This window comes from Ruegeria conchae (genome assembly GCF_000192475.1).
Classification (GTDB): Bacteria; Pseudomonadota; Alphaproteobacteria; order Rhodobacterales; family Rhodobacteraceae; genus Ruegeria; species Ruegeria conchae.
Window position 1 is genome coordinate 1 of record NZ_AEYW01000013.1, and the last position, 114649, is coordinate 114649.

Below are 114649 nucleotides of genomic sequence, written 5' to 3' on the forward strand. Positions count from 1 at the left end.
CCTGACAGCATAATACCCGACACAAAGACCTATTTGGGTATGATCTGATTAGCCGGAGAGCCTGCGCGCTCTCCGGTTTTTTGTTCTCCAGGAATTATTAATAGGTATGGGGATTTGTTAACTTGACCCAGCGTTAACCCGTGATAAGCCTTCTAATCCAAGTGGTTGTGAGGTTAGACTACCTTCCGTTTGATGTTTTTGGTGCAGGCTAAGAAGGTGTGTTGCTTGGTATGAAGTCCAAACTAAGTCCGATCATCTCGTTTTGCAGTCTTCAACGTGTAGTGGCCGGCCTAGTTTTTGTTCCATTGCTTGCCTATTCGTTCGCACCCTTTCGAGACATGACACTGTCATATTCACAGCGGTTGTTGTTCTGGACTGGTGTAATGCTACTGGCGCTGGTTGCAACATGGGCTGCGGGGCAACTTGTGCGCACAAAACTGAGTTTATCGGGATCGTTGTTCCGGGATTTTGCTTTTGCTGCGTTGATCCTGTTGTTGTTTGCCCCCTCTTTGTGGTTTCTGACGTGGATTCTGTTCTCATTGAATGGACGGATGGCTCCAGACTTGTTGAAGGTCGTCCCTTATGGGCTTCTGTTTGCAACGGGGCTATTACTTGTTCGTCAATGGGGCGATCCAGATGAAGCAGTGGAAGCACCTCGACCACGGCTCTACCATCGATTGCCAACTGGTTTCGAGGGGGAGATCTACCGACTGACCGTGCGTGATCACAGCGTCGATGTCGTGACTTCAGAAGGGACATTTACCATCCGCTCGCGATTTACCGATGCGATAGCTGAGATGGAGCCGGTTCCTGGGCATTGCACACATCGATCACATTGGGTGGTAGATTCCACAATTGTTGGGGTCAAGAAAGAGGCGGGGAAAACGTACCTGCGTTTAAGGAACGGCGACCACGTACCTGTCAGCCGAAAATACAAGCAGCATCTTGTGGATGACGGGCTGTTATAAGGATCATCGCGGCATTGGAATTTTCTGGGGCTGATTCCCCGTCAAGATTGCCCGGGCATCGGAGGCCATGATCCTTGTCAGTGTTTGGTCTGTGCTGCGCAACCCGCCGGTATAGGTCCCATAGGCGGGCAGGATTAGTCGGGCATGATCCAAAAGGAACGCAGGCCGAGAGATCGAGCGTCCCCGAATATTCAAACTTGCCTTGGGATGATAGTGGCCGGAAATCTCAGCCATTGCATCTGGTTGGGTTATATGGCGAAAAGTGAGGCCGCTGCAAATCCATTCGGATAGATGCGTACCACCAATTTCAACCGGACCGGGGTCATGATTGCCTTCGATCCAGATCCAGTTCCGACCTGCTTGCAACGTTGCAATCCGAAGCCTGTCCTCAGTTGTCAATGCAGTTAACGCGTCCAAGTCGTCAAAGCTGTCTCCCAGACAAATTACTGACGTGGCCTTTGTATGTGACAAGTCACATTCCAGCCGTGTCAAAGTCTCGCGTGTATCATAAGGGGGGAGCGAAGAACCGCCCCTTCGAGCGATGCGTTCCGACTTGCCCAGATGCAGATCAGATACGCAAAGCAGGCGTTGATCGGGCCACCAAAGCGCCCCGGAACCTAGTGCGCGCAGTTGGTGACCCGCAAAGGAAAACTCGACATTGTTCATGGTCCGTTCTTTGCCTGTTTCGACGGACGGCGCAAGAGGATTCACGGTGATTGTATGCCTGCAGCTTGCAGCAAGCGGGCACTCTCTTCGGCCAGAAGACGTTCTTCTGCCTCACCTTTGACTGGCACTTTTCCCATTTCCAGAAAGAGCGGCGCAGCCAATGGAGAAACGCGATCCAGCCGCAGAAGATCGATGCGGCCATTGATCCGCCCGACCATCGCTTCGATCCGACCGAAATCAACCAATCCGCGCATGGCTTCTTCGCGGGTGATCTGCATCAAAAGATGGTCGGGGTCGTATTTCAGCAGAGTGTCATACAAGATATCTGACGAAAACGTCGCCTGCCGCCCGCTTTTTCGCTGCCCGCCGGTATTGCGCTCGATTAGACCTGCGATTGTGGCCGAGGCGCGAAACGTCCGTTTCATCACGGCGTTGCCTGCCAACCACGTTTCCAGCCCTTCGCGCAGCGCATCAATTTGAAACAATGGGCGTGGATCGGTTACCGCATCCAGGCCCCAGATCAAGGTGGCATAGTCGGTAGCGACAAAGCCCAGTGGGGCAAGGCCGGTCTCTTCCATACGTTTGGTTAGTAACAAGCCCAGGGTCTGCTGCGCATTTCGGCCTGCAAAGCCATAGACACAGATATGTTCACGTCCATTGTCGGGGAAGCTTTCGATCAATAGTCGATCGCGCTGCGGTAGGCGCGAGACGTCGCGTTGCAACGCCAGCCAATCGGCGGTGTGGGCGGGCAAGTGTGCCCAGTCGCTTTGCGCGAACATACGCAGGATGCGGTCGCTAAGCTGCGTAGATGTGGCGAATTTTGTGCCAGAGAAGGTTGCGATTTTGGGTTTCTTGTCGGCACGGCGGCTGACCTCAACCACCATTTCACGCAGCCCTTCATAACGGACGATCTGACCGCCGATCAGAAATGTGTCACCGGGGGTGAGCGAGGCAGCAAACCCTTCTTCCACCTCGCCAAGTGGCTTGCCACCGCGATTTCGTTTCAACCGTACCTTCAGCGTGTCAGTGTCCTGAATTGTGCCCAGATTCATCCGGATACGCTGCGCTGCTCGTGGATCACGCAATTGCCAGCGCCCATCTGATCGCTGCTGCAACCGCTGCCAGCGGTCATAGGCGCGCAGGGCGTACCCGCCGGTGGCGCAGAAATCCAGGCAGGCATGAAATTCGGATCGGTGGAGGTCGGCATAGGGCCCCGCCGAAGTCAGCGCGGTGTAGAGCACATCGGCCTCGAACGGTCCCGCTGCAGCGGCGATCAGGATATGCTGGCAGAGCACATCCCGAGGGCCCGCACCACGAGGATCACCATCGAGGTCATGTTCCTGCACCGCCTGCAGAGCAGCCACACATTCGACCACTTCAAACCGGTTGGCAGGGACCAGCAACGCCTTCGATGGGGCATTATAACGATGGTTTGCCCGTCCGATCCGCTGCACCAGCCGTTTGACGTTCTTTGGCGCGCCAATTTGGATCACCAGATCCACATCCCCCCAATCGATTCCCAGATCGAGGCTGCCCGTGCAGACGATGGCCCGCAGATCACCGCATACCATTGCGGCCTCAACCCTTTCGCGTTGCTGCCGGTCCAGACTGCCGTGATGGATACCGATTGGCAGACTTTCATCATTTGCCAGCCAGAGATTATGAAAGAATATTTCGGCCTGAGCGCGCGTGTTGTGGAAGATCAGTGTTGTTCTATGCTGCCGAACCTGCTCCAGCACCGCCGGAATGGCATAGGCGGCGCCTCCACCAGACCAGGGGGGCATTTCTTTGGTTTCAAGCATCGCGATATCGGGATCTGGGCCGGGATCGGCCTGAATTATTCTGCAAGGATCAGGATGCCGGGCCAGAAACTGCGCAATGCCTTCTGGGTCTTCCACAGTCGCAGACAGGCCGACACGGCGCAAATCGGGGCAGAGCGCTTGCAACTGTGCCAGTGCAAGCATCAATTGATCGCCCCGTTTGCTTTCCGCCAAAGCGTGAATCTCATCAACGATGATGCGCTGGACTCCCGCAAACATACGCGGCGCGTCTTCGTAGGAGGTGAGTAACGCCAAGCTTTCTGGTGTGGTCAGTAGGATATGTGGAGGATCAACACGCTGGCGTTTCTTTTGCGTGGCCGACGTATCGCCAGTGCGGTCTTCGATCCGTATAGGCAAGCCGATCTCTTCCACCGGGGCACGCAGATTGCGACGGATATCAGCGGCCAGCGCCTTGAGTGGTGAGACATAGATCGTATGCAGCCCATCATGCGCGCCGTCGGCCAGTTCGGACAGGGACGGCAAGAAACCGGCCATCGTCTTGCCCCCGCCTGTCGGGGCAATCAAAAGCGTCGCCGGCTCCTGTGCCTGGTCGAACATGTCTTGTTGATGCGGGTGGATCGACCAGCCTTTGGCTGCAAACCAATCGCTAATCCGGGCGGGAATCTGCGTCATGGCCGCAGATTAACCGCCCGGGTTCAGAAGGACAGGGGGTTAGTGAACGATCTTTTCTTCCTTGACGAACATGTTCGCCCAGGCACGGTCGATCAAATCGGGGCTCATCTGATAGGGGATGCCTTCGAATTCGCAGATCGAGATCATCTGATCGATCAGGAAGATCGGTTGATAATTCGCGTAGATGTTCTGGATCGTCGGGTATTTGACCTTCAGCAAATGTACCAGAGCGGCTTCGTCCAGAGGCATCCCGCGTTTGCGGGCGACCATCGCAAAGATCTTGAGGAAGTTCTCTTGGTTCGGACCATCAATCTTGATCTTGAAGAAGATCCGGCGCAGAGCGGCTTGGTCAAAGATTTCATTCGGATGGAAGTTGGTTGAAAAGATGACCAGAGTATCGAAGGGTACTTCGAACTTCTCACCAGATTGCAGGCCGAGGATATCCTTGCTTTCTTCCAGCGGAACGATCCAGCGGTTGATCAGGGCCTGAGGGGGTTCGGCCTGACGCCCAAGGTCGTCCACGATGAAAATGCCTCCGGTCGATTTCAATTGCAGCGGTGCCTGATAGGTCCGGGCAGTGGGGTTGTAAACGAGGTCCAACATGCTCAGCGACAGTTCACCGCCGGTAACCACGGTCGGGCGCTCGCATTGCACATAACGCGTATCGAACCGTTTCCGGCGGCGCAAACTGTTGGGATCGTCCTCTTCCTGTTCAATCGCGGTGTGAACAATCGGATCGTATACGGTGATCACCTGCCCCGAATATTCGATGGCGCGCGGGACATAGACATTGTCACCCAGCGCGTCCCGAATTCCGTTCGAGATTGAGGACTTACCATTGCCCGGAGGGCCATACATCAGGATCGAGCGACCGGCGCTGACAGCAGGGCCCAAGTGATCCAGCAGGCTGTCGGGTAGAACCAGATGACCCATAGCACCAGTCAATTGATCACGGGTGACCTGAATGTTGCGGATCGACTGACGCTTGACCTGTTCGCGATAGACGTCCAGTGGCACCGGCATCGCGCCAAAATACTCCGATTGGCTAAGCGCGTCTAAGGCACGGGCCTTTCCTGCATCGGTTAACTGATACCCCATCTCGTTGCCCGAGTTGGCGTTCAGTGTGCCTGTCGCCTCCATCAGTTTCTGTTCCCGTGCGATATCGATCAGTTCCTGCGTCACCGAGCCGGGCAGGCATACCGCCGCGGCAACCTCGCTTACCGTATCCACGTTCTTGCGAAAGATCGTTTTCAGCAGAATGTCACGCATCATCACCAGCGGAAGCTGCATTTCAGCCAACCCCTTAGGGGCAGGGGGGGCCATAACGGAGGACGTCTGCATGTTCATAAGCGGGACTCGTCTGTCAATTATCACACCAAAGGCCCCATGCAGGGCCGTTTAGGGAAAATTTGACGCGTCTTTGTGGCAGGACCAAGGCGCGGGCAAGGCGCGGTCATGATTGTTCACGAACCGTGGATTATGCCCAAAATCAGGTAAGCCACGAGGCTACCTGCAAGCGTCAGACCCATTGGAAACTGTTTACCGCGATCCCAACTGTCCCAATGCGGAGCGATCTGGCGCAGTCGGGTGTGTTTCGCTAACCGGTGGGAGCAAAAAGCCCCAAGCAGCGTGGCAGACAGAATTATGAAAACCCACATGAAATCACTGGCCCAGATAAAAGCAGCGGCGGCAGCGCAGAATTTGGCGTCGCCAGCTCCCATAATTCCAGCCGCATTCAATATGATGCCGACGATCAGTACAACGACTATGTGAAGCAGCTGCCAGGCGTATAGAGGCAGCTTAACAGTGACCGGACCAAACGTGCCGGGTAGCCATTCGCCCGACCACGGTGGCAAAACGAAAAGGCCGACAACGAGATAAACCACCAACAGTGCCATGACCGCATGGTTTTTGATCCGCATCTCACGCATATCGGTGAAGGCAACGTAGAAACAGATCGGCAGGACAAATGGTAAGAACCACGCCGCCGCTGCCGCTGGTATGTGCATGGATTAGGCGTCCTCGAGTGCCCGAAGCGAGCGAACGGCTTCGTCATAATGCTGGGGATGCGTGGCGATTGCCTCGCGATACAGGTTCTTGGCAAGGTTTACATCGCCTTGTTTAACTGCCGAAATAGCCATCGTATTCAGCAACATCGCCCGTTCGGTCTGTGACATCGGGACAACCGGAACGCTGTAATTGCCTTGTGCACTGCGCGCCAGAACCAGATTGTTCTTCGCGGTAAATAGCGCGTTGTCCTGTTGAATGGCTTCGGTGAACAGACGTTCAGCTTCGGCATATTGCCCGCGTGCCATTTTGGAGTAGCCCCAGTTATTCATGACACCCGCCGGTCGCGTAGTCAGGCCAACGGCGGTTTCATAATAATGGTCTGAGCGTTTCCAGTCTTTTCTGGAGTCTGCCACCAGCGCCTCAAGCCGATAGCGCTTGAACGTCTCATAGGTGGGCGGGATTTTATCGAGAGTTGCCTTTGCACCATCCCAATTTCCGCTACGCACTAGCGCATCTGCATATTCAACCCGGTCGGCGTTGTTTGCACCTTTCATCCCGAGCACACGTTTCCATGCCGCTGAAGCCTCGGTGCTGCGCTTGGCGCGGGTCAGGGTAATCGCAAGACCACGCTGAAGATCGATCCGGTCCGGGTTCTTGGCGGCCGCACCCTGAAAATAAGTGACGGCTTCATTTGGATCAGCTGCATTCAGCATCACGTCATTCAGGTTGGTCTCGTCAATAACGTTTACTTCCTGAAATGTACGTTCGACTTTTTCTTCTTCGGTTTCTTTTGCGCAAGCGGTCAAAACCAGCCCGCACGCAAGCATCGTCGGAATCAAAAAGGGATGGCGCATTTTTGCGTCCTTTACTGCTCTGCCTCTATTGCTGGGTTTTTGCGCAGAACGAATTGCCCGTCGCCGCGCTGCTCCAGCTCAAATTCTTGTTCTTGTGGGGTATTATTAGCAGGATTTTCCATTTTTGCGAGTGCTAACCGCAAATTGTCACGGATTGCGTCACTTTCGCCATTGTCTAACGCAAAAGCACGGCGGAAAACCTGTGCTGCTTCGGCGTATTCGCCCGTCTCCATCAGGAATACGCCAAGATTATTCCAGGCGACCGGCCAATCGGGATCATCCTCCACTGCTCGGCGTAGCAGGGGTTCGGCTTGTCCGATCCGGCGTAAGCCCAAATTGGCGGTGCCGAGCGAAGTCAGGATCTCGGGTGTCATTCCCTCTGTCAGCGCCGCCCGGGTGAAGGATTCCATCGCAAGCTCGTATTCGCCTGCCGCCATCAGGCGATTGCCGATAGCGATTTCATCCACAGCCGGGCCATCGGGGTCAATTCCAGGCGCAAATGGATCATCCGGAGAACGCGTATCAGTGCAAGAGGCCACCATGGCAATAACCATGGCGGCCCTAAAGAGATGACGCAGGTGCAAACCGAAAGGCTTGAGAACCTTATCACGCAGAAGGTGAGCGTTATTGGCTTCCAAACTCCATGATACCTTTTGCCGAAGGGCCAACAAGAATGACCAGAAGGGGGGGGACGGTCAACATCATTGTGGCGAGTGTCATTTTGGTTGGCAACTTGTTCGCGGCTTCTTCGGCGCGCATAACGCGCTTGTCGCGCATTTCGTCGGCGTAAACCCGCAGAGCTTCCGCGATCGATGTACCAAAGGTGGCTGACTGGATCATAACAGTCACAAATGCGCTAACGTCCTGAACTCCGCAACGAGTGGCAAAATCGCGCAGGACCGTATCCTTTTCTTTACCAGCCTTCATTTCATAGGCGACGACTTCAAATTCAAGCGCAATGTCGGGATAGGAGGCTTTCATTTCCGCTGCGACCCGAACGATGGCCTGATCAAGCGATTGGCCGGCTTCGACGCAAACAAGCATCAGGTCAAGCGTGTCCGGGAAACCGTTGACGATGGCCTCCTTCCGTTCCTCTACGCGTCGTGTGATCCAGTACTTGGGTATGAAGTATCCGACCAGTCCAGGCCCCAAAACGCGAATTAGGAGTTGAGTAGAGTCAAACTCCTGATCACCTGCGAAAACCGTGACCAGTGAGATACCGATCAGAATTCCGACAATCCCCAACGCAAACTGCGAAAAATGATAGAATCGGACGGCATCTTTTGACTGATAGCCCGCTTGGCGCAGCTTGAGCTGAACGGCCGAATACTCTTCCTCGTCCTTGGGTTCGAGGAAATTGGCAAATTTTTCAAGCTGCTCGTTGCGGCTGGCGTTTCTCAGGCGTTCTTTCTTTTCTTTCTTACTTTTCTTAGGCGCCGCGTTTGAACGTTGTAGCTTCTTAAGTGGATCCTCAGGCTGATTCAGCATCAAAGGGACGGTGATCAGGATCATAAACAAACCCAGAATACCAACGACAATCAGCGGGCCAAATTCGCCTAAATGAGTTTTCAGCAGCTCATTGATCTGGCTCAGAATTTCCATGGCGGCACCTCTAAACCTTAATATTAGTCAGGATTTTCATGACGATCAGGTTCAATGTCAGCATGATGCCGACAAAGAAGCAGGCAGGGATGAAGAACGGATGATCCATCACAGAATCGTAATAGTGTGGATCCTTGACCAGAATGAACATGAGGCATGCAAGAGGGAAGCCGGACAGGAACTTTCCTGACCATTTTGCCTCAGCGGTAATCGCATTCACCCGACGGAACAAGCGGAACCGGGCCCGGATCACTTTCGCAAGGCCGGCGAGAATATCAGCAAGGTTACCCCCGGACTGCTGCTGAATGGAAACCGCCACGGCTAGGAAGCGCAAATCCTGCATATCCAGCCGTTCTGCCATGTCCTTAAGCGCTTCACCCACTTCCCGGCCATAAGCAGATTCATCCGAGATGATGCCAAATTCCGTCGCAAGTGGGTCCTCAACTTCGCTGGCAACGATCTGGATCGATGAAACAAACGGGTTGCCGACCCGAAGCGATCGCACCATCAGTTCAACCGCATCCGGTAATTGTTCTTCGATCAAAGCCATTCGTTTCTTGGCCTTGTTGCTGACCCAAGTATAGACAGCACCAATACCGATGGCACCCGAAAGCGCGATCCGCAGTGTTATTTCGGTCGCCGTGGCCACGCTGAGGGCCATGAAGACCAAACCAGAAACCAGCGCCATGATCATAATCAGCTGTCTGGGCGAGAAGGCGATTGCGGCTTTTTGGGCTTTGTCTGCCAGAAGCGAATAGAGTGGGATGCTCTGCGACTTCATATGCTGCTGCATTTCCTTGCGCAGCTGTTCCAGCACTTGTTCGCGACCGACACCCTTGTCGATCATATCCAGCCTGCGATTGACACGGCTGTTCAGACTGATCGATTTTCCAAAGGCGACAAGATAGATACCTTCGACCAGGGCAAAAACCCCGACGAAAATCACGACATAGATGAGCGCCTCGACAGGCAGTTGCATATCTTGGTTCTCCTACATCGTGGTCGGGTCGTAGATCGAAGCGGGTAGATCGAAACCCCACAGGCGGAACCGCTCTGAAAAGTTGCTCCGAACGCCTGTCGCAGTGAAATGGCCGATGATCTTGTTATCAGGGGTCAAGCCAACGCGTTGAAATTTAAAGAGTTCCTGTAAGGAAATCACGTCACCTTCCATCCCAGTAATCTCAGTGATGGAAGTCATGCGACGTGAACCGTCCTGTAGACGGCTGGCTTGAACAATCAGGTTCACAGCCGATGAGATCTGGCTGCGGACGGCTTTGATCGGCATTTCGATTCCAGCCATCGCGATCATGTTCTCAAGACGTGAGATACCGTCACGGGCAGAGTTGGCGTGGATCGTGGTCATTGATCCGTCGTGGCCTGTGTTCATGGCCTGCAACATGTCGATCACCTCGGCACCACGCGTCTCGCCCACGATGATGCGGTCGGGGCGCATACGTAGGGCGTTTTTTAGACAGTCCCGCGGGCTGACCTCACCTTTGCCTTCCACGTTGGGCGGGCGGCTTTCCATCCGGCCCACATGGGTCTGTTGTAGCTGAAGTTCCGCCGTATCCTCGATGGTTAGGATGCGTTCGGCGTCGTCGATAAAGCTGGACAGCGCGTTGAGCGTTGTCGTCTTACCGGAACCCGTACCACCTGAAACGATGATATTCAGGCGCGTTGAAACCGCGGCCTGCAAATAGGCGGCCATTTCTTCCGTGAAGGCGCCAAAATTGACAAGATCGTCAATGCCCAGCTTGTCCTTCTTGAACTTACGAATCGAAACCAGCGAGCCATCAACTGCAATCGGCGGCACCATTGCGTTGAAACGCGAGCCGTCTGCCAAACGGGCGTCAACGTAAGGGTTGGATTCATCGACACGACGGCCAACAGCAGACACGATCTTGTCGATGATCCGCATCAGGTGCTTTTCATCCTTGAAAGTGATGTCGCTGATTTCCAGTTTGCCCGCTCGCTCGACGAAAATCTGCTGAGGGCCGTTTACCAGAATATCGTTGACCGTATCGTCCTGCAGCAAGGTTTCCAGCGGCCCCAGGCCGGTGACTTCATCATAAAGTTCCTTGTTGAGCTGAGTGCGGTCCTCACGGTTCAAGACAATATTGCGCGATTCCAGAACTTCGCTTGAAATTGCACTGATCTCAGCCCGTAACTCGGCCTCTGCTGCTTTCTCAAGCGCCGCAAGGTTTAGGTTTTCAAGCAGTTCACGGTGCAGTTCCAGCTTGATCTCACCCAAACGCTCTTTGCGCTTGCGCTCTTTGTCGTTGACGGTGACCTCCGCCGCCTTTTTTTGCACCGGCTTGCGTACGACATTGGTCGAGGCCGCCGCCGCGGCTGGCGTTGCGGCCTCAGCTTTTTCAGGCGCCGGGGTTTGAACCGGCTGCGCCGAAGGCTGTTTTTTATATCTTGAAAACACGGCAGCTCCCTTTTGAATTATGCGGCTTCAGCGTCGCTGCTGCCTAGGCTATGAAGCGATTGAGCAAGTTTGGCGATCTCGCGACGTAGCGGATTCTTGGCCGCCGAGTTTGCCAATGGCAGGCCGTGATCACCGCTTTGCATGACTGCCTTGCCACCATCAGGTAGAAGCAAGTCGATCGAAATGCCCAGGCTTTCGCCCATACGTTTGACCCGGCCTTTTCCGTTGAGGTCGGTGAATTTCGGTGCCCTGTTCATGGCAAACCGCAACTTGTTAAAAGGCAGTTCTTCAGCCTGCAAAGCCCGTTTCAGGCGCAACGCGTTCTGAGCCGACCGCATATCAAGTTCGATCAAAGCAAAATAGACATGCGCCGCCTGCAGCACCGTTTCGGACCAGTGAACCAGTGTTTTGGGCATGTCGATCACGACGTAGTCGAAGTGGCTGCGTGCTGTATCGATCACCCGCTGGATATCCTCAGGGTTGATAATATCCAGTGGAACCATATCGGACGGAGCGGTTAGGACCTGCAGCTTGTCTTCGAATGTTTGCAGGGCTTGCCCGAAGGATTCCTCGTCCATGGAATCAGTGTCCGAGAGCATTTCGAATACGACCTCGTGACGCGGAAGGTCCAAAAACGTAGAAACGCTGCCATATTGAAGATCCAGATCAATCAGGCACACTTTGGGTGTTTCTTTGGCTGAAACTGTAGCCAGTTCCCACGCAAGGTTTACGGCCATCGTCGTGGAGCCGACCCCGCCTGCGAGCCCCTGGACCACGAACAGCGCGCCCTCTTTCGACGCACCATTGGCCAGCGGCACTGCTGCGGCTTGTGGTGCTGTGACCGGGTCGGGCTTGTTCATCCGGTCAATTGCTTCCTGAAGTTCGTTTTCGGGAAGCGGGTAGGGGACAAACTCATCAGCGCCCTTACGCAATAGTTGATGCAGGGAAGCCGGAGTCACATCTTCTGCGATCAAAACAACCTTTATGCCCTTTTCCTTGGCACGCGTGATGATTTCACCCATCATGGTCAAGTTGTCTTCGTCATCACCATCCAGCGCCAGGGCAACAAACTGAAGCGATTCAGCTTCGGGCTGGCTAAAGAACGCGAGCGCCTCGGCAAACCCCAGATCCCCCCAGCGTTCTCCTAGCGCGGCTTCCATATCTTCGATCAACAGATCGAAATTCTGGACATCACGGCTAATCGTGCAGGCCAGAATGGCGTCGTTTTCATCTTGCGGCGTCGCGCTCGTCATAAACACAATCCTCGTCGAGAGGGCTGAGCAAACCTGATGAACGCGTGAAAGGTCAGTTCTAGCTTGCTGTCGCCCGATGCGGTCAATTTTGGCCGCAGGTCACCCTATTGTTCACAATGTTGCTTGGAAGTGGGGCGAGAATTGGGCGCAAAAGAACCAATTGTAGGGAAATGGGCGACAATGCCGCCCATTTCTTAGGTATTATTATTCACCGGATTCGCCTTCACCGATTTGGATGAAGCTGACCGGGGCCGCGCTTGAGATATACTCGCGGTAGATAACTTCAGCGTATTTCCCATCCAGGATATTCTTGTGACTATCAACAAATCCTGAAACCTCGGTAACCGTCCTACGGTTACGACGATCCCGATCCGGAGTCGCCACAAGAGGGCGGGATTTCCCAAACGAAACAACCGCTTCCAGTCTTGATCGCGAGATCCCTTGCCGCGTCAGGAATGCCACCGCCGCATTGGCACGGCGTTGCCCCAGACGGTTGTTATAAGCAGTTGAACCTACAGCGTCGGTGTGACCGTAAACACGGAACCGCGCTTCGGGGAACTGTTTGATCCATGCGGCTTGCTGCAGCAGAATCTTCTGCGCTGATGCATCCAGCTGTGCGCTATCAAACGCAAAGTTGATCTGCGTCGGAACCTCTGCGGCGAATCTCTGAGCCAGGATCTGGCCATACGTCAACTCGCCATTCATGACCTGAATGTTATTCAGCGTCGCGTTTCCGAAAGTGCCCTGATCGATTTCATACCCAGCTTCGCGAGTACAGCCAGCGACAGCAACCGAAAGGCCCAGTGTCAAGATCCACTTTTCCATTGGTCCTATCCTCCTATCAATCCAGAACATAGCCATAGGAGGCGCCAAAGTCCTGCTTGGCCACTTCCGATGCAGCACCGCTTCCGGCTCGTTCAGTCCGGGCGACTTTGCCATTCACGAACAGATCGAACTCGCTGGGTGGTTTGACCCGGTCAGTTGGCAGGGCAAGCGCCTCACCACGAGTAGGTGAAACCAGATGTGCGGTAACAATAATGATCAGCTCGCTTTGTTCGCGCTGATATTGAGCGCTGCGGAAAAGAGCGCCCAGAACCGGCACATCACCCAACCACGGAACCTGACTGTTCAGATCTGTGAAGTCATCCTGGATCAAACCAGCAATCGCAAAGCTTTCACCATCATTCAACTCGATCGTCGTGCGTGTGGTACGCGAGATGAAGCTCGGGACGTTGTCGCCGTTGATCGTGAAATCGGAACTCTGATCGATTGACGATACGGATGCGCCCATTTCCAGATTGATGCGGTCGCCGTCCACGACACGAGGAACGAACAAGAGCTGAACGCCGAAGGCCCGATACTCGATCGCAACCACGCCGTCACCTTGCGGAACAGGGATCGGCACTTCGCCACCGGCCAAAAATTCAGCCTCTTGTCCGGATAGTGCCGAAAGGTTCGGTTCGGCCAAACTGCGGACTAAGCCTTTGGTTTCAAGTGCTTCCAACAGAAGGCGAACCTGCGTTGAACCTGCGCCGAACCCAAACAAGATAGCACCCGTATTGGTTTGCACGAACGGGATGTTATTCGCCAACGCGTTGTTAAGTGATGCTTGGTTGTTCAAGCTGTTGAAGCCGCCGGTCGCGTCTCCACCGCCAAAGCCCAGAGATGCCGACAGGTTCTTCGCTACCGAACGGTTCATTTCGGCGAATCGCACTTTCAGCATGACTTGCTGTACGCCACCAACATTCATCAAGTTCGATACACGCTCAGGCGCGTAGCGCTCGGCGAGTTCAAGAGCACGTGCCAGTCTTGCACTGCTTGATACCGTACCGGATAGGACAATACCGTCATTTGCGGTCCGTACTTCGATCGGCTCATTTGGCAGAATCTGACGCAGCCGCTCTTTGAACTCAGAGACATCTGGCGAAACGCGCACACGCACGTTTGTGATCAGATTCCCAGCGCCATCGAACATCGTCAGCGTGGTTATGCCGGGTGCGCGACCCAATACATATATTGTCCGGTCGGACAGAGTAGAAATGTCTGCAATGCCTGCGTTGGCAATGCTGATATCGGCAAAGGGTTGTTCACTCTCCACCACAATTGCGCGGTTAACAGGAACATCCAGCGATTCAGCTGTCCCCTTTTTCACCACGCGAAGATTTTGGGCCCACGCGGCATCGCCGATTGGGCTCACAACAAGCGACAACCCCAGCAGGGTTGCGCTGATCCAGGAACGTATTGTCATGTGACCTGCCTCTCCGATCACCACTCGATTTTTTATGGGTCTAATGCCCTATGATCTGAACCCTGCGCCAATTCCGGATTTATTGCAATAATCAATGGTTTCCGGAATTTTCCTTATGTGGGTTTCTCGCAACAACGCCATGAAAAAGACCGCGCAAAATGCGCGGTCTGTGGGTCGTTAACGGTTTGAATTTTCGTTAGTTTGTACAGGGAATTGGTGTCTCGACAGTTTCGCCGCCACGACGGGTTCGGATTGTACAAACCTTCTTTTCAACCACTACTGGTGCGGGTGCTCGTTCTTGAATTCCCAATAGTGATTGCTGGTCTACTTCAACCACTTCGGCGACTTCATCGTCCTGCGCGCCCACTAGCGCCAGAGACATACGGCCGGTGTTTTGTGCCTGTGCCAAAGCCGCAATTTGTTGTGAGGTCGCCGCTACGGTCACAGTGCGGGCAATCGTGGTCCCTGTGACATCTGAACCCGCAATCTGGTCAACTGCGACCAGTTCAATATTTGTCAGAACCAGTCGGGTAATCTCGCCGCGTCCAGCATCAGTAGTACCGCGCAGCGATCCGGTCCAATAGACGTCCACTGTGTCACCAGGGCGCAAGAAGCCCGAAACGCCGGAAGCAACATCGACGCTGATTGCAAAGGCACGCATGCCCTTGGGCAACTGCGACCTCAAGCCCGCTGTTTCGCCCGGATTGGTAACTTTGACCTCCATGATGGCTTCGTCTTTTTCCATCGACCGAAGCACATATCGTTCGTTATTCTTGATATCGGGGAACAATACCGCAGCATCGATGAATGCACCCTCGGGGATTGCGGTTTCAGGCCACTGGACAACGCGAATATCTTCTTGGTTCAGTCGCTCACCATATTTGAGAGACCGGTTTGAAACCAGAACTCCGACTGTTGGCACAACGCCTGCTTTTGCATTTGCCAGTGCCTCTTCACGCAGCTTTCGTTCCTGCGCAAGTTTGGCCTGGTTTTCGGTAATATATTCGCGTGCCATATAGACAGCACCACCGGCCAAGGCGATCCCGATGATAAGAACAAGTCCAAAAACAGCTCGCATTTGTCCCTCGTCATGTTTCGTTCAAGTAGGTTTTACGGCTCTGATCGCCGCAATGGTTCAACGGCTACCCTAGAGGGCAATTGTGTCCAAAAATGGGACAATCGAAATTAATTCTTTGCTCAAGAAAGACGACTGATTTCGCATTAGCAAATTTTCAAGGTCGTCATGCGAGCGTTAGTCAAAACTAATGTTCTGGACTTCCGTGTTCGCGAGAGCTTGGCCAGTCTTCTCGTCGAGACCGCTGACGCCTTCGTTCAAGAGCGTGTACATCAGACCACCAAAGCCCACAACTGCAGCAGTCAATACAACCCAGTCTACCGTCACTGCGCCGTTTTCGTCGTTCGCAAATTTCTTGATTGTGCTGAACATCATACTATTCCGGGCAAAGTACCTTTGAAAAAGGGGCCAGGTCTTCGAAAAGACTTGGCCCCCACATTACACACCAGAGTGTGATGCTAATTAGTTGGTGTTTGGCGTAGTAACGGTAATACCGGACAGCGCGCTGTCGATGTTGCCCGCCAGTGTGCTGGCACCGCTACTAACCTGATTGTAAGCGATGGCTGCCAGAGCAACAACAGCTGCGGTCAGAACGACCCAGTCTACAGTTACGGCGCCGTCTTCGTCTTTGCGGAAGTTCTTGATGAACTTGATCATGTTACGTCCCTCCTAAAGGATCAAATAAGCAATTAACCTCGGCGTCTTCCAGAGCATTCTCTCTCGGTCCGCTCCCGATCGTCTCGGCATGGGTCTATGTTTGACCTTTGCGCGTGGCAGGAATTGGGCCAAACCAATATTTTTTGGCTAAATGCTTAAGATTTTATTCGTAATTCTTGTAACATATTGATTATTAGTAGAAATTACTTCACCTTTTTTCGTGCATAGAGGATTGGGCGATGCAAAATAGCGGCAAATGAGGCGAAATTGCCCCATTTCGCTTTGTTTTTCTGGCGTTGCAGGCCGTTATAGGGTTCAAAATGCTTCAAAAGATAAGAAATCGAGGCAGGCAAATGTATTTCCGGGACGCAATGTTTTGCGCAGGTGCAGTCGCATTCCTATTGACGGGTGCAATTTCGGTATCCGCGACTGAGATCGAGCCGCGCGGGGTTTATAAGCGTATCAAAGCCCCCAAACCAGGCACGCGTCCGCGTGTGACCATTCAAATTACCCCAGAACAACACGCGGCGTCGCCTTCGGCACCCAGCACCGGGGCAAAGCTGGATGTGCCCGAAGTTACGACCCCTGCACCCGTTCCGCCGTCGAATCCTCCGAAGATCGCAGGAACGACCGAGCCGGTAGGGACCTATGAGGCTTTCTGGAGCCGAATCTCACCCGAACTGCAACAGGCAAGCGCAGGAAGGCTTGCAGAGGCTGTTCAGGCATTGTCTGCGACCGACGTAGCGGCCCCGCGCCTTCAAACGCTTCAGGATATCGCAGACGCGCGCGGCGTGGACATCCTGCGCTCGACTGTGGGCACAAATGTCTCGCCTGCGCTTGTGCTGGCAGTAATCTCGGTGGAATCGGCCGGGAAAACACAAGCCGTTAGTTCCGCCGGCGCTCAGGGGTTGATGCAACTCATGCCAGCCACAGCCGAACGCTTCGGTGTCGAAGACAGCCTCAAACCGGAACAGAACATAGAAGGTGGGGTCAAATACCTTCATTGGCTGATGGAGGAATTCGACAACGACCCAATCCTCGTTCTCGCGGGTTATAATGCAGGCGAGGGGGCCGTGCATAAACACAGCGGTGTGCCACCTTATGCTGAAACCAGAGATTACGTGCCCAAGGTCCTTGCCGCGTTTCAGGTCGCAAGCGCGCTGTGCACGTCAGCACCGCAGTTCGTATCGGACCCCTGCGTCTTTCAGGCAGCCAATTAAAAAAAAGCCCGCGTCATTGCGGGCCTTTTGCTTTTTGGAGGAGCGATGTCAGTCGACAATCGTTGCCTGGGTCGCCGCTCTCATATCCGCATCGCTGACACCATCGGCAAGTTCAACGATCTTCAAGCCACCTTCGACCACATCGAGGACGCCCAGATTGGTGATGATCCGATCCACAACGCCCTGTCCGGTTAGTGGCAAAGTACATTCCTTCAGCACTTTCGAATCACCATGCTTGTTGGTGTGGTCCATCACAACGATAACGCGGCCTACACCGGCCACCAGATCCATCGCTCCGCCCATGCCTTTGACCAGCTTGCCGGGAATCATCCAGTTGGCCAGATCGCCTTTCTCGTCGACTTCCATCGCACCCAGGATCGCAGCGGCAATCTTACCGCCTCGGATCATCGCGAACGAAGTCGCGCTATCGAAGTATGAGGTGCGGGACAGTTCGGTGATCGTCTGCTTGCCTGCGTTTATCAGGTCGGCGTCTTCCTCGCCCTCAAACGGGAAGGGGCCCATACCCAGCATACCGTTTTCGGACTGCAGGGTGATGTCCTTGTCGCCCACATAGTTCGCCACCAGCGTCGGAATACCGATGCCGAGGTTCACATACATGCCGTCTTCCAGCTCTTCTGCCGCGCGTGCGGCCATCTGATTGCGGTCCCAGGGCATTATGCGTCCTCCTTCTTGCGGGTGGTGCGCTGTTCGATGCGCTTTTCGTGGCTGCCTTGGATGATACGGTGCACATAGATGCCGGGCAGGTGGATGCTGTCAGGGTCTAGCGAGCCGCGCGGAACGATTTCTTCAACCTCAGCCACACAAATCTTACCGCATGTTGCGGCGGGCACGTTGAAGTTGCGGGCGGTCTTGCGGAACACCAGATTTCCGGTGTCATCTGCTTTCCACGCCTTTACGATCGCGAGGTCGGCGAAGATGCCTTCCTCCATGATATAGGTCTCACCGTTGAAGTCTTTGTGCTCTTTGCCATCCGCGATCACCGTTCCCACGCCTGTTTTGGTGTAGAACCCGGGGATGCCAGCACCACCGGCGCGCATGCGTTCGGCCAGTGTGCCTTGTGGATTGAATTCCAGCTCCAGCTCTCCACTCAGATACTGGCGCATGAACTCCGCGTTTTCACCGACATATGAGCTGATCATTTTCTTGACCTGCTTGGTTTGCAGCAGGATGCCGATGCCGAAATCATCAACGCCTGCGTTGTTCGAAGCAAAGGTCAGGTCCTTCGCGCCCGACGCTTTGATCGCCTCAAGCAGCATCTCTGGGATACCGCACAGACCAAAGCCGCCCGCCGCGATCAACATGCCATCCGAGATCACCCCATCGAGCGCCTCTTCGGCATTGGCATAGATTTTCTTCATGGAAAACTCCCCCAATGACATGGTGTTGGGCCGAGTTGTGCCGCCACGTCACCGGGAAGTCAACGAATCCAAGGGGCAGGTGGTATTTCTACCTAACCTGCCTTTTTGGTGGTTTTCTTGGCAACTGCTTTCTTCTTGGGCGCCGCCTTCTTCTTAGTACCCTTCTTGGCCGCACGCTCGTTGACCAGTTCAATGGCCATTTCCTGCGTTACATCTTCGGGCTTGATATCTTTGGGGATGGTCGCGTTGACCTTTTCCCATTTCACGTAAGGCCCGTAACGCCCGTCCAGAATCTGCATCATGCCACCATCCGGATGTTCGCCTACTTCTTTCAGCGGTTTCGCAGCCTGTCCTCGCCGTCCCGGATTGGCCCGTTTTTCGGCCAGCATTTCAACCGCCCGGTTCATGCCGATTTCAAACACGTCATTTGGATCTTTGACATTGACGTAGACGGGTTTGGCCTCCTCCGGAAGCTGGTGCATGATATATGGGCCAAACCGTCCAAAGTTCGAGTTGATCATGCCACCCTCGGGATGTTCGCCGATCTGGCGCGGCAAAGACAACAAAGTCAGCGCCTTTTCCAGATCCATGTCATCTTTGTTCCAGCCACGGGGCAGGGATGCACGCGGAGGTTTCTTGTTTTCGGGCGTGGGCTCTCCGCGCTGTACATAAGGGCCAAAGCGACCGGATTTCAGCCAGATTTCATCGCCCACATCTTCGCCCAGCAAACGTTCGTCACCTTCAGCACCTTCGCCAGCGATCGGACGGGTATAGGTACATTCCGGGTAGTTGCCGCAGCCCACGAATCCACCGGTACGAGACGTTTTGAGGTGCAACTGCCCCACGCCGCATTTCGGACAAACACGCGGATCGGATCCGTCTTCTCGCGGGGGATACAGCTGGGGTGCCAACGCCTCATCCAGCTTGTCCAGCACTTCTGATATGCGCAGTTCCGAAGTCTCACCAATTGCAGCCGAGAAATCTCGCCAGAACTTACCGAGCAGATCCTTGTAGTCACGGTCCCCAGCGCTGACGTCATCGAGCTCTTCTTCGAGGTTGGCCGTAAACTCATAGCCCACATACTGGCGGAAGAAGTTCAGCAGAAAGATCGTGACGATCCGCCCCTTTTCTTCGGGGATCAGGCGGTTCTTGTCTTTGCGTACATATTCCCGATCCTGAATCGTGGTGACGATCGAAGCATAAGTCGATGGTCGTCCGATCCCCAGTTCTTCCATCCGCTTGACAAGCGTCGCCTCGGTATAGCGTGGCGGCGGTTGAGTGTGGTGTTGCAGCGCGAGCACGGCTTCGTTGTCGGACAGAATCGCGGCTTTGTCCGAGTCGCTGGTGGCCTTGGTGAACTGATCCCGCAATGATGTCTTGGCAAAGCGCGCCGGATCACCTTGCATGATCTGAGGCAGGCGCTTGTCATCGTCATCAACAACGTCATCGCGGCCTTCTTCATAGACGCGCATGAAACCGTCAAACAAGACGACTTGGCCGGTGGCGCGCAAGCCGACTTGGCCGTCATCACTGCCGATTTCGACTGTCGTGCGCTCCAGTCGTGCCGCAGCCATCTGACAGGCAATGGTGCGCTTCCAGATCAGGTCGTACAGTTTACGCTGATCTTCATCCGTCACTTTCAGCGCTTTGGCATCACGCGACATATCCGTCGGGCGGATACATTCGTGCGCTTCCTGTGCGTTCTTGGCCTTGTTCTTATACATGCGCGGGCTGTCCGGCACATATTCGGGGCCATATCGATCCGAGATGGCATCACGCGTGGCGGCGACAGCTTCGGGCGCCATGTCGATACCGTCAGTCCGCATATAGGTAATGTAGCCCGCCTCATACAGCCGTTGCGCCACCTGCATCGCGTGGCGCGCGCCCAATCCGAATTTACGACTGGCTTCCTGCTGCAGGGTCGAGGTCATGAACGGGGCACTTGGGTTACGTGCGGCAGGCTTGGCCTCGACTGAGGTGACACTCAGCGCCCGGCTGGTAATCGCCTGTACAGCCAGCTCGGCCTGCGTGGCATTAGTCAGATCGTGTTTGTCGAGCTTTTTGCCGGCCAGAGTAACAAGACGGGCTTCATAGGTCTGGCCGCGTGGTGTTTCGAACAAGGCCCTTACGGACCAGTATTCAACAGGCTTGAACGCCTCGATCTCCATCTCGCGTTCCACGATCAGGCGCAGGCAGACCGATTGTACGCGTCCGGCAGACTTTGCCCCGGGCAATTTGCGCCACAGTACCGGCGATAGGTTGAAGCCCACCAGATAGTCCAGCGCGCGGCGGGCCAGATAGGCCTCGACCAGAGGCATATCGACCTCGCGCGGGTTCTGCATCGCTTCGGTCACGGCGTCCTTGGTGATCGCGTTGAACGTCACTCGGCTGACCGGCGTGTCCTTCTTGATCGAACGCCGCTTGGTGAGCGCTTCTTGCAAGTGCCAACTGATCGCTTCGCCCTCGCGGTCAGGGTCAGTTGCGAGGATCAAAGCGTTGTCTTCTTTGAGAGCGTCGGCAATCGCTTTGACGTGTTTGCGGCTGTCGTTGCCCACCTCCCATTTCATAGAGAATTCATGCTCGGGATCGACCGAACCATCCTTCGGCGGCAGGTCACGGACGTGGCCATATGAGGCCAAAACAGTGTAGTCGGGGCCAAGATACTTGTTGATCGTTTTTGCTTTGGCCGGAGATTCTACAACAACTACGGGCATTTAAGGGGAATCCTCGCTCGACGGATTTTGCGCTTTGTATGACCGTGCAAAATGTGTGGGGCAAGATCGAATTGTCAATGCGTTCGTTTTCCGCGCCCAATGCCCCTGATTTTCAAGCCGATTCTGGCAGTTTGCACCGTGTCATAGGTAGCTGGTCCTAAATCTCAGCTTATCGGATATTGGGCGCTAAGGGCCAAAAGCCCGCCCGGTTGCCGCTGAATCTTACCATCAAGTTCCAGATCGACCAGCACTGGGCCAATTTCGCCAGCGGATGCGTCGACATCCCGGATCAACTGGTCCTCGGCAATTGGAGATGGACCAAGGCAACTGAGAATCACGTCGTGTAGTGCGCGTGGGGCATTTTCGGATTGTGCCGTCTCCAGTCGGATAGGCGGGATTTGTTGGGGCAGTATCTGATGCTGCGGCGTCGGCAATGCGTCAATCACATCTTCAGCGGTGCGTACCAATGTCGCGCCGTCCCGGATCAGCAGGTTGCATCCCGCCGCCCTTGCGTCGAACGGGTGACCAGGGACGGCCAGAACTTCTCGTCCCTGGTCTAGCGCGTCTCGTGCGGTGATCAGGCTGCCCGATTTGGCGGCAGCTTCGACCACGACAACAGCCTGTGCCAGACCTGAAATAATGCGATTGCGGCGCGGGAAATGCCGGGCCTGTGGCGTAGTGCCCATCGGTTGCTCGGACAGGCGCAGGCCGGTTTTTGCGATGTCGCGCGCCAGATCAGAATTCTCGGCTGGATAAATCACATCGACCCCACCAGCCATCACCGCCACAGTTCCTGTCTCCAAAGTGGCAATATGGGCCGAAGTATCAATACCGCGGGCCAGTCCCGAGACGACGATGTAGTCTTCTTTACCCAACTCAGAGGCCAACGCCCGTGCCATGCGGGCACCCAGTGAAGAACAGTTCCGTGCCCCGACCATAGCGATCGCCTGTCGATTCAGAATAGTCGGATCACCAATCGCCCATAACATTGGAGGTGCGTCAGAAATGTCGATCAGCGCATCGGGATAGTCAGCGGCCCCAAGGCACAAAAGCCGCGCTTTGGCTGCTTTTGCGGCCTTGAGCTCCGCCTCGATCACGCCGGGGGGGCAGATTTCGTACCCTTCAATTCCGGCTGCGCGCGCCATTTCCGGCAGCGCGGCCAGCGCATTCTGCGCCGAGCCATGTTCGCGCAACAGGCGCCGAAACGTCGCCGGTCCAACTTTGCGCGAACGCAACAGACGGAGCCACGAAAACCGGTCCTCTTCCGTGGTGGGTGGGAGTGGGGGGTGATTGGAAGAAAGCTGCTCTTCGGTCATCCGATGCTCCGCCTGATTGCAAAACTGGTTTACGGTGCAGCGGGTTAACAGCCTGTAAATCTTGGATAATTAGAACTGAATTATTCGGATTTTGAATTTAGATGTCACGCTATACATATGAAAATAAAGCAAAAATTTGCATGAATTTTTTTGCGCAAGTTACCGTTGATCGGCAACTTCTTCAATCGATGAGGCGCAGCGTTAACCCTGCGCCTCATTCCTCGCACTGAATTCCGACTCAAGCAGCAGAGCCGCCAACCGTAAGTCCGTCCATCAGTACGGTTGGTTGCCCCACTCCCACCGGCACCCATTGCCCGTCCTTGCCGCAGGTGCCCATGCCCGGATCAAGCGCCATATCGTTCCCCAGGCCCCGAATACGCTTTAGCGCCGAGGGGCCGTCACCAATGAGTGTCGCGCCTTTGACCGGAGCACCAATCTTACCATTCTCGACGCGATAGGCCTCGGTGCAGGAAAAGACGAACTTGCCATTGGTGATATCAACCTGACCACCGCCAAAACCGACGGCCCAGATGCCGTCCTTGATGTCTGATACCAGCGAGGCTGGGTCTGAATCACCGCCCAACATGATCGTATTGGTCATACGAGGCATGGGTTTGTGGGCATAGCTCTGTCGCCGCCCGTTGCCGGTGGGTGAAACCCCCATCAGACGTGCGTTTTGGCGGTCCTGCATATATCCAGTCAGTATACCGTCTTCGATCAGGACCGTGCGCGAACTGGGGGTACCTTCGTCATCCACCGAAATCGAGCCGCGACGGTCCGCTATCGTGCCGTCATCAACGACGGTCACGCCTTTTGAGGCGATCTGCTGTCCCATCAGACCGGCGAAGGCCGAGCTGCCCTTGCGGTTGAAATCGCCTTCCAGACCGTGCCCAATGGCCTCGTGCAACAGAATTCCGGGCCAGCCAGGTCCCAATGCAACCTCCATCACGCCGGCAGGGGCAGGGATGGCATCCAGATTAACCAGAGCGATCCGCAGCGCTTCGCGTGCTTTGTCCTGCCAGTCGGTGGGGTCAATCAAACCGTCCAGCCCCACGCGACCGCCCCCCCCGGCTGAGCCGCTTTCGCGCCGTCCGTTCTGTTCTACGATGACCGAGACGTTCAGGCGGGTCATCGGGCGCACATCGCGCACCTGGACGCCGTCGGGGCGCAGAATCTCGATCTCCTGCACTGCGGCGGCAATCGTGGCGCTGACTTGCACGACCCGAGGGTCCAGATCGCGGGCAAAGGCGTCAATCTCGCGCAGGGTCTCGATCTTGACCGGAAAACTGGCGGATTCGATCGGGTCCTCATCGGTATAAAGCCGTGTGTTGGTGGCCTGTGGCGGTCCGGCCAGCGTCCCTCCACCATCACCGACGGCCAGCCGTGCGGTTTCAGCGGCTCGTTTAAGTGAGGGAATCGAAACATCCGTCGAGTGTGCGTATCCCGCAACTTCGCACTGCACTGCACGCAGGCCGAATCCCTCGGATGCATCGTAGGAAGCCGTCCGCAGACGACCGTCATCGAACACCAGTGACTCAGACTTTCGCCGCTCGACAAACAGCTCTCCGTCCTCCGCGCCATTGGTTGCGGCCTGCAGCACAGCAAGCGCCTCGTCCTTCGGAAGAACGCTTTCAAAGGGGCGAAATGGGGCCTGAGACATAGGTTGCGACCTTTCGGGTTTGATCCAGATCAAAAATAGCGTCTGTTTGACGCAAGCATTTTGCTTTATCTACCCGACGGAATATGGTTTTTAACGCGGCCAAAGACAACGGGAGAGGTGCGACCGATTCACACCTTTTCGCCAGAGACGCAAAGATCAAACGATCAGGACAGAAAATGAAGAATGCTTTGATGCTTTCCGGGCTTGCAACAGCCCTCTCCAGCCTTCCCGCCATGGCTCAGGAGCTTGAGATTATTGGCAAGCCGGTGGCAGGCGGCGTTGGTTTCCAGCCTGCGACCACCAGTCTTGCCGAAGGAATTCAGAGTCTCGACAATATGATTCTGGTGATCATCACGGTCATCTGCCTGTTTGTCGCCGGTCTGCTGCTCTACTGCATCGTGCGATACAATCGGCGTGCGAATCCTGAGCCTGCGCGGTTTTCCCACTATACCCCGGTTGAGATTGCGTGGACCCTTGGGCCAATCCTAATTCTGGTTTTCATTGGCGCATTCTCGCTGCCGGTTCTGTTCAAGCAACAAGAGATCCCAGAGGGCGACATCACCATCAAGGTCGTGGGTAACCAGTGGTACTGGACTTACGAATATGTCGATCACGATTTTGCATTCGACAGCTACTTGCTGGGCCACCCGGCCACTTTGGATGAGGGCGCGCGCCCTGCGGATGCAGATGTAACGCCATTTGTGCTGGATGACGCGATGCGCGCCAAGCTGGCCGATGCGGGCTACAGCCAGGATGAATGGCTGCTCGCGACGGACACGGCGGTAGTTGTTCCAGTTGGTAAGATCATTGTCATGCAGGTTACTGCGTCTGACGTGATCCATTCGTGGACCATCCCGTCATTCGGCGTAAAGCAGGACGGCGTACCAGGTCGTTTGGCCGAACTGTGGTTCCAGGCTGATAAGGAAGGCGTCTATTTCGGCCAGTGCTCGGAACTGTGCGGCAAAGACCATGCCTATATGCCGATCACCGTCAAAGTGGTCAGCGAAGAGGCATATGAGCAGTGGCTGCAGGGCGCTCTGGAAGAGTATGCAGGTCAGCCTGTTTCCTATCAGGTGGCCTCGAACTAAGCCGACTGAGGCCTGGGTAAACATGTGCGGGCTGCGCGGGATTCGCGCAGCTTTTGCCCCGAAAAGGACCAAAGATGAGCGACGCAAGCTTCAATGCCAGCACCGTTTCCGCGCAGACCTGCGCGGACGAGGCCAGCTTTGGCGATTATTTTGCGCTGCTGAAGCCACGCGTGATGTCGCTGGTGGTGTTTACGGCTTTGGTTGGATTGCTTGCGGCCCCGGTTCCGGTACATCCGTTTGTAGGATTCTGCGCCATCCTGTTCATCGCGATCGGCGGTGGTGCGTCTGGCGCGCTGAACATGTGGTGGGACGCGGATATCGACCGCGTGATGAAGCGCACCAAAGGCCGCCCGATCCCGTCCGGCAAGGTCGAGGAAGGCGAGGCATTAGCATTGGGACTGGCTCTGTCTGGCCTGTCCGTCATCATGCTGGGTCTGGCAACCAACTGGTTCGCCGGCGCGTTTCTGGCCTTTACCATCTTCTTCTATGTCGTCGTCTACACGATCTGGCTAAAGCGTTCGACACCGCAGAATATCGTGATCGGTGGTGCCGCAGGGGCGTTCCCGCCGGTGATCGGATGGGTCGCGGCCACAGGTTCGATGACGCTTGAGCCGTGGTTGATGTTCGCCCTGACCTTTATGTGGACGCCGCCGCATTTCTGGGCCTTGGCGCTGTTTATGCGCTCGGACTATGACGACGCAGGTGTGCCGATGCTGACCGTTACGCACGGCCGCCGCGCCACACGCTGGCACATTCTGGTCTATACCGCGCTGCTTGCGGTGCTGGCGGTGGGCACCGCGTTCTCGGATATCGGAGGCCCGATCTATCTGGTGGTCGCACTGGTTCTGAACGGCTTGTTCCTGCGGGGCGCCTGGCAGATTTCCCGCCGAAACGAAGACGATTCCGAAGCCGACAATTTCAAGGTCGAGCGCAGCTTCTTCAAGCTGTCGTTGCTGTATCTCTTCCTGCATTTTAGCGCGATTCTGGCTGAGGCGCTGCTGAAACCTTATGGGCTGGGAGGCTGGTCATGAGCCTGCGCAAAAGCCATGAGCTGCATCAGCGTCGGTTCAGCCGCAATCTGGGCGTGGGCCTAACACTGGCCGCGTTCATCGTGATCATCTTTGGACTGACGATCGTGAAGGTCTCGGGCACTGATTTCAACATGGCACCACAAGAGGTGCAGAACTGATGGCGTTGACCGGTCCTCAGAAAACCGTTGCACAAACGGTTGGTGTGGTTGTCCTGATGGGCAGCCTCGCTTGGGCAGCTGTGCCGTTTTATGACTGGTTTTGCCGGGTCACCGGCTTTGGTGGGACCACCGGCGTGGCCGAAGTGGCACCAGACGAGATTCTGGACCGCACCGTCACCGTGCGTTTTGACGCGTCAAAAGCCAAAGACATGGCCTGGGAATTCAAGCCGGTCGAGCGCGAGTTGGAAGTCCGCATTGGTGAAACCGGGCTGGCCTTCTACGAAGCCTATAACCCAACTGATCGCCCGATTGCGGGACAGGCGTCATACAATGTCGCCCCGTATTCTGCCGGTGGGTATTTCCAGAAGATTGCCTGTTTCTGCTTTGAAGAGCAGGTTCTGCAACCCGGAGAGCGGGTTGAGATGCCGGTGACTTTCTTCGTCGATCCAGAGATGGTCGAAGATTTAGAAGCCAAGTATGTGCATACGATCACTCTGTCGTATACATTCTACGAAATTGACCTGCCCGAGGGCTTTGCCGCCCTTGACGTGCAGGCTGAGACAAACAAGAACTAACGCCTGTAGGTGAGGGACGCTGATGGCACACGCAAAAGACCATGATTATCACATTCTGAACCCGTCGATCTGGCCATTGATCGGCGCGGTATCTGGCTTTGTGATGCTATTCGGGGCTGTTCTGTGGATGCACGGGATTACCCCGTGGATCTTCTGGATGGGACTGATCGGTGTTCTTTACACCATGTTCGCATGGTGGTCCGAAGTGGTGGTCGAAAGCCGTCAGGGCGACCATACGCCAGTTGTGCGTATCGGTCTGCGCTATGGCTTCATCCTGTTCGTGATGTCCGAAGTGATGTTCTTCTTTGCCTGGTTCTGGTCGTTCTTCAAGCATCGCATGTACCCGATGTACGACTATGCTGGCACCGAGTACATCCAGCCCGACATTCACGCGGTTGACCCGTTCCACCTACCGCTGATCAACACTCTGGTGCTGCTGCTGTCGGGTTGTGCGATCACTTGGGCACACCATGCTCTGGTGCATGACAATGACCGCAAGGCACTGATCAATGGTCTGGCCATTGGCATCGTTCTGGGTATCGCGTTTACTGCATTGCAGGGCTTTGAGTACTACGAGCTGCTGGCCCACGAAGGCTGGAAGTTTGGCGATGACCAGTTCTACTCGAACTTCTTCATGGCAACTGGTTTCCACGGTTTCCACGTCATCATCGGAACCATCTTCCTGTCGGTCTGCTTGATCCGCGCCCTGAAAGGCGATTTTACGCCTGAGAAACACGTCGGGTTCGAAGCGGCAGCCTGGTACTGGCACTTCGTTGACGTCGTCTGGCTGTTCCTGTTCTTCGCCGTTTACATCTGGGGTCAAGCTCCGCTGATGTGACGCCGGTCAGGTGATCCAATTGCAAAAGCCGCCCCAAGGGGCGGCTTTTTCTCTATAAGGTGCGCAAGATTGCGCCCCATACAATTGCGTGGTTGCAATTAGACCAACACGCGCCGTAACAAGACGCCGATTTCTGCAACAAGGTTTGGCCCCGCCATGCGCCGCATTCTGTTTCTGCTGATTTTCGGCCTCGCGGGTTTGGGCGTGCTGACATCGCTCGGCGTGTGGCAAATGCAGCGCCTGGCTTGGAAACAGGGCATTTTGGCCGAGATCGAAGCGCGCATTGCGGCTGATGCGGTTGATCTCCCCGAGACCGTCATGGAAGCAGATGACAAGTATCTTCCTGTCACACTCTTCGGAGATATGAAGCCAGAGGAAATCCACGTTCTGGTCTCTGTCAAGCAGGTTGGGGCTGGGTACCGGATCATTCAGCCCTTCAGCACCGCTGGTCGCATAATTCTTGTGGATCGGGGCTTTGTACCGACGACCGCCAAGCAGGCCGATCGTGTGACTGGCCCGATGGAGGTCTCAGGCAATCTGCACTGGCCTGATGAAATCGACAGCTATACGCCCGTGCCAGATATCGATGGCAACATCTGGTTTGCGCGTGACGTGCCCACTCTGGCAGCGGCGCTAGCTACAGAGCCTGTGCTGTTGATCGCCCGGTCCAAAACGGACCCTGACATAACACCTCTTCCGGTGGACACGGCGGGTATCCCGAACGACCACCTTCAATATGCAATCACATGGTTTGGTTTGGCTCTGGTTTGGGCCGCAATGACCGGATACTTCCTTTGGCGCAACCGCGCCCCTTCTGAGAGAGAAGAGCAATGAGATATATCTCGACCCGTGGCCAAGCGCCGGAACTAAGCTTTGAAGAAGCGATGCTGACCGGGCTGGCACGTGATGGTGGCCTGTACCTTCCCGCCGAGATCCCTGTGATGTCGCAGGACGAAATTGCTGCGTTGGCTGGCTTGCCCTACGAAGAAATCGCATTCCGCGTCATGTGGCCCTATGTCAACGAGTCATTCGCCGAGGATGAGTTCAAGGCTATCATCGCCCGCGCTTACGATGGTTTTGGACACGACGGCCGCGCGCCGTTGAAGCAGCTGAACGAGAACCATTTTCTGCTGGAGCTGTTTCACGGACCCACGCTGGCCTTCAAAGATTTCGCCATGCAGCTAATTGGCCAGCTGTTTCAGGAAGCGCTGAAACGGCGCGGTGATCGCGTAACTATCGTCGGTGCGACAAGCGGCGATACTGGTTCAGCTGCCATTGAGGCGTTTCGAGGGCTGGACGCGGTGGACGTGTTCATCCTGTTCCCGCATGGCCGTGTTTCGGAAGTGCAGCGCCGTCAGATGACAACGCCCGCCGACAGTAACGTGCACGCTTTGGCCGTGGATGGCGACTTCGATGACTGTCAGGCTGCGCTGAAAGACATGTTCAACGATTTCGAATTCCGCGACGGCGTGAAGCTGGCCGGTGTGAACTCGATCAACTTTGCGCGCGTCCTGGCACAGATCGTGTATTATTTCTCGGCCGCCGTCAGCCTTGGCGCGCCGCATCGCAAGGTCAGCTTTACCGTCCCCACAGGTAATTTCGGCGATATCTTCGCAGGCTATCTGGCCAAGCGTATGGGTCTGCCCATCGATCGTCTGGTGGTGGCAACCAACCAGAACGACATTTTGCATCGCTGTCTTTCGGGCGAGGGGTATTTCAAGGGTGACACGGTCCCTTCGATCAGCCCGTCGATGGATATTCAGGTCAGTTCCAACTTTGAGCGCGCACTGTACTTTGCCTATGGTGAGGATGGTGGTGCCGTTGCGCAATTGATGGATGAACTGAAGAACGGTGGCTTCAACGTCAGCCAAGGCGCGATGGAAGCGCTACGGGAAAGCTTCGACTCGGGTCGTGTATCTGAGGATGAGACACTGGCCACAATCAAACACACTCTGACCCGCAGCGCCGAACTGGTTTGTCCGCACACTGCCGTTGGTATCAAGGTCGCTGAAGAACATCGCTCTGCCGACGTTCCGATGATTACTCTGGCGACCGCACACCCCGCGAAATTCCCGGCAACGGTTGAGAAGGCAAGCGGCGAACATCCGCCTCTTCCATCCCGCATGTCTGATCTGTATGAACGTCCGGAACGGGTGACACGGATTGCCAACGATCTGGGTGCCCTTGAGGATCATATCAGAAGGCATATCGCTGAGTGACTGTCAGACAAGACCAACTGAAGAACGGCTTTCGTATCGTCAGTGAACATATGCCGGGGCTGCAATCTGCAGCCATTGGCATCTGGGTATCCGCCGGTGGGCGGCATGAGCGGATCGAACAGAATGGCATCGCGCATTTCCTTGAGCATATGGCATTCAAGGGAACCGAGCGGCGATCCGCGCTGCAAATCGCCGAGGCGATCGAAGATGTGGGCGGATATATAAACGCCTACACATCGCGAGAAGTTACGGCCTATTACGCGCGCGTTTTGAAGGACGATGTGACACTGGCGATGGACGTGATCGGCGACATCGTTCTGAACCCAGTGTTTGATCCGCGCGAGATCGAGGTCGAGCGTGGTGTAATCCTGCAGGAAATCGGTCAGGCTTATGACACGCCCGATGATGTTATCTTCGATTGGCTGCAAGAGCAGAGCTATCACGATCAGCCGCTGGGCCGCACCATTCTTGGCCCGACCGAGCGGGTAAGTGCATTCTCGCGTGAAGACCTGTCGGGTTTCGTGGCTGAGCATTACGGGCCGGAACAGATGATCCTGTCGGCCGCTGGCGCTGTGGATCATGACGCCCTGATGAAGATGGCGGAAGAAATGTTCGGCCATCTGCAGCCGCGCAAAGGTCTGACCCCTGAAATTGCCCGCTTTACCGGTGGTGAGGCACGGCAGGAAAAAGATCTGGAACAGGCCCATTTCGCGCTGGCCCTGGAGAGCCCAGGCTATCGCGATGATGCGATCTATACCGCACAGATTTATTCGACGGCTTTGGGCGGCGGCATGTCTTCGCGCCTGTTTCAGGAAGTGCGCGAAACGCGTGGTCTCTGCTACACGATATTTGCACAGACGGGCGCCTATGCCGACACCGGTACGACCACGATCTATGCGGGCACCTCCGCCGATCAAGTTGCCGAACTGGCCACGATCACCATCGACGAGATGAAGCGCGCCGCCGGCGACATGAATGACGAAGAAGTGGCCCGTGCCCGCGCACAGATGAAGGCCGGAATGCTGATGGGGCTGGAAAGCCCCTCGAACCGGGCCGAACGTCTGGCGCGTCTGGTGCAGATTTGGGGGCGGGTGCCCTCGCTCGAGGATACGGTCGCCAAGATCGACGCCGTCAGTACCGAGGATGTACGCGCCTTTGCTGAACAGATGGCCATGCAGGCCCCGGCGGCGCTGGCGCTGTACGGGCCGGTTTCAGGTGCGCCATCGCTGGCTGAGCTGCAGGAGAGGCGTGCGGCGTGATGCTACTGGGCAGACGCAAGCTTAAACTTGAAACCGAGCGGCTGAGCCTGCGCCCGCCTGTCCATTCCGATTTCAATGATTGGGCGGCGCTGCGGCGCGCGTCAAAAGAATACCTGACCCCGTGGGAACCGGTTTGGGCGAAGGATCACCTGAGTCGCAAATCTTTTACCAACCGGGTTTACTGGGCTCAGCGCTCGGTTGCCGGCGGCACGGCGATTCCGCTATTTCTGTTTCGCCGTACGGATAATGTCCTGCTGGGGGCCATCACGCTGGATAATATCCGCCGTGGTCCAGCGCAGGCCGGAACACTGGGATACTGGACGGGGCAATCCTTTGCGCGTCAGGGCTTCATGCGCGAAGCGATTGGAGCGGTGGTTCATCACGCCTTTACCCGCCTTGATCTGAGTCGGATCGAGGCTGCCTGTTTGCCGGAAAACAAGGCCTCGCGCGGGTTGCTGGAAAGTTCGGGCTTCAAATATGAAGGCGTGGCGCAGTCCTATCTGCAGATCAACGGGCGGTGGCGGACCCATGTTCTGTATGCGTCTTTGCGGTCTGATCGGCGCGGGAAGACCGACGTAGGTTAGGGCGCGTTGCCCCGTGCGGCGGGACGCGACTCCCCCCGGAGTATTTTGGGCCAGATGAACAAGTGGCATGACTTGCGGGCGTTCTGCGCTACACTCGGGGTATGTGGCGGGTTGTTGCAGTATTGATGATGATCTCGGGCGGGGCTGTGGCGCAGGAGCGGCGGCCTAGTCACTGTATCGCCATTGCGGATGCAGCGCCGGGGATTGAATATCTTCACAAAGCGGCCTGGCAGGATCCTGTGCCAGAGTTTTCGGTTCGGATCAGCTATGTCGCGCATGCATCGTTTTTGATCCAGACACAGGGTGGATTGAACGCGGTGACCGATTTCACCGGCTTTATCGGCGGCGCAGCGCTGATTCCAGACGTAGTCACGATGAACCATGCGCACAGCACCCACTGGACCGCCCATCCCGATCCGGCCATCCCGTACGTCCTGCCTGGCTGGGGTGAGTTCGGGCAGGGCATTGAACATCATCTCGATCTGGGAGAGCTGCTTGTGCGTAATGTGTCGACCGATATTCGATCGGCTTATGGTGGCGTTGAAGAGCGCGGGAACTCGATCTTTGTGTTCGAATTAGAGGGGTTGTGCATCGGTCATCTGGGACATCTGCATCATATTCCCTCGGACAAACAATTCGCGGCATTGGGTCGGCTTGATGTGGTCATGGCCGCAGTGGATGGTGGGACGACCATGCCTCTGCCCGAAATGATCCAAGTTCTGAAGCGGCTGAAAAGCTCGATCATTATTCCAATGCACTGGTTCTCGGACTTCTCACTTGAACGATTTCTAGTCGATATACGCGAGGATTTTCCGGTTGAGCGAGATGGAGTTTCGGAACTCATCGTCTCATTGCGGACTTTGCCAGACCGACCGACGGTCGTCGTGTTGGAACCCCAGTATCTGATTGAGCAGGAATAGGGCTTGCCGCTGCCGTTGGCCTTTGGCAGGGAGTGGGTATGACTCTGTACCCCGCCGATGACCGCTTTGCCGAAGCAGTACGCGCCCAACTGGGCGATGATGTACTGAGGCCCGTTTCCGAACGCTATCTTGAAGAGCCACGTCAGCGGTTTGTGGGGCAGGGCGGGTTGCTGGCCTTGCCTAAGACCGTAGAAGAGGTATCGGCCCTGGTCCGGTTGGCTGCTGACGCGTGCGTGCCCGTTGTTCCATATGGCGGCGGCACCGGTCTGGTGGGTGGGCAGGTTGCGCCGGATGGCCCTACGCCGTTGATCATCTCGCTAGATCGGATGTCAGCAATCCGTGCGATCTACCCGACCGAAAACATTCTCGTTGCTGAAGCGGGTGCCATTCTGGCTGATGTACAGGCGGCAGCCGAGGATGCCGAACGGTTGTTTCCTCTGTCGCTGGCGGCTCAGGGGTCTTGTCGGATCGGGGGCAATCTGGCCACCAATGCCGGCGGCGTGAATGTGCTGCGCTATGGTAATGCACGCGATCTATGTTTGGGGCTTGAGGTGGTATTGCCAAGCGGTGATATCTGGCATGGGCTTAGTCGTTTGCGCAAAGACAACACCGGTTATGATCTGCGCAACCTGATGATCGGGTCCGAAGGGACGCTGGGGATCATCACGGCGGCGGCACTGAAGCTGTTCCCGCAACCCAAAGGGGTCGGAACGGCGATGTTAGAGGTTGCCTCGCCTGAGGCAGCAATTGATCTGTTATCATTGGCGCGGGATCAGGTGGGCGAGGCGATCAGCACGTTTGAGCTAATCCACAGGCAAGGGCTGCAGTTTCTGACCGAGGTTCTGCCAGATATTCGGCAACCCTTTGCGAAGCCACCGGAATGGAGCGTCCTGATCGAGTTGGGCCTGTCCGCTGGGCAAGATCCTTCGGACATGCTCGAGGCAATCTATGTGGCGGCCGAAGAACGCGGTCTGGTGGGGGATGCCGTCATTGCTCAGAGCGAGGCTCAAAGAGCCGAGTTGTGGGCAGTGCGCGAGCAGATTCCCGAGGCCAACCGCTTGGTTGGGTCTGTCTCAAGTCATGATATCTCGGTTCCGATCTCCCGAATCCCCGAATTTATTCAGCGCGGCGCGCGTGTGGTTGCCAAACAGGGGCCGTTCCGGGTGAATTGCTTTGGCCATTTGGGTGATGGGAACCTGCACTACAACGTGTTTCCACCTGCCGGTCACGACAAGGCCGAGTTTGATGCACAACGCAGTGCCGTCAAACGTGCCGTGCATGATCTGGTACATGAATTTGAAGGATCGGTAAGTGCGGAACATGGTGTTGGTAGGCTCAAGACTGACGATCTTGAAGACTATGGCGATCCGGTAAGATTGCAGGCCATGCGTGCCATCAAGATGGCGCTTGATCCAAAGGGGATCATGAACCCCGGTGCGGTTCTTAAAAACTAAGCGCGACCCGGTCGACTACCGGGCCGCGCCACAAGTTCATGACGCAGGCAGAATAACTTTGTCGATCACATGGATCACGCCGTTCTCGGCCTCAATATCGGCTTGCACCACGTTGGCATCATTCACCATGACGCCATTGTCCAGATCGATAGTAATATCCCCGCCTTGTACGGTTGCGGCGGTCATGTCATCGGACAAATCACCCGACATCACTTTGCCAGGCACAACATGATAGGTAAGGATCGCGACAAGTTGGTCTTTGTTTTCCGGCTTTAGCAGATTTTCTACCGTGCCTTCGGGCAGCGCTGCAAACGCCTCATCCGTGGGCGCGAACACAGTGAACGGCCCGTCACCCTTTAACGTTTCAACCAGTTCGGCGGCCTGTACCGCAGCGACGAGCGTTGCGAAGCTGCCCGCACCCACTGCAGTATCGACGATATCTTTAGAGTGCCCATCTGCCAGGACAGAAGTCGTCAACAGAAGACTTGCAACTCCAGCAACAGCGAATTTGCGAAACATGACGTGATTTCCCTTGTTGAAAATGCCTCAGGTGGCATCATTCGGGGTACGCAGTATGTTCACAAAGAGATCAGAGATATTGAGCGCCGCAGTTTCTTGAAATTCGCCTTACCCGGGCTAAGCTTGCGGGTTGCACGAATTCCAGTCACGAGTCCGTGAATTGTGTGATGGTCAGAGCCCTTCGAACTCGCACAGAACGTGCACATCCATACCCAGATCTTCCAGTGCTTTGCGACCGCCTAGTTCGGGCAAGTCGATGATGAATGCGCAAGAGATAATCTCGCCCCCCAGTCGTTCGATCAACTTGATGCCAGCGGCAGCGGTGCCGCCTGTAGCGAGCAGGTCGTCAACGACCAGAATTTTTTCACCCGGCTGGATGGCATCATCATGAATCTCAACGATGGCTTCGCCATATTCCAGCTTATAGTCTTGGCTGATCGTAGTGCCGGGCAGCTTGCCTTTCTTGCGAATTGGCACAAATCCAACGCTCAACTGATGTGCTATGGCACCGCCCAGAATGAAGCCGCGTGCCTCAAGACCCACGACCTTATCGATCCGCTCGCCCGCATAGGGGTGCAGCATCTGGTCGATTGCCATACGAAACCCGCGTGGATCAGCAAATAGGGTGGTAACATCCCGGAACATGATCCCCTCATGCGGGAAATCGACAATGGTCCGAATGTAATCCTTGACCGTTTTGTTTCTGGACATGGGCCACCCCTTTGGCATCAAACACGCGGGGGTGTTTGACCCATCAGGGTCGGTCATGCAAGAAAACTTTGGCGCCTGCGGCTACTTGCGGCGGCGGCCGATGGCGTTTGGCAGGTCATGGTAACAAAACTAAGCATTCGGGAGCCACGAGTTGCGCGGTTTACGTCAGCCACGCGCGCAATCCGCCGGTTCATCCGGGCGTTCATGAAGGAAAATGCCAAAGACTGACCTCAGGCAGGGCGGCGCAATACAACTGTAGCGACGCCCATTCCGATCAGAGTCAGCCCTCCGAACCGGGTCATGGCAGTGATGACGTTTGTACGTCCGATCATGCGGCGCAGCCGATCCGCCAGTAGCGCATAGGCGAGTGCGTTTAGCCCGGCGAGACCGACGAAGGTGGCGATCAGTATTGCAAATTGCGGCCCCAGCGGATCAGTAGGGCGCAGGAACTGCGGTACAAACGCAATGAAGAAAGCGATTGATTTCGGGTTCAACGCGGTGACGGCGGCGGCATGGCCAAAGACGCTGCGGGCGGTGACATTTCGTTCAGTCTCAATAGCCTGTAAACCACCAGAAGGCGCGCTGCGAAGAAGTTTGATGCCCAGCCAAATCAGATAAACAGCACCCACCCATTTCAGCACAGTGAACAGGGTAGCCGAGGCCAACACCAGCGCGCCCAGCCCCAACAGCGATGCAGTCATCGCCACCAGATCGCCCAAAGCCACACCAGTTGCCGAGGCAACCGCAACGCTGCGCCCTTTCGACAGCGCATAGCTGAGAACCAGCAGAACCGTCGGCCCGGGGATCAGCAGCAGAGCGGTCGATGCGGCCACAAAGGCGAGCCAGAGTTCAAGTGACATTGGAAATCCTGTCGATGCGTCGCTCACACCAAGCCTCGCCGCGACAGCGAGGTCAAGCCTTTGTGTGTTCTGTTAGGCGGCGCATCACCGTCTCTAATGGTCCGTGCTTGAATTTACTGAACCAAAGCACGGCAAATAGTGACGACAAGACACAGAAGTACAGTGCGTACATCGCGATTTGCGGCGCGCTCAGCGATCCGTTTAGCAGTCCGAGTTCTTCCAGCAGCCCCATTCCAATCAGGATATGGGCCAGATAAAGCGTCAGGCTTTGTCGTCCTGGCGCGGTCAGAAACGTCGCGATCCCACTCTGCTCGATCATTGGCCAGAGCTTCAATAACAACCCGATCACCATACAGGCGGTCCCAGTCCCTGCCATTATGTAGAACGGTCCGGGCGGGATCGACTCGGTCCCCAGGTAAGCCACCAATTTCGGGTCCGATGTTAACATTTGCGGAAACAGAGCCAGCACCGAAGCGCCAAAGCCTCACATGATCAACCGATGCTGAATGCAAAGGGGCTGAAGGTCAGACCGTCCGATCGCCATCCCGATCAATAGGAATGCTGCCCATGGCAAGATCGGGTGCCAGCCGTTGAAAAGTGCGTTGCGAATAAATCCGGGCAAGCTCCAGATATCGGTATACACCAGCGTTTCCCAATCCCAGCCCTGATCATAGTTGAAGATCAGGTTGGCGAATACTGCGAGGATCAGGATTCCCAACGCTCTCAGCCACAGCCCGCGTTTCGAAGCCGTCAGAAACGCGGCGCCGACTACAAAGTAAAGCGCATAGAAATGCAGGATATCGGCGTCGAATATGGTCATATTTATGAGACCGATCACAAACAGAAACGCAGCTCTGCGTAGCAATAATCCTGCTGAGATACGTGACAATCCGATACCAATTCCGGCGAGAACTACGAATAAAGCAGCTGCGCGCCCTTCCAGCGCATCAATCAAAACAGAGGCCCAATCAGTGCCCGGAGCGACTTCGGCTGCGATACGGAAGTTAACCAACACCATACCGCAAAAGGCTAAAAAGCGGGCAGCATCCAGCGCGTCCAATCGTTTCATAACGCCTCTCTATGCTCGGGCTGGGTTGGCTAAGTGTATGCCTTTTCATCGATAATTGGCTTCAACATGACGTGGCATCAGGGCATTTCAACTGCTTCTATCTCAAACGCCAGGGGATCTTGCATTGCGGCAACAGATTTAAGATTGAATGAAGCTTGGCTCATGCATCTTGAAACGCGCTTAAGACTTCCCACACTCGCAGTGCGACCAAAGGAGGGGGCAATGGTTCAAACACAACATGCAGATACTAAGGCTGGTTCCAGCCACTTTGGCGTTGAGCGCGTAAAAAACATTCTGGTTGGGCTGCTGCTGACCGGTGCTATCATCTATGCAGGCATCGTCGGTTACATGTTTCTTAACCAGCAATCGCTGCTTTACAAACCGGATGGTGAATTGCCCGACCCATCCAGCGTTGGATTGGCAGATGTTGAGATGCAATCGGTCCCGATGACCGATGGCACAGTGCTGACAGTCTGGGCCGCGCCGGCTGCGGTTCCCGATGCACCGACAGTCCTGTTTTTCCACGGCCAAAGCGGCAATCTGGGTGATCGCGCTGATCGTTTGCGCGAAATTCTCAACTCTGGCTACGGCTTGCTGGCCCCCAGCTATCGTGGCTTTCCGGGCAGCGAGGGTGAACCTTCGGAATTGGCCTTGATCTCTGATGGCGTGCAACTGTTCGACCGGCTGACCGGAAAGGGTGAAGCCGTTGTTTTGCACGGACAAAGCCTCGGCACCGGCATCGCGGCCGCCGTTGCTGCTGAGCGTCCTGAGGCGGAATTGCTTGTGCTTGAAGCCCCATTCACTGCTACCGTCGATGTCGCTGCAGAACGCTATCCGTTTCTTCCTGTCTCTGTCCTGATGAAGGATCAGTTTGCCACCCGCGACCTGATCGAACAGATCAGGGTGCCGACGTTGATCTTTCACGGCACCGAGGATGAAACCATCCCGCTGCACCACGGACAGGCTCTGGCCGAGATGTCTGATATCGCGCAGCTTTACGTGATCCCGGACGGAAGCCACAACGATCTGTGGTCATATGGCCTTTGGGACGAGGTGCAAAAGAACCTGTCTCAGAACTGAGATCATAAGACCCGCCCAGCCACCGCATCCAGCTTGGCCAACAAGGCCGGGTCACGCTTTTCTGGCGCAGTCAGGATGGCATATTCCAGCGCCCGGTCGCAGCCATGCGGGCAGGGTGCGCGCTCTGCTCCCAGCACAGCGGGCAGACCTTTGACCAATGCTCGGCCTTTTTCCGCATTACCGGTCAGCGTAGCGATGATTGCGGTTACGTCGACCTCGCCGTGGTCCGGGTGCCAGCTGTCATAATCGGTGACCATGGCGATCGAGGCATAACAAAGCTCGGCCTCGCGGGCGAGTTTCGCTTCCGGCATGTTGGTCATGCCGATCACATCACAGCCCCAGTGCTCGCGGTACATCTTGGATTCCGCCAACGAGGAAAACTGCGGCCCTTCCATCGCCAGATAGGTCCCGCCCCGGTGGACAGTGATGCCTGCCGTCTTGCCGGCGGTCTCGCAAGCGTCCGACAGGCGCGGGCAGGTTGGATGGGCAACGCTCACATGAGCGACGCAGCCAGTTCCGAAAAAGCTCTTTTCGCGGGCAAATGTCCGGTCGATGAACTGATCCACGATCACGAAATCACCCGGCGCCATATGTTCGCGGAATGACCCGCAGGCAGAAACCGAAATCACATCCGTTACGCCCAGCCGCTTCAACGCGTCGATATTGGCGCGATAGGGCACTTCGGTCGGTGAATGCACATGACCACGACCGTGACGCGGTAGAAAGGCCATCTCAATACCGTCCAGTGACCCGGTTAGAATCTGATCCGACGGATTGCCCCATGGTGTCTCCACAGTGACCCATTCGGCATTTTCCAGACCATCGATCTCATAGATACCCGATCCTCCGATGACGGCGATTTTTGTTTGGGTCACGTTTGCTCTCCGTTGAAAATATCTTCTTGGTGAGTTCTGCGGGCCACGGTCACTTTTGACAAGTGGGTTCAACGGTTTGTGTGCATCTGCGTCAAGCTATGCGTGGGATGCATATCAGGGTCCCACCTGGCGCAGTATCTCAAGATCGGTTTGACCGCTAGAAGGCCCCTTTCGCGCGAACAAAACCGACCAACAGGACCGATCCATGCCCCGAGCCATGCTGGCAAGCTTTGCCAATCGTATCGCCAAACCCGATTTGCGTTGGGTCCCGGACGAAGGGCTAACCTTTTCCCGCCTGCGGATCGAGCTTTTGTCTGGCCTAACCGTCGCTTTGGCTCTGGTCCCCGAAGCTGTGGCCTTTGCCTTCGTTGCCGGGGTGCACCCTCTGGTCGGATTGTACGCGGCATTTCTGGTTGGTCTGATCACCGCGCTGATCGGTGGCCGTCCGGGCATGATTTCGGGCGCAACCGGGGCACTAGCGGTTGTCATGGTCGCTCTGGTCGCGGAACACGGGGTCGAATACCTGTTCGCGACCGTTGTCCTGATGGGGATCATGCAGATCATCGCGGGGGCCATGCATTGGGGCCGGTTTATCCGCCTAGTGCCGCATCCGGTGATGCTGGGCTTTGTGAACGGACTGGCGATTGTGATCTTTCTGGCGCAGCTGGGCCAGTTCAAAGTACCTGGCACCATGGAAAACACCGGCCACGGAATGAGTGGTGGTGAGTGGTTGTCAGGCCTGCAGCTTTATACAATGCTTGGCTTGGTCGGACTGACCATGGCGGTGATCTGGGTCATGCCCCGCATCACCCGCATCATCCCTGCACCGTTGGCCGGGATCGTAGTCGTCGCCGCTCTGGTCATCGGCATTGGGCTGGACGTCCCGCGTGTCGGCGATCTGGCATCGATCGAAGGCGGTTTGCCTAAATTCCATCTCCCGATGGTTCCACTGAACTGGGAAACCTTTGAAATCATCCTGCCCTATGCGCTGATCCTTGCGGCGATCGGCCTGATCGAATCCCTGCTGACCCTGAACCTTGTGGGTGAGATCACCGGCAAACGCGGCGGCGCCTCGCAGGAGTGTATCGCGCAAGGCACAGCGAACGTGGTCACCGGCTTTTTTGGCGGTATGGGTGGCTGTGCCATGATCGGCCAGTCGATGATTAACGTGAAATCCGGCGGACGCACCCGGATCGCTGGCATCGCCGCGGCGTTGTTCCTGTTGTTGTTCATCCTCGTCGGCTCACCGCTGATCGAACAAATACCGCTGGCTGCTCTGGTGGGCGTGATGTTCATGGTGGTGATAGGCACCTTCGCTTGGAACTCGCTGAAGATCATGCGCAAGGTGCCTTTGATGGACGCGTTCGTGATCGTACTGGTGACAGTTGTGACCGTAATGGAGGACCTTGCGGTGGCTGTTGTGGTCGGGGTGATCGTCTCGGCATTGGCATACGCTTGGAACAACGCGAAACGCATTCACGCGGTCACGCGCGACTCGGAAACGGAAGAAGGTGCCAAGGTTTACGAAATACAGGGACCACTATTCTTTGGCTCGTCCGAAGGATTCGTGGAACTGTTCGAGGTACAAAACGACCCCGAGACCGTCATTATCGACTTTGCAGCCAGCCGCGTGGTGGATCAATCCGCGCTGCAGGCCATCGAGAATATTGCTTCAAAATATGAGGCGGCGGGCAAGCGGGTTATGCTGCGGCACCTCAGCCGCGATTGTCACACGCTACTGAACAAGGCCGGCCACCTGATGGTCGATAGCGATGATGACCCGGATTACGAGCTGGCTGTCGATTATTCGGTCCGGACCGGAATTCTAGGTGGGCACTGAATACTGGAAAAGGCGGCCTGATTGGCCGCATTATTTCTGCAAAGCGATCTTCTCCAATACGTTGATATCACCCGAGAGCAGCGCTTCTTCGACCTGTGCGATGGTTTCTGCTGGCCAATCCCACCAGCGCAATGCTTGCAACCGCTCGATGACATGGCGATCAAAACGGAACCGTCGAACTTCCGCAGGATTACCGGTAACAATCGCATAGGGTGGAACCTCACCGCGCACGACCGAACCTGCGCCGATGATTGCGCCATTTCCGATCCGTGCACCGGGCAGGATCAGCGCCCCGAAACCGATCCAGACATCGTGCCCAATAACCGTTTCACGTGTGTCAGGTTGGTAGCCTGTCATGCGATCTGGATTGAAGATTGGAAACGGAAAGCAGGTCAACCCATCGACCGCGTGGTTTGCTGAAGCGGTGATAAACCTTACCCCATGAGCGATCTGGCAGAACTTGCCGAGCACCAGTTTTTCTTCCGAAAAGGTAAAAAGATACGGTGCAAGCCGCTGCGCCCAGTCCTGCGGAGCATCGAAGTCAGAGGCATAGGTGTATTCTCCGGCCTCGAACCGGGGATGGTCGATGGCCTGAGATAAGAATACCGTTCCCTTGTGGCTAGAGCCGTCGGGTAGAGAGATCGGATATCTGCGAAGAGGATCGGGCAGCGGCATTAGTCATCCGGTCGTGAAAGGCTGAACAGTTCTGTCACTACAGAATAGTCCCGATATCCCAGCCGCGCGAGGGGATTGAACGAGGTCACGTCAAACTTGCCATCGCGAATATGGTCGTCCTGCAGATGAATGCCGGTGACCTCTCCGAATACCACTCGATTTGCCTCACCCGGTAGGGTCACGATCCGCGTCAGTTTGCATTCCAGCGCTCCGGGCGCGCCTGCGACCCGCGAGCAGGCGATCGTTTCGCATTCAATCGGGGTCAGCCCGGCATGGGCGAATTCGTCAATGTGCTTTGCCAGGCCTTCCGAGCTGGCATTCATCGCGTCACGATGCGCATGGGCCACGACGTTCACGCAGAACACGCCGGTTGCCTCGATATTGGCGATGCTGTCCTTGCCGCCGTCCTGATCGTGCTTTGTGCCCGTTGTGGCAAACATCACCTGAGGCGGCGTGTAGGCGACGCCGTTAAAGAAGGAATAGGGCGCCAGATTGTTGATCCCTTCCGCATCGCGCGTTGAAATCCAACCGATTGGGCGCGGCGTGATGATGGCGTTGAAGGGATTGTGCGGCAGGCCGTGGCCGTCTTCGGGGCGATAGAACATAAGATCTCCAAGCGTTTGCCCAAGGCGTATCGAAGTGCTAGGGCGAATTCCAGCAAGGAAAAGAGGGCGCGCGTGCAGCAATTCAGGATCAGGCCGGAAGAGCCAGAGGACTGGTGGGAAGTCGAGGCACTATATGACCTGTGCTTTGCACCAGGGCGCGAGGCGCTGTCGTCCTATCGGCTGCGCGATGACGTGCCTCCGGTTGCCGGGCTATCGCAGGTTGCGCGCGATGGGCAGGGTATTCTGGCGGGTGCGATCCGGTTTTGGCCCGTACACATAGAAGATCACGACGCATTGCTGCTAGGTCCGGTGGCCGTGCATCCAACCCATCAGGGAGAGGGGCTGGGCGGCTATCTGATCCACCAGGGCGTTGAAGCCGGGCGCGCCAAAGGCTGGGATCGTGTCATGTTGGTGGGTGATGCGCCCTATTATGCGCGATTTGGTTTCAATCGGCTCACCGGTGTTGAGATGCCCCCACCCACCAACCCGGATCGCGTGCTTGGGTTAGAGCTAATCCCCGGAGTTTGGTCTGGAATCCAAGGAGTTGTCACCCGCTGGACGCGCTGACCCATTGAAAACCCGCCGCAAAGTGCCGATGTTTTCAGAACAGGAGGGCACAGATGCAGGACGTTGTTCTTGTCGAAAAACTCGATCCCGAGGCCGAACTTGACCGGCTGGCGCAACTTTATGGCTCGGCAGGTGGTGCGGGGGTAAACCTGTTGAACAAATTGGGCGGGTCTGCAGAATCCCTGCTGGATCAGCTGCCAAAACCGGTGCGGGAAGGCCTGACCGAAGCCACCGAACAGGCGCTTTGGCTGGCCATGCATGCCGCCGAAGGCACGCGCCGGGCGGTCCCGGATCAGAAACCTTGGGTCAATACGGCGCTGACTACCGCCATGGGCGCAGCCGGAGGCCTGGGCGGCGTGTCAACAGCTTTGGTTGAACTGCCCGCGACCACAGCAATGATGCTACGTGCCATCCAGGGCGCGGCAGCACGCGAAGGGTTCGATCCGAAGGCTGAAAACGTGAAATTCGACTCGATCCGGGTGCTGTCAGCCGCAGGACCGCTGGCCGAGGATGATGGGGCTGATCTGGGCTTTTTCTCGATGCGTTTGACCCTGACGGGGCCAACCATGCAGCGCCTGATTGCGCTGGTTGCTCCGCGATTGTCGGTCGTGCTGGGCCAGAAGCTCGCGGCGCAGTCCGTACCGCTGCTTGGTGCGCTTGCCGGGGGTGGCACGAACTTTATTTATACCCGCTACTATCAGCAGATCGCGCAGGTGCATTTCGGGCTCCGTCGATTGGCAATTGACGCCGACATTCCTCATGACGAGTTGGTGCGCCGATTGTCGGGACGGATGGCCCTTAGGCAAGGAACTTTCCCGTAATGCTTGGCAGATTCCACCAGATATGATAAATATCACTTTATAAACCGCAACATAAGCGGAGCGAGCAGTAGGTATGAACCGTGTTTGACGGGCGCAGCGGCGTGGCTGGCAGGCTTTCGGCAGAGGGGCTTTCTCTGTCCGGTGCGCTGCCTGTATTTACCCAATCTGCTGCACTTTGTTATCGCATCAAATGTGGTGCGCCTGAAATTTTGTTGATCACGACCCGTAGGGCGCAACGCTGGATCATTCCAAAAGGGTGGCTCATCAACGGGCTATCTGCGCCAGAAACTGCCGCGCGGGAGGCTTGGGAAGAGGCGGGCGTGCTTGGAAAATGTGGAACTGAAAGCCTGGGCCGATTTGCATACGTAAAGAAGCGATCTAACAATGCCTCTGCGTTGTGTCTGGTCGATGTTTTTCCGCTGTTTGTGCAGCAAATGGAGACTCGTTTCCCCGAAGCCGGGAAACGCAGAAGGAAGTGGCATTCGCCTGAAAAAGCATCGGCGAAGGTGTCATCCCCTGAGCTTGCTGCACTTTTGGACGGATTCGGTGGCCATACGCACTAGTGGGTCAAGATCAAGACTTGATATTGCCTTGTTGGTCGGTATCTATTCGCCAACCGTAAACTGGAAACACCATGATTCAATACGCATTGAAATGTAGCCAAGGCCACAGCTTTGATAGCTGGTTCCAATCAGCCGCTGCGTTTGACAAGTTGGCAAACACCGGGTTGGTCACCTGCGCCGTTTGTGGTTGCGATCAGGTGGAAAAGGCGATCATGACACCGCGGGTTCGGCCTGCACGAGATACCGTTGCCAATACAACTCCGGCGCCGACGCCAGCGCCAGCAGATGAGATCAATATGGCAAAACCTTCGCCCGAGATCCAAGAAGTGTTGAGCGAACTGCGTCGCAAGGTCGAAGAAAACTCTGACTATGTCGGCAAGGATTTCGCCAGCGAGGCGCGCAAAATACATTTAGGTGATGCGCCTGAGCGCGCCATCTATGGTGAGGCACAGCCCGAAGAGGCGCAGTCACTGATCGAAGATGGCGTGCCCGTCGCGCCACTGCCGTTTGTCCCCAGCCGTAAGACCAACTGACAAATGCATATCGTTATTACTGGCGCGAACCGGGGGATCGGAAAAACCCTTGCGGATCAATACCGTGCCGCAGGCCAAGAAGTGATAGGGACGTCACGAGACGGCAGTGCCGACATCGTTTTAGATGTCACAGATCCGGCCCATCACGCGGCGATGGCCGAGCAATTACAAGGTCGCCCGATCGATCTTCTGATCTGCAATGCGGGTGTGTATCTGGACAAAGGACACGACCTTAACGGTTATCCCGCCGAGATGTGGGCGCAGAGCTTCGCCACCAATGTGACCGGCGTGTTCCTGACTATTCAATCACTATTGCCGAACCTGCGTGCGGGGCGGGGCCGAATTGCGATTGTCTCTTCTCAGATGGCATCACATACGCGTGCACCCGGTGGCAGCTATATCTATCGCGCTTCAAAAGCAGCGGTTCTGAACCTTGGTCGCAACCTTGCGTCGGATCTACAGGCAGATGGAATCGCGGTCGGAATCTATCATCCGGGTTGGGTGCAGACCGATATGGGCGGAACCAGCGCAGAGATCAGCGTAGATCAAGCGGCGGTTGGCCTGATCGAGCGCTTTGCGGCGCTTTCGCTCGACACCACCGGTTGTTTTGAAACCTGGGACGGTCGCGCACACCCTTACTGAGTGTTCAAGGCCGCTTTGGGGAGTTCGTAGACTTCTCCGGGCTCGATGAAAATCACCATAATGTCGCCGCGTGTTTCATATGTCAGATTCGATGTCGAACTGCTGGAATCAGGCACGCCCTTGGTAAAATAGATCCGCCGCACCTCGCCGGTGTTCAACTGTACCGCCAGCGTCGCGGTTCCATCTTCACGCTTGCGCAATTCGGCAGGACAGCTGGCCAGTGTGTCACCCGCCAAAGCCGCGCAAGGTACCGTGCCCAGTGAATTCTCACCGTCCGTTCCCGACAGGGTGGCCACTTGGGCATTGGCAGCGGTTGAGATCAGAGTCAGGGCAAGGGCAAAGCGGAACATGGAAATCCTCTTGGAATAAGATGTTGATGGAACGCTTACATCACGTGCGATCAAAGTAAAGCTCTGCTGCGCAGACTTTGCCCACTTGCCCTTACGCCCCCCCTCGCATAAGACGCACGGGATCAGAAATTCAAGGCGCGGAGACTTTGGCCTCATGCCCGTACTCGTGATGAAATTCGGCGGCACGTCGGTCGCCAATCTGGACCGGATCCGCCGTGCTGCAAAACGGGTCGGTGTCGAGGTCGCCAAGGGCTATGACGTGATCGTAATCGTTTCGGCCATGTCGGGTAAAACCAACGAACTGGTAGGTTGGGTCGATGAAATCTCGCCCCTCTATGATGCGCGAGAATACGATGCCGTTGTCTCTTCGGGTGAAAATGTGACCGCAGGCCTGATGGCGTTGACGCTGCAAGAAATGGAAATCCCGGCGCGCAGTTGGCAGGGCTGGCAGGTGCCTCTGATCACGAACGGCGCCCATTCGGCTGCCCGGATCGAAGAGATCCCGCCGGAGAACATTACTCAGAAGTTTGACGAAGGCATGCGTGTTGCGGTGGTGGCAGGCTTTCAGGGCATCAGCCCCGAAGGACGGATCACCACATTGGGCCGCGGTGGGTCTGATACTACCGCCGTGGCATTCGCTGCAGCGTTCGACGCCGAGCGCTGTGATATCTACACAGATGTGGACGGCGTCTACACCACCGACCCGCGCATCTGCGAGAAAGCGCGCAAGCTGGATCGGATCTCGTTTGAGGAAATGCTCGAACTGGCCTCTCTGGGGGCCAAGGTGCTACAAACCCGCTCGGTCGAGCTGGCGATGCGCTACAAGGTGAAACTGCGCGTTCTCTCAAGCTTTGAGGAACAATCCGACGAGGCTGGTACGCTGGTCGTCGACGAGGAGGAAATCATGGAATCCAATGTAGTCTCGGGCGTGGCCTATTCACGGGATGAGGCAAAGATGACCGTTGTCTCGGTTGCCGACCGTCCCGGAATCGCCTCGATCATCTTCACCGCACTCAGCGATGAAGGCATCAACGTTGACATGATCGTCCAGAACATCTCGGACGAAGGGCGCACGGATATGACATTCTCGTGCCCAACCAATCAGGTTGCGCGTGCCGAAAAGGCACTGCTGGCGATCAAGGAACAGGGTGAGCTGAACTATGCCGAACTGGTTGCTGACGAAGATGTCTGCAAGGTGTCGGTTGTGGGGATCGGCATGCGCTCGCAATCTGGTGTTGCGGCCAAGATGTTCAAGATTCTCTCGGATGAGGGGATCAACATCAAGGTCATTACAACCTCCGAGATAAAAATTTCCGTCCTGATCGACAGGAAATACATGGAACTTGCGGTTCAGGCACTGCATGATGCCTTTGAACTGGACAAGGCGGCCTGAGTTTTCAGCCACGTGTCCCGTCTGAAACCGTAACGTGGGTGGGCCATGGCGGAAGGCACGGAAACTGAATCTCGCAAGCTGCTGGGGCGGCTGCGCGAAGAAATGGCCAGCGAGGCCGCTGGTCAGGAACGTCTTGACCGGATCACGCATCTGATCGCAGACAGTACCGAACGCGAAGTGTGCTCGATCTATCTGTTTCGCGATGAAGACACGCTGGAGCTTTGCGCCACAGAAGGTTTATCACCCGAAGCCGTGCACCAGACCCGGATGCGTATGGGTGAAGGGCTGGTTGGGCGCGTCGCCAAGTACGGCAAGGTGGTCAACACCGCCGATGCGCCGTCAGCCAAGGGGTTCCGGTACATGCCGGAAACCGGCGAGGAACGGTATTCGTCTTTTCTGGGTGTTCCAGTGCAACGCCTGGGCCAAAAGCTGGGCGTGTTGGTGGTGCAGTCACGGGACGCGCGTGAGTTTTCAGCGGATGAGGTCTATGCGCTGGAAGTGGTCGCGATGGTTCTGGCTGAAATGGCCGAACTGGGCGCGTTCGTGGGCGAAGGCGCAGCCTTATCACCGCTTCATCAGCAGTCGGTGCAATTGAACGGGGGACCTGCGCAGGAAGGGTCTGCCGAAGGTCATGTTTGGCTGCACGAGCCACGCGTTGTCGTCACCAACCCAATCGCTGAAGATCCGCATCGTGAGCGCGAGCGGCTGACCGAGGCAGTTGAAGAGCTACGCGTTGGTGTCGACAAGATGCTTGAGATTTCTCAGGGCGGCGACAAGGAGCAGTTGCAGGTTCTGGAAGCTTACCGGATGTTCGCCAACTCCAAAGGCTGGATGCGCCGGATGGAGGAAGACATCGCCCTTGGCCTCAGCGCCGAGGCGGCGGTCGAGAAAGAGCAATCCCAGGCCCGCGCCCGCATGGGGCAGGTCACCGATCCGTACTTGCGTGAACGGCTGGCAGATCTGGACGACCTCAGCAACCGGTTACTACGGATTTTGACCGGCCAGGGCAATGGCAACGGGGCTGATCTGCCGCCCGATCCGATCCTGATCGCCCGTAACATCGGCCCTGGAGACTTGCTGGAATATGGCCGATCGCTCAAAGGCATCGTGTTGGAAGAAGGCTCGGTTGGCAGCCATGCAACCATCGTAGCGCGCGCACTGGCGATCCCGCTGGTGGTGCATGTGGGCCGTATCACAACCGAAGCACTGAATGGTGATCACATTCTGGTTGATGGGGATAGCGGCGTTGTGCATCTGCGACCCGAAGACACCGTGGTCAGTGCCTTCCGCGACAAGATCGCTATGGAGGCTAAGGCGCAGGAACGCTACGCGTCGATCCGCGAAACACCGACGGTGACGCAGGATGGTGCGCGTATCAACATGGTGATGAACGCGGGTTTGATGGCCGATTTGCCATCACTGAATAACTCGGGTGCCGAAGGCGTGGGTCTGTTCCGCACCGAGCTGCAATTCCTGATCCGCAATCAGATGCCCAAGCGATCCGAGCTTGTAACGCAATACAAACGGGTCCTGGATGCGGCGGGCGAAAAGCGAGTGGTGTTCCGAACATTGGATATCGGGTCGGACAAGGTTCTGCCCTACATGAAGCATGTGGAAGAACCGAATCCGGCGCTGGGCTGGCGCGCAATTCGCGTCGGACTGGACAAACGCGGCGTGATGCGGATGCAGCTGCAGGCGCTGATCCGTGCCGCCGATGGACGACCCCTGACGGTCATGTTCCCGTTTGTCGCGCAGGCAGATGAATTCAGGGAAGCGCGCTGGGAGGTCAAGAAAACCATCGAACGTGAACGTCGGCTGGGTCACGTCTTGCCCGAAACACTCGAGGTTGGGGCGATGCTGGAAACGCCCTCGCTCGCCTTTGCGCCACAGAAGTTCTTTGACGAGGTGGGCTTTATCTCGATCGGTGGCAACGACTTGAAACAATTCTTCTTCGCCGCCGACCGCGAGAATGAGCTGGTGCGTCGTCGTTATGATACGTTGAACGTCAGCTTTCTGAGTTTTATCGAACGTATTGTGGAACGATGCGCGATTTCCGAAACTCCGCTTAGCTTCTGTGGTGAAGATGCCGGTCGCCCGGTCGAGGCGCTGTGCCTCGCTGCGATGGGTATTCGGACGCTGTCGATGCGCCCCGCTTCAATCGGGCCGGTCAAAAGCCTGATGCTGCGATCGAACCTTCAGGAAGTGCGCAAGATTATCGCCGATGCCCGCCATCGCGGCGAACAATCCGTGCGACCTGCGGTGATGGATTGGCTGCGGACACAATCCTGACCGGCCTTCTGCGATGTTGATTGTAAATCCGAGCTTGATTTTTGCGTTCGGGTTTCTTATTCAGCCGATGAATGTTAGCGATAACATGAATTATGACGCACATGCGTTAAGTCCCGGACTGAATCCTTGCCTAATCTGGCGGGGAAGTCGAAAGGAGCCTTGCAATGGTCTCACGCGTAATTCCGGTTGATCCGTTCGACCTTGTTTTGTTCGGCGCGACGGGCGATCTGGCGCAACGCAAGATCCTGCCGGGCCTGTATCACCGGTTCGAGGTCGGCCAGATGCCGGAGGATGCGCGCATCATCGGAACCGCCAGATCCGATATGGACAGTGATGGGTTCCGCGAACAGCTGCGTACTTCGATGCAAGAGTTTGCGCCAGGATTCAAAAAAGACACGCTTGATCGCTTTCTCTCTCGCGTCGATTATGTTCCGGTTGATGCACTGGGTGATGCGGGTTGGCCCGATTTGGCTAAGGCACTGCGTCCGGATGTGGTGCGCGCATTTTATTTGTCCGTGGGCCCAAGTCTCTTCTCAGGTATCGCACAACGTCTGAACGATAACGGGTTGGCCACGCTAGACAGTCGTATCGTAGTCGAGAAACCTTTTGGTCACGATCTGGCATCAGCCAAAGCATTGAATGAGGGCCTGCGCGCCTGTTTCGAAGAGCATCAGATTTACCGGATCGACCACTATCTGGGCAAAGAAACCGTGCAGAACCTGATGGCACTGCGCTTTGCCAACTCGCTATTCGAACCGCTCTGGAATGCCACCCATGTGGACCATGTTCAGATCACCGTGGCCGAGACAGTGGGCGTCGAGGGTCGCGGCGCTTATTACGATCAGTCCGGCGCAATCCGGGACATGATTCAGAACCACCTTGTTCAATTGCTGTGCCTGACGGCGATGGAACCGCCTTCAAAATTCTCACCCAACGCTGTGCGCGATGAGAAGGTCAAAGTGATCGAAGCGCTGGAACCGGTGGAACCCAAGGATATCGCTCGTGGCCAGTACCGCACCGAAAAAGGGGGCGATGGCTATCTGGATCACGTCGGCAACCCCGCCAGCCGTACCGAGAGTTTTATTGCGCTCAAGGCCCATATTGGCAATTGGCGTTGGGCCGGAGTGCCATTCTATCTGCGCACGGGTAAACGACTGCGAGCGCGCGAATCCGAGATAGCGGTGTTCTTCCGCGACCCACCGCACACGATCTTCCCGAATGTTGGACCTTTGCACGGCAACGTGCTGGTAATCCGCCTGCAACCGGACGAGGGCATAACTCTGCGCACCACGATCAAAGAACCGGGGCAGGGTGGGTTCCGCCTGTCCGATGTGGCGCTGGACATGAGCTTTGCCGACGCGCTGGGCGATGATGGACAATCGCCCGACGCGTACGAACGCCTGATCATGGATGTGATCCGCGGCGACCAGACCCTGTTCATGCGTGGTGACGAGGCCGAGGCCGCCTGGGCTTGGGTTGATCCCATCATTCACGGCTGGGAAGAGCGTGGCGACAAGCCCGCGAAATACGATCAGGGCAGCTCGGGGCCAGAGGAAGCATTGATGCTGATGCATCGCGATGGGCGCCGCTGGCGTCAGATCGGAGGATAATCATGGTCAACACAGTTATATCCGACGTCACCAAACGCATCATCGACCGCAGCGCTGACCTGCGCGGCCCGCACCTAGAACGGATGGAGCAAGCCAAATCCAAAGGCCCAGCCCGCGCGCATCTGTCCTGCAGCGGTCAGGCTCATGCCTATGCTGGTGCCGGAGAGGATCAGAACTCCATGGCAACCGGCACCGCAGGAAACCTCGGCATCGTCACCGCCTATAACGACATGCTTTCTGCTCACCAGCCGTTCGAACGCTACCCCGGCCTGATCCGTGATGCGATCCGCGCAGCAGGCGGCACCGCGCAGGTCGCGGGCGGGGTTCCGGCAATGTGTGATGGCGTGACACAAGGTGAGGCGGGGATGGAACTGTCCCTGTTCTCGCGTGACGTGATCGCGCTGGCGACGGGCGTGGCTCTCAGCCACAACACCTATGATGCAGCTGTGTTCCTTGGCGTCTGTGACAAGATTGTCCCCGGTCTGGTGATCGGTGCGCAGGCGTTCGGCCATTTGCCAGCCGTCTTCCTACCCGCCGGTCCCATGACCAGCGGCCTGCCGAATGACGAAAAGGCCAAGATCCGCCAGAAATTCGCTGCAGGAGAAGTGGGCCGCGAGGAACTTATGAAGGCCGAAATGGCCGCCTATCACGGCCCTGGAACCTGTACGTTTTACGGAACCGCGAACACCAACCAGATGCTGATGGAGTTCATGGGCCTGCACCTGCCGGGCTCCAGCTTTATCAACCCCAACACACCCCTGCGCGATGCGCTGACCGAAGAAGGCGCGCGCCGCGCCCTTTCCCTCAGCGCGTTGGGCAATCACTACACGCCGGTTTGCCAGATCCTTGATGAGCGCGCTTTCGTCAATGGCATCGTTGGCCTGATGGCCACCGGCGGTTCCACCAACCTACTGATCCACCTGATCGCCATGGCGCGTGCCGGTGGTATCGTGCTGGACTGGGAGGATTTTTCTGACATCTCCGCCGTCGTGCCTCTGGTCGCGCGGGTCTATCCCAACGGTTTGGCTGATGTGAACCATTTCCACGCCGCTGGCGGGTTGGGCTTTGCCATCGGCACTCTGTTGGAAGACGGCCTTCTACACCCCGACACGCTCACCGTCGCCGGTCAGGGCCTGCACAACTACACTAAGGAACCGAAACTGAAAGACGGCGAATTGGTCTGGGAAGACGGCGCAGGCCACAGTCTGAACGAAAAGATCGTCCGCCCCGCCAAAGACCCGTTCCAGGCCACCGGTGGCCTCTCTCGCCTGACCGGCAACCTGGGCACAGGCGTCATGAAGGTCTCGGCCGTGGCGCCTGAACACCAAGTGGTCGAAGCGCCCGTTCGTGTGTTCAACGATCAGAACGCCGTGAAAGAGGCCTTCAAAGCCGGTGAGTTCACCGATGATGTCATCGTCGTCGTCCGCTTCCAAGGCCCCAAGGCCAATGGCATGCCCGAGCTCCACTCTCTGACACCCATCTTGTCAATCCTGCAGGGCAGGGGGCAGAAAGTGGCTCTGGTCACTGATGGCCGGATGTCCGGTGCCTCTGGCAAGGTTCCCGCTGCCATCCATGTTTGCCCCGAGGCGCTGGACGGCGGAGCCATCGCCTATCTGCAGGACGGTGATCTTTTGCGCGTCGATGCGATCAAGGGCGAGTTGGAAATCCTGACCCCCGGCGTTCTCGACCGTGTACCTGCTACTGCAGACCTCACTGCAAACCTACACGGCGTTGGCCGCGACCTCTTCGGCGCATTCCGCCAGAATGTCGGCTCAGCCGACACCGGCGCCAGCATTTTCGGAGTTTGACCCAATGTCGAAAACCCAACGCACCCGCGAGATCTGTGCACTGGCCCCGATTGTACCAGTACTGGTCGTCGACGACGCGTCCCATGCCCGCCCTCTGGCCGAAGCTCTCGTCGCCGGTGGCCTCCCGGCGCTTGAAGTCACCCTGCGCACTCCCGCGGCGCTGGATGCCATCCGGGCGATGGCCGACGTCCCCGGCGGCGTAGTAGGTGCGGGTACACTGGTCACGCCCGAAGATGTACGCGCTGCCAAAGAGGCTGGTGCGCAGTTCGGTGTCTCGCCCGGCGCGACTGATGCCCTGATCGCGGCCTGCGAAGCCGAAGGTCTGCCCCTTCTCCCCGGCGCGGCCACCGCAAGCGAAGCTATGGCCCTGCTGGAAAAGGGTTATGACATGCTGAAATTCTTCCCCGCTGAGGCCTCAGGCGGAGCCCCCGCCCTGAAAGCCATCGGCGCGCCCTTGCCGCAGATCACCTTCTGCCCAACCGGTGGCGTATCGCCGTCAAATGCCCTCGATTACCTGTCTCTGTCGAATGTTGCCTGCGCAGGTGGCAGCTGGGTCGCGCCCAAACAAATGGTGCAAACTTGCGACTGGGCTGGAATCGAAACACTTGCGCGCGAGGCCGCCAGTCTGGTGGATTGACGTCGCAGGGCGAAACGCTAGGGTAACCCTCAATTCAGACAGGTTGCCCTCATGACAAACCAAATCCCCCTCGCGCATGGGCGCGAGTATTTGGCCATCCCTGGCCCCTCGGTCATGCCTGACGCGGTGCTACAGGCGATGCACCGTCCGTCGCCCAATATCTATGACGGCGAATTGATTGAGATGATGCCCGCGCTGACGCATGACCTTAAATGCGTTGCCGGAACCCAGCACAACGTCGCCATCTACATCGCCAACGGCCACGGCACGTGGGAGGCCGCGCTCTCAAACGTGATCGCCCCCGGCGAAACCGTGCTGGCCCCGGCCTCGGGCCGCTTCACCCACGGTTGGGCCGAGATGGCCGAGGGGATCGGCGCCAAGGTCGAATTGATTGATTTCGGCATGTCCTCACCCTGGGATCTCGAGCGCATCGCCGAAGCATTGCGCGCCGACTCCAGCCACAAAATCAAGGCCGTGCTTGCCGTTCACGTCGATACCTCCACATCGATCCGCAACGATATCCCGGCGCTGCGCGCCTTGCTCGACGACCTCGACCACCCCGCATTACTGATGGCTGACTGCATCGCATCCATGGGCTGCGACCGGTTCGAGATGGATGCCTGGGGTGTCGACGTCACGGTGACCGCCTGCCAGAAGGGGCTGATGACCCCGGCAGGTACCTGCTTTGTCTTCTTCAACGATAAAGCGCAAGCCAAACGCGCCACAATGCCCCGCGTTTCGCAATATTGGGACTGGCAGCCGCGCGCCAATCCCGAACTTTTCTATCAGTATTTCAATGGCACTGCGCCAACCCACCACCTCTATGGCCTTCGCGCCGCGCTCGACCTGATCCACGGCGAAGGCCTCGAACAGGTCTGGGCTCGCCACGAACACCTGGCAAAGGCCATCTGGGCCGCCTGTGACATCTGGGCGCAAGGCGGCGCGCTGCATTTCAACGTTACCGACCCGGCCGTTCGTAGCCACGCGGTCACCGCGCTGCGCTTGACCGAAGGGCGCGGAACCCCGCTGCGCAATTATACCGAAACCCAGCTTGGCCTGACCCTCGGCATTGGTCTGGGGATGGAGGACTGGGACGGCTGTTTCCGCCTTGGTCACATGGGCCATGTGAATGCTCAGATGGTCATGGCCATGCTGGGTGGCGTCGAAACGGCGATGGCCGCGCTCGACATTCCCCGCGGCAAAGGCGCGCTTGAAGCCGCCGCCGCCGCATTGGCAACCTAATACCCGATCCGAGTCTTCATCTGGCCAAAAATGTCCTCGGGGGGAATCGCGCGTCAGCGCGATGGGGGGCAGAGAGCCCCTCTACACGGCTCGGGTACTTGCTAAGGCCTTGGGCAAAGCAGCCTCGAAAGCGACAATCTCTGCCTCTCCCCCACAACTCACGCGAATACACCTGTTCTGAGGCGCAGCGAACGGCATGCGCACAAACACTCCCTGTTCGACCAGCGAGTCCAGAACGGCTTTGGCAAACACCCCATCGTGCCCGCAGTCAATCGCCACGAAATTTGTGGCTGAGGGCAAAGGTTCCAACCCATTGGACCGTGCAATCCGTGCGATCCGATCCCGAGCTTCGGCGATCTGATCCTGAACCTGCGCCAGCCAATCGCTGTCCTCAAGCGCGGCCAAAGCCCCGGCTTGGGCAGCCCGGTTCATACCGAAATGGTTGCGCACTTTGTTGAAGGCGGAAATCAACCCGGGCGCACCGATGGCATAGCCAACCCGAGCCCCGGCCATCCCATAGACCTTGGAAAACGTCCGCATTCGGATGACCCGCGGATCATCAGCCGCGACAGGCGCGGCGGTGCCCTCCGGGGCGCATTCTACATACGCCTCGTCCAGAACCAGCACGCAGCCTTCTGGTAACGCTTCCATCGCGGCCACGATATCCGCGCCGGAATGCCAAGTGCCCATCGGGTTGTCAGGGTTGGCCAGATAGACCAGCTTTGCGTTCACCTCTGCTGCTTTGGCAAACAACGCCTCCGGGTCCTCGTGATCGTCGCGATAGGGAATCTTGTGCAAATCCCCTCCGAACCCCGCCACATGGTAGTTAAAGGTGGGATACGCCCCGTCCGACGTCACAACCGCATCTCCATGCCCGACCAACAGCCGAACCAGATAGCCCAGCAAGCCATCAATGCCTTCGCCGACAACGATATTTTCGGGCGCTACCCCATGATACGCGGCCAGCGCGTGGCGCAATTCGTAATTCTCAGGATCGCCATACATCCATATCTCACCCGCCGCCCGCTGCATCGCCTCTATGGCGCGCGGCGAGGGGCCAAACACGCTCTCATTTGCACCGATCCGGGCGATAAAGGGCGCGCCACGCTGACGCTCCTGCGTTTCGGGGCCGACAAATGGCACGGTTGCGGGCAGGGATTGGGCAAGCGGGGTGTAACGAGGAACGGTCATGGCGGCAGATAAGCGCAACCTCTGCAGCGGGGCAAGCCTTGCACGCAGATGCAATCACAGTCAGTGTGCTCGCAACCGCAGTTCGGAGGCGTTATGCGTTATATACTGGCACTTGTCCTTATCGGTCTTGCCTATCTCGTGTTCTGGCCGGTCCCGGTTGACCCGGTGGCCTACGAGCCACCCGAACCGCCCGGATTCACGGGCGATTTCATCGAAAACAACTATCTCGATACAGCACAGCTGATCTCGCTACCGGCGGGGGAGATTGGCTCAGAAGACATCGCAGTGATGCTAGACGGCGCAGTTTATACCACCGGCCAATCCGGCACCCTCTATCGCATCGACGGTGACCAGCCGGCCGAGATCGATCAACTTGGCGGCCGCCCCCTCGGTCTGCGGGCGGGGCCAGATGGCGCGCTCTATATCGCCGACAGCTTTCGAGGGCTGATGCGCTGGGCCGGGCCCGGAACGCTGGCAACACTGGTCTCCGAGATCGATGGCGCGCCTATCATCTATGCCAACAACCTGGACGTGGCACAGGACGGCACGGTCTATTTCTCGAACTCCTCAGACCGGTTCGATCCTGAAACCATGGGCGGCACCAAACCCACCTCGGTCATGACGATCTGGGAGCAATCGCCAACCGGCTATGTGGCACGTTATTCGCCTGACGGCACCGCCGAAAAGATCGCAGAAGGGTTCGTCTACACCAACGGCATTGCCCTTTCACCGGACGAAGATTTCCTGCTGATTGCCGAAACGGGTCGGGCAAGGGTGCACAAGCTGTGGCTGGTCGGCCCCAAAGCCGGAAAACAAGAGGTTCTTTTGGATAACCTGCCAGGCTATCCGGATAACATCAAAGCGCAAGGTGACGGCACCTATTGGATGGCATTCGCCAGCCCGCGCGTGCCTGCAGAAAAGCTGATGCCCTATCCCTTCCTACGCAAGATAATATGGCGGTTGGGACCCAAGGTGCGCCCCGCGCCGATCCACCGCGGTATGCTGGTACAGTTTGATGGTGACGGAACCATCCTGCGTACGCTGCAAGACCCCCAAGGGCGGCTGGGCATCACCACTGCGGGCCAGGCGGCTGGCGACCAGTTCTATGTAATGACTCTGGACTCTCCCTGGTTTGGTCGGATGCCGATCGCCGATTTGCCCTGACGTCGTTGTAGCGCTGCTTGCCTCTTACTGGCATGCTTGACGCAACAAAGAACGCACCGGAGGTCCCATGTCCCGCGTATCCGTCGAATACAAAGATCACATCGCCCATGTCACGTTGACTCGCGGCGACAAGATGAACGCTTTGGACGATGCGATGATCAAGGCTATCCTCTCGGCGGGGCAAGAGGTCGCCGCCGCCGATATCCGGGCGGTGGTGCTGTCGGGAGAGGGCAAAAGCTTCTGCGCCGGGCTCGATATGGCCAGCTTTGCCAGCATGGCCCAAACAGACCCGACCGAATGGCTGATGACCCGCAGCCACGAAGATGCCAATGAGTTGCAGGAGATTGCCCTGATCTGGCGGCGTGTCCCGGCCCCGGTAATCTGCGCCATTCAGGGCGTGGCCTATGGCGGTGGCCTGCAGATCGCATTGGGTGCGGATATCCGCATCGCGCACCCCGAGGCCAAGCTGTCGGTGATGGAGATGAAATGGGGCCTCATTCCCGACATGGGCGGGATGGTGTTGCTGCCTGAGCTTGTTCGTTCGGACGTTCTGCGCCTTCTGACCTATACCGCCCGTCCGATCGGTGCGCCGCAGGCCGCAGATTGGGGGCTGGTGACGAAACTCTCGGATGACCCGCTGACCGAGGCACTTGCGCTGGCCGAGGATATCACGGGCAAAAGCCCCTCGGCCATCCGTGCCGCCAAGCGTCTGATCGATGTGGCCGAAACCCGAGACCGCGCACATGTGTTGATGGCCGAATCCTCAGAGCAGGTCGACCTGATTGGAAAGCCAGATCAGATGGAGGTTGTCATGGCGCAGATGCAGGGCCGCAAGCCCGAGTTCAAGTAGTCACCGCATAAAACTGCGTCGCGCATCGCGGGCCATATTGTATCGCATCTCCAGATCGGCGATGCGGGACATCGCCGACTTGCGCTCTTCGGGATCCGTCAGAGCATCATAATCCTTGCGTGCCGCGTCGAGTTTTTTCTTGATGTTGAACTCTTCCGGCAGAACCCCGGCCTGCGCCATGATGCGGTGACCAGCGGCAATGGCAGGATCACCCTGCGCCTCACTTGAACGGTCAGGCAGCGGCGCACCTTCGCCTTCAAGCCCCTGCAACTGGCCCTCGGCCTGTGCCTTCTTGATCTGGCGTTCCACCAGTTTTCCAAGCGATCCGAACATGTCTGTATTCTACTGCCTGTGACGGTCGGGCGAAAGGGATTACCGCACTCTGTTTGTCACGACATACGCAATTCCGCCGGCCAAAAGCCCCCAGACCGCCGCACCCAATCCAAAGACCGTGATACCAGAGGCGGTGATGACCAAGGTCAGAATTGCCGCCTCGCGCTCGGCAGGGATATCCAACGCTGCATGCATGGCGTTGGCCATGACCCCGATCAGAGCAACCCCTGCCAGCGTACCCATCAGCAATGGGTCGGCATGGGCAGCAAAGCTTGTGATTGCCACCGCAAAGATGCCAAACAAGCAGTAAAACACACCACCCATTACAGCAGACCAGTACCGCTGAGCCGGGTCAGGATGGCTGTCCTCATTGGAACACATCGCGGCGGTGATTGCTGCCAGACAGGTCGCCGGCGCTCCAAACGGGGCCGAGAGCATGCTTGCGCCACCGACGGATGAAAACAACCGGCCGGGAACTGGATCGAAGCCAAAGCTGCGCATCACAGCGACACCGGGAATGTTCTGTGTCGCCATCGTGACGATAAACAGCGGTACGCCGATTCCGATGGCAGATGCGACCGAGAACGTGGGCATGGTCCAGACCGGAGCAGCGATCAGACGATCTGGCATCAATTGAGCATCTCCCGCGTTCAGCGATACAATGATAGCCGCCGCGACCACAGCTGCCGGAACCGCGATCAACCGATTGAAACGGCCCGCAATAAACCATGTTAGGATCACCGGCAACGCCTGCCATGGGATCTCGACCGTCGCTTTGAATGGTACAAGGCAAAGCGGCAAGAGCACGCCTGCCAGCATCGCTTGCGCCAGAGTAATTGGGATTGCTGCAGCCAACCGACCAAGCGGTTTCCACAGCCCTGCCAGAACGGTCAGGGCTCCGGCGCAAAGGAATGCGCCGATTGCGCCTGAAAACCCTTCGGTCGGTGTAGCAGACACAGCCAGCAGCGCGACACCTGGCGTGGACCAGGCAACGCTGATTGGTAACTTGTGAAACAGGCTCAACACAATGGCGGCCAGCCCCATAGCGATGGCTGCACTCATCAGGCCCGAGGCGGCTTCCTGCGAAGAGGCTCCCATCGCGTTCAGCCCCTGCAACACAATTGGGAATGAGCTGAAGAACCCGACGATGGCCACGACCAGTCCGGTCGAAACGGTCTGCATTGGGGGAAATGCGCGTGTCATCCTGTCCTCGGCTATAACCACCCGCACTTGCTAACAATCTCAAGCTGCCGCGAACAAGGTGAAATACGTCATTGCACAGTAAAAACCCGCCGGGAGAACGGCGGGCTTTTGAACTTTGAGTGCTTATGAAAGGTAGAGGATCAGGCGATCTCGGCCAGACGTGCAAGCGCCTCGTTCAGCTTGGCTTCTTCTTCCTCACGGGCTGCAAGATTCGCTTTGGCTTCAGCAACAACCTCTTCCGGGGCCGAAGCCACGAATTTGGGGTTGTTCAGTCGCCCGCGCAGACCACCAAGCTCTTTTGCGAGCTTGCCCATGGCTTTCTCCAGCCGTTCCTTTTCCGCGCCGATATCGATGATGTCCGCCAGCGGCAGGCCAAAGCTCGCACCTGGGGCGGCAATCGAGATGGTCCCCTTGGGCAATTCATCGGCCTTGGTCAGGCTGTCGATCCGCGCAAGACGCTTGATCAGCGCTTCATTGCGGTCCCATGCAGCCTGCCCGTGGGCGTCGATCTCGGTCACCAGCATAGGGACATAAAGGCCGGCAGGAACACGCATCTGCGCGCGGGCTGAGCGGGTGTTTTCGATCACCGAGATCACCCAGTTCATCTCACGATCCGCTTCCGCGTCGACCAGTTCGGTGCCGTAAGTTGGCCAGTCGGCGTGGACGACCATCTTGGCGCGGCTGCCGGTCAGCCCCCAGAGCTCTTCGGTGATGAAGGGCATGATCGGGTGCAGCAGGATCATGCACTGATCCAGAACCCAGCGCATGGTGGCGCGGGTCTCGGCCTGTGCTTCGGCGTCGTCGCCTTGCAGCAGAGGTTTCGACAGTTCCACATACCAGTCGCAGACCTTGCCCCAGACAAAGGCATAAAGCCCGTTGGCCGCGTCGTTGAAGCGATAGCTTTCCAGCGCTGCATCGACTTCTTCCCGCACGCGGGCGGTTTCGCCAATGATCCAGCGGTTTACGGCGGCTTTGGGTTTCAGATCAGCCACATCCAGTTGCGGGACGCTGTCGGTGAAGACCTCGTTCATCTCGGCAAAGCGGACGGCATTCCAAAGCTTGGTGCCGAAGTTGCGATAGCCGGTGATGCGCTCTTTGGAGAGTTTCAGCACTCCGCCGATGGCCGCCATCGAGGCATTGGTAAAGCGCAGCGCGTCGGCGCCAAATTCGTCCACGATCTCCAGCGGGTCGATGACGTTGCCGGTGGTCTTGGACATCTTCTTGCCCTTCTCGTCGCGGACGAGTTGGTGCAGGTAAACGGTGTGGAACGGGATTTGGTCGACCACGGCCAGTTGCATCATCATCATCCGCGCGACCCAGAAGAACAGGATGTCGAAGCCGGTGATCAGAACATCCGTGGGGAAGTAGCGCTCCAGCTCTTCGGTCTTCTCGGGCCAGCCCAGCGTGCCGATGGGCCAGAGGCCGGAGGAGAACCAGGTGTCAAGGACATCGGGATCGCGCCAGACCGGATACACCAGCTTGGTCGGGTCCTGTTCGACTGCGTACTGAGCAAGGCTTTCAGCGAATTGATGGATGGCCGCATGCTTGTCAGCGACCTCAATAACGGTCGCATGGCTCAGCGGGCTGGGGATATTGGCATTGTCGTCCAGGAATTTATCGACAACAGCATCAAAGTTGGGCGCACATTCCATGACATTGCCACGGTGAAGCATGCCGCCTTCGTTCAGCAGACGTCCCAATTCGACTAGATCAAGGTCGCCGTCGTTTTCGTCGTCCTTGAAGTTCTCAGCCGATAGATCAAGGCCATACCAAACCGGAATCTGATGTCCCCACCATAGCTGGCGAGAGATGCACCACGGTTCGATGTTTTCCAACCAATGGTAATACGTCTTTTCACCGGACTCGGGGATGATCTTGACGGTGCCGTCCTTGACCGCATCCAGTGCAGGGCCAACGACCTTTTCAGCATCGACGAACCACTGATCGGTCAGCATCGGCTCGATCACGACTTTTGAGCGGTCGCCGAATGGCTGCATGATTGGTTTGGATTCGACCAGCGGAACGGTTTTGTCCGCGCCTTCGTGGTCCGGCTTCAGCGCGGTCGATCCCAGACGCGGGTCATCAGCACGGGTCATGACAGCCAGACCTTCGCTGGTGATCTCGTCGATCACTTTGGCGCGCGCCTCGAACCGGTCCAATCCGCGCAGGTGGTCGGGAACAAGGTTGATCGCGTCGATCTCACCTTCGGTAAAGGACTGACCGCGTGCGTATTGACCGGCTTTGTACGCCTCATTCGCGTAAGGTGCGCCATCGGCCCGCATGTGCCCGCTTGTATCCATCAGGCGATACAGCGGTATGCCACCACGTTTGGCGACCTGATAGTCGTTGAAATCATGCGCGCCAGTGATCTTCACCGCGCCCGAGCCGAAATCGGGATCGGGGTAATCATCGTTAATAATCGGGATATGACGGCGGTGCTCTTTCGGACCAACCGGGATTTCGCAAAGCTTGCCGACGATGGGGGCGTACCGTTCGTCCGAGGGATGAACCGCAACCGCGCCATCACCCAGCATGGTTTCGGGGCGCGTCGTGGCGATCGAGATGTAATCGCGCTCTTCCTCAAGCACTACGTTCCCGTCTTCGTCCTTCTCGACGTAAGTGTATGTCTCGCCCCCGGCCAGCGGGTATTTGAAGTGCCACATGTGGCCGGCGACTTCGATATTCTCGACTTCCAAGTCCGAAATGGCAGTTTCGAAATGCGGATCCCAGTTGACCAGCCGCTTACCGCGATAGATCAGGCCTTTTTCGTACATCTCGACGAAGACCTTGATGACCGCGTCGTGAAAATTCGCAGAATTTTCGTGTCCGGTACGCGGATCGCGCGGCGCGCCAGCCATGGTGAAAGCATTGCGCGACCAATCACAGGACGACCCCAGTCGTTTCAACTGTTCGATGATCGTGCCGCCGTATTCGCCTTTCCATTCCCAGACCTTGTCCAGAAATGCCTCACGCCCTAGTTCGCGCCGACCAGGTTGCTGAGTGGCCGCCAGCATCTTTTCGACCTGCATCTGCGTGGCGATACCAGCGTGGTCCTGACCGGGCTGCCACAGAGTGTCGAAGCCGCGCATCCGGTGCCAACGGGTCAGAATATCCTGCAACGTGTTGTTGAACGCATGGCCCACATGCAAGGCCCCCGTCACGTTGGGCGGCGGGATCATGATGGTAAAGCTCTCGTCGCGCGATTTGTTCGCGCCTGCCTTGAAGGCTCCGGCCTGTTCCCAGGCCTGATAGATGCGGGCCTCGGCCTCGGCCGCGTTGAATGTCTTTTCCATCGCCATGGGATGCGTCCTGCGTCAACAAATTCGGGTCAGCGCCTGCAATAGCGAATGGACGCGGGAAGGGGAAGGCCCTGCGCGGCAGTCGGGCCCGTCTCAGCCCGGATTCGATGGGGCCTGATCGTAAAGCTGCAGTTTCTCACCGGCCCCCTGGGCCATCGCTTTGGCCTGATCGGCGCGAATGCGCGCGTGAAGGTCCAGAGCGTCTTGTGCAAACAATTCCTTCGGCGCCGGGATGTGAATGAAATTCCCCACCCGGTCTTCGCCGCGCGCCAGAATGGCGTAGTCACGGTCGGCGACCTTTTGCTGCGCGTTGGGGTTGAGATAGCGGATGGCCAGACCGATCCGACGATCATCCGACGCGTTTGGACCTGATCCGTGGATCGTCAGCCCGTGATGCAGTGACATCTGACCGGGCTGTAGCTCGATATGCGTCTTGTCCTCATCTGCAACGTCCACTGCAACTTCCTGCCCACGCGACAGCAGGTTGTTGTCGGAAAACGTATCATTATGCGGCAGGATCGGATTCTTGTGGCTGGCTTTCACAAAATCCATGCAACCGCTTTCGACTGTTGCGGGGGACAGGGCGATCCATGCGGTCAACTGGTCCGAGGTTTCACCCATCCCCCAATAGGTCAGGTCCTGATGCATGCCCACCACCTGCGTTGTACGCGGTTCCTTGATGAACAGTTCAGCCGACCACAGCAGCAGATCGGGACCCAGCACGCCTTCGACTACGTCCAGAACGCGCGGGTCCAGAGAAATGCGCGTGGCCAGAGGCATCACCACATGCGCGTTGATGCGTTTGTACATGTTCAATGGCAGTGGCAGGTCCGCCTCGCGCCAATTGGCTTCGACATCTTCCAACTCGGCACGGAACCCAGCGGCTTCTGCGGCAGAGAACACGGGGATCGGAAAGATAAACCCCTCATCCCAATAGGCCTTGACAGCTTGGCTCTTCAATCGGCCATTCGTCAGCTTGATTTCTGTGGTCACGGGAACCTCCGCAAGACTGAATATGGGTTCAGCCTAGGCGTGCCCAAGTTGGGCGCGCAACGCGGTTTCCAGACATGAATGTCGCTTTCAGACCGCGCGCAGGGAAATTTTCAGCCTCTGGACAAGGAGCAGCTTCACGCTAGGGTCGCGCATTCAGGCAGCCAAAGGATCATCCCATGGAAAAATTCGGCAAAAGCCAGCCCGTCAAACGAACCGAAGATCAGCGGTTTCTGACCGGGCAGGGGCGGTACATGGATGATGCGGTGCCCGAGAATGCCCTGTTTGCTGCTTTCTTTCGAAGCTCTATGGCGCATGCCACGATAACTGCGCTGGACCTTGAAGAGGCGCGTGCGGCTGATGGGGTGCGTCTGGTCATGGCACTCGAGGATCTGACCGATGCCGGGATCGATACAGTGATGAATGCCACCACAGTTGCCAACCGCGACGGCACTCAAGGCGCAGCGTCCGAACGGAACATGTTGGCCAAGGATCGCGTGCGTTTCGTCGGGGAACCCGTTGCGGTCGTCATTGCCGACTCATTGTTGCAGGCGCGCGATGCAGTCGAATTGATCTGGATGGAAACCGAAGACCTGCCGGTCAAGACGGATGTCGCTGCGGGTGGGGAGCCTTTGCATCCACAAGCCCCCGACAACCGCGCCTTTGACTGGGGCTTGGGTGATGAGAAGGCGACCAATGCGGCCTTTCAGTCTGCGGCGCGCACCGTCGCGCTGAACGTGCATGACAACCGGGTCATCGTGAGCTCGATCGAACCGCGTGGCTGTCAGGCCGATTGGTCGGGTAGCCGTTTGCATTTCTCCTATGGCGGGCAGGGCGTCTGGGGGATGAAAGCGCAACTGGCACATAAGCTGAAACTGGATCCCGAGGCGATCCGCGTTACTACGCCCGATGTCGGCGGCGGATTCGGTATGAAGGCGATGCCCTATCCCGAATACTTCACCGTTGCTGTTGCTGCTATGAAATTGGGCCAGCCCGTGCACTGGATGTCGGACCGGTCCGAAGCGATGCTGTCCGATCACCACGGCCGTGACCTGACCTCGCTGGCGGAACTCGCATTTGATGCGGATCACAAGATCACCGCCTACCGGGTCCACAGCAAGATCAACCTTGGTGCCTATAACAGCCACTTCGCACAGGCCATCCAAACCCAATTGTTTAGCCGCGTTCTGATGGGCGTCTACGATGTGCAAACCACCTATTTGCGGGTCGAGGGATTCTTCACCAACACCACGCAGGTCGATGCCTATCGCGGGGCCGGTCGGCCTGAGGCGATCTATGTATTGGAGCGTGTCATGGACCGCGCTGCACGCGAGCTTGGCGTCGACCCGTGGGAACTGCGGCGCAAGAATTTCATCCGACCCGAAGCTTTCCCCTACAAGACCGCAACCGGTGAAACCTATGATGTGGGTGAGTTCGACATGGTCCTCAGCCGCGCCGCCGAGCAGACCACCGGCTTTGAGGCCCGCAAGGCGGCGGATGCCGAAAACGGTCTGATCCGGGGGCAGGGGCTTTGTTACTATATCGAAAGTATTTTGGGGGATCCTTCCGAGGGGGCAAAGGTCGAGTTTTGCGAGGATGGAACGGTGAACCTCTATGTCGGCACGCAGTCCAACGGGCAGGGGCATGAAACAGTCTATGCCCAGTTCCTGTCAGATCAGACGGGCATTCCGGCGCACCTGATCAATGTTGTGCAAGGCGACACGGACAGGCTGGCGCAAGGTGGCGGGACTGGCGGGTCACGCTCGGTCACGACCCAAAGCAACGCGACACTGGTGACGGTTGATACGATGATTGCCGCATTCACACCCTATCTTGCGGATAAGATGGGGGTAGAGGAAAGCGATGTGACCTTCGACCATGAAACCTTCCGCGCGCCGGGGTCCAACCTGACCCCCACGCTGACCGAGGCGGCTGAGATGGCGCGCGCAGACGGGCGCACCGATCTGTTGCAACACAAGGCGCGCGCCAAGTTAGAGGCGCGCAGCTATCCCAACGGCGCACATGTTGCTGAAGTTGTTATTGATTCTTTCACTGGTGAAACATGGGTCGATCGCTACACGGTCGTGGATGATTTCGGTAACCTTATCAATCCGATGCTCGCCGAAGGGCAAGTGCATGGAGGAGTTGTGCAGGGTATCGGTCAGGCGCTGAATGAACATGTTGTGCATGATGCCGAGGGGCAACTGCTCACGGCATCGTTCATGGACTACGCCTTGCCCCGTGCGGCGGGGATACCCATGATAGAGTTTACCTCGGTGCCAATTCCATCAACCGCCAACCCGATGGGGATGAAAGGCTGTGGCGAGGCCGGCACCGTGGGCGCATTGGCCGCTGTGGCAAACGCGGTTCAGGATGCGCTCTGGGATCACGGGGTGCGGCAGGCGGATATGCCTTTCACACCTCATAGAGTTTGGGAATTGTTGACGCATGGTTCTGTCGCGGCTGAGTAGAAAGGTACTGGGATGGCTCGGGCGGCCTCTGCGGTCCGAGCACTCGGCCGAAACACGCCATCGCGAACCGATCAGCCATGTCATCATCCTTGATGGCACCATGTCGACACTTGAACCGGGTTATGAGACTCACGCCGGCCAGACCCTGCGTCTGTGCTGCGAGATGGGCAGCAAGGTTTCGGTCTTCTACGAAGCCGGTGTGCAGTGGGAAAGCTGGAAGTCCACTATGGACGTGATGATGGGCCGGGGCATCAACCGCCAGATCAGACGCGCCTATGGCTACCTCGCATCTCGCTATAAGCCCGGCGACAAGATCTTTTTCATCGGCTATTCACGCGGCGCCTACGGGGTGCGCAGCCTTGCGGGTGTGATTGACGCGATCGGGCTGCTCAAGGCCGAACACGCTACTGTTCGCAATATCAAACAGGCCTATCGCCATTATGAATGCACCGCCAACGGCAAGGCTGCGGCGGAGTTTCGGCAGGCCTTCTGCCATGAGGGTGTTGCCATCGAGATGGTCGGCGTCTGGGACACGGTCAAAGCGCTGGGCCTGCGCCTGCCGCTGCTGTGGCGCTGGGCCGAGGAACGCCACGCCTTCCACAACCACCAGCTTGGCCCCGCCACCCGCCATGGTTATCACGCCATGGGTTTGGACGAGACCCGCGAGGTGTTCGAGCCGGTATTGTGGAAATGTACCCCCGATTTCAAAGGCCATATCGAGCAGGTCTGGTTCCGAGGCACCCATGGCGATGTCGGAGGTCAGCTGAACGGTTTCGAAGAAGCCCGCCCCCTCAGCAACATCTCCCTGATTTGGATGCTGGACAAAGCCGAGCTGCACGGGTTGCCCCTGCCCGAAGGCTGGCGCGACCGTTTCCCCACCGACCCCCATGCCCGCTCGGTAGGCACATGGCGCGGCTGGGGCAAGATTTTCCTGCTGCGCAAACATCGCAAAGTGGGAAAGGACCGGTCAGAGAAGCTGCATGTTTCGGTCGCGCCGGATGAGCTGCCCCGCTGGGTGCCGATGCCGGATTTGCCATCGCATCCAGCGCAGTGAAAGGTTGATCATGTGCCGGCGGTTGCAAGATCACCGACACCTCAATGTCAGGTTCGAGCCCAAAGTGACCGATGACAGTCGTCAATTTTGGAACTTGCGCCAAGGCATCAGTCAGATTTATCCGTTTTGTTTTTATCAATGCGGCGTTCGATCACACTTAGCATAAACACAACGTAGATCATGGGGAATGCAGCCAGATACCAAAGCAACGACTGTCGACCATAGTTGAAATGAACCAGCAGTAACACTGTAGAAACAAACAACAGTTTCACGCCCAGTCCTTTTCGGAACTGAGGAAGCTCGTTTCTCGTAGGAACTCTGATCAACTCAATCAATCGTGTCATGGCTTTATTGCACGTCTGTTGGTTGCGAATGTCAAGAAACCAACACAACGCCACGCTGCCTCTGAAAATGATTGGCATTTCAGCCCAAGTTACAAGCCAGACTCTCATGTTTGAATGGCAGTTTTGTCCGCACAGCTGACACTCCGGTCGAAAACACCCTCGCAGCTTTCAGCGAGGGTGTTTTCTTTGTAAGAGCTCGCTACGCCTTGTGTCGTTCCCGACTATGCAGCGCTTCCGGTAAGAGGCGTGGCGAAACGCCTGCGCCCTTTTCACGTTCTATAGTAAAGATTTAGGTTCTTGTGTTCGCTATTATCGCCGACGGTCGCGACGCGAGCTCATTGGCTGGAACGCCACGCCCACATGCGCCTCGCAATAAGGCTTGCCCGCCTCAACCGGAAGGCCGCAGAACCAGAAATCCTCGGTCGCGGGGTCGCCGACGGGCCATTTGCAGGTTTTCTCGGTCAGTTCCATCAAGGTCAGCTTCTTGGCTTTCTTCTCAATCTCGTTGACCTTGGCCAGCGCCTCGGGGCTGATTTCGTTGGCCGAAGGCTGCGGTGGCAAGGGCTGACCCGCCGGGATAATCTGGCGGCGGGCAGGGATAGCCGGTTTCGCTTCCGGAGCAGGCGCCGGTCGGGCCGGTTCTGTTTTGGGCGCCGGTTTTGGCTTGGCCTCCGCCTTGGGCGCGGGTGCCGGTTTTTCCTTGGGCTCGGCCTTTGCCGGGCTGGCGCCGGTTGCACGGTTCGACAGGCCCAGACGGTGAACCTTACCGATCACCGCGTTGCGGGTCACGCCGCCCAGTTCCTTGGCGATCTGGCTGGCCGACTGGCCCTCGCCCCACATTTTCTTCAGCAGCTCTACACGCTCGTCAGTCCAGGACATCATTTGCCTTTCAAAAGCGGAAAGCGGCCCCGGATTCGGGCCGCCTTGGGAAATCGTCTCAGCCCCCTATTTTAATCACTGCGGCCCGAGTTACAAGCGGTCTTCGAATCAGGTAAGGGGCAGACATGCAGAATCTCTTGGATCATGACGCGCGCCGCTTTGGCGCAGTGAACTGGATGGGCCTCTATACGCTGGCGCAGCGCGAAACCCTACGCTTTCTGGCGGTGTGGACTCAGACCTTGCTGGCCCCTCTGGTGACGGCGGGATTGTTCCTGCTGATCTTCACCATTGCCATCGGTCCCAGCCGTCCGGATGTGATGGGTGTTCCGTTCCTGACGTTTCTGGCCCCTGGCATCATGATGATGACGGTGATCCAGAATGCCTTTGCCAACACCTCGTCTTCGATGGTGATCGCCAAGGTGCAGGGCAATATCGTGGACACGCTGATGCCACCGCTGTCGCCGCTGGAAATCCTGCTGGGTTATCTGGCTGGCGGCATCGTTCGCGGTGTCCTGATCGCCCTTGTCGTTGCAACTGCGCTGGCGCTTGTTTTGGGTATCGTGCCGAAAAACCCGTTGATCGCACTGACCTTCGTGGTTCTGGGCGGGGCCTTCATGGGCGCGCTGGGCCTTTTTGCCGGCATATTTGCCAATAAGTTCGATCAGATGGCTGCGATTACTAACTTTATCGTCACGCCACTGGCCTTCCTGTCGGGCACTTTCTATTCGGTCGAGGCCCTGCCGCCGGTGCTGAACCGGCTCAGCCATGTGAACCCGGTCTTCTACCTGATCGACGGGTTGCGATATGGCATGATTGGTGTCTCTGACAGTTCGCCTTGGCTGGGGATGTTGATTTGCACGAGCGCGACCGTGCTGGTTGGCGCACTGACCTGGCAGATGTTGCGTACAGGCTATCGGCTCAAGGCCTGACGCTGTCGCGCCTCACGCCAGACCAGGATTAGGCCACCAGTGAGGATGATGGCCGATCCGATCATGCTGACGCTGTCCGGGACAACCTGAAACACGGCGAAATCATAGAGCGCGGCGAATATCAGCGTGGCATAGCTGATCGGCGCCACAAAGGACGCATCCGCCCGCGCCATTCCGTTGACGAAACAGGCCTGAGCGCAGGCCATCAACACGCCGATCGCCGCCAATGCCGCCCATTGCTGCGGGGTCGGCATCTGGAACACAAAGCTGACCGCAACCGTCGCAATTGTCAGCCCCATCGCGTTGTTGATCAGCAAGATCTGAATTGGAATTTCGCGGCCAGAGAGTTTCTTGATGAAAATCAGCTCCATCCCAATCACTGCTGCCGCGGTTAGGGCTAGCAAGGCGGCGGGTTGAAAACTCGCGGGTGTTGGGCGCAACAGTACCAGTGCTCCGATCAGCGCTACAATGGCTGCCATCCAGCGCCACGGACCGACGCCTTCTTTAAGCAGCGGGATCGCCAGCACCATTGCAAAGACCGGGTTCAGGAAGGATATTGCCGTCGCATCCGCAATCGGGATGAACGCAACCGAGGCGAACATCAACGTAATCCCAAGCCAGCCAAAACTTGTCCGCCCGACATGGAGGCCCCAATGGACACGCCCGAGGCGCGGGCGCAGGATTCCGACGGTCGTGACGATTACCAGAAAGGCAAACAGAAACCGCCCGTGGCTGATCTGCATTGGATTCAGCGCAGGCCCAAGAACATCTGTGCCCAGCGCCTTGGCTAGTAATGTGGTGCCTGCCAGAATGGCGCTGGCCACAAGAATCAACAGGGCCGCAAGGGCAGGGTTCTGGCTTATCGGAGTCATGGCCCACCCGTGCGTTAGCGCAGGACAAATGGCAAGCAGCAAATCCCGGTCTCAGAATGATTTTTGCCTTATTCGCAAAAACGGGGTTTTCAGACTAAACGTACACCGCTATACGACCCGCCATGATCAAAGCCGCACATATCCTGCGCCTCCGACGCCTGCGCTTTACCGCGTAACCGGCCCGTTTGATCTATTTGCGCTGTCTAAATCCGCGCAATCCCAACCAAATCAGTTGACGACCATGGCCCCAGTGTATCACTCACAGGGCTCAAGCTATTCGAAAAGGATGATCCGATGATCCCGTCCGTTCTGCCGACTTATAACCGTGCGCCCCTGACATTTGTGAAGGGCGAAGGCGCCTGGCTGACCGAGGCGGATGGCCGACGTTTTCTGGACCTTGGCGCGGGTATCGCGGTGAACGCGCTGGGCCATGCCCATCCAGCGCTGGTGGCCGCGCTGACCGAGCAGGCGCATGCGCTGTGGCATGTCTCGAACCTCTACAACATCCCGCAGCAGCAGGCGTTGGCAGACAAGCTTGTCGAACATACCTTTGCCGACACGGTATTCTTCACCAATTCGGGCACGGAATCCTGCGAACTGGCTGTGAAAATGGCCCGCAAGTATTTCTATGACAAAGGTCAGGCCGAAAAGGTCGAGATCATCACCTTCGATGGCTCATTCCATGGCCGTTCCTCGGCAGGCATCGCCGCCGCCGGGTCCGAGAAGATGACCAAAGGCTTCGGCCCGCTGCTGCCCGGCTTCGTGCACCTGACATTCGGAGATCTCGATGGCGTCACCAATGCGATCAACGAAAATACTGCCGCGATCATGATCGAGCCGGTTCAGGGTGAAGGCGGCATTCGCCCAGTCCCCGACGCCGAGCTTAAGGCCCTGCGCCAGATTTGCGATGACAACGGCCTCTTGCTGATCCTCGACGAAGTTCAGTGTGGCGTGGGCCGCACCGGCAAGCTTTTCGCCCATGAATGGGCCGGTATCACACCGGATATCATGATGGTCGCCAAGGGTATCGGCGGTGGCTTCCCTCTGGGTGCTGTTCTGGCCACAGAAGAGGCGGCCAGCGGCATGACCGCAGGCACCCACGGCTCGACCTACGGGGGCAATCCCCTCGGTTGCGCCGTCGGCTGCGCAGTAATCGATCAGGTCGCGACACCCGCTTTCCTCGAAGGTGTCAACCGCAAGGCAGGCCTGTTGCGCCAGAAACTCGAAGGCCTGATCGCCGATCACCCCGAGGTGTTCGAAGAGGTGCGCGGTTCCGGTCTGATGCTCGGTTTGAAATGTAAGCCGACCAATATCGATGTTGTCAACGCAGGCTATGACAACGAAGTCATCACCGTTCCTGCTGCCGACAATGTGATCCGCTTGCTGCCTCCGCTAACCCTGACTGAGGATGATATCGCCCAGGCCATGATCCGCCTCGACAAGGCTGCGGCGCAAGTTGAAAACGCAATGGCTTCGGCCTGAATGTGCCTGATTGAAAAGTGAAATAAAATGAACCACTTCCTTGATATCCACAAAACCGACGCAACCGCTTTGCGGGGCATGATCGATCAGGCTGGTGCCATGAAACAGGCGCGTCTGGGCCGTCCCAAAGCCGCGCCGGATGATGAGCAGCCGCTGAAGGATCGTATGGTCGCGCTGATCTTCGAAAAGCCCTCAACCCGCACCCGCGTGTCCTTTGACGTGGGCGTGCGCCAGATGGGCGGGCAGACCATGGTGCTGTCGGGCAAGGACATGCAGCTGGGTCACGGCGAAACCATCGCCGATACGGCCCGCGTGTTGTCGCGCTATGTCGACATGATCATGATCCGGACCTTCGATGAAACCATCCTGACCGAGATGGCGGAATATTCGGACGTGCCCGTCATCAACGGCCTGACCGACCGCACCCATCCTTGCCAGATCATGGCTGACGTACTGACGTTCGAGGAACATCGCGGTCCGATCAAAGGCAAAAAGGTCGTCTGGACCGGTGATGGCAACAATGTCTGCGCCTCTTTCCTGCATGCTGCCGGTCAATTCGGGTTTGATTTCACCTTCACCGGCCCGGCCCAGCTAGACCCGGAAGAAGAGTTCATGGGGCTCGCCCGCCAGCAGGGCTCGAAGGTCGTGATCGAACGGGACCCGCACAAAGCGGTTGAGGGCGCCGATCTGGTGGTCGCCGATACCTGGGTGTCGATGCACGACAGCCAGTCCGCCAAGGAGCGCCGCCACAACATGCTACGCCCCTATCAGGTCAACGCCGAGCTGATGGCGCATGCCAAACCCGACGCGCTGTTTATGCACTGTCTGCCCGCCCACCGCGAGGAAGAGGCCACGTCCGAGGTCATGGACGGCCCAAACTCGGTGATCTTCGATGAGGCCGAGAACCGTCTGCATGCGCAAAAGGCGGTCATGCGCTGGTGCCTGGGCGTCTGAGGTTCGCAAGTAAGTACCGAGAGAGCCACATGGCTCTCTTAATTCTCGGAGCTTCTCATGCCACACGTCACACTTGAATTCTCTGCTGGTCTTGAACAGTCTCATGATTTTCAAGCCATCTGCGAGCAGCTTTACTCGGTTCTCGCCGGGCATGAAGAGTTTGACCCGCCAACGCTCAAAATCCGCGCCACTCCGGTTCCGTTTTCTCGCATCGGAACCGAACCGCAGACTTTCGTCCATGCCACGCTTTTGCTGATGCAAGGCCGGGATGAGGCGACACGCACCGGGCTGAACGCGACTATTCTGGACGTTCTGGCCAAGACCATGCCCGAGGTCGGCAGCATCACTGTGCAAGATGTTGAAATGACCCGCGCAACCTATGCCAAACGTCTATCAGGTTAGCGCAGTTCGGGTGATTGCCTTGGGCGTCTAACGCCGATGCACCTCCCAAACCCGCAATCGGGCGAGCGTCCGGACGCTCGCCAGCAAGACCAGCCCGCATAGGGCGGTTTTGGTCATGACCTCCATCGTGCCCTCAATCAGCATCGCGTGCACCAAGCTGCCAAGCATGGTCGCGCTGGCCAGTCCCGCATGGCCCAGGCGCCAGACCCGAAACCGCAAGCTTAGGCGTTGCCGTAAAACCCCCATTGCCGCTGCCGCAAAACCCGCCCACATGGCGGTAACTCCCCATGTCGAAAAAGGTGTTGCAGACACAAAAAGCAATGCGTCCACGACGTCAGGCGGGCTTGTGATCCACAAGCCGATCACATGGATCACAATGCTTACGACAAGGGCCAAGCCACACCGCCTGTGCCAATGGCGACTGTTAACCGGAGAAAGCCCGGGCAACCAACGCCCGGCCAACAAGGGTTGCAGCAGAAGAAGGCACATCCCGATGATGCCCGCAAAACCGGCGAGGATGTAAATCGGCTCACGCCACGCCAGATACGGGCTGAAAGCCGCTGCTATGACCGGTATAAGAAGTGTGGCAACCAATGCCGCCCAGACAGCAGCTTGCCTTAACATCCGTCAGACAGGCTGCAAGACAAAATGTGCGGCAAGGGTCTTGTCCTTCGCGCTCGACATCACTGGGCGCAGGAATACCGTCTCAAATTCACCGCTGTCATAGGCCAAATGCCCGTGTGGTTGACCAAAGGCGGGCACAATCTGAGGCATTTCCAACCGGAACTCTCCGTTCGCATCGGTGAGAGTCGCCCCATGGCTGCGCTGATCGCGTTCATGCCCTTCGGTTGTATGGGCCCAGATCTGGATGCGTTGACCGGGCAGGGGGGCTCCGTCACCCGCACGCCGCACGGTGCCGGTCATCCAAAACCCGCCACCGCCGATGCGCTCCACGATCGGCGCGCCGGGTCGATAGTTGTTCGACCCGCCCCGCATCGACGGTGTCGGCGCAAGACCAGAGGCGTGCGCAGGTGTGATGACGCCGGTCAAACCGGCTACAATTGTGCCAACCCCTGTCGCAATAAACTTGCGGCGATTGATTTCGAGTCGGGTCATTGCATCCACTCCTGTCGGCTGAACCTCATCTTGGACCGGCTTCCCTGATCCGGCGACACCCGATTTCTAAGGATAGCACGATTGTTCATGATTCCGAGAGTCGGCGAAGGTGAGTATCAGGTGCTCCGTTCCACGCCTTGGTGAGTATCCGCAAGTCGTTCCAAGGACTTCACGATCATTGTGCGAAAATGCACTTTTCTTGCGATATTTTCCCAATACATTCAGCATTGGCAAACATGAACGCGTCTTATGGAACCGAAAAAACGGAGATCTGGAATGAGTTGGAACCCCACCCATAATCCCGAATGCGCCTCCGAAAAAGATGCTCTCGAAACCTTGATCATCCCACGTGCGCGAGATCTGGGCGGGTTCGAGGTGCGTCGCGCGCTGCCCTCGGTCAAGCGTCAGCTCGTTGGCCCATTCATCTTCTTTGATCAGATGGGCCCTGCCGAATTCATTACCGACAGTGGCATTGATGTGCGGCCGCATCCTCATATCGGGCTGGGCACCGTAACCTATCTGTATCAGGGAGAGTTCGAACATCGTGACAGCCTCGGTACCCACCAGATGATTCACCCCGGTGAGGTCAACTGGATGGTCGCGGGCCGTGGTGTAACTCATTCCGAACGCACGAGGGCAGAAACGCGCGGCAAACGTCACAACCTGTTCGGCATCCAGACCTGGCTCGCGCTGCCAGAAGCCTATGAGGACATGGCCCCTGACTTCGAGCATCACAAGCAGGGCGCGCTGCCCCATATCGAAGACAAGGGTGTCAGCGCCCGCCTGATCCTTGGCGCCGCCTATGGTGAAACCAGCCCGGTGACCATGTTGTCCGAGACCTTCTATGTCGACGTGCAACTGGACCCCGGCGCATCTTTCCCGTTGCCTGACGATCACGAGGATCGGGGTGTTTATGTCACGCAAGGCTCGGTCGAGGTAGCCGGTGATACCTTTGACGAAGGGCGTATGATGGTGTTTCGGCCCGGTGACAAGCTCTCGGTCAGGGCGGGGCCTTTGGGTGCGCGATTGATGCTGCTGGGCGGAGCAACCCTGAGCGAGGATCGCTACATCTGGTGGAATTTCGTCTCGTCCTCAAAGGAAAAGATCGAAACCGCTACGCGCGAATGGAACACCGCCGACTGGGCCAACGGTGCGTTCCATCTTCCGCCCGGAGACGATCAGGAATTTATAACCATCCCAGACGAGCTTGAACGTACCCGGCCACGGTTGGCGCGTGTATGACTTGACGTCACTCTGGCGCCACTGAACCATCCCGGTGATCATTGGGCCACAGCGGAGGAGTTCAATGAGAATCGTCATCGCGGGCGCAGGCAGCATAGGCTGTTATTGCGGTGCATTGTTGGCAGATGCGGGCCACGTGGTCACGCTGCTGGGCCGCGCCCGCGTGCTGCAGCCGATCCGCGAGCAGGGACTGACCGTTACCGATTTCGCAGATCTGGACTGCCATGTGCCGATCGCGAAATTGACGCTCAGCGAAGATCCCGCCTGCTTAGAGGGCGCTGAATTGGTCATCGTCACGGTTAAATCCGGCGCAACAGCCGAGATGGCAGCGTTGATTGCGGCGCACGCGCCGGCGAATGCCCCGATTGTGTCCTGGCAAAACGGTCTGGAAAACACCCGCGCACTACGCGCGGTCCTTGACGGCCGCGACGTGCGGGCCGGAATGGTGCCCTTCAATGTGGTGCCAACCAATGCCGCGTTCTATCATCGCGCCACCTCCGGCGATATCATCATCGAACAAGGTCAGGGCGATCTCGCGCTGCATCTCAGTACCCCGGATTTGCCCGTCACCGAAAGCGACCGGATCGAGGCGGTGCAATGGGGCAAACTGGTGATCAATCTCAACAATGCACTGAACGCGTTATCAGGTCTGACCCTGCAAAACCAGCTGCTTGATCGAAGCTGGCGTTGCTTGATGGCCGATCAAATGGCCGAGGCTTTGCGCGTTTTGAAAGCCGCGGGAATTGAAGTCGCCTCAACGACGCCACTGCCAGCATGGACGACCCCGCATCTACTGCGGTTGCCAACACCAATCTTTTCGCGGATTGCAGCAAAGATGCTTACCATCGACCCTAACGCGCGTACCTCGATGGCCTACGATCTGATGGAGGGTCGCCCGACCGAAATCGACAGTCTGCAAGGCGAAATCATCAAGCTCGGGCAAATTCACGCGATCCCAACTCCGATCAACAGCCACATCTGCGGCCTTATTCATCAAGCACCGCGCGGGCCACTTGCGGTCGATCAGGTAATACCCCCGATCAACCAAATGCGGTCAGCAGCCAGAAGATAACTGCCGACAGGGCTGCAGCTGCGGGAACTGTGATTACCCACGCTGCTACGATCGTCATAAAATGGGATCGCCGTACCAACTTGCGCCGCCGACGCTCTTCCCGTGCAAGACGCAGTTCAGCGGGTCGTTGAAGGTTCGAATATTTCCAGCGCCGTTCTGCATGCCATTCTCGATAGAACCCCACGCCAAACACGGCCCCAACTGCGATATGGGTTGAGCTGACGGGTAAGCCCAGCCAACTGGCTACGATAACTGTAATCGCTGCTGAAAGCGCAACACAGAACGCGCGCATGGGGTTCAATTTGGTGATCTGGCTGCCTACCATGCGGATCAGCTTGGGCCCAAACAGGAACAAACCGAAAGAGATGCCAAAGGCTCCGATTACCATGACCCATGTCGGGATTGACACTTTTGATGCAAAATCTCCGAATTCGGCAGCATGGACGATCGCGGCCAGCGGACCCACCGCATTGGCCACATCGTTTGCGCCATGGGCGAAGCTCAAAAACCCTGCGGAAATCACCAGTGGCAAACCAAACAGCGTTTTCAACGACCGGGTTCTGTTCTCAAGGCCTTCGGATTTCCGTCGCACCCAAGGCACGGTCGCGGCCCAGATCAATCCGCCCGAAGCCAGCCCGATCAGCAGGGCGAACTCAATATCGATTTTGACGATGCGTTTCAGGCCCTTGACCGAAAGGTAGGTGGCAAAAGCCCCGGCCATCACGGCGACCAGAATGGGAACCCAGCGACGTGCGGCTGCGATTTTATCGTCCTGGTATTGAATCTTGTGTTTGATCAGCGCCAGAAATCCCGCAGCGATCACGCCACCCAACACGGGCGAGATAACCCAGCTCGCGGCAATTGCGCTCATCGTGCCCCAGCTTACGGCACCAAGCCCGGCAGCAGCGACGCCGGCGCCCATAACGCCACCTACGACCGAATGCGTGGTTGAAACAGGCGCGCCCACCCAGGTGGCTAAGTTTACCCACAACGCGGAAGATATCAGTGCAGCCATCATCGCCCAAATGAAGACATCACTATTTTGCACCGACATTGGATCGATGATCCCTTTGGAGATCGTCGAAACCACGTCTCCACCCGCGAGCAGTGCGCCAGCACTTTCGGCAATTGCGGCGATCAGAATCGCGCCCCCCATTGTCAGTGCATTTGCACCAACCGCCGGTCCCATGTTGTTGGCGACGTCGTTGGCCCCGATGTTGATCGCCATATAGGCCCCGAAGGCTGCAGCGGCGACAACGATTAATCCGCCATCGGCGCGACCAAACATAACTGCGGCGGCCAAACCTGCCAAAGCGATAAAGACGAGTGCGATACCGGGTGCCAGCAGCGGGCGCGCCACATGGGCATTGGCATACTCAAGACGAGAAATGCGGTGGAGGTCGCTGTCGAGCGCGTGCCAGCGGGCTTTGGGTGGTAGATCAGACATCGATTTTCACAGGCCGTTCGATTTGACGCCCGCCGCTACCCTGTTCCGTCGAAAGCGGCAACCTTTGTCATGAGAAATATACGTAATTGTTACATTTGCAGCAGCAGATCGCGCAATTCAGGCTCCTGCACCCGTCCAGCCGCCACTTTGGGCGAAACCCAGCAGCGTTTGCGCTGATTGGCCTCAGGATAATCGTCGGCCAGATTCGTCACCTGAACACGATACACGCTGGTGACCACATGCTGCGCCGTGCCGTCGTTCAATGTCTTGTCATAAGAGTATTGGCCGATCGGTTCCTTTGGAACATCCGTCGCCTGAACGCCAGCTTCCTCCCATGCTTCCTGCAACGCAGTCTCGGGGCCGTTAAGGCCATCAATGGGCCAGCCTTTTGGAATAATCCAACGTCCGGTTCCGCGGCTGGTGATCAGTAATACATCATCGCCGGACTCTGTGCCCCGCGTGCAAAGCGCCGCCACCTGCACCCGGTTTGGGCGCTGGAATAACGGTCGCGCGACCTCTTCCCAGATGTTGCGTATCCATTTCGTCATGTTCAGCCTGCTCGGACGTCTTTGTTTTTATTCGAAAGAGTTAAATAATCATGTATTGCAGGCTTAACAATAGATTGGCGGAAGAATGGGCAAAAATGGCCTAATTTCAGCCAATAATGCGGATATCTGTAGCATTTTTGCTGAATTGTGGTGCTATCACCGCCAAAAACATTGGTTAGATTGCGTCCGGTTCAGTTTTTACGACGTTTCGCACGCAGAGTTGGGTCAGCTTGAGTTGGATCTTCAGGCCAGGGATGTTTGGGATATTGCGCCCGCATATCCTTGCGCACGTCCGCATAAGACCCAGCCCAGAACCCTGGTAGATCGCGGGTGATCTGTATCGGTCTCTGCGCCGGTGACAGCAGTGTGATCTTTAAGGGCTCACCACCGATTAACGGGTGTTGGGTCACGCCGAACACCTCTTGCAATCGCACCGAAATCTCGGGCGCCGCACCGCTATAGTCGATTGGCAGCTTGCGTCCAAGCGGAGTCACAAACGACCCCGGCGCGCGGCGGTCCAGCTCTTGCGTCTGGGCCCAATCCAGCCGGGCACGCAAAGCTGGTAGCAGGTCAAAACGCTTCCAGTCTTCGGCGCTGCGTACGCCCGAGAGCGTAGGCAGCAGCCAGTCCTCCAGCGCGTCCATAAGACCCCCTTCCGAACAATCGGGTAGGTCAACACCTTCAGCTCGAACCAACTCGACCCGCGCTGCCAACCTTGCCGAGGCCCCCTGCAGCCGTATTCCGAGATCACGCACCCCGACCAGCATTGCCTGGGCCACAGCGTCTTCGGGTACGTCTTTCCAGATGCGGTCATCCAGGGTGATCGCCCCGAAGCGTTCCTGCCGTCGGGCCACGACACGGCGTTCGCGCTTGGACCATTCGCAACTATCGACCCATTCAATCTGATCGTCGAATAGATCGCGGATTTCACCCTCGGAAATCTGTGCGGCCATGCGTACGCGGGCCTCGCGCGGGTTGCCGTCTGTGTCGGTGACGACCAGATAAGGAGCTGTTGCCAAGGTGTCGTCAGCCTCCAGCACCACGCCCTTACCGCCCGAGAGGACATAGCGGGGGGTATCACCCCTGCGCCGTTGCGCGATGCGGTCCGGATAGGCCAGGGCTGCCGTCGCCGCAGGGCTCAGATCGCCAGAGCCCTGCGCTTGCGCACGTAACCGTTTTCCCTCTGTTTTGATCCGATCCAGCGCGCCCTCGTTGACTTGCCAGACGCGATTGTGCCGAAACTTGCGGATATCCCGCAACGCCTCAAGCCGCAACGACAGATCAACCGGCGCTCCACGCAGCGGATCTCGATCTGCCATCAGCGCCGCCAAGGGGGCGGCCTCGCGGCCCGCACGCACCAACATATGCGCGAGACGTGGATGCAGCGGCAACGCAGCCAACGCGCGCCCGTGTTCCGTAATCCGGCCCTTGCTGTCCAAGGCGTCGAGCATGGTTAGCAAGGATCGTGCCTCGGTCAATGCGCCCTCAGGTGGCGAAGTCAGGAACGCAAGATCACCCGGCTCCGCGCCCCAGAGCGCGAGCTCCAGCGCCATTCCGGTCAAGTCGGCGGCTTCGATCTCAGCAGGTGGGTATGCGAGCAGTGCGCCTTCTTCGCCCTTGGACCACAGCCGGTAGCACACGCCTTCGGCTACACGGCCTGCACGGCCCGCACGTTGAGTGGCCTCGGCTCGTGTTACCCGCTCGGTCACCAGCCGCGACATGCCAGAACCTGGATCGAACCGTGCGCGCCGCGCTTGGCCCATATCCACCACCACGCGGATATCGGGTATGGTCAACGAGGTCTCAGCAATCGATGTCGCCAGCACGACTTTGCGGCCTGTCGTCACTGGCGCAATTGCTGCGCGTTGGGCTGCAAATGGCAGGGCACCAAAAAGAGGGTGTACCGTGCAGTCGTTGGGCAGGCGGCGTGTCAAAGCAACCTCGGCGCGCCTGATTTCCCCTTCGCCGGGCAGGAAAACCAGCATTCCACCTGTAGTTTCCCGCTCGGCCTGCACAACCAGATCAACAAGCGCATCCAAGCGTCGAGCCTGCGCACCCAGAGGTCGGTCAAGCCAACGGGATTCAACCGGATAGCTGCGCCCCTCGGAAGTGATGAGCGGCGCATCCATCAGCCGCCCCACCGGTTCGGCATCCAGTGTCGCAGACATTGCAAGCAGGATAAGATCGTCCCGAAGCGCTCCTGCCACCTCAAGGCATAAGGCCAGCCCCAGATCGGCGTTCAGCGAGCGCTCGTGGAATTCATCAAAAATTACTGCCCCCACGCCTGCTAAATCCGGTTCGAATTGCAGCATGCGGGTCAAAATGCCCTCGGTCACCACTTCGATCTGTGTGGAATTTGAAACCTTCGTATCACCGCGTACGCGGTAGCCGACGGTCTTACCCACAGGTTCACCCAAAGTCTCAGCCATGCGCTCTGCAGCGGCCCGCGCGGCCAGTCGACGTGGCTCAAGCATCACGATTCGACCATCGCCAAGGCCTGCATGCAGCATCTCAAGCGGCACGCGGGTCGTTTTACCCGCACCCGGAGGCGCCTGCAGTACCGCGCACCCATGCGTTCGCAAGGCGTTCAGAAGATCGGGAATGGCGTCATCAATGGGCAACCGGGTCATATCGCCTTATCGCCAAAGCCTCGGCCAAGGTCCAGCATCGCCGATCCGGACCCGAGTTGGGGCTGGACAAACCGGGTCATCCCCTCTCATCTATGGCAAATTCCAGCCGGGGACTGACCGATGAACATTGCCGAGCTTGGCGACAGGATCTTGAACGGAGAGCGCAGGGCACTGGCCAGAGCGATCACGCTGGTCGAAAGCGGGCGTGATGACCACCGAGCGCAGGCCACGGACTTGCTCGATCAGTTGGCTGGTGTCGGGCGGCAGGCGCTGCGAATTGGCCTGTCTGGCACGCCAGGTGTCGGCAAATCGACCTTTATCGAAAGCTTCGGAATGATGCTGACGGGGCAGGGGCTACGTGTTGCGGTTCTGGCAGTTGATCCCAGTTCGGCCCGTTCGGGCGGCTCGATTCTAGGCGACAAGACCCGCATGGAGCGGCTGAGCCGCGAGAAAAACGCCTTTATCCGCCCATCACCCAGTCAGAGCCATCTTGGTGGTGTGGCGCGCCGCACGCGCGAAGCGATCGCACTCTGCGAGGCGGCGGGATTTGACGTCGTGTTGATTGAAACTGTGGGTGTGGGCCAATCGGAAACCGTGGTGGCTGAGATGTCTGACCTTTTCCTGCTGCTGCTGGCCCCGGCGGGCGGTGATGAGTTGCAGGGCGTCAAGCGCGGCATCATGGAAATGGCCGACATGATTCTGATCAACAAGGCTGATGGCGACCTGAAAGCGACTGCCACCCGCACCTGCGCTGATTACGCGGGCGCGCTGCGTTTGCTGCGCAAACGCCCGCAAGACCCCGAAGGGTTCCCCAAGGCCATGACCGTTTCAGCGGTTGAAGAGCATGGGTTGGAACAGGCCTGGGACGAGATGCAGACCCTGACCACTTGGCGACGCGACGCCGGGCATTGGGCGTCGAACCGCGCTACACAGGCGCAATACTGGTTCAAACAAGAGGTGCGCCACGCCTTGCTGGCGCGACTCGAAACGCCACAGATGCGCGACCGGATGAGCGATCTGGGCACGCAGGTCAGTGCAGGCCGTCTCAGCCCGTCGGCGGCGGCCGATCAAATCCTCGCCGGACTGTCCGACACGTAACACTCTGGCGGTATGATGCGTGCGCGGCTGGTGGGCTGACCGCTAATCGTGTATTATCGTTGCATATATTGCTGTGTTTGAGTGTGAGTTGCTGCGTTTGAACCGGGTTGAGAAAGGGCTTGATCAGCTCGGATCGTGCCCGGATGCTCCGAGGAACGGGACACGTCAGAATGCCCAATATCAATGGCACCAACGGCGACGACGATATCGATGTCACAAATGACAACGGTACGTTGAATGGCGCGCCGCAGGGGTCCCCGATTGATAATATCCGGGGCCGTGGCGGCGATGATGATATCACCATCACCGATAGTACCATTGCCAACAATGTCCTGGGCAACGCAGGTATCGACACGATCACAGTCACCAACAGCACGGTTGGCGGGCGCATCGCCAGCGGGTCCGATGCGGACACGGTTGGTGTCAGCGGGTCAACCGTGGGCAATATCCGGCTCGGCGGCGGCAATGACACGCTGAATTTCATCAGCACCACGGTGACAGGCGACATTCGAGGCGGCAGCGGAACCGATACGCTGAACCTGCCTGAGGGCACTGTTATCACGGACGATACCTTCGGGGTGATTACGGTTGAAGATGGGGTCGGATACTCAATCTCAAGTGGCACATTCACCCTGCCATCCGGAATAACTGTCACCTATTCGGCGTTCGAGAACGGATCAGGCATGCCCTGTTTCACGCGCGATACATTGATAACGACGCAGCACGGCCAGACTACGATCCAGTCGCTGCGCACCGGTGACCTGATCCCCACGCTGGGGCAGGGCCTGCACCCGATCCGCTGGATCGGACGGCGCGAATTTGACCGCCCCCAGCTTGAGGCCAACCCCAGACTCTGGCCTGTGCGCATTCTTGCAGGTGCATTGGGAGAGGGGCTGCCTCATCGTGATCTGCTGGTCTCGCGCCAGCACCGGATGCTGGTGCACTCAAAGATCGCCCAACGTATGTTCGGCACGAACGAGGTTTTGATTCCGGCCATCAAGCTCACTGCGATGCCGGATATCTACGTTGATCAAAGCGTCGAAAGCGTTGAGTATTTTCACCTGCTGTTTGACCGCCATCAAGTGATTTTTGCTGAAAACACCCCGACCGAAAGCCTTTATACCGGCCGCGAAGCGTTAAAATCTCTTAGTGTTGCGGCGAGACGTGAAATATTCGAAATCTTCCCTGAGTTGGCCGAACTAGATTACCGCATCGATCCGGCCCGCCTGATCCCGCGTGGGCGATTGCAGACACAGTTGATCTCGCGCCATCTGAAGAACAACAAACCTCTATTGCAGCGGTCGGAAGCTGGCGCCACAATGGAAAACGACTTCGGTATAAAGATTTCGCCGCACCCGTCTTGACCCTTCGCGTGATTCCCACTACACGCATCCAACCAGTTTTCGGGCGCGACTTCGGGTTGCGCCCCTTGTGATTTGGCCGAGGGTCTTGTACCCGGCCTCCAGAAACAAAGGAAGAAACCATGTCGCGCCGTTGCGAACTGACCGGAAAAGGCCCGATGACTGGCAACAATGTCAGCCACGCCAAAAACAGAACTCGTCGTCGTTTTCTGCCCAACCTGAACGACGTTACCCTGCAGTCGGAAACCCTGGGCCGCGGCGTAAAGCTGCGCATCTCGGCGGCAGCCCTGCGCTCGGTAGACCACCGCGGTGGTCTGGATGCATTTCTGGCGAAAGCCAAGGATGACGAACTGTCGGCGAACGCCTTGAAAGTGAAGAAAGAAATCGCCAAAGCGCAAGCTTCGGCGTAAGTCTTGCCGACACAAAAGTATTCAGCCCTGCATCCTTGGATGCGGGGCTTTTTTGTCGGTGATGATTGCAATGATCCTGTCCATTGTTTTTAAAAAGCTAACAAAGCGAGCCTTTCCGTGACTTTGTTCACAGAAGTCTTGATGAAATCAATATATGTATATGCATATTGTTGATTTTGGGGGGTCATCATGCTGTTTCGAGTAACAAATTTATTGTCTTTCGTGCCAGCTTCACTTGCGGCGGCAGTGGTTCGATGCACGCGGATGCAACGCCGGGTGAATCGACTACATACGAGTATGAACGCCGACCCGGCAAAACCACCCAAATCCTGAACCGGGCCATTCTGTCTCAGCCTGGCCTTCTCGCTTGTAGCGGATAGAAACTCAGGCGTATATCTCGGGCTAGGATGAAAGACTTTTTCCGCCAGATACTGCCTTATGCGCTGTCCCTGCTCGTACTTGTCACGGGGCAGGGCCTTGCTGCATCGCGCGGCATTGATCGTGCGGTGGGGCAGATGGTTCTGTGCACCGGAACCGGGCCTGTGGTTGTGTATATGGATGACGAGGGTCAACCGACACGTGCGCCGCATTACTGTCCGGACTATGCGCTTAGCCTGCTGGGCGCTGTGCACGATGCGCGCGCTGCCCTGCCTTTGGCTCCGTCCAGGGCGTTGCCCGCTCCACCACTACGCTCGGCGGATTTGATTTCGGCCCCCTTGCCACGGCATCCTGCCCGCGCTCCTCCGATCTCTGTCTGAATTAGACATCTAACAAAATCAGAAATTTACGTAAGGAGAGTCGCAATGACCCTCAAATCCACTTTGCTCGCAACTTTGGCTGCGCTTTCATTCACCTCAGGCGCCATGGCTGCCGATGCTATCGTTGTTGACGATGCCTACGCGCGGTCCTCAGGTAAATCCGCCAAGGCCGGTGCCGCCTTCATGGTAATCGAAAACCACAGCGATACCGATGACCGCCTGATCGGCGTCAAATCAGATGTGGCAGGGCGTGTAGAGCTTCACACCCACAAGGTTGATGAAAACGGCGTTGCCCAGATGATCCATGTCGAGGAAGGATTTTCCATACCGGCAGGTGAAGCCCACCTGCTGAAACGTGGCGGTGACCATGTCATGTTCATGGGACTCAATGCGCCATTTGAACAGGGATCTTCTGTGCCGGTGACGCTGATTTTTGAACAGGCCGGAGAGGTTGTTGTAGAAATCCCGGTAGATTTGGAGCGGTAGGATCAGGGCGGGCACGGCTCACGCGACCACTCGCATTCGAACTAATCCGCCGTTTCATCAGCCATCATCAAGGCATTAGGCCGGACAATGCCCGGCCTATATTGCTAGCGGTTGACAGTTTTCATTCCCAACCGATCACCTGCATTTTTGAACCGTGCGGCCAGAAAGAACATCACGATGGCTGAGGTCAACGCAAAGAAAGCAATTGCCCAACCCAAAGCCACCATTCCGCTGCCGGGCCAGAATATAAGCACCAGCCCGATGATGAGGGCAAAGATACCTGAATTTCGCACCGTTGCACGCTCGGGATCCTGTGGGTGCATCTGAGGCAGGGCCATGAAGGAGCCTATGGCCACGAATAACGCCATCGCCCCCATCAGCGTAAATGCCAGCCACGCCACTCCCTGTGGCCAGATCAATAGTATCAATCCGATCAGAGCAGCACCGATGCCAAAGCCTCCAACCAGCCCACGTCGCCCAAACCCAAGCCAAGTGAGCGCACCATCCAGAATAAGCAGCGCCCCCACCAGCCGCAGCAATACTGAGATACTGCTGGTGGGCCAGAACAGCGCCGCAATCCCGATCAGACCGGCCAGAATTCCGCGCAGCAAGAAGGTCCACCACAGGTTGGCAAGATTCTCGCTTAAGGTGTCACGCGCGTTGATGCTGCTATCGTCAAGGATTTCTCCGTCTTTGGGTGGTAGATCTGTCATGAACTCACTCAGCATTATTGTTTTCAGCACCATAGACGCGAAAGCGCTGCTCTGTCTGCCCCTATCGCGTGCGGCCCCGTACCAACATTTCATTGACCCAACGCGGGATCACCTCGGTAGCAGGCCCGAGGTGTGTCTCATCAAAGACGGACGCCCCAGAGGAAGGTTCAAGGTTCAATTCTATCGTTCGCGCACCTCCGGCCCGTGCCTCTTGCGCAAAACCTGCCGCCGGATAAACCTGACCTGAAGTGCCGATTGAGGCGAACAGTGCGGCTTCAGCCAGGTGATCGTAAATTTCATCCATAAAATAGGGCATCTCACCAAACCACACCACATCGGGTCGGGCCGTCGGTTGAAAGCAGGCTGGGCAAGGCTCGTGTACCTCCATCTCGGGTGGCGAGGTCCAGCGGTGCCCGCAAACTCCACATAGGGCACCGGCCAGCGTGCCATGCATATGGAGCACCCGTGCAGCCCCGCCTGCCTCATGCAGGCTGTCAACATTCTGCGTGACGATGACCACTCCGCCGGGCCATCGCTTCTGCAGCCGGGCAAGCGCCCGATGTGCGGCATTGGGCTGTGCCTTGGCGGCCTGCACCCGGCGGGCATTGTAAAACTCATGCACCAGTGCCGGATTGCGGACGAATCCTTCGGGCGTTGCGACATCCTCGATCCGGTGCTGCGCCCACAGGCCGCCTTCGTCGCGGAACGTGCCCAGCCCGCTTTCGGCGGAAATTCCGGCTCCAGTCAGAATGACGATCTTTTCCATGGCCGCCTCACGCGCTACACCCATTCCCATGACACACCGTATCCTTTTCGTCTGCCTGGGCAATATCTGCCGCTCTCCGGCAGCCGAGGGCGTTTTTCGCGCCCGCGCGCGCCATCACCAAACCGACAGCGCCGGAACATCGGGTTGGCATATCGGTGATCCGCCCTATGGCCCAATGCAAAAAGCCGCCCGCGCCCGCGATATTAACCTCAGCGACCTGCGCGCCCGCCAGTTCGTGGCCGAGGATTTCCACCGCTTCGATCTGATCATCGGTATGGATGCGGACAATATCGCCAATATCGAAGACCTGCGCCCCGATGGCAGCGATACTCCTGTCCGCCTGCTAACCGATTTCGCGCCACATTCCGGTGCCGATCACGTGCCCGATCCGTATTATACCCGCGATTTCGATGGAGCGCTGGACCTGATCGAAATTGCTGTTGAGGGCTTGCAGGCGTACCTGAGCGCTGAGCTATAGAAGCTGGAGTACGCCCTGCATTCAGGGCACTGAACGCACCGATGCCTGCGCAGAGCTCATCTAGATCGATGCTGTACTGCGCACCAATGTCCGAACCGAGGTGAGCAACAAATATGGAGGGGCATGTACCCCTCCTTTTGAATCTTGGTTCTATTCGTCCGGGTGAAAGTGTACGTCCATTAGACCTTCCCCTTGAATCAACAGAATTGTTGGTTCGTCGGATATCAATCCCGGAGCAAAGAGGGGCCACACACCGGTATAGAATAGGACCACTATGTTTGAGTGATGCGGCGTTGTGGTGCGAGACCGCCAGTGTAAGGTTGAGCGCTCGCGCCTTCTAACTCTCTTCCAGCACCTTCTTGGCCACACGGAAGCACTCCAACGCCTGCGGCACGCCGCAATAAATTCCAATCACGTGAACGATTGCGCGGATTTCTTCTTTGGTGACGCCATTATTGATGGCCCCGCGGCAGTGGGTCTCCCATTCAGTCATTTTGCCTAGTGCGCCAATCATCGAGAGGTTCATCATCGACCGGGTCTTTGCGTCGATCACGTCATCCCCCCAGCCAAAGCCCCAACACCACGCGGTCATGGCCTCCTGAAACGGGCGAGTGAAATCATCTGCTGTAGCCAAGTTCTTTTCGACATATTCAGCCCCCAGCGTAGTTTTGCGCTGTTCGAGCCCTTTCAGAAACAGATCTTCGTCAAATACGCTCATGGTCTAGTCCTTCAGTTTGATGGCGACGTTTTTGGTTTGTACATAGTTCCACAAGGCTTCGCGCATCTTGGGGGGCGCCATTCGCGAACGCATTCAGGTCAGCATCATCATGCGCTATCGCAGCGGATTTCCGGCCAAGTTTCAGCACACTGGAGACGACGTTCTTGGCGGTGATGGTCGCAATGGCAATGCCCGTGGGGACGGGCCCTGTGAAGACGATCTGGTTCACATGCGTGTGGGTCGACAAGGCACTACCGGACTCGTGGCCCAGCCCGTAAAGGATGTTCACCGCGCGCTCAGGCAGGCCTGCGGTCTCTGCAGCGGAGGCAAACCACGAGTTGCTGAACGGTGTCAGCTCTGGCGTTTTGATCACGCCGGCGTTGCTCGAGGCAAGTGCTGCTGACAGCGAACGCGTCGTCATTTCGATCGGATTGCTCCAAGAGATTATCTGCGCCGAAACACCGTGGGGTTCGTAGGTCGTGAAATTGTAATGGTCTTTCCCCAACGGGATCGAGTGGCCCTCGAAGGATTCAGCCTGATCGCCATAGTATTCGAAATACGGCGCGGCTTCCTCGACCTCGATCCGGGCTTCCCACAGGGGGTCGCACTGTTCCAGCGTCAGAATCCTGGCGATCTCGTCAATATGGGTCAGCATATAGTGGCCCATGGCCTGCACTATGTGACCATGTTCGACTGGGCGCAGATCGGACAAGGTACCTGATAGATGCGCGCGTTTTGCAGCCATATCGGCGCTGACAACGTTGCCCGCATCCGTAAGCGCACACTCGGCCAGCTTTTTGTCGATGCTAGGGTTCAACGCGTCGATCCGGCTGGCTATGCCGTTGACCAACGCGCCATCAATGTAGCTTAGCCAATAGGCCTTCATTACAGATCGATCAATATGTTGGTGCATTGTGCGTCAATGTTCTTGACCATCTACAGCTTCACGCATCCAGCGCTGCAATGCAGCGATGGAATGCTCTGAACTGACCCCGCAGTTGGGGTCCAGCACAAGGGGACCGGGGCGATAACCACGAGATTTCAGCCCTCGCTGCACGCTTTCCACGAGGTGGATGTCCTCTTTTACTGTTGTCTCGCGATCTTGAGCGGCAAGACCCCGGATTACCTCACTTTCAGCACCTTCCGGCGTAAACCAGCCGCGCCAGACGGTACAGTTTTCATGGCCGTGGGCACGCCAGTGGTAGGTGTTTAGAACATTGCCCGGATAGCATTGGAATGAGAACATGGGCCACAGGAACCAGCTCTGATAATCCCCGGCATGGGGCACCGACATGTCCACGGGATAGGTCATCTTTTTCATTGGCTGACATTCGGTTGTATGGCGCAGAACATATCCGCCGTCCGCATCCGGTTGGATGTCATAGGTTTCCGGCTTGATTACACCCTCGGCGAAAGTCGCGTGGTTAATGGGACAGTGGTAGCACTCTGAGTAATTCTCGACCGAGACCTTCCAGTTGCAGTTCTCAGGCACCTCGACCCATTCCAGAGGGGCAAGCCTGACGACATTGGGAACGAATTCGGCGATCTCTTCACGGACACCGGGGAACCAATCGTCCATCGGCGCCGCATCGTCATCGAGGTTGACGAAAAGAAAGCCATGGAAATCTTCGGTCCGGACTTCGGTCAGGCAGATCTCAGAGCGGTCAAAGCCCGGAACGGATTTGATGTTCGGACCCGCGCGCAAATGTCCAGTCAGTTCGTAGGTCCAGGCGTGATAGGGGCAGACCACCACACGAGTGTTACCAGTCCCGGTGACCATTTCGTGGGCGCGGTGTTGGCAGACGTTATAGAAGGTGCGGATCACTTCGTCCCGGCCACGGATCGAGAATAGGCTTTGGCCCGCAATTTCAAAAGTGAAATAGTCACCGACATTGGGAAGCTGGCTGACATGGCCCGCGAATTGCCATGTCCGGGCAAGCAGGCCGGACATTTCTTGCGCATAAATATCGGGATCGGTGTAATAACGCGCGGCCAAAGACCTGATGGGTTCGGTCATGTCTTCTCCTCGTGATACAGTCCCAGCTGGTGGCGACGGTTGTGGAATTTCTCGACCCGTTCGACGATCTCGTCGCTGGCAACGGCGATGACGAATGACAAAAGCGTCTCAAGCAGCGCGATGATGCTGACCGAGGACGGGAAGAATTGCGGTGTATCGACCGATACCACGAAGTCATGATCGGCCAGACGCAGGATCGGGCTGGCGGGACTGTCGGACAGAGCGACGATGACCATGCCCTGTTCGCGCGCTATCTCGACGGCTTTGACCACCTCGGACCGGTAGGGTTTGCAGGTGATCGCGATCAGCACGTCACTTTCATCTGCCCACGCCAGATCATCGACAGGGGTCGAGCCCGGACGCGGGATGGCGTGAAACTCCTTCATACCGGTCGAGGCCAGATAGGTGAAATTGCGCGCGATCGAGTTGTTGACGCCCACGCCAAGGGTAAACACATTGCGCGAGGCCCAGATCGCCTCGGCCGCCGTCTTCAGGTCGTCGGTCAAGATACCCGCAAAGGTCTCTTCGACGTTGCGCAGCACGTCCTGCACTATGTCGGCATATAGCCCGCCCAGATCGTCCGATTTGCGAATGTCCTGAAGCCAGCGCGCGCGGTCCGGGAAGTCGGCGGCGCCGCGTCGGATGGCATCGCGGAAGGGCGCGCGGAAATCTTCGTAGCCTTCGAACCCGACCTGACGGGCCATGCGCACGACGGTGTTGGGTTTGACATTCGCAGCCTCTGCGATTTCGCGCACCGTCGACACCCCCACATCACGGGGGTTTTCCAAGACATAAGTTGCCGCCTTGCGTGCCTCGGGCGTCAGCTCGGAAAGCTCATCGGCCAGACGCTCGAGAATCGTATTTGATACATTTGTCCCATTCATGATTGACGATGGTATTTTTGTTTGCTTAGCGTGTCGAGAGGAAAACGACTCGAAAAGGATGTTGTCGTGGCAAGTGAGTTTCCATCCCACGCACGCGTGGTCATCGTCGGCGGAGGCATCATGGGCGTCGGGCTGGCCTATCATCTTGGGCATGAAGGCTGGGGTGCGGAAACGGTGTTGCTTGAAAAGGCCGAGCTGACCTCGGGCAGCACATGGCACGCCGCCGGACAGATCACACATTCGACCTCGTCCTTTGGGTTGGGGAAGTGCGTGGACTATAATATCGGCCTCTATTCCGGTGGATTGGAAGCGGAAACAGGCCAGCCGGTGACATGGCACGGCTGCGGGTCGTTTCGCCTAGCCTATACGGAAGACGAAATGGACTGGTTGCGCCATACGCTATCGGTGGGTCGCTCGCTGGGTTTCAACATCGAACTGGTTGGGCCGGAAAAGGTGGCCGAGTTGCACCCGTTCTATAACCTCAGTGGTGTTCTGGGCGCACTTCACACGCCGGATGACGGTCACGTGGACTCGACGAATGTCACGATGGCGATGGCCGCTGGGGCCCGTCAAAAGGGCGTGCGGATCATCCGCCAATGCCGCGCTTCCAACATCACGCAAGCTGACAATGGCGAATGGGTGGTTGAGACTGGGAAGGGCACAATCACCTGCGAGCATGTCGTCAATGCCGGCGGCACATATGCGCGGCAGATGGGCGAATGGTCGGGGCTGCAATTGCCCATGACCTCGATGACGCACCATTACTTCGTGACCGACGAGGTGCCCGAATTCCAGGGTCTCGACGTAGAACTGCCCGTCATTCGCGACGACAAGAAAGTTTCGGGCTATATCCGGATGGAGCAAAAGAAGGGCCTGATCGGGATTTACGAGAAAGAAAACCCGAACTCGGTCTGGCACGATGAATGTCCATGGCATTACGAGAATTGGCTGTTTGACGCGGATTATGACCGTGTCATGCCGTATTTGGAAGAAAGCCTGAACCGGATGCCGATCTTTGCCGATCTGGGCATTCAACGCGTCGTGCACGGCGCGATCAGCCATCCACCAGACGGCAACCCGCTGATCGGCCCGGCACCCGCTGTGCGCAATTACTGGTGCTGCTGCGGCACTCAGATCGGCATTGGATGGGGGCCCGGCCTGACCCGCGAGCTGGCGCGCTGGATGGTGCATGGAGCGGCTGACATCTCGATGCGCGAATTCGACCCGCGCCGGTTTGGCAGTTATGCCACGAAGAACTGGCAGGTAGTGAAGGCCGAAGAGGATTACTGTCTGCGCCACGAAATCCCCTTCCCACATTTCAACCGTCTGGTCGGACGCCCGATCAAGCCGTCCCCCTTGCATGATCTGCTGAAAAGCAAAGGTGCCGTGCATGAAGAGGTCTATGGCTTTGAACGCCCACGCTTTTTCGCCAAGGGGATCGAACAGTGCGACCACTATTCCTTCAACCGTTCCCCCGTCGACGATATGGTAGCGGCCGAGGTGAAAGCGGTGCGCACCGGCGTCGGCATCATGGATGTTACCGCCTTCGCAAAGGTGCTGGTCGAAGGGCCGGATGCATACGCATTGCTGGACCGGCTGACCGCCAACCGAATGCCGCAGAAGATCGGCTCGATCACCCTGACCCACATGCTGAACCGCGCTGGCCGGATCGAGCTGGAAACGACGATTGTGCGGATGGCTGAAGACCGCTTCTATCTGGTCTGCGCCGCTTTCTTCGAACAACGCCTGCTGGACCACTTGAACCATCGACGCGCGGAGGAAGATGTGACGATAACGGCCCTGTCGTCCGAGTGGAGTGTCCTGTCCCTGAACGGTCCCAAGTCGCGGGACGTGTTGGCCGCCTGCACTGACGCCGACTTGTCCAACGCCGGGTTCCGCTGGCTGTCTGCACGGGAAATCACGGTTGCAGGTCACAATGTCTGGGCATTCCGTATGTCCTACGCGGGCGAGCTCGGTTGGGAATTCCACATGCCCAATGACGCCAGCCTTGATGTCTACACTACGCTGTGGGCTGCGGGTGAGATACACTGCATTGCCGATTACGGCAGCTTCGCGATGAATGCGATGCGTATGGAGAAGGGCTTCAAGGGGGCTGGCGAATTAACCAACGAGGTCACACTGGCCGAGGCTGATGTTTTGCGTTTTGCTCGGACGGACAAGGAGTATCTGGGCCGCGACAAAACTCTAAATACTGACCTGCCGTGGGTCTGCGCCTATCTGGAAATCGAGCCCGACGGAAAAGCGGACGGCCACGGCGGTGAGGCGGTGGTTTTGAACGGGCAGGTGGTCGGATCCACAGCGTCCGTGGCCTTTGGCCCAACAGTCGGGAAGATTTTGGCCTTTGCCTATGTCAAACCTCACGCCGCCACTCCCGGCACGGCGCTTGAAGTGGTGATCCACGGCATCCGCCGTGCAGCCCGTGTGCTGGGCGATCCCGCCTACGACCCCAAATCCAAAAAGCCCAGAACCGACGCAAGGGAGATCGCGTGACACAAGCACAGGTCTGGACGCACGCAGCAGCCGAGCTTGCCCGCTGCTTTCGTACCTACCCCTCTCTTGCGGAGTTCAGTTCATTTCCGACTGATCTTGTGCCACAAAAGGTCACGACGCGGGCCTTGCCCCCGCTTGATTTGCTGGCAACTGACCAAGCCTTGCGGTCTGGGACAGTCTCGACTTTGCGTGACGCTGTGCTTGCGCTTGCCTGCGACGCGCACTGGCTCGAGCATTATCGAGATAGCGGGATAGGCGATGATTTCATGGATCGGTTTGGCTGCTTCTGTCTGGTCGGCGATCAGGGCGGCTTTGCATCAGACCAACTCCGTGTCTGGCTGGTTTATATGCCGCCACATCTGCACTATCCGTGGCATCATCACCCAGCGGAAGAGCTTTATTTAGTGCTTGCCGGGCAGGCAGAGTTCCTACGTGCCGGACAAGCTAAGCGCTGGCTGAGCTCTGGCGACACTGCGTTCCACTCCTCTAACCAGCCTCACGCGATGACGACGGGCGCAGACTCGGTTCTATGTCTGGTATTCTGGCGCAATCAGTTCGAGTCCGGGCCGCAACTGACTGATGGAAATGACATATCATGAAAATCTCTCGCATTTCGTTATGGTCTGTCGATCTTACCAGCCATGAGACCTACTACATGGCCGAGGGCAAGACCTGCGACACGGTCAAAAGCCATGTCCTGTGTCTGGAGGCCGATAACGGAAAGAAAGGCTGGGGCGAGGTCTGCCCCATCCCGCATTACCTGCCCGCCTTCGCCAATGGTGTCCCCGGTGCGATCGAGGAAATGGCACCCGAAATCCTTGGCGTCGAACCGTTCGGCATTGATGCCCCAATGCGTAAACTGGATTCGTTCCTGCAAGGACATCTCTATGCGAAATCTATCGTCGACATGGCGTTGTGGGATCTGTTCGGCAAAGCGAGTGGGCAGCCCCTTTACGCGCTGCTTGGTGGCCGCACTCAAGCTGACATGCCGCTCTATCACTCGATCACCTGCGTCATGCCCGACGACATGGCGCGGATCGCGCGTCAGGCTTATGCGACGGGTATCCGACAGTTTCAAGTCAAGCTTGGGGCCGACGCCGACTGGCAAGCAGATGCCGAACGGTTGGCCAAGGTACGCGAGGCCGTGGGCGACGGCCCACTGGTCTATGGCGACTGGAACTGCGGGGCGACAAAACTTCAGGCCACGCGGACGGGACGCGCTGTGGCACATCTGGATGTTATGCTGGAGCAGCCCTGCAAAACGCTGGAAGATTGTGCAGCTGTCAGACAGGCAACTGGCCTGCCTATGAAAATCGACGAAAATGCCTATGATCTGGCGTCGCTCATGCACGCGCATGAACTGGGCGTGCTGGACGCAGTCGCCTTGAAACTGTCGAAATTCGGCGGGCTGTCCGCGATGCGCCGCGCGCGTGATCTGACTGTTCATCTGGGGGCCGAGATCTGCGCGGAATGCACTTGGGGATCAGACATAGTCACCGCCGCATCGCTGCATTTCGCCGCCTCGACACCGCGAGATGCCCTACTGAACACCTGCGATCTGTCGTCCTATGTAGGGCCACGCATTGCGCCGGATTGTCCGTCCCGCAAGGATGGGCGTATTGCACCACCAGAAGGCCCCGGGCTTGGGGTGAGGCCCGATCTGGACATCCTTGGTACCCCAATTCTTGAACTGGACTGACCTATGCAGAAACTGACCTCTCAAGCCGATTGGATCGCCCGGGCCCGCACCGTGTTGCCTGCCGGAGGCTTCGGCAATTTCGATCCCGGCATAGTCATCGCGCGCGGTGAAGGCAGCCGTGTCTGGGACGAGGATGGGAACGAATATGTCGACTATCTGATCGGCTCTGGCCCGATGCTTCTGGGGCATGGCCATCCTGAAATCATAGGGGCCGTTCTTGAGCAGCTCCCCAAGGGCATGACCTTCTTTGCTAACAATGCCAAGGGCATCGAACTGGCCGAGGCGATTGTTGAGGCGGTGCCGTGCTGCGAACAGGTCCGGTTTGTGGCCTCAGGTGGCGAGGCCGACATGTACGCCATCCGTCTTGCCCGCGCCTATACCGGCCGCGACAAGGTCCTGAAGTTCGAAGGCGGATACCACGGGATGAGCGCCGAAGCACAGATGAGCCTTGCGCCCGAAGTCCGCATCAACTTCCCCCAAGCTATTCCCGACAGCGCGGGCATCCCGCAAGGGGTCGCTGATCAGATGTTGATCGCCCCGTTTAACGATCTGACCGCGGTCGAGGCGCTGCTGGACGAAAACAAGGACGTTGCCGCGATTATCGTAGAGCCCCTGCAGCGGATAATTCCCGCCTTGCCCGGCTATTTGCAAGGGCTGCGCGACCTGTGCGACAAATACAGTGTCCTCTTGATCTTTGACGAAATCGTTACGGGCTTCCGGCTGGCCTATGGCGGCGCGCAGGAACGCTATGGAGTAACTCCAGACATCTGCACCTTGGGCAAGATCATCGGCGGCGGTTTTCCTCTGGCCGCCATTGGGGCCAATACCGAGATCATGCAGCATTTCGACAAATCTACTGTCGGCGCGAACAAATGGCTAATGCAGCTTGGCACACTGTCAGGCAATCCGATCGCTGCCGCAGCCGGCCTTAAGACGATGGACATCCTACGCCGCGAGGGCAGCTATGAGCGCTTGCGCGCTATCGGAAAAAAGCTGCAAGACATGCAAAGTGAGGAGTTGAGCAAGGCTGATATTCCGCATCAAATCTGTGGTGATGAGACCTTGTTTGACATCTTTTTTACAGCCAGTGTTTGCAGAGACTATCGGACCGCCAAGCATGACGACCCAAAGCGTAACGAAGCCTATAATGCGACGCTGCGACACCACGGCATCTTCAAGTCGGCCGGCAAACTCTATCCTTCACTGGCGATCTCCGAGATGGACCTTGAACTGACAAAAAATGCAGTTCAGGCAGCGGTGCGATCCATTCATGCTTGACTAACTTATCACCTTCAGCTGCCCGTCCAGCCACGGCAACTGCGCCAAAGCAGGGTCAACGATCTGGCTCTGCATCAGTCGCTTAATCATATCCGCCACTTCCTGCGGTACCTGATCCGACCAGTCGGAGCGAGTAATCAGTGAGATTCTGCGCGCGAACTTGCCAAACGGGGCAGGTTGCGCTTCCAGCCCGTCATGAAACCGTGCGGCGCGCATATAGCCCAGCGGTGTGGTGATCGCCCAGCCCAAGCCTCGTGCCACCATCGCCATTAATGCCAGATGCGAACCGATTTCGAACCGTTCTTCGAACTCCATTTGCTGCCTGGCCAGATGACCTTCGATCTGACGGCTGATCAACTGTTCACGGGCGTAGCGCAGGAAGGGCAGGTCTTGCATCGGCTGCTCGGCGCCCTTGGGAGCGACCAAAATGAACGGGTCTTGGACCAGAGGGTATTCGATGACACCTTCCAATACTTCACCAGAATGGGCCGAGACAGCCATGTGTAACCGCTGCGCCTCCAGTGCTTCGAACAAATCGAGGCTCGACAGCGTGATCAGCTTGAATTTCGACCGGGTCAGACTGTCGGCTAGCAGAGTGGCCAACCTGGGCGTCAGATCATTGTCGAAATCGTCGATCAATCCGATGGACAGAGTGGTCAGATGCCCCAGATCCATGACCGCCAGCTCGCTCTGGGCCACTTGCAGCTCACCCAGCACCGCTTGAGTGCGCGCCAGAAAACTGCGCCCGGCCTGCGTCAGCCGCATCGGTCGCCGCCCGTGATCCACCAGATCAGTGCCTAAAGCCTTTTCCAGATTGCGCAATTGCTGAGACACCGACGGCTGGCTGAGCCCCGTGATCTCGGCCGCCTGCGCCACCGATCCCGTCCGCGCCAGCGCCTCGAACACCTCAAGGCCCCGCAGGGTCAGCCCCTTCATCACCATCGCACATACCTTTCGCTGCGCCTTTCTGGGGCGCAGCGGGCATCAGGTCAAGGATTTGCCGTCGGTCAGCTGCAGATCGCCTGCGCCATCAGGCCAAAGTTCTGATACCGATCCCACAGCGCATCATCGCGCGCGGTCTGCGACATCTTCAACTCCTGCGCCTGATGGGGGTCTTCGAACCACTTTGCCACGGTCTTCTGATCGCCCCGCGTCAACGCCTGATCCGCTACGCGCTGAATGCAAGTGCATCGCGCCCGCGTCGCCGCCTCGCGGTCCGACGCCAAACACGCCCGTTTGATTTGCGCCGCGTCCACTGTGTGGGCCACCGCCGTCACCGATGCCGCACAAAATGCGATTAAGAGGAACTGTTTCATACTCGAGCCTCGTTTTTTGCCTGCCCGGACGGGTCTTATGCCCCTCTCGGTCTGCGGCGGAGTATGAATCAAAGTGGATTCGGGATCAATTGGGTGGCGCGAAAAAGTGATTGCACGAGTCGGAAACACCCCACCCCGTAGGCCGGGCTTCAGCCCGGCACCGGTCATGACAAAAACGGAAGCCACCGCTCCAAGGCTTCAATCAATGCTTCAATCTTCTCTGGATGCTTGGCGATGTAAGCATCCACAACAACGGTCGAACCCTTGGTCGCGCCAACAACGATTGCGGTGCCAACAGCTAAATTAACCTTTCCAGCACACCACTTGAGGAGACTGGTTAGTCCTGCTTTGAACTTGGCTAAGATTGCCTCAATCCAATCGTGAGCGGGATTTTCCTGCTCTAACGCGGTTGAGAGTTCTTCTTCGGCTTCCCAAATCAATGTGGCTGCGCCGTACAAACGCTCGTCTTGAATGCTCTCAGGAGGGTTGTTACCTCCGATGCCGTGGCGTGCGGTGGTTCGGACACTCAGGCTATCGCTTAAGTCCGTTAGGGCTTTCTCGACCTCCCAGCGGGTACGAATTCGTTCGATTTCTTCGGCAATTTCTTCTGAACTTGATTTCCAGATGTCATCATCAATCAACGCAACTCTACGTTGGAGTTCCCAGTCGATAGGTTTGCCATCGAGAAAACCTTGATACCATTCTTGCCAAAAACCAAACAAGTTGGACTTTCCATAGATGCTGGTTTGGATCGCATCCCAAAATTGAAGTAGGTTTTTGTTTTTTGAGTCAAGCAATGGAGTCGCGAAGCATTCCACCTTGCCCTTTGTCCTCATTGCCTCAATGTCTGCTACGGCAGAATTTATGGCCGCGTGGCAAATTGCTTCTGCAATCTTCGCTGCTTCAGACGCTCGAGATGCATTAGCGGCGTATTCTGCCGCATCCGATGCTGCGCGAGCGACTTCATCGGGTTGCTGCGTCCTGGCAGCCTGCGCAGCGGCTGCTGCCGACCTAGCTGCATACACCGGCGCTTGGTGCTTAAACTCCTCAACAACTTCGATTGTGCCACTTAACGATGCACGAATGAGATCGACCTGTACCTCAACGTCTGTGGCTTCTGATTGATCAAATAGTTTAACAACTTGAATTAGTACTTGCCGGAATTCGTGAGTTAAGTTCACTGCGGGATTTTGAGATAGCGTTCCAAAGGAAGTGTTAGGTAACAGTCTTAAGGCAATACGAGCTGCAATGATTGCCCTCTCTTGTTTAGTCATCTTTGCCCAGAGAGCTTTTTCTGCGTTTTGTAAATCGTTCATTTGAAAGACTCGATTGCAAGTATTCACTGTTTTAGTTCATCGATTGATGCACCTTGACCAACCCACGATTCCTCTACATATCCCCAACCCATGACAGACCTCGCTCATATCCGCAATTTCTCCATCGTCGCGCATATCGACCATGGCAAATCCACCCTTGCTGACCGGCTCATTCAAGAGACCGGAACAGTCAAGGATCGCGACATGAAGGAACAGCTGCTCGACAGCATGGATATCGAGCGCGAGCGTGGCATCACCATCAAGGCCAACACGGTTCGCATCGACTATACCGCCGACAATGGCGAGGCCTATGTGCTGAACCTGATCGACACCCCCGGTCACGTGGACTTTGCCTATGAGGTCAGCCGGTCCATGCGCGCGGTCGAAGGCTCGCTGCTGGTTGTGGACTCGACCCAAGGCGTCGAGGCGCAGACGCTGGCCAACGTGTATCAAGCCATCGACGCCGATCATGAGATCGTGCCGGTGCTGAACAAGATCGACCTTCCCGCGTCGGACTGTGACCGCGTGGCCGAACAGATCGAGGATGTGATCGGCATCGACGCGACCGATGCCATTCAGGTCAGCGCCAAGACGGGGCAGGGCATCCACGAGACGCTCGAAGCCATCGTGCAGCAACTGCCCGCACCGCAGGGCAATCTGGACGCGCCGCTCAAGGCGATGCTGGTGGATTCGTGGTACGACGCCTATCTCGGCGTCATCGTTCTGGTCCGCATCATGGACGGTACGCTGAAAAAGGGGATGCGGGTCAAGTTCATGTCGAACAACACCCTGCACCATGTCGACCGCGTCGGTGTCTTCCGCCCCGAGATGGAGATGGTGGACTCGCTGGGCCCCGGTGAGATCGGCTTTCTCACCGCATCCATCAAACAGGTCCGCGACACCCGCGTCGGTGACACCATCACCAATGACCGCAACGGCACCGAAGAGGCTCTGACGGGCTTCAAACCCGCGCAACCCGTCGTATTCTGTGGCCTCTTCCCCGTCGATAGTTCCGAATTCGAAGACCTGCGCGATGCGATCGACAAACTGGCCCTGAACGACGCCAGCTTCAGTTTTGAAATGGAAACCTCGGCCGCGCTGGGCTTTGGCTTCCGCTGCGGCTTCCTTGGCCTGCTGCACCTTGAGGTCATCCGCGACCGCATCGAACGCGAATACGATATCGAGCTCATCACCACTGCGCCGTCGGTGATCTATCACGTCTACATGAAAGACGGCGAGATGATTGAGCTGCACAACCCCGCCGACATGCCCGACCCGTCCAAGGTCGACCATATCGAGGAACCGCGCATCAAGGCGACCATCCTTGTGCCGGACGAATTCCTCGGCGACGTGCTGAAACTGTGCCAGGACCGCCGCGGCATCCAGATGGACCTGACCTATGCGGGCTCCCGCGCCATGGTCGTCTATGACCTGCCGCTGAACGAGGTTGTCTTTGACTTCTACGACCGCCTGAAATCGGTGACCAAGGGCTATGCGTCGTTTGATTATCAGATGACCGGTTATACCGAGGACGCGCTGGTCAAGATGTCGGTGCTGGTGAATGACGAACCGGTCGATGCGTTGTCGACCATGGTTCACCGCGACCGGGCCGAGATGCGGGGCCGGGCGATGTGCGAAAAGCTGAAAGATTTGATCCCGCGCCACATGTTCAAAATCCCGATCCAGGCCGCCATCGGAGGCAAGGTCATCGCCCGCGAGACCCTCTCGGCCCTGCGCAAGGACGTGACCGCCAAATGCTACGGAGGCGACGCCACGCGGAAACGCAAACTGCTGGACAAGCAGAAGGCGGGTAAAAAGAAGATGCGCCAGTTCGGGAAGGTCGATATCCCGCAGGAGGCGTTTATTTCAGCGTTGAAGATGGACAGCTAAGGCTGTCCATTTTTTGGCGTTGAGTGAAAGTGGATTATGCAGCTAATGCATTTCCAAGCGCAAAACTCACCGTAGAAGTAGGGCAGACACCGTTTTTGCAAGCGGCGTCAGCTAAATTTATCTTTGACAACTTATAGATAGATGCTCACCTTCGATTTGCATTGTGTCGGAGGTTTTGGTTGTCGGATTTACCCAAAGGTGAACTTCAAGTTTCCTCGGAGACTACCGTTCCCGCTTTTGTCGACAATTGGTCGCCTGAGCGGAAAGTCAGAGAATTTCGAAAGTGGGTCGAGGAGAACTTCGTTCCCGAGGAAGAAGCCCAATACGATTTTAGTGATTGGGAAAATGAAGATGAACTTGCCGATGAATGGGAACTGCGATCAATCCCCACGAAAGAGCTACTTCATCAGGCATGGGCGCAACACATCACGGTTTCCGAGTTTGAAAATATTCTGGAAAAACTGGATGATAGCTTTCCAGATTATTGGGTGCCGCACGAGGATCGTATTGAAGTTGATGAAGTTGAAGAAGACGAGGACGAAGATGATGAGTTCACTTTCAACGATTTGAAAGACAGTGTGCCTCGGATTCGTTCTTATCTAAATTTGTTCGAGGAAGTTATACCTGCCGGAATTGGGCACAATAGCCCACCAAGCGACGGCGCTCTTAATGCAGAGGAACTCAGCGAACTTAGAAAGCTGCTTGAGTTCGTTGAAGAGGCCGAAATTGAAGAACTAGAAGCTTCCGAAGCTAAACTGAGTCGGCTGTCTGAGCTCTCAATTGCGTTGTCCAAAAAGGTCTTTGCTTACATCGGTGATGTCGGGGATGTATTTGTCAAAGAATTCGCAAAGGTTGCAGGCGAGCAAACTGCGAAATGGACGGCGAGGGGCTTATCAGTTTGGCTTGCTGCGCAAGGATTGAAATCCTTTGGTGAGTCAATCGCATCGCTGTTTTAGTCGTCATCCGATATATGGTTAAAGTCTAGCTGAACATTACATCAACCCACCCGCCCGGCGGCACCGCCGGGCCGCGCCGACCCGCCCCCATGGGGCGGCGCGATTGCGCCTCCCCTCGGGCCGGCGCTGCCCTCAGTTCTGATGATCGGTCGTAGGGCGGGCTGAAGCCCGCCCTACGGGGATGGAATGGTGGGTTGGAAACCCACCCTACGTAGGATGGGTTTTCAACCCATCATCCACTGTGACCCACCTCACAGCCCCCACCGTACCCTCCTGCTACACTTGACCCAACGGAACCCTCGGCAGGAGGCGCAGATGTCCACATCCATGATCCCCATTATCGCCCTCGGGTCGGCGGGTCTCTATTCCGTGGCCATGATCGCGATGAAGTTCTGGTGGAAACTCCCCGGCGTTGGCCTCGGCCTGTTGATCGTCGCCACCCTGCTGGCCGGGGCGACGCTGGAGCTTGCCGCGCTGCGCGAGGAACGACTGGGCATCATCTATACCGGCATTCTGGGGGCCGAGGTTGTTCTGATCGCCATCGCCTCATTCTTCCTGTTTGGCGAGAACTTCTCGTATCGTGAGGCGTTCGGTATCGGTCTGGTCATCCTCGGCACCGCGCTGGCCTGGGCCTGACGCAAACATTACCGGTTTATGAAGTTTCCCTTAGGTAAGTTGTAACCGGCGCACCTCCGCCCAATCTGTATCCCACAGCAACGATGTTCGTTTTTGAACTCTAAAGGGTCGCATTCAGGAGGAAAGCCATGACCAGATACATGACTGCCGGAGCAGCCGCTCTGGCCACCAGCCTCGCCCTCGGAACCGCTGCACTGGCCGACACCACGCCGGACCTGCGCGGCACGTGGTTGGGGTCTTATACGACCGTGCAGCCCAGCCATTATTACAAGGGCGATCAGCCCCGCTTTAATCAGGCCGAATGGATGCTCGACGTCCAGATGCAGGAAGACAATGTCTTCTGGGGGCCCAGCAAGTGGCGCCGGGATGGCGATACCGAGTGGAATGAATATGAGGCTACCGGAACCATCAGCCTCGATGGGTCTGGCTCGATCGGCATTGTTGAAACTTCCCCGCTGGTGATTGGCGCAAATGCGTTGATCGATGCGCAGTACGAGGACGGCAAGATCTTTGCCGATTTCCGTAGCCTGCGGAACGGAACGACCTACAGCACCGTTCTGGAACGTCAGGTGAACTGAAGCGTTTCCGGCCCGATCGGATGTTAAAGGGGGTTAATGCCGCTGAGATTTGTGACTGCGGCATGGAGTAATAGGTTTCCCGTTCAGGTCGGAGCGCTTCTCATCAACAATCGTCTCCACAGGGAGGAGACGGGCCGGGCGGCAATCTCGCCGCCCGCGACAGGATCCAGACCCCCGCGTTCGAGAATGCGGCGTTCCTCGGCACGGGTCATTTGGATCTCGCGGACCTTCAGCGCGGCGTCGCGCGCGGTGAGATAACTGCCGTCCGGCCTTGAGAGTACCGCTTGATAGGAAGTGAAACTATCCACTGCAGGGTTTTGGGTAGCTTTCCAACTCCTCTGGATCGCATTGTGGACGGGGCCCATTGCCAGCCCGTCGGATTCTCAAGGCTGTTACCATGTACGGGTTGGTTGAGTTCTGATCCCGCAACATATGGATTGCCTAATCGCCAGATCTTAGGACGGGCGATAGCCATCATTGGGACCGTAGGGCTGTTCGATGAAGTGGTTGTCTTCAACAAGGTCCGGATACCATTGGTTGGTTTTACCTCCGAGGAAGCCGCAGAAACGGTCAAATCTCAGGTTCAGAGGCCGTTCCGTGTGGCTGGCGCCTGAGGCCACATCCTGTTTGGGTGCATTATGGATCTTGCCAATCCAGAATGTGCTGTAGCCATTGGCCCGCAACACTTCGGCAATAGTTGTCACTTTGGGCGGGAAACGCCCGCTGGCACCTGGAAATCTATCTGCAGTGTCGGTGATGGCCGCCATGCCATTCAGGTAATGGTTTCGTCCGGTTAGAAGGCTGGATCGTGTGGGAGAATACAGCGCGATTGCGCGCCTCTTCGTATAGGTCAGCCCTTGTTCCGCAAGCTCATCCACCGTGGGCAATTTGATCTTGCTGCCAAAAGGGGACTAGTCACCCAGACTGGTATCATCGAGTAGCACAAGGAGGACATTCGAGGCACTTTCTGCGGCAGCTGTTGCGCGAACGGAGCCCAGTCAGATTCAGAATCTCTGACATCCAGTTCGATCTTGCCATTGAATCAGGGTAATCCAAGGGCCTCTTCATTTCTGGCACGCCCTGCGCAAAATGCGTGCTTTTGTCAAAGGAATGTTTCAGTAACACCTGTCGCGCTTGCATTTCGAAATCAGGTCTCGTCCATACTACTTCTACGCACCATGGGCGATTTCACAGCAATCACAACTCATTGATGGTGCTTTCGTAGAGGTCTTAAGACCGGATACCCTTGTCAAATGATTCAGCGTGCCCATCGGGAATTTCAATCACAAGATCGGCCGACTGCGGGATCGAGTTAACTGATACTTGCAGGGCTGCATTCATGTAGCCTGGTGGTGAAAAGGGTTAAGTCTCAAATTGACTTTGTTCTTTGGCAACAATTTTGTGAATGCTGCATTTCAGTCTCTTTTCCGCCCATTTTTTCACTGATACATATGCAACATAAAAAGTTGGGCGAGTAAATGTACGGGCGGGTATATGGGAACCGGGTTTAACGGTCAGGTAGCGATATCTTGGTCGCAGACAGAGATTGACGGGCTTGAGGCGGCGCCTCTTGCCCATATGGTTGTCGGTGCAGCTTGGTCTTGGCGGGGCCGCAAGATCGAATTGTCGGCAGATGCTGATGTTTATGTTCAGAACGATGCATACTCAAATGTTGTATCAGCGCTGGCGGCACGAGCGGATGTTGCTTTTGACCCGCTTGCTGTAGCTCAGGGCTCGCTCGTCGAGCTGACAAATGGAGCGCAGAAATTCACTGCCGAGCTTGTGCAAATTGTCGGTGGTTCTTCTCTGATGTTGATTTTCAAGGACGGATGCCCCGAAGCGGATCAAGAGTTTTGGGTCAGTGAGGCGGCTGAGAATGTGGAGCCCGCCGATATTGGATTTATCGATGACAGTAAGGTGATTGCCTTCCCCGGTTCTGCGGCTGGGGTGATCGCAATTCCCGCAGATATGCCAAAAATCGTGGGTGTTGCCGCTGAATAGCAGGCCGCACCGCTGAAAATTGTATGAATAATACGGAAAACGGCCCGACTGTTCGGTTCGGCATGTTGACTCTGGTAAAACTGCAGATATAAGCGCGGCTTCATTGGTGTTGGTGGCCCCCGCAAGGGGATGCCTGTCATGGGGGAAACCTCAAGAGGACAACGCCCTTCATAGTGGCCAATGTGGCCTCGACCAAACGAAGGAGATCAGCCGTGACCAAACGCACGTCTGCCAAGTACAAAATCGACCGCCGGATGGGCGAAAACATCTGGGGTCGTCCGAAATCCCCGGTCAACCGTCGTGAATACGGCCCCGGCCAGCACGGTCAGCGCCGCAAGGGCAAACTGTCGGACTTCGGTCTGCAGCTGCGTGCCAAGCAGAAGCTGAAAGGCTATTATGGCGACCTGACCGAGAAGCAGTTCCGCCGCATCTACGCCGAAGCTGTTCGTGTAAACGGTGACACCGGTGAAAACCTGATCGGTCTGCTGGAACGTCGTCTGGACGCTGTTGTCTACCGTGCCAAGTTTGTTGCAACCGTGTTTGCCGCGCGTCAATTCGTGAACCACGGCCACGTCAAAGTGAACGGCAAGCGGGTCAACATCCCCAGCTACCGTGTCAAGGAAGGTGACGTGATCGAAGTGCGCGACAAGTCCAAGCAATTGGCCGTTGTTCTGGAAGCGGCTGCTCTGGCAGAGCGTGATGTCCCAGACTACATCGATGCGGATCACTCGAAAATGACTGCAACGTTTGTGCGCGCACCTGGCCTGAGCGATGTGCCTTACCCGGTTATGATGGAACCGAACCTGGTCGTCGAATTCTACGCGAAGAACTAATCTTCGCCGATCTGCTGAGTTTAAGGGCCGCGCTTTAAGCGCGGTCTTTTTTGATTTTGGGGGCTCTGCCCCCGTCGCTTTGCGACTCCCCCGAGATATTTTGAGCCAGATGAAGAGGCGGATCCGAGGAGGCACCCATCGGTGAGCGTTGCGATAGCGCAAGGGCTGAGCCGAGGATATCCGGGCATTTCATTCTGCTGAACCGGCGATGACCTGCTTCGAGGCGGTCTGAAGGAATTGCCGCTTTTCTCAATGCGATGAGAAGGGTAAGAGGGGCCACGTTATTGGAGCCCCTCATGAACCAGATCACCCCACAACCCGGCATTATGGACATCGCACTGTATCAGGGCGGGCAGTCACATGTTGAGGGCGTGGCTGAAGTCATCAAGCTGAGTTCCAATGAAAACCCTTTCGGACCAAGCCCCAAGGCAATCGAGGCCGTGCGCGATAGCGCAGCTTCGTTGCATCGTTATCCCAGCACCGATCACGCCAGCCTGCGCAACGCGATTGCTGAAAAGCATGGGTTGAACCCGGACCGTATTATATGCGGCGTCGGCAGTGACGAGGTGCTGCAATTCGTAGCGCAGGCCTATGCCGGGCCGGGCGATGAGGTGATTTATACCGAGCATGGGTTTTCCATGTACCCAATCATCGCGCGCATGGCTGGGGCGACCCCGGTCATGGTTTCCGAGCGGGATCGCCGAGTGGACGTGGATAACATCCTTGCTTCGGTCACAGGCCGGACACGGATTGTCTTTGTAACCAATCCAGGGAACCCGACTTCAACAATGGTTTCTGACGCAGAGTTGGTACGATTGGCGCAGGGGTTGCCCAACGATTGCCTAATGGTGCTGGATGGCGCCTATGCAGAATTTGTCGACGGTTTTGATGGCGGGGCAGGGTTGGTTGACCGGTTTAGCAACGTCATCATGACCCGAACATTCTCCAAGGTGTACGGTCTTGGGGGCATGCGCGTTGGCTGGGGCTATGCAGCGAAAGAGATAATCGACGTGCTGAACCGCGTCCGGCAGCCCTTCAATCTGTCTTTGACCGCTCTGGCAGCCGCAGAAGCCGCTGTAGGCGACGAAGAATATCTGCGGTTTTGCCAGTCAGAGAATGCGCGCCTTCGCATTTGGTTGTCCGAGGAACTGGCCAAGGTTGGAGTGGCTTCAGATGCCTCCTGCACCAATTTCGTACTCGCCCGCTTTGCTGATCGGAACGAGGCTGAGGCTTGTGACGATTTCCTAAAAACTCAGGGTTTGATCGTTCGGCGGGTTGCGGGCTACAACCTGCCAAACGCTCTGCGGATTACCGTAGGTGACGAAAACGCCTGCCGCCACGTGGTTGCAGCCATTACCGCGTTCAAAGGGGGCACTGCATGACCCAGATATACGACCGTGTGGCGCTGATTGGGCTGGGCCTAATCGCTTCCTCCATGTTCTGGGCGATCAAACGCGCCGGGCTTGCAGGCGAAGTGACGGGTTATGCCCGATCCGAGGCGACTCGTGAGACTGCGCGTCGTATCGGACTTTGCGACCGGGTATGCGATACCGCGCAAGAGGCAGTCGAAGATGCTGACCTGGTGGTCCTTTGTGTTCCTGTTGGGGCGATGGGAGCCGTGGCAGAAGATATCGCACCAGTTCTGAAGCCGGGTGCAACAGTTTCGGATGTCGGGTCGGTCAAGCGTCATGTGATCAAGGCTGTCTCGCCGCACATCCCCGATGGGGTCCATTTCATTCCTGCCCACCCTCTAGCCGGAACCGAACATTCCGGCCCCGAAGCTGGTTTCGCCGAGCTGTTTGACAACCGCTGGTGTCTGCTGGTGCCGGTAGAAGGTTCAGATATAGACGCAATCGCACAATTGCGCACCTTCTGGGAAGGCATGGGTTCGAATGTAGATGAGATGGACGCTGATCACCATGATTTGGTTCTTGCCGTTACCTCGCATGCTCCGCACCTGATCGCCTACACGATGGTGGGTGTCGCAGATGATCTTCGGCGGGTTACAGACACCGAAGTTATCAAATACTCGGCCGCCGGCTTCCGCGACTTTACGCGAATCGCAGCTTCGGATCCGACCATGTGGCGCGATGTGTTCTTGACCAACAAGGACGCGACGCTGGAGATTCTAGGACGCTTCACAGAAGAACTCTTTGCACTTCAACGGGCTATCCGCACAGGTGACGGAGAGCAATTGTTCGACTACTTTACGCGCACTCGGGCAATCCGCCGAGGCATTATCGATGCTGGGCAGGATACGGATGCACCAGATTTTGGGCGGGGAAAGACATCGACATGAGAGGCTTGAGCAGCAGCTTTTTGATAGGTTTCATCGTATTGACGGCAACGACTTCACATTCCGCTGCGCCTGAAGCCTCTCTTGTGCCGCTGACACGCCCAGGGACCTCCGAGGTGGTAACAACAGTTGTCACTTCCAACGTCCGCCCCATCCTAAGGCCTGCTTCACCTCAGGTAACAGCCGCGGCGGCCCGACCCGTTGATCTCCCATTATTTGGGCCAGAGAAATCGATCCGGCCATTCGTTCGACCAGAACAATTGGAACAGCAAGTTCTCTTCAAGAAACGCAAGCTGCGCAAAACCTCGGTGTGCGGTGACATCTACATACAGGGCAAGGCGGTCGGGCGCGTTAACGGCAAGATCAAAGCCTGTGGGATCAAGGACGCGGTTCAGATCACATCGGTTTCGGGGGTCAAATTAAGCCGCCCTTCAACGATGGATTGCGGAACAGCGCAGGCACTGAACAAATGGGTCGACAAAGCCGTTATACCCACGTTCAAACGACGTGGTCCGGTGGTCGAACTGCAGGTCGCCGCGCACTACGCTTGTCGAACGCGGAACAACCGCAAAGGGGCGCGAATTTCCGAACACGGCAAGGGACGCGCCATCGACATATCGGGTTTCAAGATGGCGGATGGTGAGGTGGTGACAGTCCTGGATGGCTGGCGCAAAAATCCGTCCAAGAAGCAACTAACCAAAGTCTGGCGCGGCGCTTGTGGGCCGTTTGGCACGGTACTGGGGCCAAACTCGGATCGCTATCATCGGGATCATTTCCACCTTGATACCGCGCGGTATCGAAGCGGTACTTATTGCCGTTAACGGAGAACCAGCCGGGGTGCAGGGCCCAGTGGCAAAGGCCCCAAGGCGACGAACCCGTCGCGGAAATTCAGTTGTAAATCCAGCGCATTTGGATTGCCGCCCAAACCGGCCATGAACCCCAAAGCGCGGGTCACCGGATCAACTGCCTGATCAGGAAGTGCGCCTGCAGCATTTGCCATCGCGATCATATCGCGCCAATTTTCCGCCTTCATCGCGATTTCACCGGTTGGGATGCCTTGTTCGTCTACATTCAATTCTCCGGTGGCGAACAGACGCAACTCTCCCCATTTCACCTCTGCCAAGCGCAGATCCATCTCGACGGGTTGAGGGCGACGCTGCTCAAGCGCCGAGCGATCCCAAGGTTTGTCGAAAGTGACAAACATATCCAGTTCAAGTGTTTCGAACGATTGCGGTAGGGTCGAGGATGAACGCATCAGACGCCTCAGATCATCACCGGGTGTAAATCCGTCGACATTTGCCGTAATCCCATAGCTTTCGGGTGCTCCGGATTGTTCCATCACAAGACCCAGCGTTTGACCACCAGCCTGCGGATCACCTTCGGTGGTCAGCAACCAGCGTTCAGAAGTCAGCGCCATTTTCTCGAGTACCAGTGCGACGCCAGGTTGGAGGTGCAGTTCGGCTTGTAGCTCCTCAGCCTGAACGGTTGTGGTCTGGTCGAAATAGGACAGGCGCTGTGGCGTGCTGGCAAAGCGCAGCATCTGACGGCCAGGCCAGATTGCTGGGCTTTGGAACTCGATCCAATCCGCGCTCCATGCCGTTCCGTTAACTGGATCGGCCAAAGCGGGGTTGTCTAGGCGCGTGATGTGCTGAAACGGATAGCCGGCTGTTGTCACGTCTGAGAAGTCAGCCTGCCAGCCCAATTCCTGCTGCCTGTCAAACCAACCAGTCAGTGCATTGCGCAGCCCGTAACCGGCCACAAACCAGTAGGCGCTCCACGCAAGGGCGATAAATACAAAAACGCGTATCAGGCGACGCATGATGAATGGCCCTTTTTCCTGCCTCGGATTTGATGTTTATAGGGCCAAACAGGCAAGGACCAGTGCAATGACGATGTGGGTATTCGGATATGGATCGCTGCTGTGGAATCCGGGTTTCCCGGTAGCCCGCAGTGAACGTGCCACCTTGCATGGCTATGCCCGGTCTTTCTGTATGCGTTCGATCCACCATCGTGGCACCGAGGAAGATCCAGGCCTGGTGCTGGCGCTAGACGAGCAGCCCGACGCGCTCTGCACTGGATTGGCTCTGGCCGTCGAAGCAGGACATGAAGATCGCACCTTGGCGGAGCTGCGCGAGCGCGAGCTGATCTCGTCAGCATATCTTGAACGAATGCTTGATGTGCATCTGGACTGCGGGAAGATCGTGAATGCAGTGACTTACGTAATCGACGCGCATCATGTTCAGTATTGCGGTGGCCTGCCATTGGAAGAGCAAGCCCAGATCATCGCCCATGCGGTTGGCGGGCGTGGACCGAATACCGAGTATCTCTATAATACCGCGTCGCATCTGACAGATATTGGACTGCACGACCCGGACCTTGAGTGGTTGTCGCAACGGGTGCGGACAATCAGTGCATAAACTCTTGGCGTCGCGGGACGAACTTCGTTAGGTTCAGCCCAGAGCAGACAATACCAGGAGCCACGCGCATGGCGCAGGCACATCAGGGCGTGAGACCGCATTTCTCACAACCGATCCGTCAAATCTTGATGATGCTGATTGCAATCGGGCTGTCGGGGCTAGGCGTGTTCATGGCGCTGCCCTATGTGCTGCCCGTCGTTCAAGCCAATCTGTATCTTAACGGATTCATCCTGCTGGTATTTGTCATCGGTGTTGCCGCCTGTTTTCTGCAAGTTACGCAGTTGATTGGCTCGGTTCGCTGGATCGAAGCTTTCATCGGCGGGGTCGAGCGGGACGATGCGCGCCCGCCGCAATTGTTGGCTCCGCTGGCATCGCTTCTACGTGAACGGGGTGCGCGGTCTCAGATCAGTTCCAGCTCAACCCGGTCAATCCTCGATTCCGTCGCCGAACGGGTGGAGGAGGAGCGTGAGATCACGCGTTATATCACCAACGTGCTGATCTACCTTGGTCTTTTGGGTACCTTCTTTGGACTGGCTACAACGGTTCCGGCCATCGTCGACACAATCCGCAGCTTGAACCCTCAAGAAGGCGAGGAGGGCTTGGCCGTCTTCAATCGTCTGATGACGGGACTGGAATCACAGCTGCAGGGAATGGGTGTTGCCTTTGGCTCGTCTCTGCTGGGCCTGGCTGGATCACTGATCGTCGGCTTGCTGGAATTATTTGCAGGTCATGGCCAGAACCGCTTTTACCGTGAGTTGGAGGAATGGCTGTCATCAATTACCCGCGTCGGATTTGCGGCGGGTGATGAAGGGGGCGCCGAACTGGCCGTACTGACACCGGTTCTTGATGCGATGTCCGAGCAGATGGATGCCCTGCAGGATATGTTCTCGGCGCAAGAAGTTGACCGGATCAATGTCTCAACCAAACTGGGTCAATTGGTTGATGTGATCGGGGAAATGAACCAACGGCAAGCCCAGACCGAAGGCGTTACGGCGGCATTGGAACGTGTGGCGCTGGGGCAAGATGCACTGCTGGATCATATGCGAGAACACGGCGCGGGTGAGGGGATCGATGCCGAAAGCCGGATGCGCCTACGATCGATGGATGTACAGCTACTGCGTATTCTCGAAGAGATTTCCGCCGGTCGTCAGGACAGCATGAACGAGCTGCGCAAGGATTTCGAGCTACTGGTCAAAGCACTCACTCTTCCACGCGGCGCGGTGCGTAGCTCTCCGGAAGGAGAGTAACGGATGGCGCTGTCTCGCCGCACAGGTCAACGGTTCTCGGGCTCGGTCTGGCCCGGTTTCGTGGACGCAATGACCGGCTTGCTGATGGTTTTGACCTTTGTGTTGACCATCTTCATGGTTGTCCAGTTTGTGCTGCGCGAGACCATTTCAGGCCAAGAGGATGAACTGACCGCGCTGTCCGACGAAATCGCAGCACTGGCTGGGGCGCTGGGGTTGGAAGAGCGGGAAAACAGCCGTCTTCAAGCTCGATTGGGGACGCTGAACACGACCCTGAATCGGGTCGAAGATGATTTGGCGCAAGCACAAGGACGCATCACCGACTTCGAGGCGCAGGTCGCCGCGTTGCTTGCTGATCAGGAGCGGGCACAGGGAGATATTACGGCGCTGGAAACTCAGCGTGATGAACTGCTGACCGAACAAGAGGCCCTCAATCTGGCGCTTGCCCAAAGTCGGCAGGAAATCGACGCGCAAGCCGAAGTCGCGCGTCTGGCCGCTGCACGGCGCGAAGCGCTTGAGGCCTTGATTGCCGACCTTGAAACCAACAAAGATGCTCAAGCCCTTCAAATCACTGAGCTTGAGCAACAACTGACCGAAGAAGTAGCCGCGCGTCTGGCCGAGGCGGCTGCGGCGGAAACCTTGCGCAATCGTTTGCAGGATGCAGATGCCGAGCTGACCGCGATGACACTCGCATTGGAAGCACAACGCAAGGAAGCCGAAGAAACACTGACCTTGCTGGCCGCAGCGCGGGCCGCGCAGGCAGAGTTGGAGCAGAAATTTGGCGAAATCAATGCCGAAGAGTTAAGAGCTCAGCTTCAGGCTGCGCTAGAGGCACAAACGCAAGCTCAGGCGCAGGTCGACGAACAAAAGTCACTCGCAGACGAGCGTGCTGCGCTCTTGGCTTTGGCACAAGATACACTTGCGTCAGAGAAAGAGATATCGGCAGAGGCGCAGCGGCAGACCGCCCTGTTAAATCAGCAGATGTCGGCGTTGCGCAGCCAGCTTGGATCATTGCAGGCGCTTTTGGATGATTATGAAGATCGAAATGCGGCAGCCGAAATTCAGGTTCAAACGCTGGGACAGGATTTGAATGCGGCCCTCGCGCGTGCGGCCTCGGAAGAGCGCCGCCGAAGGTTGCTGGAAGAGGCCGAGCGTATTCGTCTTGAGGCCGAAGCAGAGGAACTCGCCGGTCAAAACCAGGAGCTGACAGCACAGGCGGAAGATCTGCAACGTTACCGCTCGGAATTCTTCGGGCGTTTGCGGGATGTGCTGGGCGATCAGGAAGGTGTTCGGATCGAGGGTGACAGATTCGTATTCTCGTCCGAGGTTCTTTTTGCCACAGGCTCGGCAGAGTTGTCTGTCGAAGGCCGCCAAGAGGTCGCCAAGGTCGCCAATATTCTGCGTAGTGTCGCCGCAGAAATCCCTGGTGGATTGAACTGGGTCATCCGGGTCGATGGGCATACCGACAATGTACCGCTTGTGAGTACTGGACGGTATCGCGACAATTGGGAACTCAGCCAGGGCCGCGCTTTGTCTGTGGTGCGCTATATGGTTGATGCGCTGGGTATTCCTCCGGATCGGCTTGCAGCAAACGGGTTCGGGGAATTCCAGCCCGTTAACCCAGCGGACACCCCCGAGGCCCGTGCGCAGAATCGTCGGATCGAGTTGAAACTGACCGAGCGGTAAGCAGCAAACGGGTATCAGACCAACCCGTGAATTTGGGCAAAGGGATCGTGGCTCTTGTCCTTGTGCCACGAATACTCGCACCACTTGGCAACTTCCTCGGCTCTGTCTTCTCCGTGCAACAAGGCGATAGCGCCCAGCGTCATGTCCATACCGGCAGAAACTCCGGATGATGTCAGGAAGGGGCCATCTTCGACCCATCGCGCCTGAGGCACCCAGTCGACATTTGGCCCCTGCGTGCGGACCCACGAATACGCAGCCTTATTCGTGGTGGCGCGCCGAGTGTCCAAAACACCAGCTTTGGCAAGAAGGGCGCTGCCGGTGCAAACACTCAGGGTGAACTCCACCTTCTCGGCGCTGATCGAGATCCAATCCAGCAGGCGGTGATTCCCGACTTCGCGGCGCGTTCCGGCACCACCGGGGACGAAGAGGATATCATAATGGGTATCGTCGCTGATAGAGTGTTCCGCGATCGCTTTCAGCTTTTGGTTGCTTTGAATTGGCCCTGGGGTT

Annotated in this window: 112 protein-coding genes (1 of these 112 cut by a window edge); 58 read left to right on the top strand and 54 right to left on the bottom strand. The window is 57.3% G+C overall.

Annotation, left to right across the window (positions count from 1 at the left end; all coding sequences use genetic code 11):
* The first annotated feature begins 383 nt into the window (after positions 1-383).
* On the top strand, positions 384-968 hold the full coding sequence (locus G7G_RS0111870) for a LytTR family DNA-binding domain-containing protein (RefSeq protein WP_238528792.1): 585 nt from the start codon (positions 384-386) through the stop codon (positions 966-968).
* Between the two features lie 3 nt (positions 969-971).
* Here G7G_RS0111870 and pdeM read toward each other — a convergent pair whose 3' ends face one another.
* The 15 genes from pdeM to G7G_RS0111945 all read right to left on the bottom strand — a co-directional run bounded on the left by pdeM (position 972) and on the right by G7G_RS0111945 (position 16217).
* Positions 972-1634 (bottom strand): ligase-associated DNA damage response endonuclease PdeM, encoded by a 663-nt coding sequence (gene pdeM, locus G7G_RS0111875; RefSeq protein WP_029621960.1) that lies wholly within the window; start codon positions 1632-1634, stop codon positions 972-974.
* A gap of 41 nt (positions 1635-1675) precedes the next feature.
* Positions 1676-4087 carry a ligase-associated DNA damage response DEXH box helicase gene (locus G7G_RS0111880; RefSeq protein ID WP_010441648.1) on the bottom strand — a complete coding sequence of 804 codons (2412 nt, stop codon included), beginning with the start codon at positions 4085-4087 and terminating at the stop codon, positions 1676-1678.
* Positions 4088-4126: 39 nt separating this feature from the next.
* Positions 4127-5434 (bottom strand): ATP-binding protein, encoded by a 1308-nt coding sequence (locus G7G_RS0111885; RefSeq protein ID WP_010441649.1) that lies wholly within the window; start codon positions 5432-5434, stop codon positions 4127-4129.
* Between the two features lie 116 nt (positions 5435-5550).
* Positions 5551-6096: a prepilin peptidase gene (locus tag G7G_RS0111890; RefSeq protein ID WP_010441650.1), complete on the bottom strand. Its 546-nt coding sequence runs from the start codon at positions 6094-6096 to the stop codon at positions 5551-5553.
* 3 nt (positions 6097-6099) lie between these two features.
* Positions 6100-6951 carry a tetratricopeptide repeat protein gene (locus G7G_RS0111895; RefSeq protein WP_010441651.1) on the bottom strand — a complete coding sequence of 284 codons (852 nt, stop codon included), beginning with the start codon at positions 6949-6951 and terminating at the stop codon, positions 6100-6102.
* A gap of 11 nt (positions 6952-6962) precedes the next feature.
* Positions 6963-7505, bottom strand: coding sequence for a tetratricopeptide repeat protein (locus G7G_RS0111900; RefSeq protein ID WP_010441652.1), 543 nt, complete (start codon positions 7503-7505; stop codon positions 6963-6965).
* Between the two features lie 70 nt (positions 7506-7575).
* On the bottom strand, positions 7576-8553 hold the full coding sequence (locus G7G_RS0111905) for a type II secretion system F family protein (RefSeq protein WP_010441653.1): 978 nt from the start codon (positions 8551-8553) through the stop codon (positions 7576-7578).
* Positions 8554-8563: 10 nt separating this feature from the next.
* Entirely contained in the window at positions 8564-9532 is a 969-nt protein-coding gene (locus G7G_RS0111910) for a type II secretion system F family protein (RefSeq protein WP_010441654.1), read from the bottom strand.
* Between the two features lie 12 nt (positions 9533-9544).
* The gene (locus tag G7G_RS0111915) at positions 9545-10984 is read right to left on the bottom strand and encodes a TadA family conjugal transfer-associated ATPase (protein WP_010441655.1); all 1440 of its coding nucleotides are present in this window, start codon (positions 10982-10984) and stop codon (positions 9545-9547) included.
* Positions 10985-11001: 17 nt separating this feature from the next.
* Positions 11002-12237 carry a CpaE/TadZ family protein gene (locus G7G_RS0111920; RefSeq protein ID WP_010441656.1) on the bottom strand — a complete coding sequence of 412 codons (1236 nt, stop codon included), beginning with the start codon at positions 12235-12237 and terminating at the stop codon, positions 11002-11004.
* 204 nt (positions 12238-12441) lie between these two features.
* Positions 12442-13062, bottom strand: coding sequence for an OmpA family protein (locus tag G7G_RS0111925; protein WP_010441657.1), 621 nt, complete (start codon positions 13060-13062; stop codon positions 12442-12444).
* A 16-nt stretch (positions 13063-13078) separates the two neighbouring features.
* Positions 13079-14485: a type II and III secretion system protein family protein gene (locus G7G_RS0111930; protein WP_010441658.1), complete on the bottom strand. Its 1407-nt coding sequence runs from the start codon at positions 14483-14485 to the stop codon at positions 13079-13081.
* 196 nt (positions 14486-14681) lie between these two features.
* Entirely contained in the window at positions 14682-15563 is an 882-nt protein-coding gene (gene cpaB / locus G7G_RS0111935; RefSeq protein ID WP_010441659.1) for a Flp pilus assembly protein CpaB, read from the bottom strand.
* A 174-nt stretch (positions 15564-15737) separates the two neighbouring features.
* Positions 15738-15932 carry a hypothetical protein gene (locus G7G_RS0111940; RefSeq protein ID WP_010441660.1) on the bottom strand — a complete coding sequence of 65 codons (195 nt, stop codon included), beginning with the start codon at positions 15930-15932 and terminating at the stop codon, positions 15738-15740.
* A gap of 90 nt (positions 15933-16022) precedes the next feature.
* Complete coding sequence (locus G7G_RS0111945) at positions 16023-16217, bottom strand: hypothetical protein (protein ID WP_010441661.1); 195 nt, start codon at positions 16215-16217, stop codon at positions 16023-16025.
* A gap of 353 nt (positions 16218-16570) precedes the next feature.
* Here G7G_RS0111945 and G7G_RS0111955 point away from each other — a divergent pair, with 353 nt between their 5' ends.
* Positions 16571-17437 carry a lytic transglycosylase domain-containing protein gene (locus tag G7G_RS0111955; RefSeq protein ID WP_010441663.1) on the top strand — a complete coding sequence of 289 codons (867 nt, stop codon included), beginning with the start codon at positions 16571-16573 and terminating at the stop codon, positions 17435-17437.
* A 48-nt stretch (positions 17438-17485) separates the two neighbouring features.
* On the opposite strand, the gene G7G_RS0111960 is transcribed toward G7G_RS0111955, so the two are convergent.
* The 5 genes from G7G_RS0111960 to tldD form a co-directional block, all read right to left on the bottom strand.
* On the bottom strand, positions 17486-18112 hold the full coding sequence (locus G7G_RS0111960) for a 3-oxoacid CoA-transferase subunit B (RefSeq protein ID WP_010441664.1): 627 nt from the start codon (positions 18110-18112) through the stop codon (positions 17486-17488).
* Positions 18112-18816: a CoA transferase subunit A gene (locus G7G_RS0111965; protein ID WP_010441665.1), complete on the bottom strand. Its 705-nt coding sequence runs from the start codon at positions 18814-18816 to the stop codon at positions 18112-18114. The genes G7G_RS0111960 and G7G_RS0111965 overlap by 1 nt, the downstream gene beginning before the upstream one ends.
* A 92-nt stretch (positions 18817-18908) precedes the next feature.
* Positions 18909-21530, bottom strand: coding sequence for a type I DNA topoisomerase (gene topA, locus G7G_RS0111970; RefSeq protein ID WP_010441666.1), 2622 nt, complete (start codon positions 21528-21530; stop codon positions 18909-18911).
* A 164-nt stretch (positions 21531-21694) separates the two neighbouring features.
* A complete protein-coding gene (gene dprA, locus G7G_RS0111975; RefSeq protein ID WP_010441667.1) occupies positions 21695-22846 on the bottom strand; it encodes a DNA-processing protein DprA in 1152 nt (383 codons plus the stop codon).
* A 238-nt stretch (positions 22847-23084) separates the two neighbouring features.
* Positions 23085-24506 (bottom strand): metalloprotease TldD, encoded by a 1422-nt coding sequence (gene tldD / locus G7G_RS0111980; RefSeq protein ID WP_010441668.1) that lies wholly within the window; start codon positions 24504-24506, stop codon positions 23085-23087.
* A gap of 176 nt (positions 24507-24682) precedes the next feature.
* Between tldD and coxB the strand changes: the two genes are divergently transcribed.
* From coxB to G7G_RS0112035, 11 genes are all read left to right on the top strand, one after another.
* A complete protein-coding gene (gene coxB / locus G7G_RS0111985) occupies positions 24683-25594 on the top strand; it encodes a cytochrome c oxidase subunit II (RefSeq protein WP_029621961.1) in 912 nt (303 codons plus the stop codon).
* Between the two features lie 74 nt (positions 25595-25668).
* Positions 25669-26625: a heme o synthase gene (gene cyoE, locus G7G_RS0111990; RefSeq protein WP_010441670.1), complete on the top strand. Its 957-nt coding sequence runs from the start codon at positions 25669-25671 to the stop codon at positions 26623-26625.
* Positions 26622-26783, top strand: coding sequence for a hypothetical protein (locus tag G7G_RS24535; RefSeq protein ID WP_010441671.1), 162 nt, complete (start codon positions 26622-26624; stop codon positions 26781-26783). The genes cyoE and G7G_RS24535 overlap by 4 nt, the downstream gene beginning before the upstream one ends.
* On the top strand, positions 26783-27358 hold the full coding sequence (locus tag G7G_RS0112000; RefSeq protein WP_010441672.1) for a cytochrome c oxidase assembly protein: 576 nt from the start codon (positions 26783-26785) through the stop codon (positions 27356-27358). The genes G7G_RS24535 and G7G_RS0112000 overlap by 1 nt, the downstream gene beginning before the upstream one ends.
* A 22-nt stretch (positions 27359-27380) precedes the next feature.
* Positions 27381-28196, top strand: coding sequence for a cytochrome c oxidase subunit 3 (locus tag G7G_RS0112005; RefSeq protein ID WP_010441673.1), 816 nt, complete (start codon positions 27381-27383; stop codon positions 28194-28196).
* Between the two features lie 156 nt (positions 28197-28352).
* Positions 28353-29030 (top strand): SURF1 family protein, encoded by a 678-nt coding sequence (locus G7G_RS0112010; protein WP_010441674.1) that lies wholly within the window; start codon positions 28353-28355, stop codon positions 29028-29030.
* Positions 29027-30415, top strand: a complete 1389-nt coding sequence (gene thrC / locus G7G_RS0112015) for a threonine synthase (RefSeq protein WP_010441675.1) — start codon at positions 29027-29029, stop codon at positions 30413-30415. Before G7G_RS0112010 ends, thrC begins: the two co-directional genes overlap by 4 nt.
* Positions 30412-31674 (top strand): M16 family metallopeptidase, encoded by a 1263-nt coding sequence (locus G7G_RS0112020; RefSeq protein WP_010441676.1) that lies wholly within the window; start codon positions 30412-30414, stop codon positions 31672-31674. Before thrC ends, G7G_RS0112020 begins: the two co-directional genes overlap by 4 nt.
* Positions 31674-32258, top strand: coding sequence for a GNAT family N-acetyltransferase (locus tag G7G_RS0112025; RefSeq protein WP_010441677.1), 585 nt, complete (start codon positions 31674-31676; stop codon positions 32256-32258). Before G7G_RS0112020 ends, G7G_RS0112025 begins: the two co-directional genes overlap by 1 nt.
* 101 nt (positions 32259-32359) lie before the next feature.
* Positions 32360-33178 (top strand): MBL fold metallo-hydrolase, encoded by an 819-nt coding sequence (locus G7G_RS0112030; RefSeq protein WP_010441678.1) that lies wholly within the window; start codon positions 32360-32362, stop codon positions 33176-33178.
* Positions 33179-33216: 38 nt separating this feature from the next.
* On the top strand, positions 33217-34632 hold the full coding sequence (locus G7G_RS0112035) for an FAD-binding oxidoreductase (protein WP_010441679.1): 1416 nt from the start codon (positions 33217-33219) through the stop codon (positions 34630-34632).
* 36 nt (positions 34633-34668) lie between these two features.
* Here G7G_RS0112035 and G7G_RS0112040 read toward each other — a convergent pair whose 3' ends face one another.
* From G7G_RS0112040 to G7G_RS24690, 5 genes are all read right to left on the bottom strand, one after another.
* A complete protein-coding gene (locus G7G_RS0112040; RefSeq protein ID WP_010441680.1) occupies positions 34669-35151 on the bottom strand; it encodes a fasciclin domain-containing protein in 483 nt (160 codons plus the stop codon).
* Positions 35152-35322: 171 nt separating this feature from the next.
* A complete protein-coding gene (locus G7G_RS0112045) occupies positions 35323-35862 on the bottom strand; it encodes an adenine phosphoribosyltransferase (protein ID WP_010441681.1) in 540 nt (179 codons plus the stop codon).
* A gap of 230 nt (positions 35863-36092) precedes the next feature.
* Positions 36093-36722 carry a LysE family translocator gene (locus G7G_RS0112050; protein ID WP_010441682.1) on the bottom strand — a complete coding sequence of 210 codons (630 nt, stop codon included), beginning with the start codon at positions 36720-36722 and terminating at the stop codon, positions 36093-36095.
* A gap of 52 nt (positions 36723-36774) precedes the next feature.
* Positions 36775-37146, bottom strand: coding sequence for a DUF418 domain-containing protein (locus G7G_RS24685; RefSeq protein ID WP_238528793.1), 372 nt, complete (start codon positions 37144-37146; stop codon positions 36775-36777).
* 60 nt (positions 37147-37206) lie between these two features.
* Positions 37207-37791 (bottom strand): heparan-alpha-glucosaminide N-acetyltransferase domain-containing protein, encoded by a 585-nt coding sequence (locus tag G7G_RS24690; RefSeq protein ID WP_238528794.1) that lies wholly within the window; start codon positions 37789-37791, stop codon positions 37207-37209.
* A gap of 222 nt (positions 37792-38013) precedes the next feature.
* On the opposite strand from G7G_RS24690, the gene G7G_RS0112065 reads away from it, so the two are divergent.
* On the top strand, positions 38014-38871 hold the full coding sequence (locus tag G7G_RS0112065) for an alpha/beta hydrolase (protein WP_010441683.1): 858 nt from the start codon (positions 38014-38016) through the stop codon (positions 38869-38871).
* 2 nt (positions 38872-38873) lie between these two features.
* On the opposite strand, the gene G7G_RS0112070 is transcribed toward G7G_RS0112065, so the two are convergent.
* Positions 38874-39746, bottom strand: a complete 873-nt coding sequence (locus G7G_RS0112070) for an S-methyl-5'-thioadenosine phosphorylase (RefSeq protein WP_010441684.1) — start codon at positions 39744-39746, stop codon at positions 38874-38876.
* Between the two features lie 205 nt (positions 39747-39951).
* Here G7G_RS0112070 and G7G_RS0112075 point away from each other — a divergent pair, with 205 nt between their 5' ends.
* Entirely contained in the window at positions 39952-41586 is a 1635-nt protein-coding gene (locus G7G_RS0112075; protein WP_029621963.1) for a SulP family inorganic anion transporter, read from the top strand.
* Positions 41587-41616: 30 nt separating this feature from the next.
* On the opposite strand, the gene G7G_RS0112080 is transcribed toward G7G_RS0112075, so the two are convergent.
* A complete protein-coding gene (locus G7G_RS0112080; RefSeq protein ID WP_010441686.1) occupies positions 41617-42261 on the bottom strand; it encodes a CatB-related O-acetyltransferase in 645 nt (214 codons plus the stop codon).
* Positions 42261-42866 carry a flavin reductase family protein gene (locus G7G_RS0112085; protein ID WP_010441687.1) on the bottom strand — a complete coding sequence of 202 codons (606 nt, stop codon included), beginning with the start codon at positions 42864-42866 and terminating at the stop codon, positions 42261-42263. The genes G7G_RS0112080 and G7G_RS0112085 overlap by 1 nt, the downstream gene beginning before the upstream one ends.
* Positions 42867-42938: 72 nt before the next feature.
* Between G7G_RS0112085 and G7G_RS0112090 the strand changes: the two genes are divergently transcribed.
* The 5 genes from G7G_RS0112090 (at position 42939) to G7G_RS0112110 (ending at position 45992) form a co-directional block, all read left to right on the top strand.
* Positions 42939-43433, top strand: a complete 495-nt coding sequence (locus tag G7G_RS0112090; protein WP_010441688.1) for a GNAT family N-acetyltransferase — start codon at positions 42939-42941, stop codon at positions 43431-43433.
* 53 nt (positions 43434-43486) lie between these two features.
* On the top strand, positions 43487-44254 hold the full coding sequence (locus G7G_RS0112095) for an EcsC family protein (protein WP_010441689.1): 768 nt from the start codon (positions 43487-43489) through the stop codon (positions 44252-44254).
* Positions 44255-44334: 80 nt separating this feature from the next.
* On the top strand, positions 44335-44817 hold the full coding sequence (locus G7G_RS0112100) for an NUDIX hydrolase (RefSeq protein ID WP_010441690.1): 483 nt from the start codon (positions 44335-44337) through the stop codon (positions 44815-44817).
* Between the two features lie 71 nt (positions 44818-44888).
* Positions 44889-45350, top strand: a complete 462-nt coding sequence (locus tag G7G_RS0112105; protein WP_010441691.1) for a DUF1178 family protein — start codon at positions 44889-44891, stop codon at positions 45348-45350.
* 3 nt (positions 45351-45353) lie between these two features.
* Complete coding sequence (locus tag G7G_RS0112110; protein WP_010441692.1) at positions 45354-45992, top strand: SDR family NAD(P)-dependent oxidoreductase; 639 nt, start codon at positions 45354-45356, stop codon at positions 45990-45992.
* Here the strand turns inward: G7G_RS0112110 and G7G_RS0112115 are convergent.
* Positions 45986-46342, bottom strand: coding sequence for a hypothetical protein (locus G7G_RS0112115; RefSeq protein ID WP_010441693.1), 357 nt, complete (start codon positions 46340-46342; stop codon positions 45986-45988). The two genes, G7G_RS0112110 and G7G_RS0112115, sit on opposite strands and share 7 nt — an antisense overlap.
* Positions 46343-46496: 154 nt before the next feature.
* Between G7G_RS0112115 and G7G_RS0112120 the strand changes: the two genes are divergently transcribed.
* The 6 genes from G7G_RS0112120 to G7G_RS0112145 all read left to right on the top strand — a co-directional run bounded on the left by G7G_RS0112120 (position 46497) and on the right by G7G_RS0112145 (position 55321).
* Positions 46497-47735 carry an aspartate kinase gene (locus G7G_RS0112120; protein WP_010441694.1) on the top strand — a complete coding sequence of 413 codons (1239 nt, stop codon included), beginning with the start codon at positions 46497-46499 and terminating at the stop codon, positions 47733-47735.
* Between the two features lie 45 nt (positions 47736-47780).
* The gene (gene ptsP / locus G7G_RS0112125) at positions 47781-50024 is read left to right on the top strand and encodes a phosphoenolpyruvate--protein phosphotransferase (RefSeq protein WP_010441695.1); all 2244 of its coding nucleotides are present in this window, start codon (positions 47781-47783) and stop codon (positions 50022-50024) included.
* Positions 50025-50188: 164 nt separating this feature from the next.
* Positions 50189-51634 (top strand): glucose-6-phosphate dehydrogenase, encoded by a 1446-nt coding sequence (zwf, locus tag G7G_RS0112130; protein ID WP_010441696.1) that lies wholly within the window; start codon positions 50189-50191, stop codon positions 51632-51634.
* 2 nt (positions 51635-51636) lie between these two features.
* Positions 51637-53442, top strand: a complete 1806-nt coding sequence (edd, locus tag G7G_RS0112135; protein WP_010441697.1) for a phosphogluconate dehydratase — start codon at positions 51637-51639, stop codon at positions 53440-53442.
* A 4-nt stretch (positions 53443-53446) separates the two neighbouring features.
* Positions 53447-54079 carry a bifunctional 4-hydroxy-2-oxoglutarate aldolase/2-dehydro-3-deoxy-phosphogluconate aldolase gene (locus tag G7G_RS0112140; RefSeq protein WP_010441698.1) on the top strand — a complete coding sequence of 211 codons (633 nt, stop codon included), beginning with the start codon at positions 53447-53449 and terminating at the stop codon, positions 54077-54079.
* 51 nt (positions 54080-54130) lie between these two features.
* Entirely contained in the window at positions 54131-55321 is a 1191-nt protein-coding gene (locus tag G7G_RS0112145; protein WP_010441699.1) for a pyridoxal-phosphate-dependent aminotransferase family protein, read from the top strand.
* Between the two features lie 81 nt (positions 55322-55402).
* Here the strand turns inward: G7G_RS0112145 and G7G_RS0112150 are convergent, their stop codons facing one another.
* Complete coding sequence (locus G7G_RS0112150) at positions 55403-56512, bottom strand: pyridoxal phosphate-dependent aminotransferase (protein WP_010441700.1); 1110 nt, start codon at positions 56510-56512, stop codon at positions 55403-55405.
* 93 nt (positions 56513-56605) lie between these two features.
* Between G7G_RS0112150 and G7G_RS0112155 the strand changes: the two genes are divergently transcribed.
* Together G7G_RS0112155 and G7G_RS0112160 are read left to right on the top strand one after the other, a co-directional pair.
* The gene (locus G7G_RS0112155) at positions 56606-57676 is read left to right on the top strand and encodes an SMP-30/gluconolactonase/LRE family protein (RefSeq protein ID WP_010441701.1); all 1071 of its coding nucleotides are present in this window, start codon (positions 56606-56608) and stop codon (positions 57674-57676) included.
* A gap of 67 nt (positions 57677-57743) precedes the next feature.
* Complete coding sequence (locus G7G_RS0112160) at positions 57744-58526, top strand: crotonase/enoyl-CoA hydratase family protein (protein ID WP_010441702.1); 783 nt, start codon at positions 57744-57746, stop codon at positions 58524-58526.
* On the opposite strand, the gene G7G_RS0112165 is transcribed toward G7G_RS0112160, so the two are convergent.
* The 4 genes from G7G_RS0112165 to G7G_RS0112180 form a co-directional block, all read right to left on the bottom strand.
* Entirely contained in the window at positions 58527-58859 is a 333-nt protein-coding gene (locus G7G_RS0112165) for a DnaJ family domain-containing protein (RefSeq protein WP_010441703.1), read from the bottom strand.
* Positions 58860-58898: 39 nt separating this feature from the next.
* Positions 58899-60062, bottom strand: a complete 1164-nt coding sequence (locus G7G_RS0112170; RefSeq protein WP_010441704.1) for a benzoate/H(+) symporter BenE family transporter — start codon at positions 60060-60062, stop codon at positions 58899-58901.
* A gap of 140 nt (positions 60063-60202) precedes the next feature.
* Entirely contained in the window at positions 60203-63361 is a 3159-nt protein-coding gene (locus tag G7G_RS0112175) for a valine--tRNA ligase (protein ID WP_010441705.1), read from the bottom strand.
* 93 nt (positions 63362-63454) lie between these two features.
* Complete coding sequence (locus tag G7G_RS0112180; protein WP_010441706.1) at positions 63455-64354, bottom strand: phytanoyl-CoA dioxygenase family protein; 900 nt, start codon at positions 64352-64354, stop codon at positions 63455-63457.
* Between the two features lie 176 nt (positions 64355-64530).
* On the opposite strand from G7G_RS0112180, the gene G7G_RS0112185 reads away from it, so the two are divergent.
* On the top strand, positions 64531-66822 hold the full coding sequence (locus G7G_RS0112185; protein ID WP_010441707.1) for a xanthine dehydrogenase family protein molybdopterin-binding subunit: 2292 nt from the start codon (positions 64531-64533) through the stop codon (positions 66820-66822).
* Positions 66800-67876, top strand: coding sequence for a DUF2235 domain-containing protein (locus G7G_RS0112190; protein WP_010441708.1), 1077 nt, complete (start codon positions 66800-66802; stop codon positions 67874-67876). The genes G7G_RS0112185 and G7G_RS0112190 overlap by 23 nt, the downstream gene beginning before the upstream one ends.
* A gap of 107 nt (positions 67877-67983) precedes the next feature.
* Here the strand turns inward: G7G_RS0112190 and G7G_RS0112195 are convergent, their stop codons facing one another.
* Both G7G_RS0112195 and G7G_RS0112200 read right to left on the bottom strand, forming a co-directional pair.
* Positions 67984-68328, bottom strand: a complete 345-nt coding sequence (locus tag G7G_RS0112195; RefSeq protein ID WP_010441709.1) for a hypothetical protein — start codon at positions 68326-68328, stop codon at positions 67984-67986.
* A 201-nt stretch (positions 68329-68529) separates the two neighbouring features.
* Positions 68530-69099: a GcrA family cell cycle regulator gene (locus G7G_RS0112200; protein WP_010441710.1), complete on the bottom strand. Its 570-nt coding sequence runs from the start codon at positions 69097-69099 to the stop codon at positions 68530-68532.
* 125 nt (positions 69100-69224) lie between these two features.
* Here G7G_RS0112200 and G7G_RS0112205 point away from each other — a divergent pair, with 125 nt between their 5' ends.
* Positions 69225-70028 (top strand): ABC transporter permease, encoded by an 804-nt coding sequence (locus tag G7G_RS0112205; RefSeq protein WP_010441711.1) that lies wholly within the window; start codon positions 69225-69227, stop codon positions 70026-70028.
* Here G7G_RS0112205 and G7G_RS0112210 read toward each other — a convergent pair.
* Positions 70010-70900 carry a DMT family transporter gene (locus G7G_RS0112210; protein ID WP_037321491.1) on the bottom strand — a complete coding sequence of 297 codons (891 nt, stop codon included), beginning with the start codon at positions 70898-70900 and terminating at the stop codon, positions 70010-70012. The two genes, G7G_RS0112205 and G7G_RS0112210, sit on opposite strands and share 19 nt — an antisense overlap.
* 294 nt (positions 70901-71194) lie before the next feature.
* On the opposite strand from G7G_RS0112210, the gene G7G_RS0112215 reads away from it, so the two are divergent.
* The 3 genes from G7G_RS0112215 to G7G_RS0112225 are packed head-to-tail and all read left to right on the top strand — an operon-like array spanning position 71195 to position 73738.
* Positions 71195-72382, top strand: a complete 1188-nt coding sequence (locus G7G_RS0112215) for an aspartate aminotransferase family protein (protein ID WP_010441713.1) — start codon at positions 71195-71197, stop codon at positions 72380-72382.
* A 27-nt stretch (positions 72383-72409) separates the two neighbouring features.
* A complete protein-coding gene (gene argF, locus G7G_RS0112220) occupies positions 72410-73336 on the top strand; it encodes an ornithine carbamoyltransferase (protein ID WP_010441714.1) in 927 nt (308 codons plus the stop codon).
* Between the two features lie 57 nt (positions 73337-73393).
* Positions 73394-73738 carry a 5-carboxymethyl-2-hydroxymuconate Delta-isomerase gene (locus tag G7G_RS0112225; RefSeq protein WP_010441715.1) on the top strand — a complete coding sequence of 115 codons (345 nt, stop codon included), beginning with the start codon at positions 73394-73396 and terminating at the stop codon, positions 73736-73738.
* 27 nt (positions 73739-73765) lie between these two features.
* On the opposite strand, the gene G7G_RS0112230 is transcribed toward G7G_RS0112225, so the two are convergent.
* A complete protein-coding gene (locus G7G_RS0112230) occupies positions 73766-74362 on the bottom strand; it encodes a ferric reductase-like transmembrane domain-containing protein (protein ID WP_010441716.1) in 597 nt (198 codons plus the stop codon).
* A 3-nt stretch (positions 74363-74365) separates the two neighbouring features.
* On the bottom strand, positions 74366-74854 hold the full coding sequence (locus G7G_RS0112235; protein ID WP_010441717.1) for a peptidase associated/transthyretin-like domain-containing protein: 489 nt from the start codon (positions 74852-74854) through the stop codon (positions 74366-74368).
* Between the two features lie 276 nt (positions 74855-75130).
* Between G7G_RS0112235 and G7G_RS0112240 the strand changes: the two genes are divergently transcribed.
* Complete coding sequence (locus G7G_RS0112240) at positions 75131-76096, top strand: pirin family protein (RefSeq protein ID WP_010441718.1); 966 nt, start codon at positions 75131-75133, stop codon at positions 76094-76096.
* Positions 76097-76160: 64 nt separating this feature from the next.
* Positions 76161-77168 carry a 2-dehydropantoate 2-reductase gene (locus G7G_RS22990; protein WP_010441719.1) on the top strand — a complete coding sequence of 336 codons (1008 nt, stop codon included), beginning with the start codon at positions 76161-76163 and terminating at the stop codon, positions 77166-77168.
* Here G7G_RS22990 and G7G_RS0112250 read toward each other — a convergent pair.
* From G7G_RS0112250 to hrpB, 3 genes are all read right to left on the bottom strand, one after another.
* Entirely contained in the window at positions 77137-78615 is a 1479-nt protein-coding gene (locus G7G_RS0112250; protein ID WP_010441720.1) for an inorganic phosphate transporter, read from the bottom strand. The genes G7G_RS22990 and G7G_RS0112250 overlap by 32 nt on opposite strands.
* Before the next feature lie 89 nt (positions 78616-78704).
* Entirely contained in the window at positions 78705-79163 is a 459-nt protein-coding gene (locus G7G_RS0112255) for an NUDIX hydrolase (RefSeq protein ID WP_010441721.1), read from the bottom strand.
* A 191-nt stretch (positions 79164-79354) separates the two neighbouring features.
* Complete coding sequence (gene hrpB, locus G7G_RS0112260) at positions 79355-81793, bottom strand: ATP-dependent helicase HrpB (protein WP_010441722.1); 2439 nt, start codon at positions 81791-81793, stop codon at positions 79355-79357.
* A 120-nt stretch (positions 81794-81913) separates the two neighbouring features.
* Between hrpB and meaB the strand changes: the two genes are divergently transcribed.
* The 5 genes from meaB to G7G_RS0112290 all read left to right on the top strand — a co-directional run bounded on the left by meaB (position 81914) and on the right by G7G_RS0112290 (position 85906).
* Positions 81914-82891: a methylmalonyl Co-A mutase-associated GTPase MeaB gene (gene meaB, locus G7G_RS0112270; protein ID WP_010441723.1), complete on the top strand. Its 978-nt coding sequence runs from the start codon at positions 81914-81916 to the stop codon at positions 82889-82891.
* Between the two features lie 170 nt (positions 82892-83061).
* Entirely contained in the window at positions 83062-84255 is a 1194-nt protein-coding gene (locus G7G_RS0112275) for a Hint domain-containing protein (RefSeq protein WP_010441724.1), read from the top strand.
* Between the two features lie 119 nt (positions 84256-84374).
* Entirely contained in the window at positions 84375-84662 is a 288-nt protein-coding gene (gene rpmB, locus G7G_RS0112280; protein WP_008756960.1) for a 50S ribosomal protein L28, read from the top strand.
* Positions 84663-85069: 407 nt separating this feature from the next.
* Positions 85070-85420 carry a hypothetical protein gene (locus G7G_RS0112285; RefSeq protein ID WP_010441725.1) on the top strand — a complete coding sequence of 117 codons (351 nt, stop codon included), beginning with the start codon at positions 85070-85072 and terminating at the stop codon, positions 85418-85420.
* A 45-nt stretch (positions 85421-85465) separates the two neighbouring features.
* Positions 85466-85906 carry a copper chaperone PCu(A)C gene (locus G7G_RS0112290; protein WP_010441726.1) on the top strand — a complete coding sequence of 147 codons (441 nt, stop codon included), beginning with the start codon at positions 85466-85468 and terminating at the stop codon, positions 85904-85906.
* 104 nt (positions 85907-86010) lie between these two features.
* On the opposite strand, the gene G7G_RS0112295 is transcribed toward G7G_RS0112290, so the two are convergent.
* Positions 86011-86619 (bottom strand): HdeD family acid-resistance protein, encoded by a 609-nt coding sequence (locus G7G_RS0112295; RefSeq protein ID WP_050806461.1) that lies wholly within the window; start codon positions 86617-86619, stop codon positions 86011-86013.
* A gap of 61 nt (positions 86620-86680) precedes the next feature.
* Positions 86681-87385, bottom strand: coding sequence for an NAD-dependent deacylase (locus G7G_RS0112300; protein WP_010441728.1), 705 nt, complete (start codon positions 87383-87385; stop codon positions 86681-86683).
* Positions 87386-87413: 28 nt separating this feature from the next.
* Here G7G_RS0112300 and G7G_RS0112305 point away from each other — a divergent pair, with 28 nt between their 5' ends.
* Entirely contained in the window at positions 87414-87863 is a 450-nt protein-coding gene (locus G7G_RS0112305) for a low molecular weight protein-tyrosine-phosphatase (protein WP_029621970.1), read from the top strand.
* Positions 87864-88200: 337 nt separating this feature from the next.
* On the opposite strand, the gene G7G_RS0112310 is transcribed toward G7G_RS0112305, so the two are convergent.
* Genes G7G_RS0112310 through G7G_RS0112325 form a run of 4 tightly spaced genes read right to left on the bottom strand, consistent with a single transcriptional unit; the run spans position 88201 to position 91482 of the window.
* On the bottom strand, positions 88201-88581 hold the full coding sequence (locus G7G_RS0112310) for a carboxymuconolactone decarboxylase family protein (protein WP_010441730.1): 381 nt from the start codon (positions 88579-88581) through the stop codon (positions 88201-88203).
* A complete protein-coding gene (locus G7G_RS22995; protein ID WP_238528795.1) occupies positions 88568-89467 on the bottom strand; it encodes an aldehyde dehydrogenase family protein in 900 nt (299 codons plus the stop codon). The genes G7G_RS0112310 and G7G_RS22995 overlap by 14 nt, the downstream gene beginning before the upstream one ends.
* Positions 89468-89500: 33 nt before the next feature.
* Positions 89501-90598, bottom strand: coding sequence for an aromatic ring-hydroxylating oxygenase subunit alpha (locus G7G_RS0112320; protein WP_010441732.1), 1098 nt, complete (start codon positions 90596-90598; stop codon positions 89501-89503).
* Positions 90595-91482: a MurR/RpiR family transcriptional regulator gene (locus G7G_RS0112325; RefSeq protein ID WP_010441733.1), complete on the bottom strand. Its 888-nt coding sequence runs from the start codon at positions 91480-91482 to the stop codon at positions 90595-90597. The genes G7G_RS0112320 and G7G_RS0112325 overlap by 4 nt, the downstream gene beginning before the upstream one ends.
* Positions 91483-91548: 66 nt before the next feature.
* Here G7G_RS0112325 and G7G_RS0112330 point away from each other — a divergent pair, with 66 nt between their 5' ends.
* The 4 genes from G7G_RS0112330 to G7G_RS0112345 are packed head-to-tail and all read left to right on the top strand — an operon-like array spanning position 91549 to position 96970.
* Positions 91549-93993 (top strand): FAD-dependent oxidoreductase, encoded by a 2445-nt coding sequence (locus tag G7G_RS0112330; protein ID WP_029621973.1) that lies wholly within the window; start codon positions 91549-91551, stop codon positions 93991-93993.
* Positions 93990-94592 (top strand): dimethylsulfonioproprionate lyase family protein, encoded by a 603-nt coding sequence (locus G7G_RS23000; protein WP_010441735.1) that lies wholly within the window; start codon positions 93990-93992, stop codon positions 94590-94592. The genes G7G_RS0112330 and G7G_RS23000 overlap by 4 nt, the downstream gene beginning before the upstream one ends.
* Positions 94589-95692: a mandelate racemase/muconate lactonizing enzyme family protein gene (locus G7G_RS0112340; RefSeq protein ID WP_010441736.1), complete on the top strand. Its 1104-nt coding sequence runs from the start codon at positions 94589-94591 to the stop codon at positions 95690-95692. The genes G7G_RS23000 and G7G_RS0112340 overlap by 4 nt, the downstream gene beginning before the upstream one ends.
* Positions 95693-95695: 3 nt before the next feature.
* Entirely contained in the window at positions 95696-96970 is a 1275-nt protein-coding gene (locus G7G_RS0112345; protein WP_010441737.1) for an aspartate aminotransferase family protein, read from the top strand.
* Here the strand turns inward: G7G_RS0112345 and G7G_RS0112350 are convergent, their stop codons facing one another.
* The 3 genes from G7G_RS0112350 to G7G_RS0112360 form a co-directional block, all read right to left on the bottom strand.
* Complete coding sequence (locus G7G_RS0112350) at positions 96971-97912, bottom strand: LysR family transcriptional regulator (RefSeq protein ID WP_010441738.1); 942 nt, start codon at positions 97910-97912, stop codon at positions 96971-96973.
* Between the two features lie 65 nt (positions 97913-97977).
* A complete protein-coding gene (locus tag G7G_RS0112355; protein WP_010441739.1) occupies positions 97978-98286 on the bottom strand; it encodes a hypothetical protein in 309 nt (102 codons plus the stop codon).
* Between the two features lie 164 nt (positions 98287-98450).
* Positions 98451-99602 carry a hypothetical protein gene (locus tag G7G_RS0112360; protein WP_010441740.1) on the bottom strand — a complete coding sequence of 384 codons (1152 nt, stop codon included), beginning with the start codon at positions 99600-99602 and terminating at the stop codon, positions 98451-98453.
* A gap of 90 nt (positions 99603-99692) precedes the next feature.
* Between G7G_RS0112360 and lepA the strand changes: the two genes are divergently transcribed.
* The 4 genes from lepA to G7G_RS0112380 all read left to right on the top strand — a co-directional run bounded on the left by lepA (position 99693) and on the right by G7G_RS0112380 (position 103662).
* Positions 99693-101492: a translation elongation factor 4 gene (gene lepA / locus G7G_RS0112365; protein WP_010441741.1), complete on the top strand. Its 1800-nt coding sequence runs from the start codon at positions 99693-99695 to the stop codon at positions 101490-101492.
* Between the two features lie 179 nt (positions 101493-101671).
* Positions 101672-102448 (top strand): hypothetical protein, encoded by a 777-nt coding sequence (locus G7G_RS0112370; RefSeq protein ID WP_010441742.1) that lies wholly within the window; start codon positions 101672-101674, stop codon positions 102446-102448.
* 315 nt (positions 102449-102763) lie between these two features.
* Positions 102764-103084: a hypothetical protein gene (locus tag G7G_RS0112375; protein ID WP_010441743.1), complete on the top strand. Its 321-nt coding sequence runs from the start codon at positions 102764-102766 to the stop codon at positions 103082-103084.
* A gap of 128 nt (positions 103085-103212) precedes the next feature.
* Positions 103213-103662 carry a hypothetical protein gene (locus G7G_RS0112380; protein ID WP_010441744.1) on the top strand — a complete coding sequence of 150 codons (450 nt, stop codon included), beginning with the start codon at positions 103213-103215 and terminating at the stop codon, positions 103660-103662.
* Positions 103663-104117: 455 nt separating this feature from the next.
* Here G7G_RS0112380 and G7G_RS0112390 read toward each other — a convergent pair whose 3' ends face one another.
* Positions 104118-104555: a sulfatase-like hydrolase/transferase gene (locus G7G_RS0112390; protein WP_259462640.1), complete on the bottom strand. Its 438-nt coding sequence runs from the start codon at positions 104553-104555 to the stop codon at positions 104118-104120.
* 601 nt (positions 104556-105156) lie between these two features.
* On the opposite strand from G7G_RS0112390, the gene G7G_RS0112400 reads away from it, so the two are divergent.
* The 5 genes from G7G_RS0112400 (at position 105157) to G7G_RS0112420 (ending at position 109613) form a co-directional block, all read left to right on the top strand.
* The gene (locus G7G_RS0112400; protein WP_010441747.1) at positions 105157-105663 is read left to right on the top strand and encodes a hypothetical protein; all 507 of its coding nucleotides are present in this window, start codon (positions 105157-105159) and stop codon (positions 105661-105663) included.
* Positions 105664-105875: 212 nt separating this feature from the next.
* Positions 105876-106496, top strand: coding sequence for a 30S ribosomal protein S4 (gene rpsD / locus G7G_RS0112405; RefSeq protein ID WP_010441748.1), 621 nt, complete (start codon positions 105876-105878; stop codon positions 106494-106496).
* 296 nt (positions 106497-106792) lie between these two features.
* Entirely contained in the window at positions 106793-107878 is a 1086-nt protein-coding gene (hisC, locus tag G7G_RS0112410; protein WP_010441749.1) for a histidinol-phosphate transaminase, read from the top strand.
* Entirely contained in the window at positions 107875-108795 is a 921-nt protein-coding gene (locus G7G_RS0112415; RefSeq protein WP_010441750.1) for a prephenate/arogenate dehydrogenase family protein, read from the top strand. The genes hisC and G7G_RS0112415 overlap by 4 nt, the downstream gene beginning before the upstream one ends.
* Complete coding sequence (locus G7G_RS0112420; protein WP_010441751.1) at positions 108792-109613, top strand: extensin-like domain-containing protein; 822 nt, start codon at positions 108792-108794, stop codon at positions 109611-109613. The genes G7G_RS0112415 and G7G_RS0112420 overlap by 4 nt, the downstream gene beginning before the upstream one ends.
* On the opposite strand, the gene G7G_RS0112425 is transcribed toward G7G_RS0112420, so the two are convergent.
* Positions 109610-110611, bottom strand: coding sequence for a DUF2125 domain-containing protein (locus tag G7G_RS0112425; protein WP_010441752.1), 1002 nt, complete (start codon positions 110609-110611; stop codon positions 109610-109612). The genes G7G_RS0112420 and G7G_RS0112425 overlap by 4 nt on opposite strands.
* A 67-nt stretch (positions 110612-110678) precedes the next feature.
* Between G7G_RS0112425 and G7G_RS0112430 the strand changes: the two genes are divergently transcribed.
* From G7G_RS0112430 to G7G_RS0112440, 3 genes are all read left to right on the top strand, one after another.
* The gene (locus G7G_RS0112430; protein ID WP_029621976.1) at positions 110679-111209 is read left to right on the top strand and encodes a gamma-glutamylcyclotransferase; all 531 of its coding nucleotides are present in this window, start codon (positions 110679-110681) and stop codon (positions 111207-111209) included.
* 68 nt (positions 111210-111277) lie between these two features.
* On the top strand, positions 111278-112456 hold the full coding sequence (locus G7G_RS0112435) for a hypothetical protein (protein ID WP_010441754.1): 1179 nt from the start codon (positions 111278-111280) through the stop codon (positions 112454-112456).
* A gap of 3 nt (positions 112457-112459) precedes the next feature.
* On the top strand, positions 112460-114139 hold the full coding sequence (locus tag G7G_RS0112440; RefSeq protein WP_010441755.1) for a peptidoglycan -binding protein: 1680 nt from the start codon (positions 112460-112462) through the stop codon (positions 114137-114139).
* Between the two features lie 14 nt (positions 114140-114153).
* Here the strand turns inward: G7G_RS0112440 and G7G_RS0112445 are convergent, their stop codons facing one another.
* Positions 114154-114649, bottom strand: partial view of a DJ-1/PfpI family protein gene (locus G7G_RS0112445; RefSeq protein ID WP_010441756.1) — the 3' portion only. Its footprint extends 113 nt past the window's final position; 496 of the gene's 609 nt are visible here — the last part of the coding sequence; its start codon lies beyond the right edge, outside the window; the stop codon is at positions 114154-114156.

Coding starts and splice junctions, on each gene's coding strand:
- G7G_RS0111870 (WP_238528792.1), top strand. CDS start 384: ATGCTACTGGCGCTGGTTGCAACATGGGCTGCGGGGCAACTTGTGCGC.
- pdeM (WP_029621960.1), bottom strand. CDS start 1,634: ATGAACAATGTCGAGTTTTCCTTTGCGGGTCACCAACTGCGCGCACTA.
- G7G_RS0111880 (WP_010441648.1), bottom strand. CDS start 4,087: ATGACGCAGATTCCCGCCCGGATTAGCGATTGGTTTGCAGCCAAAGGC.
- G7G_RS0111885 (WP_010441649.1), bottom strand. CDS start 5,434: ATGAACATGCAGACGTCCTCCGTTATGGCCCCCCCTGCCCCTAAGGGG.
- G7G_RS0111890 (WP_010441650.1), bottom strand. CDS start 6,096: ATGCACATACCAGCGGCAGCGGCGGCGTGGTTCTTACCATTTGTCCTG.
- G7G_RS0111895 (WP_010441651.1), bottom strand. CDS start 6,951: ATGCGCCATCCCTTTTTGATTCCGACGATGCTTGCGTGCGGGCTGGTT.
- G7G_RS0111900 (WP_010441652.1), bottom strand. CDS start 7,505: ATGGTTATTGCCATGGTGGCCTCTTGCACTGATACGCGTTCTCCGGAT.
- G7G_RS0111905 (WP_010441653.1), bottom strand. CDS start 8,553: ATGGAAATTCTGAGCCAGATCAATGAGCTGCTGAAAACTCATTTAGGC.
- G7G_RS0111910 (WP_010441654.1), bottom strand. CDS start 9,532: ATGCAACTGCCTGTCGAGGCGCTCATCTATGTCGTGATTTTCGTCGGG.
- G7G_RS0111920 (WP_010441656.1), bottom strand. CDS start 12,237: ATGACGAGCGCGACGCCGCAAGATGAAAACGACGCCATTCTGGCCTGC.
- G7G_RS0111925 (WP_010441657.1), bottom strand. CDS start 13,062: ATGGAAAAGTGGATCTTGACACTGGGCCTTTCGGTTGCTGTCGCTGGC.
- G7G_RS0111930 (WP_010441658.1), bottom strand. CDS start 14,485: ATGACAATACGTTCCTGGATCAGCGCAACCCTGCTGGGGTTGTCGCTT.
- cpaB (WP_010441659.1), bottom strand. CDS start 15,563: ATGCGAGCTGTTTTTGGACTTGTTCTTATCATCGGGATCGCCTTGGCC.
- G7G_RS0111940 (WP_010441660.1), bottom strand. CDS start 15,932: ATGTTCAGCACAATCAAGAAATTTGCGAACGACGAAAACGGCGCAGTG.
- G7G_RS0111945 (WP_010441661.1), bottom strand. CDS start 16,217: ATGATCAAGTTCATCAAGAACTTCCGCAAAGACGAAGACGGCGCCGTA.
- G7G_RS0111955 (WP_010441663.1), top strand. CDS start 16,571: ATGTATTTCCGGGACGCAATGTTTTGCGCAGGTGCAGTCGCATTCCTA.
- G7G_RS0111960 (WP_010441664.1), bottom strand. CDS start 18,112: ATGCCCTGGGACCGCAATCAGATGGCCGCACGCGCGGCAGAAGAGCTG.
- G7G_RS0111965 (WP_010441665.1), bottom strand. CDS start 18,816: ATGAAGAAAATCTATGCCAATGCCGAAGAGGCGCTCGATGGGGTGATC.
- topA (WP_010441666.1), bottom strand. CDS start 21,530: ATGCCCGTAGTTGTTGTAGAATCTCCGGCCAAAGCAAAAACGATCAAC.
- dprA (WP_010441667.1), bottom strand. CDS start 22,846: ATGACCGAAGAGCAGCTTTCTTCCAATCACCCCCCACTCCCACCCACC.
- tldD (WP_010441668.1), bottom strand. CDS start 24,506: ATGTCTCAGGCCCCATTTCGCCCCTTTGAAAGCGTTCTTCCGAAGGAC.
- coxB (WP_029621961.1), top strand. CDS start 24,683: ATGAAGAATGCTTTGATGCTTTCCGGGCTTGCAACAGCCCTCTCCAGC.
- cyoE (WP_010441670.1), top strand. CDS start 25,669: ATGAGCGACGCAAGCTTCAATGCCAGCACCGTTTCCGCGCAGACCTGC.
- G7G_RS24535 (WP_010441671.1), top strand. CDS start 26,622: ATGAGCCTGCGCAAAAGCCATGAGCTGCATCAGCGTCGGTTCAGCCGC.
- G7G_RS0112000 (WP_010441672.1), top strand. CDS start 26,783: ATGGCGTTGACCGGTCCTCAGAAAACCGTTGCACAAACGGTTGGTGTG.
- G7G_RS0112005 (WP_010441673.1), top strand. CDS start 27,381: ATGGCACACGCAAAAGACCATGATTATCACATTCTGAACCCGTCGATC.
- G7G_RS0112010 (WP_010441674.1), top strand. CDS start 28,353: ATGCGCCGCATTCTGTTTCTGCTGATTTTCGGCCTCGCGGGTTTGGGC.
- thrC (WP_010441675.1), top strand. CDS start 29,027: ATGAGATATATCTCGACCCGTGGCCAAGCGCCGGAACTAAGCTTTGAA.
- G7G_RS0112025 (WP_010441677.1), top strand. CDS start 31,674: ATGCTACTGGGCAGACGCAAGCTTAAACTTGAAACCGAGCGGCTGAGC.
- G7G_RS0112030 (WP_010441678.1), top strand. CDS start 32,360: ATGTGGCGGGTTGTTGCAGTATTGATGATGATCTCGGGCGGGGCTGTG.
- G7G_RS0112035 (WP_010441679.1), top strand. CDS start 33,217: ATGACTCTGTACCCCGCCGATGACCGCTTTGCCGAAGCAGTACGCGCC.
- G7G_RS0112040 (WP_010441680.1), bottom strand. CDS start 35,151: ATGTTTCGCAAATTCGCTGTTGCTGGAGTTGCAAGTCTTCTGTTGACG.
- G7G_RS0112045 (WP_010441681.1), bottom strand. CDS start 35,862: ATGTCCAGAAACAAAACGGTCAAGGATTACATTCGGACCATTGTCGAT.
- G7G_RS0112050 (WP_010441682.1), bottom strand. CDS start 36,722: ATGTCACTTGAACTCTGGCTCGCCTTTGTGGCCGCATCGACCGCTCTG.
- G7G_RS24690 (WP_238528794.1), bottom strand. CDS start 37,791: ATGAAACGATTGGACGCGCTGGATGCTGCCCGCTTTTTAGCCTTTTGC.
- G7G_RS0112065 (WP_010441683.1), top strand. CDS start 38,014: ATGGTTCAAACACAACATGCAGATACTAAGGCTGGTTCCAGCCACTTT.
- G7G_RS0112075 (WP_029621963.1), top strand. CDS start 39,952: ATGCCCCGAGCCATGCTGGCAAGCTTTGCCAATCGTATCGCCAAACCC.
- G7G_RS0112080 (WP_010441686.1), bottom strand. CDS start 42,261: ATGCCGCTGCCCGATCCTCTTCGCAGATATCCGATCTCTCTACCCGAC.
- G7G_RS0112085 (WP_010441687.1), bottom strand. CDS start 42,866: ATGTTCTATCGCCCCGAAGACGGCCACGGCCTGCCGCACAATCCCTTC.
- G7G_RS0112095 (WP_010441689.1), top strand. CDS start 43,487: ATGCAGGACGTTGTTCTTGTCGAAAAACTCGATCCCGAGGCCGAACTT.
- G7G_RS0112105 (WP_010441691.1), top strand. CDS start 44,889: ATGATTCAATACGCATTGAAATGTAGCCAAGGCCACAGCTTTGATAGC.
- G7G_RS0112110 (WP_010441692.1), top strand. CDS start 45,354: ATGCATATCGTTATTACTGGCGCGAACCGGGGGATCGGAAAAACCCTT.
- G7G_RS0112115 (WP_010441693.1), bottom strand. CDS start 46,342: ATGTTCCGCTTTGCCCTTGCCCTGACTCTGATCTCAACCGCTGCCAAT.
- G7G_RS0112120 (WP_010441694.1), top strand. CDS start 46,497: ATGCCCGTACTCGTGATGAAATTCGGCGGCACGTCGGTCGCCAATCTG.
- ptsP (WP_010441695.1), top strand. CDS start 47,781: ATGGCGGAAGGCACGGAAACTGAATCTCGCAAGCTGCTGGGGCGGCTG.
- zwf (WP_010441696.1), top strand. CDS start 50,189: ATGGTCTCACGCGTAATTCCGGTTGATCCGTTCGACCTTGTTTTGTTC.
- edd (WP_010441697.1), top strand. CDS start 51,637: ATGGTCAACACAGTTATATCCGACGTCACCAAACGCATCATCGACCGC.
- G7G_RS0112140 (WP_010441698.1), top strand. CDS start 53,447: ATGTCGAAAACCCAACGCACCCGCGAGATCTGTGCACTGGCCCCGATT.
- G7G_RS0112145 (WP_010441699.1), top strand. CDS start 54,131: ATGACAAACCAAATCCCCCTCGCGCATGGGCGCGAGTATTTGGCCATC.
- G7G_RS0112150 (WP_010441700.1), bottom strand. CDS start 56,512: ATGACCGTTCCTCGTTACACCCCGCTTGCCCAATCCCTGCCCGCAACC.
- G7G_RS0112155 (WP_010441701.1), top strand. CDS start 56,606: ATGCGTTATATACTGGCACTTGTCCTTATCGGTCTTGCCTATCTCGTG.
- G7G_RS0112160 (WP_010441702.1), top strand. CDS start 57,744: ATGTCCCGCGTATCCGTCGAATACAAAGATCACATCGCCCATGTCACG.
- G7G_RS0112165 (WP_010441703.1), bottom strand. CDS start 58,859: ATGTTCGGATCGCTTGGAAAACTGGTGGAACGCCAGATCAAGAAGGCA.
- G7G_RS0112170 (WP_010441704.1), bottom strand. CDS start 60,062: ATGACACGCGCATTTCCCCCAATGCAGACCGTTTCGACCGGACTGGTC.
- G7G_RS0112175 (WP_010441705.1), bottom strand. CDS start 63,361: ATGGCGATGGAAAAGACATTCAACGCGGCCGAGGCCGAGGCCCGCATC.
- G7G_RS0112185 (WP_010441707.1), top strand. CDS start 64,531: ATGGAAAAATTCGGCAAAAGCCAGCCCGTCAAACGAACCGAAGATCAG.
- G7G_RS0112190 (WP_010441708.1), top strand. CDS start 66,800: ATGGTTCTGTCGCGGCTGAGTAGAAAGGTACTGGGATGGCTCGGGCGG.
- G7G_RS0112195 (WP_010441709.1), bottom strand. CDS start 68,328: ATGAGAGTCTGGCTTGTAACTTGGGCTGAAATGCCAATCATTTTCAGA.
- G7G_RS0112200 (WP_010441710.1), bottom strand. CDS start 69,099: ATGTCCTGGACTGACGAGCGTGTAGAGCTGCTGAAGAAAATGTGGGGC.
- G7G_RS0112205 (WP_010441711.1), top strand. CDS start 69,225: ATGCAGAATCTCTTGGATCATGACGCGCGCCGCTTTGGCGCAGTGAAC.
- G7G_RS0112210 (WP_037321491.1), bottom strand. CDS start 70,900: ATGACTCCGATAAGCCAGAACCCTGCCCTTGCGGCCCTGTTGATTCTT.
- G7G_RS0112215 (WP_010441713.1), top strand. CDS start 71,195: ATGATCCCGTCCGTTCTGCCGACTTATAACCGTGCGCCCCTGACATTT.
- argF (WP_010441714.1), top strand. CDS start 72,410: ATGAACCACTTCCTTGATATCCACAAAACCGACGCAACCGCTTTGCGG.
- G7G_RS0112225 (WP_010441715.1), top strand. CDS start 73,394: ATGCCACACGTCACACTTGAATTCTCTGCTGGTCTTGAACAGTCTCAT.
- G7G_RS0112230 (WP_010441716.1), bottom strand. CDS start 74,362: ATGTTAAGGCAAGCTGCTGTCTGGGCGGCATTGGTTGCCACACTTCTT.
- G7G_RS0112235 (WP_010441717.1), bottom strand. CDS start 74,854: ATGACCCGACTCGAAATCAATCGCCGCAAGTTTATTGCGACAGGGGTT.
- G7G_RS0112240 (WP_010441718.1), top strand. CDS start 75,131: ATGAGTTGGAACCCCACCCATAATCCCGAATGCGCCTCCGAAAAAGAT.
- G7G_RS22990 (WP_010441719.1), top strand. CDS start 76,161: ATGAGAATCGTCATCGCGGGCGCAGGCAGCATAGGCTGTTATTGCGGT.
- G7G_RS0112250 (WP_010441720.1), bottom strand. CDS start 78,615: ATGTCTGATCTACCACCCAAAGCCCGCTGGCACGCGCTCGACAGCGAC.
- G7G_RS0112255 (WP_010441721.1), bottom strand. CDS start 79,163: ATGACGAAATGGATACGCAACATCTGGGAAGAGGTCGCGCGACCGTTA.
- hrpB (WP_010441722.1), bottom strand. CDS start 81,793: ATGACCCGGTTGCCCATTGATGACGCCATTCCCGATCTTCTGAACGCC.
- meaB (WP_010441723.1), top strand. CDS start 81,914: ATGAACATTGCCGAGCTTGGCGACAGGATCTTGAACGGAGAGCGCAGG.
- G7G_RS0112275 (WP_010441724.1), top strand. CDS start 83,062: ATGCCCAATATCAATGGCACCAACGGCGACGACGATATCGATGTCACA.
- rpmB (WP_008756960.1), top strand. CDS start 84,375: ATGTCGCGCCGTTGCGAACTGACCGGAAAAGGCCCGATGACTGGCAAC.
- G7G_RS0112285 (WP_010441725.1), top strand. CDS start 85,070: ATGAAAGACTTTTTCCGCCAGATACTGCCTTATGCGCTGTCCCTGCTC.
- G7G_RS0112290 (WP_010441726.1), top strand. CDS start 85,466: ATGACCCTCAAATCCACTTTGCTCGCAACTTTGGCTGCGCTTTCATTC.
- G7G_RS0112295 (WP_050806461.1), bottom strand. CDS start 86,619: ATGACAGATCTACCACCCAAAGACGGAGAAATCCTTGACGATAGCAGC.
- G7G_RS0112300 (WP_010441728.1), bottom strand. CDS start 87,385: ATGGAAAAGATCGTCATTCTGACTGGAGCCGGAATTTCCGCCGAAAGC.
- G7G_RS0112305 (WP_029621970.1), top strand. CDS start 87,414: ATGACACACCGTATCCTTTTCGTCTGCCTGGGCAATATCTGCCGCTCT.
- G7G_RS0112310 (WP_010441730.1), bottom strand. CDS start 88,581: ATGAGCGTATTTGACGAAGATCTGTTTCTGAAAGGGCTCGAACAGCGC.
- G7G_RS22995 (WP_238528795.1), bottom strand. CDS start 89,467: ATGAAGGCCTATTGGCTAAGCTACATTGATGGCGCGTTGGTCAACGGC.
- G7G_RS0112320 (WP_010441732.1), bottom strand. CDS start 90,598: ATGACCGAACCCATCAGGTCTTTGGCCGCGCGTTATTACACCGATCCC.
- G7G_RS0112325 (WP_010441733.1), bottom strand. CDS start 91,482: ATGAATGGGACAAATGTATCAAATACGATTCTCGAGCGTCTGGCCGAT.
- G7G_RS0112340 (WP_010441736.1), top strand. CDS start 94,589: ATGAAAATCTCTCGCATTTCGTTATGGTCTGTCGATCTTACCAGCCAT.
- G7G_RS0112345 (WP_010441737.1), top strand. CDS start 95,696: ATGCAGAAACTGACCTCTCAAGCCGATTGGATCGCCCGGGCCCGCACC.
- G7G_RS0112350 (WP_010441738.1), bottom strand. CDS start 97,912: ATGGTGATGAAGGGGCTGACCCTGCGGGGCCTTGAGGTGTTCGAGGCG.
- G7G_RS0112355 (WP_010441739.1), bottom strand. CDS start 98,286: ATGAAACAGTTCCTCTTAATCGCATTTTGTGCGGCATCGGTGACGGCG.
- G7G_RS0112360 (WP_010441740.1), bottom strand. CDS start 99,602: ATGAACGATTTACAAAACGCAGAAAAAGCTCTCTGGGCAAAGATGACT.
- lepA (WP_010441741.1), top strand. CDS start 99,693: ATGACAGACCTCGCTCATATCCGCAATTTCTCCATCGTCGCGCATATC.
- G7G_RS0112375 (WP_010441743.1), top strand. CDS start 102,764: ATGTCCACATCCATGATCCCCATTATCGCCCTCGGGTCGGCGGGTCTC.
- G7G_RS0112380 (WP_010441744.1), top strand. CDS start 103,213: ATGACCAGATACATGACTGCCGGAGCAGCCGCTCTGGCCACCAGCCTC.
- G7G_RS0112400 (WP_010441747.1), top strand. CDS start 105,157: ATGGGAACCGGGTTTAACGGTCAGGTAGCGATATCTTGGTCGCAGACA.
- hisC (WP_010441749.1), top strand. CDS start 106,793: ATGAACCAGATCACCCCACAACCCGGCATTATGGACATCGCACTGTAT.
- G7G_RS0112415 (WP_010441750.1), top strand. CDS start 107,875: ATGACCCAGATATACGACCGTGTGGCGCTGATTGGGCTGGGCCTAATC.
- G7G_RS0112420 (WP_010441751.1), top strand. CDS start 108,792: ATGAGAGGCTTGAGCAGCAGCTTTTTGATAGGTTTCATCGTATTGACG.
- G7G_RS0112425 (WP_010441752.1), bottom strand. CDS start 110,611: ATGCGTCGCCTGATACGCGTTTTTGTATTTATCGCCCTTGCGTGGAGC.
- G7G_RS0112430 (WP_029621976.1), top strand. CDS start 110,679: ATGACGATGTGGGTATTCGGATATGGATCGCTGCTGTGGAATCCGGGT.
- G7G_RS0112435 (WP_010441754.1), top strand. CDS start 111,278: ATGGCGCAGGCACATCAGGGCGTGAGACCGCATTTCTCACAACCGATC.
- G7G_RS0112440 (WP_010441755.1), top strand. CDS start 112,460: ATGGCGCTGTCTCGCCGCACAGGTCAACGGTTCTCGGGCTCGGTCTGG.